This window comes from Clostridium gelidum, assembly GCF_019977655.1.
Lineage (GTDB): Bacteria > Bacillota > Clostridia > Clostridiales > Clostridiaceae > Clostridium > Clostridium gelidum.
The window spans coordinates 5,907,501-6,022,843 of the sequence record NZ_AP024849.1 but is presented as its reverse complement, the minus strand read 5'-3'; the positions used below and the strand labels follow the sequence as shown (position 1 = coordinate 6,022,843).

At 29.9% G+C, this 115,343-nt stretch carries 107 protein-coding genes, 11 tRNA genes, 1 pseudogene and 1 riboswitch (2 of these 120 cut by a window edge); of the genes and pseudogenes, 83 read left to right on the top strand and 36 right to left on the bottom strand.

Annotated features, from left to right (window positions below; genetic code table 11):
• From psyc5s11_RS27675 to psyc5s11_RS27660, 4 genes are all read left to right on the top strand, one after another.
• On the top strand, nucleotides 1-1,625 hold the 3' portion of the coding sequence (locus psyc5s11_RS27675) for a DHH family phosphoesterase (RefSeq protein WP_224035635.1). The gene continues 316 nt to the left of window position 1, outside the view; the window shows 1,625 of its 1,941 coding nt (coding positions 317-1,941); its start codon lies beyond the left edge, outside the window; its stop codon occupies nucleotides 1,623-1,625.
• 2 nt (nucleotides 1,626-1,627) lie between these two features.
• A complete protein-coding gene (gene rplI / locus psyc5s11_RS27670) occupies nucleotides 1,628-2,074 on the top strand; it encodes a 50S ribosomal protein L9 (protein ID WP_224035634.1) in 447 nt (148 codons plus the stop codon).
• A gap of 12 nt (nucleotides 2,075-2,086) precedes the next feature.
• Nucleotides 2,087-3,982: a Lon family ATP-dependent protease gene (gene lonC / locus psyc5s11_RS27665; protein WP_224035633.1), complete on the top strand. Its 1,896-nt coding sequence runs from the start codon at nucleotides 2,087-2,089 to the stop codon at nucleotides 3,980-3,982.
• A gap of 235 nt (nucleotides 3,983-4,217) precedes the next feature.
• The gene (locus psyc5s11_RS27660) at nucleotides 4,218-5,558 is read left to right on the top strand and encodes a replicative DNA helicase (RefSeq protein WP_224035632.1); all 1,341 of its coding nucleotides are present in this window, start codon (nucleotides 4,218-4,220) and stop codon (nucleotides 5,556-5,558) included.
• A gap of 137 nt (nucleotides 5,559-5,695) precedes the next feature.
• Here psyc5s11_RS27660 and psyc5s11_RS27655 read toward each other — a convergent pair whose 3' ends face one another.
• Nucleotides 5,696-6,034 carry a hypothetical protein gene (locus psyc5s11_RS27655; RefSeq protein WP_224035631.1) on the bottom strand — a complete coding sequence of 113 codons (339 nt, stop codon included), beginning with the start codon at nucleotides 6,032-6,034 and terminating at the stop codon, nucleotides 5,696-5,698.
• Nucleotides 6,035-6,181: 147 nt separating this feature from the next.
• On the opposite strand from psyc5s11_RS27655, the gene proC reads away from it, so the two are divergent.
• Nucleotides 6,182-6,988: a pyrroline-5-carboxylate reductase gene (gene proC, locus psyc5s11_RS27650; RefSeq protein WP_224035630.1), complete on the top strand. Its 807-nt coding sequence runs from the start codon at nucleotides 6,182-6,184 to the stop codon at nucleotides 6,986-6,988.
• 455 nt (nucleotides 6,989-7,443) lie between these two features.
• Here proC and psyc5s11_RS27645 read toward each other — a convergent pair whose 3' ends face one another.
• Both psyc5s11_RS27645 and psyc5s11_RS27640 read right to left on the bottom strand, forming a co-directional pair.
• Nucleotides 7,444-7,959 (bottom strand): hypothetical protein, encoded by a 516-nt coding sequence (locus psyc5s11_RS27645; protein WP_224035629.1) that lies wholly within the window; start codon nucleotides 7,957-7,959, stop codon nucleotides 7,444-7,446.
• Between the two features lie 336 nt (nucleotides 7,960-8,295).
• Entirely contained in the window at nucleotides 8,296-8,658 is a 363-nt protein-coding gene (locus psyc5s11_RS27640) for a helix-turn-helix domain-containing protein (RefSeq protein ID WP_224035628.1), read from the bottom strand.
• 611 nt (nucleotides 8,659-9,269) lie between these two features.
• Between psyc5s11_RS27640 and psyc5s11_RS27635 the strand changes: the two genes are divergently transcribed.
• From psyc5s11_RS27635 to psyc5s11_RS27530, 22 genes are all read left to right on the top strand, one after another.
• On the top strand, nucleotides 9,270-9,683 hold the full coding sequence (locus psyc5s11_RS27635) for a hypothetical protein (RefSeq protein WP_224035627.1): 414 nt from the start codon (nucleotides 9,270-9,272) through the stop codon (nucleotides 9,681-9,683).
• Between the two features lie 617 nt (nucleotides 9,684-10,300).
• Nucleotides 10,301-10,735, top strand: a complete 435-nt coding sequence (locus psyc5s11_RS27630; protein ID WP_224035626.1) for a phage tail terminator family protein — start codon at nucleotides 10,301-10,303, stop codon at nucleotides 10,733-10,735.
• 13 nt (nucleotides 10,736-10,748) lie between these two features.
• Nucleotides 10,749-11,870 (top strand): phage tail sheath subtilisin-like domain-containing protein, encoded by a 1,122-nt coding sequence (locus psyc5s11_RS27625; RefSeq protein WP_224035625.1) that lies wholly within the window; start codon nucleotides 10,749-10,751, stop codon nucleotides 11,868-11,870.
• 12 nt (nucleotides 11,871-11,882) lie between these two features.
• The gene (locus psyc5s11_RS27620; protein ID WP_224035624.1) at nucleotides 11,883-12,314 is read left to right on the top strand and encodes a phage tail tube protein; all 432 of its coding nucleotides are present in this window, start codon (nucleotides 11,883-11,885) and stop codon (nucleotides 12,312-12,314) included.
• A 95-nt stretch (nucleotides 12,315-12,409) separates the two neighbouring features.
• Nucleotides 12,410-12,817, top strand: a complete 408-nt coding sequence (locus psyc5s11_RS27615) for a phage tail assembly chaperone (protein WP_224035623.1) — start codon at nucleotides 12,410-12,412, stop codon at nucleotides 12,815-12,817.
• Nucleotides 12,818-12,992: 175 nt separating this feature from the next.
• Nucleotides 12,993-15,419, top strand: a complete 2,427-nt coding sequence (locus psyc5s11_RS27610) for a phage tail protein (protein WP_224035622.1) — start codon at nucleotides 12,993-12,995, stop codon at nucleotides 15,417-15,419.
• Nucleotides 15,420-15,432: 13 nt separating this feature from the next.
• Complete coding sequence (locus psyc5s11_RS27605; protein WP_224035621.1) at nucleotides 15,433-15,912, top strand: hypothetical protein; 480 nt, start codon at nucleotides 15,433-15,435, stop codon at nucleotides 15,910-15,912.
• Nucleotides 15,909-16,913 carry an XkdQ/YqbQ family protein gene (locus tag psyc5s11_RS27600; protein WP_224035620.1) on the top strand — a complete coding sequence of 335 codons (1,005 nt, stop codon included), beginning with the start codon at nucleotides 15,909-15,911 and terminating at the stop codon, nucleotides 16,911-16,913. The genes psyc5s11_RS27605 and psyc5s11_RS27600 overlap by 4 nt, the downstream gene beginning before the upstream one ends.
• On the top strand, nucleotides 16,914-17,231 hold the full coding sequence (locus psyc5s11_RS27595; RefSeq protein ID WP_224035619.1) for a DUF2577 domain-containing protein: 318 nt from the start codon (nucleotides 16,914-16,916) through the stop codon (nucleotides 17,229-17,231).
• Nucleotides 17,231-17,650, top strand: a complete 420-nt coding sequence (locus tag psyc5s11_RS27590; protein WP_224035618.1) for a DUF2634 domain-containing protein — start codon at nucleotides 17,231-17,233, stop codon at nucleotides 17,648-17,650. The genes psyc5s11_RS27595 and psyc5s11_RS27590 overlap by 1 nt, the downstream gene beginning before the upstream one ends.
• Nucleotides 17,643-18,713 carry a baseplate J/gp47 family protein gene (locus psyc5s11_RS27585; RefSeq protein WP_224035617.1) on the top strand — a complete coding sequence of 357 codons (1,071 nt, stop codon included), beginning with the start codon at nucleotides 17,643-17,645 and terminating at the stop codon, nucleotides 18,711-18,713. The genes psyc5s11_RS27590 and psyc5s11_RS27585 overlap by 8 nt, the downstream gene beginning before the upstream one ends.
• Complete coding sequence (locus tag psyc5s11_RS27580; protein WP_224035616.1) at nucleotides 18,714-19,304, top strand: YmfQ family protein; 591 nt, start codon at nucleotides 18,714-18,716, stop codon at nucleotides 19,302-19,304. It abuts the gene before it with no gap.
• Nucleotides 19,305-19,322: 18 nt separating this feature from the next.
• Complete coding sequence (locus tag psyc5s11_RS27575; protein WP_224035615.1) at nucleotides 19,323-22,070, top strand: phage tail protein; 2,748 nt, start codon at nucleotides 19,323-19,325, stop codon at nucleotides 22,068-22,070.
• Nucleotides 22,071-22,631: a DUF4376 domain-containing protein gene (locus tag psyc5s11_RS27570; protein ID WP_224035614.1), complete on the top strand. Its 561-nt coding sequence runs from the start codon at nucleotides 22,071-22,073 to the stop codon at nucleotides 22,629-22,631.
• Entirely contained in the window at nucleotides 22,621-23,070 is a 450-nt protein-coding gene (locus psyc5s11_RS27565; RefSeq protein WP_224035613.1) for a putative ABC transporter permease, read from the top strand. Before psyc5s11_RS27570 ends, psyc5s11_RS27565 begins: the two co-directional genes overlap by 11 nt.
• Nucleotides 23,071-23,766: 696 nt before the next feature.
• Entirely contained in the window at nucleotides 23,767-24,009 is a 243-nt protein-coding gene (locus psyc5s11_RS27560) for a hypothetical protein (RefSeq protein WP_224035612.1), read from the top strand.
• 49 nt (nucleotides 24,010-24,058) lie between these two features.
• Nucleotides 24,059-25,078 (top strand): hyaluronate lyase N-terminal domain-containing protein, encoded by a 1,020-nt coding sequence (locus psyc5s11_RS27555; protein WP_224035611.1) that lies wholly within the window; start codon nucleotides 24,059-24,061, stop codon nucleotides 25,076-25,078.
• A gap of 27 nt (nucleotides 25,079-25,105) precedes the next feature.
• A complete protein-coding gene (locus psyc5s11_RS27550) occupies nucleotides 25,106-25,540 on the top strand; it encodes a hyaluronate lyase N-terminal domain-containing protein (RefSeq protein WP_224035610.1) in 435 nt (144 codons plus the stop codon).
• Between the two features lie 11 nt (nucleotides 25,541-25,551).
• Nucleotides 25,552-26,367, top strand: coding sequence for a hypothetical protein (locus tag psyc5s11_RS27545; RefSeq protein WP_224035609.1), 816 nt, complete (start codon nucleotides 25,552-25,554; stop codon nucleotides 26,365-26,367).
• Nucleotides 26,368-26,521: 154 nt separating this feature from the next.
• Nucleotides 26,522-26,755: a hemolysin XhlA family protein gene (locus psyc5s11_RS27540; RefSeq protein WP_224035608.1), complete on the top strand. Its 234-nt coding sequence runs from the start codon at nucleotides 26,522-26,524 to the stop codon at nucleotides 26,753-26,755.
• A gap of 146 nt (nucleotides 26,756-26,901) precedes the next feature.
• Nucleotides 26,902-27,288 (top strand): cobalt ABC transporter permease, encoded by a 387-nt coding sequence (locus tag psyc5s11_RS27535; protein ID WP_224035607.1) that lies wholly within the window; start codon nucleotides 26,902-26,904, stop codon nucleotides 27,286-27,288.
• A gap of 48 nt (nucleotides 27,289-27,336) precedes the next feature.
• Complete coding sequence (locus tag psyc5s11_RS27530; RefSeq protein WP_224035606.1) at nucleotides 27,337-28,101, top strand: peptidoglycan recognition protein family protein; 765 nt, start codon at nucleotides 27,337-27,339, stop codon at nucleotides 28,099-28,101.
• A 325-nt stretch (nucleotides 28,102-28,426) separates the two neighbouring features.
• Here psyc5s11_RS27530 and psyc5s11_RS27525 read toward each other — a convergent pair whose 3' ends face one another.
• Entirely contained in the window at nucleotides 28,427-29,602 is a 1,176-nt protein-coding gene (locus tag psyc5s11_RS27525; protein WP_224035605.1) for an NAD(P)-dependent malic enzyme, read from the bottom strand.
• 242 nt (nucleotides 29,603-29,844) lie between these two features.
• On the opposite strand from psyc5s11_RS27525, the gene psyc5s11_RS27520 reads away from it, so the two are divergent.
• The 3 genes from psyc5s11_RS27520 to psyc5s11_RS27510 all read left to right on the top strand — a co-directional run bounded on the left by psyc5s11_RS27520 (nucleotide 29,845) and on the right by psyc5s11_RS27510 (nucleotide 32,435).
• A complete protein-coding gene (locus psyc5s11_RS27520) occupies nucleotides 29,845-31,131 on the top strand; it encodes an adenylosuccinate synthase (protein WP_224035604.1) in 1,287 nt (428 codons plus the stop codon).
• Between the two features lie 124 nt (nucleotides 31,132-31,255).
• On the top strand, nucleotides 31,256-31,438 hold the full coding sequence (locus psyc5s11_RS27515; protein ID WP_224035603.1) for a DUF1858 domain-containing protein: 183 nt from the start codon (nucleotides 31,256-31,258) through the stop codon (nucleotides 31,436-31,438).
• 241 nt (nucleotides 31,439-31,679) lie between these two features.
• Nucleotides 31,680-32,435: an acyl-[acyl-carrier-protein] thioesterase gene (locus tag psyc5s11_RS27510; RefSeq protein WP_224035602.1), complete on the top strand. Its 756-nt coding sequence runs from the start codon at nucleotides 31,680-31,682 to the stop codon at nucleotides 32,433-32,435.
• Nucleotides 32,436-32,521: 86 nt separating this feature from the next.
• On the opposite strand, the gene psyc5s11_RS27505 is transcribed toward psyc5s11_RS27510, so the two are convergent.
• Nucleotides 32,522-33,766, bottom strand: coding sequence for a BaiN/RdsA family NAD(P)/FAD-dependent oxidoreductase (locus tag psyc5s11_RS27505; RefSeq protein WP_224035601.1), 1,245 nt, complete (start codon nucleotides 33,764-33,766; stop codon nucleotides 32,522-32,524).
• Between the two features lie 160 nt (nucleotides 33,767-33,926).
• Between psyc5s11_RS27505 and psyc5s11_RS27500 the strand changes: the two genes are divergently transcribed.
• The 12 genes from psyc5s11_RS27500 to psyc5s11_RS27445 all read left to right on the top strand — a co-directional run bounded on the left by psyc5s11_RS27500 (nucleotide 33,927) and on the right by psyc5s11_RS27445 (nucleotide 35,631).
• Nucleotides 33,927-34,499, top strand: a complete 573-nt coding sequence (locus psyc5s11_RS27500) for a hypothetical protein (RefSeq protein ID WP_224035600.1) — start codon at nucleotides 33,927-33,929, stop codon at nucleotides 34,497-34,499.
• A gap of 156 nt (nucleotides 34,500-34,655) precedes the next feature.
• Nucleotides 34,656-34,730 (top strand) — tRNA-Glu (locus psyc5s11_RS27495).
• Nucleotides 34,731-34,746: 16 nt separating this feature from the next.
• Nucleotides 34,747-34,822 (top strand) — tRNA-Val (locus tag psyc5s11_RS27490).
• Between the two features lie 6 nt (nucleotides 34,823-34,828).
• Nucleotides 34,829-34,905: transfer RNA gene (locus tag psyc5s11_RS27485), tRNA-Asp, on the top strand.
• 10 nt (nucleotides 34,906-34,915) lie between these two features.
• Nucleotides 34,916-34,990 (top strand) — tRNA-Thr (locus psyc5s11_RS27480).
• A 28-nt stretch (nucleotides 34,991-35,018) separates the two neighbouring features.
• Nucleotides 35,019-35,093, top strand: a tRNA-Glu gene (locus psyc5s11_RS27475).
• A gap of 16 nt (nucleotides 35,094-35,109) precedes the next feature.
• Nucleotides 35,110-35,185: transfer RNA gene (locus psyc5s11_RS27470), tRNA-Val, on the top strand.
• Between the two features lie 6 nt (nucleotides 35,186-35,191).
• A tRNA-Asp gene (locus tag psyc5s11_RS27465) sits at nucleotides 35,192-35,268 on the top strand.
• Nucleotides 35,269-35,278: 10 nt separating this feature from the next.
• Nucleotides 35,279-35,353: transfer RNA gene (locus tag psyc5s11_RS27460), tRNA-Thr, on the top strand.
• A gap of 28 nt (nucleotides 35,354-35,381) precedes the next feature.
• A tRNA-Glu gene (locus psyc5s11_RS27455) sits at nucleotides 35,382-35,456 on the top strand.
• A gap of 16 nt (nucleotides 35,457-35,472) precedes the next feature.
• Nucleotides 35,473-35,548: transfer RNA gene (locus psyc5s11_RS27450), tRNA-Val, on the top strand.
• A 6-nt stretch (nucleotides 35,549-35,554) separates the two neighbouring features.
• Nucleotides 35,555-35,631 (top strand) — tRNA-Asp (locus tag psyc5s11_RS27445).
• A gap of 434 nt (nucleotides 35,632-36,065) precedes the next feature.
• Here the strand turns inward: psyc5s11_RS27445 and psyc5s11_RS27440 are convergent.
• The 7 genes from psyc5s11_RS27440 to psyc5s11_RS27410 all read right to left on the bottom strand — a co-directional run bounded on the left by psyc5s11_RS27440 (nucleotide 36,066) and on the right by psyc5s11_RS27410 (nucleotide 42,325).
• Entirely contained in the window at nucleotides 36,066-37,046 is a 981-nt protein-coding gene (locus psyc5s11_RS27440; RefSeq protein WP_224038278.1) for an ATP-binding protein, read from the bottom strand.
• A complete protein-coding gene (locus psyc5s11_RS27435; protein ID WP_224035599.1) occupies nucleotides 37,039-38,031 on the bottom strand; it encodes a DnaD domain protein in 993 nt (330 codons plus the stop codon). The genes psyc5s11_RS27440 and psyc5s11_RS27435 overlap by 8 nt, the downstream gene beginning before the upstream one ends.
• Nucleotides 38,032-38,314: 283 nt before the next feature.
• The gene (locus psyc5s11_RS27430; protein WP_224035598.1) at nucleotides 38,315-39,514 is read right to left on the bottom strand and encodes a S8 family serine peptidase; all 1,200 of its coding nucleotides are present in this window, start codon (nucleotides 39,512-39,514) and stop codon (nucleotides 38,315-38,317) included.
• 82 nt (nucleotides 39,515-39,596) lie between these two features.
• The gene (locus tag psyc5s11_RS27425) at nucleotides 39,597-40,412 is read right to left on the bottom strand and encodes an MBL fold metallo-hydrolase (RefSeq protein ID WP_224035597.1); all 816 of its coding nucleotides are present in this window, start codon (nucleotides 40,410-40,412) and stop codon (nucleotides 39,597-39,599) included.
• Nucleotides 40,413-40,429: 17 nt separating this feature from the next.
• Complete coding sequence (locus tag psyc5s11_RS27420) at nucleotides 40,430-40,861, bottom strand: DMT family transporter (protein WP_224035596.1); 432 nt, start codon at nucleotides 40,859-40,861, stop codon at nucleotides 40,430-40,432.
• Nucleotides 40,862-40,985: 124 nt separating this feature from the next.
• Nucleotides 40,986-41,462 carry a dUTP diphosphatase gene (locus psyc5s11_RS27415; RefSeq protein WP_224035595.1) on the bottom strand — a complete coding sequence of 159 codons (477 nt, stop codon included), beginning with the start codon at nucleotides 41,460-41,462 and terminating at the stop codon, nucleotides 40,986-40,988.
• A gap of 323 nt (nucleotides 41,463-41,785) precedes the next feature.
• Nucleotides 41,786-42,325 (bottom strand): hypothetical protein, encoded by a 540-nt coding sequence (locus psyc5s11_RS27410; RefSeq protein WP_224035594.1) that lies wholly within the window; start codon nucleotides 42,323-42,325, stop codon nucleotides 41,786-41,788.
• Between the two features lie 388 nt (nucleotides 42,326-42,713).
• Between psyc5s11_RS27410 and psyc5s11_RS27405 the strand changes: the two genes are divergently transcribed.
• The 7 genes from psyc5s11_RS27405 to psyc5s11_RS27375 all read left to right on the top strand — a co-directional run bounded on the left by psyc5s11_RS27405 (nucleotide 42,714) and on the right by psyc5s11_RS27375 (nucleotide 51,029).
• On the top strand, nucleotides 42,714-43,979 hold the full coding sequence (locus psyc5s11_RS27405; protein WP_224035593.1) for a UDP-N-acetylglucosamine 1-carboxyvinyltransferase: 1,266 nt from the start codon (nucleotides 42,714-42,716) through the stop codon (nucleotides 43,977-43,979).
• 150 nt (nucleotides 43,980-44,129) lie between these two features.
• Complete coding sequence (locus psyc5s11_RS27400) at nucleotides 44,130-44,921, top strand: MBL fold metallo-hydrolase (RefSeq protein WP_224035592.1); 792 nt, start codon at nucleotides 44,130-44,132, stop codon at nucleotides 44,919-44,921.
• A gap of 80 nt (nucleotides 44,922-45,001) precedes the next feature.
• Nucleotides 45,002-45,505, top strand: a complete 504-nt coding sequence (locus psyc5s11_RS27395; RefSeq protein ID WP_224035591.1) for an SEC-C metal-binding domain-containing protein — start codon at nucleotides 45,002-45,004, stop codon at nucleotides 45,503-45,505.
• Nucleotides 45,506-45,878: 373 nt separating this feature from the next.
• The gene (locus psyc5s11_RS27390; RefSeq protein WP_224035590.1) at nucleotides 45,879-48,053 is read left to right on the top strand and encodes a methyl-accepting chemotaxis protein; all 2,175 of its coding nucleotides are present in this window, start codon (nucleotides 45,879-45,881) and stop codon (nucleotides 48,051-48,053) included.
• A 478-nt stretch (nucleotides 48,054-48,531) separates the two neighbouring features.
• Complete coding sequence (locus psyc5s11_RS27385) at nucleotides 48,532-49,980, top strand: MFS transporter (protein ID WP_224035589.1); 1,449 nt, start codon at nucleotides 48,532-48,534, stop codon at nucleotides 49,978-49,980.
• A 24-nt stretch (nucleotides 49,981-50,004) separates the two neighbouring features.
• Nucleotides 50,005-50,484, top strand: a complete 480-nt coding sequence (rlmH, locus tag psyc5s11_RS27380) for a 23S rRNA (pseudouridine(1915)-N(3))-methyltransferase RlmH (RefSeq protein ID WP_224035588.1) — start codon at nucleotides 50,005-50,007, stop codon at nucleotides 50,482-50,484.
• A 185-nt stretch (nucleotides 50,485-50,669) separates the two neighbouring features.
• Entirely contained in the window at nucleotides 50,670-51,029 is a 360-nt protein-coding gene (locus tag psyc5s11_RS27375) for a hypothetical protein (protein WP_224035587.1), read from the top strand.
• Between the two features lie 370 nt (nucleotides 51,030-51,399).
• On the opposite strand, the gene psyc5s11_RS27370 is transcribed toward psyc5s11_RS27375, so the two are convergent.
• Entirely contained in the window at nucleotides 51,400-52,290 is an 891-nt protein-coding gene (locus tag psyc5s11_RS27370; RefSeq protein WP_224035586.1) for a LysR family transcriptional regulator, read from the bottom strand.
• Nucleotides 52,291-52,532: 242 nt separating this feature from the next.
• On the opposite strand from psyc5s11_RS27370, the gene psyc5s11_RS27365 reads away from it, so the two are divergent.
• The 3 genes from psyc5s11_RS27365 to psyc5s11_RS27355 all read left to right on the top strand — a co-directional run bounded on the left by psyc5s11_RS27365 (nucleotide 52,533) and on the right by psyc5s11_RS27355 (nucleotide 55,611).
• Complete coding sequence (locus psyc5s11_RS27365; RefSeq protein WP_224035585.1) at nucleotides 52,533-53,711, top strand: acetyl-CoA C-acetyltransferase; 1,179 nt, start codon at nucleotides 52,533-52,535, stop codon at nucleotides 53,709-53,711.
• Between the two features lie 34 nt (nucleotides 53,712-53,745).
• Nucleotides 53,746-54,777, top strand: a complete 1,032-nt coding sequence (locus psyc5s11_RS27360; RefSeq protein ID WP_224038277.1) for an epoxyqueuosine reductase — start codon at nucleotides 53,746-53,748, stop codon at nucleotides 54,775-54,777.
• A gap of 90 nt (nucleotides 54,778-54,867) precedes the next feature.
• Nucleotides 54,868-55,611: a nitroreductase family protein gene (locus psyc5s11_RS27355; protein ID WP_224035584.1), complete on the top strand. Its 744-nt coding sequence runs from the start codon at nucleotides 54,868-54,870 to the stop codon at nucleotides 55,609-55,611.
• Nucleotides 55,612-56,084: 473 nt separating this feature from the next.
• On the opposite strand, the gene psyc5s11_RS27350 is transcribed toward psyc5s11_RS27355, so the two are convergent.
• A complete protein-coding gene (locus psyc5s11_RS27350) occupies nucleotides 56,085-56,540 on the bottom strand; it encodes an Lrp/AsnC family transcriptional regulator (protein WP_224035583.1) in 456 nt (151 codons plus the stop codon).
• A 164-nt stretch (nucleotides 56,541-56,704) separates the two neighbouring features.
• On the opposite strand from psyc5s11_RS27350, the gene psyc5s11_RS27345 reads away from it, so the two are divergent.
• Nucleotides 56,705-57,550 carry an aldo/keto reductase gene (locus psyc5s11_RS27345; RefSeq protein WP_224035582.1) on the top strand — a complete coding sequence of 282 codons (846 nt, stop codon included), beginning with the start codon at nucleotides 56,705-56,707 and terminating at the stop codon, nucleotides 57,548-57,550.
• Nucleotides 57,551-57,615: 65 nt separating this feature from the next.
• Nucleotides 57,616-57,780: a hypothetical protein gene (locus psyc5s11_RS27340; protein ID WP_224035581.1), complete on the top strand. Its 165-nt coding sequence runs from the start codon at nucleotides 57,616-57,618 to the stop codon at nucleotides 57,778-57,780.
• Nucleotides 57,781-58,019: 239 nt separating this feature from the next.
• Here psyc5s11_RS27340 and abc-f read toward each other — a convergent pair whose 3' ends face one another.
• Together abc-f and psyc5s11_RS27330 are read right to left on the bottom strand one after the other, a co-directional pair.
• Nucleotides 58,020-59,576, bottom strand: a complete 1,557-nt coding sequence (gene abc-f, locus psyc5s11_RS27335) for a ribosomal protection-like ABC-F family protein (RefSeq protein WP_224035580.1) — start codon at nucleotides 59,574-59,576, stop codon at nucleotides 58,020-58,022.
• Nucleotides 59,577-60,022: 446 nt separating this feature from the next.
• Entirely contained in the window at nucleotides 60,023-60,916 is an 894-nt protein-coding gene (locus psyc5s11_RS27330; protein ID WP_224035579.1) for an AraC family transcriptional regulator, read from the bottom strand.
• Nucleotides 60,917-61,002: 86 nt separating this feature from the next.
• Between psyc5s11_RS27330 and psyc5s11_RS27325 the strand changes: the two genes are divergently transcribed.
• The 3 genes from psyc5s11_RS27325 (at nucleotide 61,003) to psyc5s11_RS27315 (ending at nucleotide 63,223) form a co-directional block, all read left to right on the top strand.
• Nucleotides 61,003-61,863, top strand: a complete 861-nt coding sequence (locus psyc5s11_RS27325) for a histidinol-phosphatase HisJ family protein (protein ID WP_375541978.1) — start codon at nucleotides 61,003-61,005, stop codon at nucleotides 61,861-61,863.
• A 338-nt stretch (nucleotides 61,864-62,201) separates the two neighbouring features.
• Nucleotides 62,202-62,816 carry a sugar O-acetyltransferase gene (locus psyc5s11_RS27320; protein WP_224035578.1) on the top strand — a complete coding sequence of 205 codons (615 nt, stop codon included), beginning with the start codon at nucleotides 62,202-62,204 and terminating at the stop codon, nucleotides 62,814-62,816.
• A 17-nt stretch (nucleotides 62,817-62,833) separates the two neighbouring features.
• Nucleotides 62,834-63,223 (top strand): VOC family protein, encoded by a 390-nt coding sequence (locus psyc5s11_RS27315; RefSeq protein WP_224035577.1) that lies wholly within the window; start codon nucleotides 62,834-62,836, stop codon nucleotides 63,221-63,223.
• A gap of 71 nt (nucleotides 63,224-63,294) precedes the next feature.
• Here psyc5s11_RS27315 and psyc5s11_RS27310 read toward each other — a convergent pair whose 3' ends face one another.
• Nucleotides 63,295-64,776 carry an oligosaccharide flippase family protein gene (locus psyc5s11_RS27310; protein ID WP_224035576.1) on the bottom strand — a complete coding sequence of 494 codons (1,482 nt, stop codon included), beginning with the start codon at nucleotides 64,774-64,776 and terminating at the stop codon, nucleotides 63,295-63,297.
• Between the two features lie 181 nt (nucleotides 64,777-64,957).
• Between psyc5s11_RS27310 and psyc5s11_RS27305 the strand changes: the two genes are divergently transcribed.
• From psyc5s11_RS27305 to psyc5s11_RS27285, 5 genes are all read left to right on the top strand, one after another.
• The gene (locus tag psyc5s11_RS27305) at nucleotides 64,958-65,818 is read left to right on the top strand and encodes a helix-turn-helix domain-containing protein (protein WP_224035575.1); all 861 of its coding nucleotides are present in this window, start codon (nucleotides 64,958-64,960) and stop codon (nucleotides 65,816-65,818) included.
• A gap of 87 nt (nucleotides 65,819-65,905) precedes the next feature.
• Nucleotides 65,906-66,151, top strand: coding sequence for a hypothetical protein (locus psyc5s11_RS27300; RefSeq protein WP_224035574.1), 246 nt, complete (start codon nucleotides 65,906-65,908; stop codon nucleotides 66,149-66,151).
• 524 nt (nucleotides 66,152-66,675) lie between these two features.
• The gene (locus tag psyc5s11_RS27295; protein WP_224035573.1) at nucleotides 66,676-67,839 is read left to right on the top strand and encodes a MerR family transcriptional regulator; all 1,164 of its coding nucleotides are present in this window, start codon (nucleotides 66,676-66,678) and stop codon (nucleotides 67,837-67,839) included.
• A 620-nt stretch (nucleotides 67,840-68,459) separates the two neighbouring features.
• Nucleotides 68,460-69,035 carry a TetR/AcrR family transcriptional regulator gene (locus psyc5s11_RS27290; protein WP_224035572.1) on the top strand — a complete coding sequence of 192 codons (576 nt, stop codon included), beginning with the start codon at nucleotides 68,460-68,462 and terminating at the stop codon, nucleotides 69,033-69,035.
• Between the two features lie 282 nt (nucleotides 69,036-69,317).
• Complete coding sequence (locus tag psyc5s11_RS27285; RefSeq protein ID WP_224035571.1) at nucleotides 69,318-70,238, top strand: DUF4097 family beta strand repeat-containing protein; 921 nt, start codon at nucleotides 69,318-69,320, stop codon at nucleotides 70,236-70,238.
• A 260-nt stretch (nucleotides 70,239-70,498) separates the two neighbouring features.
• Here psyc5s11_RS27285 and psyc5s11_RS27280 read toward each other — a convergent pair whose 3' ends face one another.
• Together psyc5s11_RS27280 and psyc5s11_RS27275 are read right to left on the bottom strand one after the other, a co-directional pair.
• On the bottom strand, nucleotides 70,499-72,214 hold the full coding sequence (locus psyc5s11_RS27280; protein ID WP_224035570.1) for a methyl-accepting chemotaxis protein: 1,716 nt from the start codon (nucleotides 72,212-72,214) through the stop codon (nucleotides 70,499-70,501).
• Between the two features lie 505 nt (nucleotides 72,215-72,719).
• Nucleotides 72,720-73,727 (bottom strand): AraC family transcriptional regulator, encoded by a 1,008-nt coding sequence (locus psyc5s11_RS27275; RefSeq protein ID WP_224035569.1) that lies wholly within the window; start codon nucleotides 73,725-73,727, stop codon nucleotides 72,720-72,722.
• A 145-nt stretch (nucleotides 73,728-73,872) separates the two neighbouring features.
• On the opposite strand from psyc5s11_RS27275, the gene psyc5s11_RS27270 reads away from it, so the two are divergent.
• Nucleotides 73,873-74,649 (top strand): SDR family NAD(P)-dependent oxidoreductase, encoded by a 777-nt coding sequence (locus psyc5s11_RS27270; protein WP_224035568.1) that lies wholly within the window; start codon nucleotides 73,873-73,875, stop codon nucleotides 74,647-74,649.
• 11 nt (nucleotides 74,650-74,660) lie between these two features.
• On the opposite strand, the pseudogene psyc5s11_RS28160 reads toward psyc5s11_RS27270, so the two are convergent.
• Nucleotides 74,661-74,896, bottom strand: a pseudogene (locus tag psyc5s11_RS28160) (epoxyqueuosine reductase); the annotation flags it as partial.
• Between the two features lie 178 nt (nucleotides 74,897-75,074).
• Between psyc5s11_RS28160 and psyc5s11_RS27265 the strand changes: the two are divergent.
• The gene (locus psyc5s11_RS27265; RefSeq protein WP_224035567.1) at nucleotides 75,075-75,881 is read left to right on the top strand and encodes a hypothetical protein; all 807 of its coding nucleotides are present in this window, start codon (nucleotides 75,075-75,077) and stop codon (nucleotides 75,879-75,881) included.
• 77 nt (nucleotides 75,882-75,958) lie between these two features.
• On the opposite strand, the gene psyc5s11_RS27260 is transcribed toward psyc5s11_RS27265, so the two are convergent.
• The 4 genes from psyc5s11_RS27260 to psyc5s11_RS27245 are packed head-to-tail and all read right to left on the bottom strand — an operon-like array spanning nucleotide 75,959 to nucleotide 78,990.
• A complete protein-coding gene (locus psyc5s11_RS27260) occupies nucleotides 75,959-76,714 on the bottom strand; it encodes an ABC transporter permease (RefSeq protein WP_224035566.1) in 756 nt (251 codons plus the stop codon).
• A 4-nt stretch (nucleotides 76,715-76,718) separates the two neighbouring features.
• Entirely contained in the window at nucleotides 76,719-77,660 is a 942-nt protein-coding gene (locus tag psyc5s11_RS27255; RefSeq protein WP_224035565.1) for an ABC transporter ATP-binding protein, read from the bottom strand.
• A gap of 1 nt (nucleotide 77,661) precedes the next feature.
• Nucleotides 77,662-78,120: a GyrI-like domain-containing protein gene (locus psyc5s11_RS27250; RefSeq protein WP_224035564.1), complete on the bottom strand. Its 459-nt coding sequence runs from the start codon at nucleotides 78,118-78,120 to the stop codon at nucleotides 77,662-77,664.
• On the bottom strand, nucleotides 78,121-78,990 hold the full coding sequence (locus tag psyc5s11_RS27245) for an AraC family transcriptional regulator (RefSeq protein WP_224035563.1): 870 nt from the start codon (nucleotides 78,988-78,990) through the stop codon (nucleotides 78,121-78,123).
• Between the two features lie 338 nt (nucleotides 78,991-79,328).
• Here psyc5s11_RS27245 and psyc5s11_RS27240 point away from each other — a divergent pair, with 338 nt between their 5' ends.
• From psyc5s11_RS27240 to psyc5s11_RS27230, 3 genes are all read left to right on the top strand, one after another.
• Nucleotides 79,329-80,039, top strand: a complete 711-nt coding sequence (locus psyc5s11_RS27240) for a MurR/RpiR family transcriptional regulator (protein ID WP_224035562.1) — start codon at nucleotides 79,329-79,331, stop codon at nucleotides 80,037-80,039.
• An 81-nt stretch (nucleotides 80,040-80,120) separates the two neighbouring features.
• Nucleotides 80,121-80,729, top strand: a complete 609-nt coding sequence (locus psyc5s11_RS27235; protein WP_224035561.1) for a sugar O-acetyltransferase — start codon at nucleotides 80,121-80,123, stop codon at nucleotides 80,727-80,729.
• Nucleotides 80,722-81,363, top strand: coding sequence for an HAD family hydrolase (locus tag psyc5s11_RS27230; protein ID WP_224035560.1), 642 nt, complete (start codon nucleotides 80,722-80,724; stop codon nucleotides 81,361-81,363). The genes psyc5s11_RS27235 and psyc5s11_RS27230 overlap by 8 nt, the downstream gene beginning before the upstream one ends.
• A 137-nt stretch (nucleotides 81,364-81,500) precedes the next feature.
• Here psyc5s11_RS27230 and psyc5s11_RS27225 read toward each other — a convergent pair whose 3' ends face one another.
• Nucleotides 81,501-82,049, bottom strand: a complete 549-nt coding sequence (locus psyc5s11_RS27225; RefSeq protein ID WP_224035559.1) for a biotin transporter BioY — start codon at nucleotides 82,047-82,049, stop codon at nucleotides 81,501-81,503.
• A 14-nt stretch (nucleotides 82,050-82,063) separates the two neighbouring features.
• Complete coding sequence (bioB, locus tag psyc5s11_RS27220) at nucleotides 82,064-83,020, bottom strand: biotin synthase BioB (protein ID WP_224035558.1); 957 nt, start codon at nucleotides 83,018-83,020, stop codon at nucleotides 82,064-82,066.
• A 241-nt stretch (nucleotides 83,021-83,261) separates the two neighbouring features.
• Nucleotides 83,262-83,361: riboswitch (purine riboswitch) on the top strand.
• Between the two features lie 74 nt (nucleotides 83,362-83,435).
• Between bioB and add the strand changes: the two genes are divergently transcribed.
• Nucleotides 83,436-84,434, top strand: coding sequence for an adenosine deaminase (add, locus tag psyc5s11_RS27215; RefSeq protein ID WP_224035557.1), 999 nt, complete (start codon nucleotides 83,436-83,438; stop codon nucleotides 84,432-84,434).
• A 232-nt stretch (nucleotides 84,435-84,666) separates the two neighbouring features.
• Entirely contained in the window at nucleotides 84,667-85,749 is a 1,083-nt protein-coding gene (gene serC / locus psyc5s11_RS27210) for a 3-phosphoserine/phosphohydroxythreonine transaminase (RefSeq protein ID WP_224035556.1), read from the top strand.
• 108 nt (nucleotides 85,750-85,857) lie between these two features.
• Here serC and psyc5s11_RS27205 read toward each other — a convergent pair whose 3' ends face one another.
• Nucleotides 85,858-86,760 carry a glycyl-radical enzyme activating protein gene (locus psyc5s11_RS27205; RefSeq protein ID WP_224035555.1) on the bottom strand — a complete coding sequence of 301 codons (903 nt, stop codon included), beginning with the start codon at nucleotides 86,758-86,760 and terminating at the stop codon, nucleotides 85,858-85,860.
• 337 nt (nucleotides 86,761-87,097) lie between these two features.
• On the opposite strand from psyc5s11_RS27205, the gene psyc5s11_RS27200 reads away from it, so the two are divergent.
• The 3 genes from psyc5s11_RS27200 to psyc5s11_RS27190 all read left to right on the top strand — a co-directional run bounded on the left by psyc5s11_RS27200 (nucleotide 87,098) and on the right by psyc5s11_RS27190 (nucleotide 91,294).
• Complete coding sequence (locus psyc5s11_RS27200) at nucleotides 87,098-89,503, top strand: glycyl radical protein (RefSeq protein WP_224035554.1); 2,406 nt, start codon at nucleotides 87,098-87,100, stop codon at nucleotides 89,501-89,503.
• A gap of 68 nt (nucleotides 89,504-89,571) precedes the next feature.
• The gene (locus tag psyc5s11_RS27195; protein WP_224035553.1) at nucleotides 89,572-90,090 is read left to right on the top strand and encodes a transaldolase family protein; all 519 of its coding nucleotides are present in this window, start codon (nucleotides 89,572-89,574) and stop codon (nucleotides 90,088-90,090) included.
• A 448-nt stretch (nucleotides 90,091-90,538) separates the two neighbouring features.
• On the top strand, nucleotides 90,539-91,294 hold the full coding sequence (locus psyc5s11_RS27190; protein WP_224035552.1) for a DeoR/GlpR family DNA-binding transcription regulator: 756 nt from the start codon (nucleotides 90,539-90,541) through the stop codon (nucleotides 91,292-91,294).
• 401 nt (nucleotides 91,295-91,695) lie between these two features.
• Here the strand turns inward: psyc5s11_RS27190 and psyc5s11_RS27185 are convergent, their stop codons facing one another.
• Nucleotides 91,696-91,908, bottom strand: a complete 213-nt coding sequence (locus psyc5s11_RS27185) for a hypothetical protein (RefSeq protein ID WP_224035551.1) — start codon at nucleotides 91,906-91,908, stop codon at nucleotides 91,696-91,698.
• A gap of 173 nt (nucleotides 91,909-92,081) precedes the next feature.
• Here psyc5s11_RS27185 and psyc5s11_RS27180 point away from each other — a divergent pair, with 173 nt between their 5' ends.
• The 7 genes from psyc5s11_RS27180 to psyc5s11_RS27150 all read left to right on the top strand — a co-directional run bounded on the left by psyc5s11_RS27180 (nucleotide 92,082) and on the right by psyc5s11_RS27150 (nucleotide 101,942).
• On the top strand, nucleotides 92,082-93,020 hold the full coding sequence (locus tag psyc5s11_RS27180; RefSeq protein WP_224035550.1) for a DUF4474 domain-containing protein: 939 nt from the start codon (nucleotides 92,082-92,084) through the stop codon (nucleotides 93,018-93,020).
• Nucleotides 93,021-93,364: 344 nt separating this feature from the next.
• The gene (locus psyc5s11_RS27175) at nucleotides 93,365-95,338 is read left to right on the top strand and encodes a methyl-accepting chemotaxis protein (RefSeq protein ID WP_224035549.1); all 1,974 of its coding nucleotides are present in this window, start codon (nucleotides 93,365-93,367) and stop codon (nucleotides 95,336-95,338) included.
• 433 nt (nucleotides 95,339-95,771) lie between these two features.
• Nucleotides 95,772-97,745 carry a methyl-accepting chemotaxis protein gene (locus tag psyc5s11_RS27170; protein ID WP_224035548.1) on the top strand — a complete coding sequence of 658 codons (1,974 nt, stop codon included), beginning with the start codon at nucleotides 95,772-95,774 and terminating at the stop codon, nucleotides 97,743-97,745.
• 231 nt (nucleotides 97,746-97,976) lie between these two features.
• Nucleotides 97,977-99,389 (top strand): glycoside hydrolase family 1 protein, encoded by a 1,413-nt coding sequence (locus psyc5s11_RS27165; RefSeq protein ID WP_224035547.1) that lies wholly within the window; start codon nucleotides 97,977-97,979, stop codon nucleotides 99,387-99,389.
• Between the two features lie 269 nt (nucleotides 99,390-99,658).
• Nucleotides 99,659-100,120 carry a DUF2975 domain-containing protein gene (locus tag psyc5s11_RS27160; RefSeq protein WP_224035546.1) on the top strand — a complete coding sequence of 154 codons (462 nt, stop codon included), beginning with the start codon at nucleotides 99,659-99,661 and terminating at the stop codon, nucleotides 100,118-100,120.
• 88 nt (nucleotides 100,121-100,208) lie between these two features.
• Nucleotides 100,209-100,418, top strand: a complete 210-nt coding sequence (locus psyc5s11_RS27155; protein WP_224035545.1) for a helix-turn-helix domain-containing protein — start codon at nucleotides 100,209-100,211, stop codon at nucleotides 100,416-100,418.
• An 81-nt stretch (nucleotides 100,419-100,499) separates the two neighbouring features.
• On the top strand, nucleotides 100,500-101,942 hold the full coding sequence (locus psyc5s11_RS27150; RefSeq protein WP_224035544.1) for a DUF4153 domain-containing protein: 1,443 nt from the start codon (nucleotides 100,500-100,502) through the stop codon (nucleotides 101,940-101,942).
• Between the two features lie 85 nt (nucleotides 101,943-102,027).
• Here the strand turns inward: psyc5s11_RS27150 and psyc5s11_RS27145 are convergent, their stop codons facing one another.
• Nucleotides 102,028-102,819, bottom strand: coding sequence for an SDR family NAD(P)-dependent oxidoreductase (locus psyc5s11_RS27145; RefSeq protein WP_224035543.1), 792 nt, complete (start codon nucleotides 102,817-102,819; stop codon nucleotides 102,028-102,030).
• 156 nt (nucleotides 102,820-102,975) lie between these two features.
• On the opposite strand from psyc5s11_RS27145, the gene psyc5s11_RS27140 reads away from it, so the two are divergent.
• Nucleotides 102,976-103,341 carry a MerR family transcriptional regulator gene (locus psyc5s11_RS27140; protein WP_224035542.1) on the top strand — a complete coding sequence of 122 codons (366 nt, stop codon included), beginning with the start codon at nucleotides 102,976-102,978 and terminating at the stop codon, nucleotides 103,339-103,341.
• Between the two features lie 203 nt (nucleotides 103,342-103,544).
• Here psyc5s11_RS27140 and psyc5s11_RS27135 read toward each other — a convergent pair whose 3' ends face one another.
• Both psyc5s11_RS27135 and psyc5s11_RS27130 read right to left on the bottom strand, forming a co-directional pair.
• Nucleotides 103,545-105,680, bottom strand: coding sequence for a sodium-translocating pyrophosphatase (locus psyc5s11_RS27135; RefSeq protein WP_224035541.1), 2,136 nt, complete (start codon nucleotides 105,678-105,680; stop codon nucleotides 103,545-103,547).
• Nucleotides 105,681-106,063: 383 nt separating this feature from the next.
• A complete protein-coding gene (locus psyc5s11_RS27130; protein WP_224035540.1) occupies nucleotides 106,064-106,213 on the bottom strand; it encodes a hypothetical protein in 150 nt (49 codons plus the stop codon).
• Nucleotides 106,214-106,468: 255 nt separating this feature from the next.
• Here psyc5s11_RS27130 and psyc5s11_RS27125 point away from each other — a divergent pair, with 255 nt between their 5' ends.
• Nucleotides 106,469-108,238, top strand: coding sequence for a GGDEF domain-containing protein (locus psyc5s11_RS27125; RefSeq protein ID WP_224035539.1), 1,770 nt, complete (start codon nucleotides 106,469-106,471; stop codon nucleotides 108,236-108,238).
• 130 nt (nucleotides 108,239-108,368) lie between these two features.
• On the opposite strand, the gene psyc5s11_RS27120 is transcribed toward psyc5s11_RS27125, so the two are convergent.
• From psyc5s11_RS27120 to psyc5s11_RS27100, 5 genes are read right to left on the bottom strand one after another with little or no spacing between them, the layout of a single operon-like run.
• A complete protein-coding gene (locus tag psyc5s11_RS27120) occupies nucleotides 108,369-109,073 on the bottom strand; it encodes an ABC transporter ATP-binding protein (RefSeq protein ID WP_224035538.1) in 705 nt (234 codons plus the stop codon).
• Nucleotides 109,074-109,077: 4 nt separating this feature from the next.
• The gene (locus psyc5s11_RS27115; protein WP_224035537.1) at nucleotides 109,078-109,836 is read right to left on the bottom strand and encodes an ABC transporter ATP-binding protein; all 759 of its coding nucleotides are present in this window, start codon (nucleotides 109,834-109,836) and stop codon (nucleotides 109,078-109,080) included.
• Between the two features lie 4 nt (nucleotides 109,837-109,840).
• A complete protein-coding gene (locus psyc5s11_RS27110; protein WP_224035536.1) occupies nucleotides 109,841-110,815 on the bottom strand; it encodes a branched-chain amino acid ABC transporter permease in 975 nt (324 codons plus the stop codon).
• An 8-nt stretch (nucleotides 110,816-110,823) separates the two neighbouring features.
• Nucleotides 110,824-111,699, bottom strand: coding sequence for a branched-chain amino acid ABC transporter permease (locus psyc5s11_RS27105; protein ID WP_224035535.1), 876 nt, complete (start codon nucleotides 111,697-111,699; stop codon nucleotides 110,824-110,826).
• A 23-nt stretch (nucleotides 111,700-111,722) separates the two neighbouring features.
• Nucleotides 111,723-112,886, bottom strand: coding sequence for an ABC transporter substrate-binding protein (locus tag psyc5s11_RS27100; protein ID WP_224035534.1), 1,164 nt, complete (start codon nucleotides 112,884-112,886; stop codon nucleotides 111,723-111,725).
• A gap of 573 nt (nucleotides 112,887-113,459) precedes the next feature.
• On the opposite strand from psyc5s11_RS27100, the gene psyc5s11_RS27095 reads away from it, so the two are divergent.
• Nucleotides 113,460-114,425 carry a TRM11 family SAM-dependent methyltransferase gene (locus tag psyc5s11_RS27095; RefSeq protein ID WP_224035533.1) on the top strand — a complete coding sequence of 322 codons (966 nt, stop codon included), beginning with the start codon at nucleotides 113,460-113,462 and terminating at the stop codon, nucleotides 114,423-114,425.
• 179 nt (nucleotides 114,426-114,604) lie between these two features.
• A protein-coding gene (pdxS, locus tag psyc5s11_RS27090; RefSeq protein ID WP_224035532.1) for a pyridoxal 5'-phosphate synthase lyase subunit PdxS crosses the window boundary here: on the top strand, nucleotides 114,605-115,343 show its 5' portion. It continues 131 nt past the right edge of the window; 739 of the gene's 870 nt are visible here — the first part of the coding sequence; its start codon is at nucleotides 114,605-114,607; its stop codon lies beyond the right edge, outside the window.

Sequence of the window (115,343 nt, the reverse complement as noted above, 5' to 3'; positions counted from 1 at the left end):
AAAAAAATATTTTAAGTATAACTAGAGGACTAAATTTAGATAATGTACTAAAATATGAAGATAATTTACATCAAAGACTAAATATTAATAGTAAATTATATGATGTATATGCTACTTTAATTAAAACAAAAAGTGAAAAGTATTTATACCTATTGTCTTTTAATGATATAACAAAACTTATAGATTATGAAACTACTCAAGAAAGTGTAATGTTAATTGAAGTAGATAATTTTACTGATGCATTAGATAAAACTGATGAAAATAATAGGCCTCTTTTGGTTGCTGAAATAGAAAGAACGATAAATTCATATGCTAATAATTTGAAAGCAATGATTAAAAAATATGATACCAATAAATATGTGCTATCTATTCAAGACAAATATATTGAAGATGAAATAAAACAAAAGTTTAATATAATAGAAATAATTTCGAAAATTGATAAAGGTAATTCCATTGAAGTTACATTAAGTATAGGGGTAGGAAAAGGTGGAATGTCTCCTTTAGAAAATTACAATAATGCTAATCTAGCAAAAGAATTAGCATTAGGTAGAGGTGGAGATCAAGTTGTGGTCAAAACTAATACTGATATAAAATTCTTTGGTGGTAATACTAAAGAAATAGAAAAAAGAACTAAAGTAAAGGCAAGAGTTATTGCTAGAGCTTTAGGTGAATTAATTTATGAAAGTAGTAAAGTATATATTATAGGACATAAAAATCCTGATATGGATTGTTTCGGTTCATCAGTTGGATTAGCGAGTGTTGTTAAACAACTGGGAAAGACTTGTAATATTGTATTAGATAATGATACTAATGCCATTAACTATTACTTAAATAAATTAAATAAAGAATCCAAATATGATGATTTATTTATATCTGTAGAAGATGCAAAGTATGAGTTAGATAGTAGAACATTAGTTATTATTGTGGATGTTCATAATAATAGCTATGTTGCTGACTTGCCATTAGTGGAGAAGGCAGCAAGAAAGGTTATAATAGATCATCACAGAAGAAGTCCTGATATGATACAACATGATATATTAAATTATATAGAAGTATATGCATCATCTACATCTGAAATGGTTACAGAAATTATTCAGTATATGGTTGATAAGCCTAATTTAACAAGAACAGAAGCAGAAGGCTTACTTGCAGGTATTTTTATGGATACTAAAGGCTTTTCTTTTAAGACAGGGGTTAGAACGTTTGATGCTGCATCATTCTTAAAATCTCTAGGTGCAGATCCAATTGAAGTGAAAAAAATGTTTACTGATGATTTAGAAGATTATTTACTTATTGCAGAAACAATAAAATCAGCACAAGTAAATGATAATACGGCTATTGCAATAACGCCTAAAAACATAGATACTGTAATTATAGCAAAAGCTGCTGATGAGTTATTAAACATATCAGGAATTTCTGTAAGTTTTGTTTTAGGAGAAATAAATAATGCTATATATATTAGTGGAAGATCCGTTGGCGATATTAATGTTCAAGTTGTCTTAGAAGCACTAGGTGGTGGAGGACATATGAATATTGCTGGGGGTATGATATTAAATAAGACAATTGAAGAAGTTATTTGTGAATTAAAAGAAGCAATGAAAAATTATTTAAGGATAGGTGAATAGATATGAAAGTTATTTTATTACAAGAAATTAAAAAAGTAGGTAAAAAGGGTGATGTTATTGAAGCATCAGATGGATATGCAAGAAATTTTTTATTTCCGAGGAAATTAGCACAAGAAGCTAGTGATTCAAATATGCATATTTTAAATAATAAAAGAGAAAATGAAAGAAAAGAAAAATTAGCGCAGCTTGAAGCGGCACAAAAATTAGCTGGAGAGTTAAAGGGAAAAGAAATAACAATAAAAGCTAAGGCAGGAGAAAGTGGAAAATTATTTGGTGCTATTACTAGTAAAGATGTAGCTGAATTAATTAAAGCACAATATAAAATTGAAATAGATAAAAAGAAAATTATTATGGATACAATAAAATTAGCAGGTGGATATGATATAGAGGTTAAAATATATCCAGAAGTTAGTACTAAAATGAAGGTTATTATTGTTCCACAAGCATAAGGAGGATTAATTTTGAATTCATATGACAACGTAGACTTATTACAAGATATTCTTTCGGGAACTTTATCTTTAGAATCACAAATAGAAGCATTATTTTCTATAACTAAAAATATTCTTGATAAAGGTGCATTTAAAGCTAGAACAGTTAGGTTTAAATTAGATAAATTTATACAGTCATTAGATCCTTGTGAGAAAGTTTTTGCATTAAATACAATCTTAGCTGAAGGTAAGGATTTAAAGATTACACCTAAAAAAGATGAATTGCAAAAAGCTATAAATAAAACTGTAAGATTGATTTCAGATGAGTTAGCTAAGAGGTATGTTCAAAGTAAGATTGAATCTCAAGTTGAACAATCTATTATGGAGAAACAAGAGAAGTACATAGATGAAGTTAGGCTTTCAGTTATAAACAAGCAAAAAGGTACTGAAAATAAGAAAACTGTTAGCAAATTAAATAATTTAATAGAATTAGATAGCAGGGTTACAAGTAAGAATATTATGAGTTTTCTAAGGCCTACGAATTTTAGTCAAGTAGTTGGCCAAGAGAGGGCTATCAAATCATTAATATCAAAGCTCTCATCACCATATCCACAACATATAATACTATATGGACCACCTGGAGTTGGAAAGACTACAGCAGCTAGAATTGCATTAGATGAAGTGAAAAAGCTTTCATATACTCCATTTGATGACAAATCTAAATTCGTTGAGGTTGATGGAACTACATTAAGATGGGATCCTAGAGAAATAACAAATCCACTATTAGGTTCAGTACATGATCCTATATATCAAGGAAGCAAAAGGGATTTGGCAGAAGTTGGTATACCAGAGCCAAAACCAGGATTAGTTACACAAGCTCATGGAGGAATATTGTTTATAGATGAGATCGGGGAATTAGATTCTATGCTTCAAAACAAACTGTTAAAGGTTTTAGAAGATAAGAGAGTTGAATTTTCGTCATCATATTATGATCCTGATGATGAGATGACTCCTAAATATATTAAATATCTTTTTGATAATGGAGCACCAGCAGATTTTGTTTTAATTGGAGCTACAACTAAAAGTCCAAGTGAAATCAATCCAGCTTTAAGATCAAGATGTACAGAAGTTTATTTTGAACCACTTTCTTCAGTTGATGTAGTATCTATAGTAGAAGATGCTGCTAGAAAATTGAATGTCAGATTAGAAGATGGTGTTGCACAAAAAATTAGTAATTATACATTTGAAGGCAGAAAAGCTGTAAATATATTAACTGATACATATGGATATGGGTTACATTGTAGTAAAGAGCGTGTAGATGACTTAGAAATAAAGTTATCAGACTTAGATGAGGTAATATCAATTGGACGATACACTCCATTTGAAAGATTAACAAATATGAATAAAAGAGAAATAGGTCATGTTTATGGATTAGGCGTAAGTGGATTTTTAGGGTCTACAATAGAAATTGAAGCTGCAGTGTTCCCAGCAAAGAAAAAGGGAACTGGTGTGGTTAGATTTAATGATACAGCTGGATCTATGGCTAAGGACTCTGTATTTAATGCTGCATCGGTTATTAGAAATTTAACTGATAAGGATATTAAAGATTATGATATTCATGTTAATGTTATTGGTGGAGGAAAAATAGATGGACCTTCTGCAGGAGCTGCTATTACTATTTGTATAATAAGTTCATTGTTAAATAAACCTATAAGACAAGATATAGCAGTTACAGGAGAAATATCCCTTAAGGGTAAGGTTAAACCAGTTGGGGGGATATTTGAAAAGATATATGGAGCTAGAAGAATGGGAATAAAACTTGTTTTAATTCCAAAAGATAATGAAAAAGAAATTCCTTTAAATACTGAAGATATAGAAGTTAGAACTATAGAAGCAATAGAAGAACTTATGGACATTGCATTTAATTAGGCATATTTTGAATAGTTATTTTATTTCATGTGTCTTAAGCATATTCAAAAAAATAAGTCTCCTTAATTAGGAGGCTTTTTTTTATAGTTAAGAAATGATAGAATTAGAATGAATTAAATTACATAGGATAAGACACATTCAAAAAATATACAGTACATTATTTGGCTTGTTATTTTATGTGTTTAAAATGCAAAAAAAGTAATTGTCGTTTGATAATTAGAGGGAGGAATAAAACTTGGATGCATCAGTTATGAGAAGTTTGCCTCAAAGTGTAGAAGCGGAACAATCAGTTATAGGATCTATGATTATAGATAAGACTGCTATAGCAAAAGTATTGGAAGGCTTAGAAGAAGAGGATTTTTATAGAGATGGTCATAAAGTAATATATAAAACTATATTAGAGATGTTTAGAAATGATATAGCCATAGATTTATTAACTTTATTAGAATATTTAAAGAGTACTGATGCGCTTGAAAGAGCTGGTGGAGTAACTTATATAACTGAATTAAGTTCTTCTGTGCCAACTACTGCAAATTTAAGTGCATACATAAAGATTGTTACGGATAAGTCTACTTTAAGAAAACTTATCAAGGCATCAACTGCAATAATTGAAGAAAGTTATAATAATCAAAGTCAAGTGGAAAATGTTATAGATGTTGCAGAAAAGAAAATATTTAACATAGCTGAAAAAAGAACATCGAAGGATTTTGAACCATTAAGTGATGTATTAGAAAGAGGATTTGCACAAATAGAAAAACTCTTTAATAATAAAGGTGAAACTACTGGAGTTAGTTCTGGATTTACTGACTTAGATGCAAAAACTTCTGGGTTTCAAAGTGGAGATATGATATTAATTGCAGCTAGACCTTCCATGGGAAAAACAACATTTGCTTTGAATATAGCAGAACATGCAGCGCTTAGAGATCATAGAAGTGTTGTAATATTCTCTTTAGAAATGTCTAAGGAACAATTAGCCTATAAGCTCCTTTGTTCAGAAGCCAATGTTGATATGCTAAAGCTTAGAACAGGAACTTTGGAAGACAAAGATTGGGAGAACATTGCTATGGCAGCAGGACCACTTTCGAAAGCAAAAATTTATATAGATGATAGTGCTGGTGTGACTGTTATGGAAATGAGATCAAAGTGCAGAAGGCTTAAAATAGAGTATGGAATAGATTTAATTGTTATTGACTATTTGCAACTTATGTCTGGGGGAACTTCTAATAGTGATAATAGACAACAAGAAGTATCTGAAATATCTAGATCTATTAAAGCATTAGCTAAAGAGATGGAGTGCCCAGTAATAGCTCTATCGCAATTATCGCGTGCACCTGAACAAAGAGCAGATCATAGACCAATGCTATCAGATTTAAGAGAATCAGGTTCTATAGAGCAAGATGCAGATATAGTTATGTTCCTATATAGAGATGAATACTACAATAAAGAAACCGAAGATAAAAATATTGCAGAATGTATAATATCCAAACAAAGAAATGGTCCAGTAGGAACTGCAAGGCTTGCTTGGCTTGGACAATATAGTAAATTTGGGAATCTAGATGTAATTCATAGAGACTAAAATTTTAGTGAATTATAAATAATATTAATATTAAAGGTAAAAACTATACTTATACTTTCCAATTTAATTATCAATGCCAAATGTTCAATGATCAATAATTGACATTGAACGTTGAACATTGACAATTTTAATATTAACTAAATAACTTTTGGAACTATCAATTTTATATTATGTTTATAATCATGAAGTAAAATATTATTTAAATCAATGTCTAATAAATAGAAAATTCTTTCGTGAGCTGAATTTTTTAGAGTATTTTTAAATTTTATTTTTAATATTAAAAAATTATTTTTATAACATATTTCTAATATATGCTTATTGCCATAAAATGAATCTATATAAATACAATAGAATTCTGGAGTTTCTTTAATTTCAAATATAGGAAGTTGTTCTGTCGGAGTGGGATTTAAAATAGTATTAATAAAATCCCGTTGACTTATTAAAGAATTATCATATATTAAAGAGTTATCTTTCATATATATTCCTCCCTTCATATTTAATTGTAGTTTGTGAAATTTTAATACAAGCTATTCTATGATTGTGGTGGATTAAAATTAAAATGTTTATATAAAATCATAAAATTTGAATTTATAACAATAAAAATTTTAAATGGGGGCTATAATATGAGTAAAAAGGTTGGATTTGTAGGTTGTGGAAATATGGGCAGTTCTATGGTTGGAGGAATGATTAAATCAGGATTTTTAAAAGCTGATGAGATAATAATTTCTACTAAAACTGAAGGATCTGCAAAAAAACTGGAAACACAATTTGAAGTAACTACAACTTTAGATAGTAAGGTTGTTGCTAGGGAAGCTGAGATTATAATTTTAGCTGTTAAGCCTTTTATGTATAAAGGAATAATAGATGAAATTAAATCAGAGCTAACGAAAGATAAGTTAATTATTACTGTAGCCGCAGGCATTACGATAGATAATATGGAAGAATGGCTTGGCGATGATTTTAAGATAATTAGAACTATGCCAAATACACCAGCACTTGTAGGGCAAGCGATGTCAGCAGTATGTCCAAATAAGAACATAAGTAAGGATGAGTTAGATTATTGTTTTAAAATTTTTGAAAGTTTTGGGGAATGTGTTCAATTAGATGAAAAAGACTTTCATGGTTTTACTGCCTTGTGTGGATCATCACCTGCATATGTATTTATGTTCATAGAGGCTATGGCAGATGGTGCTGTAAAATTAGGTATACCTAGAGCTAAAGCTTATAAGATGGCAGCACAAAGCGTATTAGGCTCTGCTAAGATGGTATTAGAAACAGGCAAGCATCCTGGGGAATTAAAAGATATGGTTTGTTCGCCTGGAGGAACTACAATTGATGCAGTTGTTGAATTAGAAAAACTAGGATTTAGAAATAGCGTTATTCAAGCTATTGATAAGTGTGCAGAGAAATCTAAGAACATGCAAAATTAAAAAAGGCGCATAAGTGCAACTAAGAACTTAAATAAAAACTATGTTTTAAATCAGTTTTGAAAACCGTAATTATGAGTATATCCCGCCGAAATTGAATACATATTTGTTCCATAGGACTGTGAAAATTTCGCTGGAATCCACTAAATGGAAGGTTGCACCCATTTCAGTTTGCTCCTGAGGCAAGCTCAGGACAAACTAAAATGGAACAACCTTCCATTAAGTGTTTTCAACAGCTTATTTTCAATGCCTATTGCACAAATATGTATCCAATTTCTCTGTTTAGATATACGCTTAAGCATAGCAAATGTTGAATATAATACTAAGTAAAAGTATGTAGAATTTAGGTGTTTATATATAGTGACTGTTTAAAATTTAGGATATTTATTTAACTATATTTTATATTTTGATGAAGTTTTCCTTGTATATATTGCAACATGTATATTTAAAAATATTATTTAGCTAAAGAAACCAAATGATTTGGACAGGTTATAATAAAATTCTAAATCATTCTCGGTATTAAAGAAACAAGGAAACTTCATACCGTAATTGCCCCATATAGTAATAGGTTTATTAGTAAAATAAAACGTGACAAAGAAAATTTCTCTTGTATTTAAACGAACTAGAAATGGGATAAGAGTTTTATTACTTAACTTATAAAAAATTCCATCATGAGGTTCAGCATTTAGATGCAGTTTTAGTATGTTCTTATCTTCGTCTGGAACTAATGTAATAAGCTTTACTTTATCTTCATCTGATATTCTATTTATATAAAAATCTACATAAGCTTCACAATTGTTTTCTTCAAAAATATTTTCTATAAATTTAATAATTTTATTTTCTCCAATTTCTATATTTATGGCTTCGATAGTAAAATTTTTAAACAAATCAAAACCGTCTAATATATTATTGAATCTTATTTTAACCTTATTTTTAAATTCAGCATTACTTATAGGTATTAATAATTCGTTCACGTCACTCACTCCTAATTAGGATTATTAATTCTATGGTAATAAAATAATATTGGATTGTCTATAATTAAAATAATTGTGTATAAATAAAAGGCAAACTAATGTGTATAACTTTTTTGTAAAAACTATGTGGATGAGGTTTTAGAATTTTATTAAAAAAATAGAGATTTTAAGAAATAGATTCTAATTATTCAAAAATATACAAAATATATTGCAAACATATGTTCGCATATAGTATAATAATTTTAAAGTTAAGAAAGAAGGGCTTTGATTGGATAAGGTAAAACGTGAATATATAAAATTGTTAAAAGAGGTTCTCAAAGAACTAGGGAGGTAACCCTAATTCTTTTTGGAATTCATATATAGGGGAATTTCTTTTTCTAACATTTTTAAAAGTAAGTTTGTTCCTTTATCAGAGCATTTACCACTTTCGTTTATTTCCCCAACCTCTATTAAAGTATCAATAATTATTTTTAAACCATCAAATAATTTTATTTCAGTATCGGCATCTTCATCTAGCCAATAGCTTAGTTTGGTATTAGTTAGATGAGATAATTTTTGTATTGTTTTTAGAGTTGGTTTTTTATTACCATTTTCTAATTCTGTAACTGTAGTTCTGGAAAAGCTAAATTTTGTAGCGAATTGTTCCTGTGTTAATCCTAAATTGGCTCTTACTTCTTTTAGTTTTGTATTAAAATTCATTTTATTGATACCTCCATAAGTATAGTATCATTCAGTTGTCTCTCTTTCAAGACAGATATTTATTCTTCTTTGAAGATAATATTATAAATGTATAAAATTAAAGACAAATAAGGAAATATGAACTTAGCTAGAATTAACACAATATATACACTAATTTTATTTAATAAATTGAAGTAATTATATCCCGAAAATAAGACTTAATATAGTAAAGGTGAGGAAGAGAGTAAATAATGTCAAGAACTATAGAAAATCAAAGAAAAAAGCTTGGAATATTTCAATATTATGTAGCAGTGAAAGTAAGAGTATCAACTAAGACATTACAAAGAATATAAAATGGACAAAAAGAACCGACGGAGGAATAATATGTAGAGATGGCTAATATTTTTAAATGATATGTCTTAAAATTAAGACTATAGGAGGAGATATGGGAGAGTATATAAAGACTTTAAAAGAAATTATTGAACACTTGAGAAAAAGAGATGCGCAGTAAGTGAATAATTTATAAATAAAACTATAAGTACTTTACTTTTGCAGGAAGCTGTAAATTATTAAAGAGTATTAATGCTAGTACAAGATTAGGATAGAGTAGAGCAATAATAGGAGTTGATTAAATGAATAATACTATAAATAGAATAGGAAAATATAAAGAAATTTTAGCAGATATAGGAGATATAGATTTAAGAGTCCAAGAGTTAGAGGAAGAGATATTGGGCATAAGTGGACAAGGCATGGAAGAAAGAACAGGAAAGACTTATAAAATCACATCTAGTGTGGAACAGCAAGCTGAGAAGCTTATGGAAAGGAAAGAAGAATTATTTAAGGCACAAGCAACTAAAAAAAGAGAGTTAAAAAGAATAGATAATGCAATGACCATATTAACAGAAGAAGAAAGAGACATAATGCAAATTGTTCATATAGAACATAGAAGGTACTATGTGGTACAAGAAAAATTAATGTTATCATATCAAAGAGTTAAGCAATTAGAAAAACAAGCAGCTATAAAAATGGAAAGGTATATTTCCTAAGGGGTTTAAGTAAGATTTATCAAACCAATCATATTGTTTAGTTAACTAATTAAAAAAAGTATATATAAAGAGATATAAAACAGTAGTTAGGGAAATTGAACTGCTGTTTTTTGTTAGCTTTAAATCAAAAAAGTTAGGGAGAGAATAAATTTGGATTAAGTTGTTGTTATGTAAATTTCTACATTATCAAAATTCTCTTATAATAAAAGCATTTATTGATTTATAGTAGATGAAGAGTAACATAATAAACAGGTTCTATTAGCAAGATTTAAGTGTTATAAGAAAAGTTATAGAAAAATTGTAGGAAAATTAGAGAAAGTCTATAAGAAATAGATAATATGAAGCCTTATAATAGTAAGTGGGAAGAAAAGATAGTTTCCTCTCATAAAGTATTAAAAAGAACTCTTAAAGTAATGGGAGTTCTTTTTGACGCGATAAAATAAAAATTTGTATGTATCAATTATTTATGGAAGGGGATGAGATTTTTGCGGCAGAGTTTGAAATAGACAAATGATAAGTACAGAAGGAATTTATTAGATTTCCAGAAGTTACGAAAGGAAAAAGTTACAACCACATTACAAAAAAACATAAAACACAGCGATTATAGGAGGAAATTTATGATTAATGATTTAATTAACTCAATTAATGTAATGTTAGTTGAGAAATTCCCAGATACAAAAGTATATGTATCAAAGTTAGAGAAGGAAATAATAAGACCTTCTTTTTTTATTCGTTACATTACTAGTAGGCAAACGGATCTAAATAGAAATAGTTATTTAAACATCATAACTATGAAGATTATTTATTATCCACCACTAGATGAGTTAATGAATGTTGATTTAATTGCTGAAAATGAAGTGTGGGATACAATGCGAGAAATTTTTAGTGGTGGATATATAAAGGTTTTGGATAGAGCTGCAAAGATAAGGAAGTTAAGAGGTAGATCAAAAAATACAGAAATACACCTAAAACTTAAGATAGGCTTTACACAAGATAGAATTTTTAATACACCAGAAAGCCCTAAAGCAGATAAAATTAATTTTAAAATTTAAGGAGGAATAACAAATGGGAGAACCATCCATAGAAATTATATTTAAGCAAGCAGGAATAACTGCAACTAAAAGAGGAAAAAGAGGTGTAGTAGTACTTATTTTGAAAGATACTATGCCATCTTCATATAGTAATCCAATAAAAATGGAGACTATAGATGAAATTCCAGAAACATTATCAGCTTTTAATAAGGAACAAATAAAACTTGCTATGATAGGATATCAAAATCCACCAAAGCAAGTAATTGCTTATATAGAGAAAGTAGATTCAGCCGATTATTCAGAAGCTCAAAGTTACTTAGAAACTATTAAATGGGATTATGTTGTAATTCCAGGCATTGGCCTAGCAGCTGATGGAAAAGCTGATACAGAGGCAAATATTACTTCAAGAGCAACAGATTTTGCTACTTGGATTAAGCAATTAAGAAGTACTAAGGATATTAAAGTTAAAGCAGTACTTCCACATTGCCCAGCAGATAATGAAGGAATAATAAACTTTAGTACGGATGATATTAAGACAGCGAGTAAAACTTATACTGCAGCAGAATATTGTTCAAGGATTGCTGGAATGCTAGCAGGAACACCATTAACTATTAGTGCCACATTTGCACCACTTGCAGAAGTAATTGATGTTCCACATTTAAAGAAAGAAGAAAGAGATGAAGCAATTGATGCAGGTAAATTAATTCTAGTTAATGATGGAACCAAAGTAAAGATTGATAGAGCAGTAAACAGCTTTGTAACTACAATTGAAAATAGAGGTGATGATTTTAAGAAAATTAAGATCGTAGACATTATGGATTTAATACATGGTGATATTAAGGCAACTGCTGAGGATAATTATATAGGCAAATATCCAAATGATTATGATCATAAATGTTTACTTATTGCTGCTATTAATGGATATTTTGAAGGATTAGAACTAGATGGATTACTTGATAGCAGTATTGATGGACAAAATAAAGCTGAAATTGATTTAGATGCACAAAAGGTTTACTTAAAGAGTCAAGGAACAGATATCTCAGCTCTAAAAGATCGAGAACTAAAAGAAAGTAATACTGGTTCTCAAGTATTTCTTAGAGGACAAGCAGTTATCTTAGATGCAATTGAAGATATTAAATTTCAAATATATATATAGGGGGAAATTGTAATGCAACAAGCAAAAAATGTTATAAACGGAACATGGGGAGAGGTTTGGATTGATGGACAATATGTTTCAGAGGTTTCAGCGCTTCAAGCAAAAGTTACTTTAACAAAGGTAGATGTCAATTTTACAAGAGATTTATGGAAGAGAAGTAAAATAACTGGTATAGAAGGGAAAGGAACATTAAAATTACATCATGTTACTTCAAGAATGAGTATTTTATTAAAGGATAATATTAAACAAGGGAAGCAAACAGTGTGTACGATCATATCTAAATTAGCTGATCCAGATGCATTAGGAGCTGAAAGAGTAGTACTTAAAGATGTTACATTTGATGAATTAACAGTAGCAGATTGGGAAGTTAAGAAGAATGTTGAGGAAACACTTCCATTTACTTTCTCGGGATATGATTTCTTAGATATAATAGAACCACAATAAAAAAGATTAAATAGACTTTGTCAGTTTGCTAAAAACCCCATGGTTAAAGTGGGGTTTTTAATTTAGCCTAATTATAAGAAATGGAGATGGATATTATGAATTTAGTTGAACAATTATTAAAAATAGATGCTGGTAAAATTGAGGTGCCATCAAAAGAGGTAAAACTTAAACTTGCTAAACTTGGAAATGCTGAAATTACATTTACATGTAATGCTATTTCAATGGAAAGATATAATGAAATTCAAGAGAGAGTATTGCAAGTAGATAAGAAAGGAAATATACAAGGATTTGCTACAGCACAAGCAAAAATAGAAACAGTTCTTACTGGGGTTTCTGAACTTAGATCAGAGGAGCTTATGAAACATTTTAAAGCACCAACGCCAAAGGAGCTTATGAATAAAATATTTTTACCTGGTGAAGTTGATATTTTAGCAGATACAATAACAGAAATATCAGGAGTGGATTCTACCTCCAATAAAAAAGAAGACATAAAAAACTCATAAGCACTGATGAAACTATAAATCTTCTATATCACTGCTGGAAACTACATGATAAGTGGCCAGCAGAGACGTTTAACAGGGGATTTGGAGAAAAGATTATCATCAGTGCTTTTATTGAACAAGAAATTGAAGATAAAATGAAACAAATGGAAGCCTTGTATTCAGGAGGTGATGACTAATGTCATTTGAACTAGATTCAACATTATTAAAAGTTGTTGATGGAGCACAAAAAGCACAAAAAGCAATTGATAGTTTATCACCTGTAGCTTCAAAAGCATCAGAAAGTGTGCAAGCAATATCTAAAGCAGCAGAATCAGTAAATAAGCTTGAAAGTAACGTTAAAGGTACAAGAGATGCAATAGGAAGTACAACATCAGCTGTTTCTAATTTTATACAAGCATGTACAGATAATACTGGAGAAAGATCTTTTGAAAATATTGGAGAGAAAGCTAATGATGTAGTTAAATCAATATCTAATGTATCAAAAACAGTTAACGATATGAAAACTAATTTTAAAAATACAAAAGCTGAGATTGAAAATTTAAAAAACACTGCATCAAATTTGTATAAGACTTTTGCAAGTACAGATTTGGGTAAAAAGTCTATTAATTTTATAGGAAAACAGGCTTCCAAAGTATCTCAAAAATTTCCTAAATCAAATGGAGGTAAAGGCCAAGGAGTCTTGAATGCAGGAGGACAATCAATTGGAAAAGTTGTTGATGGAGTTCAGAAAACTAAAAAGGCAATAGAAGGTTTAGCACCAATAGGTTTAAAAGCATCAGAAAGTGTACAAGCAATATCTAAAGCATCAGAATCAGTAGGTAAAGTTAAAAACAGCTTTAATGATACAAAAGATGCAGTAGGAAATGTAAGAACGTCTGTTTCTAATTTAATGCAAGCATTTACAAATAACACCGGGGAAAGATCTCTTGAAAATATTGGAGAGAAAGCTAAAGGTGTAGTTAAATCAATATCTAATGTACCAAAAACGGTTGAAGATATGGCAACTAATTTTAAAAATGCGAAAGATGAGATTGGAAATGTAAAAAGTACTGTATCAGATTTGTTTAAAACTTTTAAAGATAATGATTTGGTCAAAAAATCTATTGGTGGTATAGGAAAAAGGTCTGCCGAAGTAGCTCAAAAAATTACTAAATCAAATAAAAGCTCTAAGGCATCAAAGACTGCACAATCAGCTGGAGGTAAAGTGTCTAGTGTCTTGAATATAGCTAAACAATCAATGGGAAAGGTTGGGGCGTTAACTCCTTCTGTATCTGGACCATTACAGAGTTTAGGTGGATGTTTTGAAAAATTTAAAGGTGTAGTCTCAAAGTGTTTTTCATCTTTATCTGGTGCTTTTAGTATATTTACTGGGTTGCCATTACCTCTTAAAATAATAATTGGAGTAGTTGCATTACTCGCAGTTGCATTTGCTACAAATTTTGGTGGAATAAGAGATATAGTTATGGGAGTATTTAATAAAATTTCAGGTGCTGTAAAATCTGCAATTGATGTATTTAAGAAAACAGGAAGTGCCGCTCAAGGAATAGGTGCTTTATTTACAAATTTATTTGGACCAAAAGTTGGTGCAGTTGTAACCAATACTATAAAACTAATAACTACAGTAGTTAAATCCTTAGTAGAATTTATTAAAGCACATATGCCACAAATTCAAAATACTATTCAAAATGTATTTAAAGGAATTCAATCAGTTTGGAATTCAGTTTTAAAGCCAGTATTAACATTTGCGATTCAAATCTTTGGAAAGTTAATAAGCTTTGTAATGTCTAACTGGCCACTTATAAAACAAACCATAACAACAGTTATGACAGCTATTAAAAATGTTATAACTACAGTTTTAGGAGGACTAACAACTTTTTGGAATGCGCATGGACAAACTATAAAAACAGTTGTAGGTGCAGCTTTTAATAATATAAAAACAGTAATTTCAACTGTGCTTAGTGTAGTTACAGGAGTTATTAAAACTGTAATGCAAATTATAAATGGAGATTGGTCAGGAGCATGGAACACTATAAAAAGTACTGTAGGAACAGTATTTAATGGAGCTGTGGATATTGTAAAAAATGTTATAACAGCTATAGGCACAGTATTTAAGGATGTGGGTAAAACTGCACTTAATTGGGGAAAAGATATGATAATGGGTATTGTAGATGGAATAAAAGGAGCAGTTAGTTACATTGAAGATGCAGTTAAAGGTGTAGCAGATAAAATAAGATCCTTCCTTCACTTCTCGGTACCAGATCAAGGTCCTCTTACAGATTACGAAACTTGGATGCCAGATTTTATGAAAGGTATGGGAACTGGAATCAAGGTTAATACTCATTTAGTAACTGATCCGGTTAAAGATCTTTCAGTTGGAATAAAAACTAATGTAAATAAGAATTTATCTGGAGGAAGTAAATCAGGAAGCCCAGGAGCTAAAGGTGCTGCAAGTACTGGCAAGGATGATGGTGCGCAAAATGGTTTTGCAATAACAATAGCAAAACTTGCTGATTCTATAATAATTAGAGAAGAAGGCGATATAGATAAAATTGCAACAGCTCTTGCAAATAAGTTAAGTCAAACAGCACTTGGAATGGGTTAGGAGGTAATTAAAAATGATAGAATTTTGGTTTAATCAAGAGAATACATGGCTACAATTACCTGTACCACCATCTAGTTATTCACTTAAATTAGGTAATAACAATACAGTAATTAATGTTGAGTCTGTAGGAGAGGTAAATATACTCGGAGATTCAAAGCTTTCAGAAATATCTTTTGAAAGCTTTTTTCCTGCCCAAGAATATAATTTTTGTGCATATTCTAATATTCCGACACCATTTGAATGTGTAGCACAAATAGAGGCGTGGAGAAAAAGCAAAAAGCCTATAAGAGTAATTCTTACAGATACAGATATTAATGATTTATTTTCGATAGAAACCTTTGAGTATGGTGAAAAAGATGGGACAGGAGATATATATTTCACTTTAGCTTTAAAGCAATATAAGCTTTTAAAGTTAAATGAAAAAATTGTAGGTCAATGGGGCGCAAGTTTTAGTTTAACAAATTCAAATAATATATTAGGTGAAAATATATGATTAGAATATATAGCTTATATGATGGTTGGAATTTAACAGATATAACCCCAGTATGCAAAAGTGTTGAATTGTCTGCATCAGTAGATCAGCCAGCAAGAAAATGCTCATTCAGTATGATTTATTCATTAAGTGATAATAATCAGCCAAGAGTTCAAATAGGACCAGGAACATTAATAAGTATTGTTGAAGATGGAACAAAAGAACTATTCAGAGGACAAGTTATTGATAGAACATTAAATAGTTCAGGCCAAGAGGAAACATTCAATTGCATTGACTACATGAGGTTTATAATGAGCTCATCAACTAGCATGAATATTAAGAATATGACACCGGAAGATGTAGCAGTAAAGGCATGCAGTGAGGTTAATGTATTAGCTGGGAACATAGTTGCTACTGGAATACCTATAAATAGAGTATGCCCTAACACGAGTTATTACAATATAGTAATGCAATGCTATACCCAAGTCAGTAAACAAAATGGGAAACAATATATTCCTATGATGCAATCAGATAAGTTTAATGTTATTGAAAAAGGACAAGTTCTTTCAGATTATGTACTTCAATCGAGCAAAACAGATACTTATAATAATACAATGCTAGGAATGACTTATAAAGATAGTATCGAAAGCATGATTAATAAAGTACAAATATTTGATAGTGATGGTAATTACTTAGATTCAGTAGAATATTCAGGGTTAAAAGATAGCTACGGAACATTACAGACAACTTATGAAAAAGAAGACGATAAGGATGCTATAACAGTAGCAAATAATAAATTATGTGGTTTTTCAGACGAAATATCAATAGATGCAATAGGCAGTTCAGATTGTATAACGGGCTATGCATTAAAAGGTAAAATATGGTATTTGGATATATTGAGTGATTGCACATTATATATTAATGAGGATACTCATACTTGGGATTGTGGAACTGGAAAATATACAATGAAACTTACAGTAAGCTTAACTAATAAAATGGATTTACAAGGGGGAGATAGTTAAATGAACCCATATATAAAAATTTTAAATGCAGCAAGAAAAGAAGGCTCAAAAGATAATCCACCAAGTATTTGTATAGGTAAAGTTATATCACCACCCCCAAACCTAATAATAGAAACAAAAAATCTGCAATTATATACTGATGATATTTATATTGCAGATTATTTATTACAAGGATATTCAAGAGGTATTTTAATAACAGATGGGGCAGGAACTAAAATAACTACAATAGATTCATTAAAAGAAAATGATAGAGTGGCAATTATGCCAACCGCGGATCTTCAAACATGGATTATATTATGTAAGGTGGTGAGTATTTAATGGTGGATTTAATCACAACAGTAGGATCATTTCCAACAACTGAAACTACAATTACTGTCCCTAAAGAATTTGCTTGGGATTTTGATAATAATGATTTTTTATTAGTTGATGGTAAATTTCAAATTGTAACAGGAAAGGAAGCTTTAAAAGTTTGGATAAGGAAAGCACTTAAAACACCTAACAGCATATATGCAGCTTATTCAACAGACTATGGAAGTAATTTAGACAGTTTAGTTGGTACAAGACTATCAATTTCATTGATAGAAAGCGAATCTAAAAGGATAGTTTGGGAATGTATAAGTATTAATACTCATATAACAGGCATGAACAACTTTTCAGTTAACACAACAAAAGATATTTTAACAATAAGTTTTACAGCACTAACAGATCAAGGGGAGGTGACAATAACTAATGTTTAGGGAGACTAACACAGAAACAATAATAGAAAATAGAATGTTTGACAATGTACCTTCTGATATAGACAGGTCAGAAGGTTCTTTTATTTATGATGCAATAATACCGACAGGGAAAGAAATTGCGACAGCTTATATTAATATGGATAAAATTTTGAATATGGCTTTTGCATCAACAGCAGCAGCTAATGGATATTCTACTCAATTAGAATTAAGATGTAGCGAAGTTGGAATAAGCAGAAAAGCTGGAACTTTAGCAAATGGAACAATAACTTTTGCTGGTGCGGATGGCACTATTATTTCGGCTGGAACATTAATTCAATCATCTAGTGGACTTAAGTTTTCTACACTTGCTATAACTACTATAGAAAGTAGTACAGCAACAGTAAAAATTCAAGCGCTAATTGAGGGAATAAGCTACAACTTACCTTCAAATTCAATAATACAAGCACCGATTGCTATTAATGGAGTTACTTCTATTACAAATACAGTTCCAACCACAGGTGGAACTGCCAAAGAAACTGATTCAGCCTTATTAGAAAGATATTTGCTACAAGTTAAATCACCGGCAACCTCCGGAAATAAAAATCATTATTTGAATTGGGCATTATCAGTTGACGGATGTGGTGGAGCAAAAGTTGTCAGCTTATGGAATGGTAACGGAACAGTAAAAGTAATTATTATCAATTCTAATAAGGAAGGAGCAGATGCAGCATTAGTGGATAGCGTTAGTAAATATATAGAATCTGTCAGACCAATAGGGGCAACTATTACAACGGTATCAGCTACACCATTACAAATTAATATTAATGTGACATTAACTATAGATGCTAATAATTATACGTTGAATACTGTAAAAGCAAATATAGAAAATAACATAACAGAATATTTAAAAAGTATAGCTTTTAAACAGGGCAATTTGAGTTATGCAAAGCTAGGTTCAATAATTTTATCTTCCGAAGGAGTAAAAGATTATAGTAGATTATTAATCAACTCAGGTTCTACAAATATTACAATTAAAGATGATGAAATTGCAATATTAGGTACTGTTGAAATAGGGGGGATTTAGGTGAGTTTTTATCCTAATAAAATAGATAATTTTATAGAAAAGCTTAATAAGTACAAAATTGATTTAACTAAATATGTACCCACTTTTATTAGTGAAATATCAGAGATGAAGGCTATCTATGATGTGCAAGGCACTGAATTAGGCAGTCTTTTATATTACTCAAAAGATTTACTTAATCAATTCTTTATAAATACTGCCACATGGGGGCTTATTTATTGGGAAGATGAATATGGAATTGATACTAACTTAAATATGAATTACGAAGATAGAAGAACAGTTCTAAAAGCTAAAAAACGTGGTCAAGGTACAACAACAAAAGAAATGATTAAAAATGTTGCTGAATCTTTTAGTGGCGGAGAAGTAAACATTATAGAAAACAATGCTAACTACTCTTTTATAGTGAAGTTTATAGGTATTAAAGGGATTCCTAAAAATATGGAAGCATTTAAAAATATGTTAGAAGATATAAAACCAGCACACTTAGGATATGTATTTGAATACACTTATACAGTTTGGAACGTACTAAAAGAAAAGAATTTAACTTGGATTAGTTCTGAAGTAAAGACTTGGGACGAATTGAAAGTTTATTAATAAAAGGAGAGTGATTAAATGTTAACTACTACAAATTATGGACTAAAAAAACCAGAAGGTACTGATATTGTCGATATTCAAAATTTTAATTATAATGCTGATGTTATTGACATAAAATTAAAAGAAGTTAATACGGCATTGTCAGAATTAGCGAAAGATATTTCAAATTCAGTTGTTACAACTCCAACCATAGCTTATGGAATGAACAACGTAATTAAAAACACCGGGAAAGTAGCAGTAAATCCACGCTTTACAATGGTAGGTAAAACCGCCATTAACCTTTTAGGACGTGACGGAAATTGTGAAGATGTTAGTAAGTTTATTTTAATTTATGCAAGTACACCTCAAACCTTTGTCTTGGACTCTACAGCAAAGATGTTCGGTACAAACAGTATAAAGTATAAATTGCTAAGTGGGACAGGAAATACAAGTTCAGCACAAATGAAGGACTATGGTACTATATTAGATTCATCCAAATACTATTGTTTTAGTGGTTATATGAAGTCTAGTGATGGTCTAGCAGGTGGCTATGTAGCTTGTAGGAATACTGATGGCAGTAAATCATATGGCTCGGCTATTGTGTCTAGCACCGCTTGGACTAGAAAGTATGTAAAGTTTCAAGGGGATGCCAGTATAACAAAATTTGGATTGTCTATAACTACAGGGGATGCCACTGTAAATGCAGGTTATGTAAACTTTGACGGAATAATGCTAGAAGAAATAACACAAGCACAGTATAACGATACTAACTTTACTCCAAGTCCTTATGTAGATAGTTATTCATGTCTTACCAATCCATTAATAGAAATTCGCCATGATAATATCGTGATAAATGGTAATACTGAGAAAGGCATTGGTTATTGGATACCCGACATTAGCACAACTTCTTTATCAGTAGATAGTGGTAAGTTCAAATTAGTAACCGCTACAAACAACTGTTTTGTAAGCCAGTTAGTAGACGTTAAACCAAATACTGACTACTATTTGAGCGGTAATATAAGTGGGAATGCAAATATATGGGTGACAGATTTAACAAAGAATATAATTGTTAAAACAGGAGTAGGCACATTTAATACTGGAGCAAACTCTAAGATGTGTATACTTATTCGCAACGCTACTTTAGGAACAGGCATCGCAGATTCAATAATGTTAGTAGAAGGAACTGTAGCCCTAACAGAGTATAAAACCTGTAGGCTAGAGCGAACTGTTATAGAAGGTAACTTTGCTGATGGAGATAGCTTTACCTATGAAAATGGAGAAGTAACAGGGTTGAAAAATACTAGGCATACGCCACCATTGTTTGGTAAGGACTATGACTGGCAATATTATGATGATTACGCAGGATTTAAACGTATATATTTAGCTGCTAATTCATTAAAGCCTATTCCAAATGTTGACCGTACTGGCTGTTTAACTAAATATAATGGTGATATAGTTTCAAATATATATGCTAATTCCTTTACCGCAAAAGACCAGTTTAGTATATCCAGTAGCGGTGGTAATGTATATATTTCAGTAGCGGACATCGACACAGGCTTTATAGAGAGTATAGCCCCTAATGCTGATGAAGCTAAAGCGTTTATGAATGGGTGGAAATCGTCATATGTATATAATAGTAGATGTATCATATATGTCAGTGTAGTAGATGGTTTATATCCGTCATGTATAGTAAGTGCTAATATAACTTCCACTTTTACAACTGCGACAAGCACTATTACGGTTGACGATGCATCTAAGTTCAAGGTTAGTGACTTAGTTTATCTTAAATCGGGGGGGCTATACAGCATACAGTCAATGAGTGGTAACAATATAACAGTTAATGGTAGCATTACTTCTTCATGGTCTTCTAGTCCTGTACTCATTAAAACAGATAATTCCGATAGCGGTTCATATTATTTATTGCCTTTTTGCAAGAATAACGTAGCGCCTGGCTACGAAGGTTATAGGTTGCATTATAAACTAGCTAATCCCGAACCGCTAACAGACATTAATACTAGAATAGTGGGCGATATACCTACGTTTGATGTTGGGGATAACTACGTATTCCTTGACAGTGGGGTAGTGTTGGGGGAAGTTGCAAACCCCCAAACTGATACAGCTGCTTACTATGTAAATAACACCACTATTATGAGTAGTTTACTTAAGTCTAAAGTGGAAACACTAAATGCTATTTACAAAAATGCTATATACGATAGTATTTGGGGAAAATACACAACCTCTGCCTATGGTAACGAGCGCTATGGAGCAACAAATGCTAATTTCGATCCTACAGCAGTATACACAGTAGACTATAAAATACTAGCAACACAAGCACCACAGATAGGCACAATAGGTTGTAGTTATAGTCAAGATATAGTAAGTGCTATTAATGGTTTACAGGAGGCTGTAGATAGCAGACAAAAGGCAGATAGTTCACTGGATACGTTAATCGGTCTAAGTAAATATGAGGAAATCAATATAACCGATTATACGCCGCTTAACTGGTTTGGTGAAACCTCATATGTGTATGCAATGTTGAAAGTTTCGATGGTTCCTAAGGATTACATACCACATATCACACTTAATAATCTACAGTTTGAATGTAATATAGGTGGCGTGTATGTTAATGTAACTAATAAAATGAATTTAGTAAAAGTAATAGTAAGCACTAAGGACATTCATATAAGGTGGAGTACTACAGATGCAACCGTGATGGCAGCTATAAAAGCTAATGGTATTAGTATTCACATACTACAAATAACGGCAAAGTGTGAAGGGGGAAACTAAATGGACTTCGATAAAGTAAATTATGTAGACGGTGTGTTATACATTCAAAAAGACGACGGACTGGAGTGTATAGACGAAACTATCGCAAAGGAAGATGAAAAGACAATTATAACAGCCTTTAAAATGGCGTTTCCAAACGGAAAACCAATATTAGTTACTTTGGAGGATATTCAAATTAAAAAAATAACAGAGATGAGTGGTACATGTGAAGATATAATAATAAATAAGTTTTACTCCACTTGTCTAGGAGATAGTAGAAGATTTGATTGTACAGACAGAGACCAAGCAAATATTCAAGGACTAGTTGCAAAAGCACAATTAATACTTAGTGGTATGGCTACAGATAATTTGTTAGATTGGAAAGAAAGTGGTGTAGCTGAATGTTATCCTTTCACAACGACACAAGCCATAATGCTTGGGAGTGACTTGTTTAATCACATAACAGAAAAGAAAAAGCGTTATGAGAAATTAAAAGTGTATATACTAAAACAAACAGAAATAGAAGTAATACAAGCAGTAACATGGGATACTGATTTAGAAGGTGATGTAAGTGAAAAATAAAATATACAAAGACCTACTTTTAATATTCATCATGGGTAGCCTATACATGGTTATTGAGGGACTATGGAGAGGATGGACAAACATATCTATGTTAGTAGTTGGTGGTTTGTGTGCCTTTCTTATTGGGAGGCTTAATGAATATAAGGCTTTTTATAATAGAAAGATGTATGAGCAATGTTTAATTGGTACTGTAATTACGTTAGTTATAGAGTTTATAAGTGGATTGATTTTAAATATATGGTTAGGATTTAATATATGGGATTATTCAGATACTTTTGGGAATTTATATGGACAGGTTTGTTTACCATATGCTTTTTTATGGTTCTTATTAATGCCATTAGCAATTTATACAGATGATTATTTAAGATATAGATTGTTTGGAGAAGAAAAGCCAGTAGGGTTATTAGATAATTATAAAGATTTAATTACAGGAAAGTAATACATCATAGGAAAATATGGAGTAGAAGACCATTTAATTGGAAATAGAATATCAAGATGAGGACTACCCGAAGCCCAAATTAAAATAATTTGGACAAACCAATTCAAGTAGTAAATGGAACAAATTATTTATTACAAAAGCAACACTTGTAACTTAAATCAGGCAAGAGGGTATTTCAAAAGTTATAATTTATAAACCAATATAAGGTGACCTAATAATTACAAGTATTGAAAGAATAATATAAATTATTTTAAAGTTAAAGAAAAGAGATAAAGCGGTAGTATCAAACTATTGATTTTTTATTGTTATTAAATCAAAAAATCAAAAGGTTCTCTTAGAACAATTTAGAGAATTTAAGAAAAGTTATAGAAAAATTAGAGAAAGTCTGTAAGTAATGGACAATTAGAAGCCATATAATAGTAAGTGGGAACAAAAGATGTTTCCTCTCATAAATTCTCAAAATCCTAATCCCCCAAGACATTTATAGAAATATAGATGTCTTTTATTATGCTTATAATCCGGTAGAAACAAAAATATATTTTGAAGATAAGTGGACTTAAGCCACAAAAAAATATTTAGTATCTACTGGTTTATTTATATTTAATTACTTAATTTTATTGAGTAAAAAATATTATTAACCTTTGCGGAATTCCACAAGTAAAGAAAAAAATAATTATACAATAAGGAGGAATTATCATGGACATAAAAATTAAGGATTTAACACAAGTTATCCCCAATTCAAGTGATTTGATTCTAATCAGTCAAAATGAAGCTCTGACAGGTTCAACTGTAGAGGAAATAAGGGATAAGGAATTAAGAAGAGAAGTAGAAACTGCTAGAGGAACACATGTTACTTTAGGTGATAGGTTAGATGGAATTAATTTTTCATTGATAGAGTTAGAACAAAAAATTGATCCTATTGATTGTGGGGTATTTTAGAAAGACTAGCAAAACATTTAAAAAATTAAATGAAAGAGAGTGATATATAATGGCACAAACTTTAAAAATTAAAAGAGGAAATAATGCAAATCTGGGAGGTTTAACACTAGAAGCTGGGGAACCAGCTTTTGTATTAGACACAGGAAAACTTTATGTAGGTGATGGTGCTGATAAAGTTTTGATTAATCCAGATATAGTACCAAAATCAAAAACTACTGATAAATTAAATACAGCTAGAACAATTTCTTTAAGTGGCGATATTACAGGAAGTGTTTCATTTGATGGAAGCAGTGATGTAACAATAGTAACAACAGAAAAAGCATCAGGAGTAACATCAGGAACTTATAGTAAAGTTACAGTTGATAAAAAAGGAACTGTAACTGCAGGTACAAATATAACTGCAGATGATGTACCAACATTAACATTATCTAAAATAAGTGATGTTGGAACAGCTGCTTCTAAAAATGTAGGTATTGCTTCAGGGAATGTACCAGTCTTAGATGAAAGTGGAAAGTTAGATACAAGTATATTACCTGCAATAGCGGTAACAGATACTTTTGTTATAGCAACAGAAATAGAAATGTTAGCACTAACTGCACAAGTTGGGGATGTTGCAGTAAGAACAGATTTAAATAGATCATTTATATTAAAAACTGCTGATGCAAGTATAGTAGCTAATTGGCAAGAATTATTGACTCCAACTGATGCAGTATTAAGTGTTGCTGGTAAAACTGGTATAGTTACTCTTACATCTGCTGATGTAGGTCTTGGAAATGTAACAAATGAATCAAAAGAAACAATGTTTACAAATCCTACATTTACTGGAGTATCAATAGCACCAACTGCAGATGCTGGGACTAATACAACACAAATAGCAACTACTAAATTTGTAACAAATGCAGTAGTAAATAAGACAAGCATATCTGGAAATGCTGGAACCGCTACAAAATTAGCAACACCTATAAATATATCCTTAACTGGTGATGTAGTAGGTTCAACTAGTTTTGATGGTTCAACTGACGTTTCAATAACTGTAACAATAAGCAATATAGATGGTGGAACATTTTAATAAAGAAAATACGAGGAGGAAAAATAAATGTCAAATAAAATACAATTTAAAAGAGGAATTAAAGCTAATTTACCAGTTTTAGATGCAGGAGAACCTGCATTTACAACTGATACAAAAGAATTTTTTGTTGGAGATGGGGTAGGTAATATTGAATTTGCTAAACAATCAGATTTAGAAATAACTAATACGCAATTGTCAGATATAGTGAAGGAAGTATCTAGCATCGATGGTAGAAAAATTTCTGATGGTACTTTGAACTTTAATAGTTTAGATACTGAAACTAAAGATTTAATAGATAAAATTCAAGCTGAAAGAATAACTGGAGGAACATTCGGAGGAGAAGTTAAAGCAAAAACTAATACAGATTATACAGTTGCACAAGTAAGAAATATTATATTATCACCAAATATAGCGGATGTTTCTAAAATGAATAATGGAGATGTCTGGATTAAATATGAATAGAGGTGATTTAAATGTCTTTAATATTTTGGGGTAAATATAATATAGCAACTACTAATTATAAATATACTAATGTTGATTCTAGTGTAATTAAATATGAGTATGCACCACGATATGATAACGATAATCGTGAAATTACTAATGATCCAACATCAAATAACTACACATGGATAAAAGCAGGGAATCTAAGAGATTATATAGGTTCTTATGTATTTTCCGGTGGTTGGTGGCAAATAGGACCAGAAAGACATATCAGATCAAATGATAGAGATACATTTATATTATATCAAGCAACTGTTATGACAGGAAACGTAAAAAATAAAGGTTCATATATATCTGATGTATCTGGACTTCCAAATACTTATCCTGATAATGGAGTTAGTGGCTCTTATTGGTATGTAAAATTAGCCGATGCTGCACCAACGGCTCCGACAGGAGTAATATGTGATTCAAAAGCTTTTGCTAAAAAAAGCATAACTGTATCATGGACAGCCTCTAGCGACATTAATTTAGATGCTATAACTTATTATATAGATTATTACAATGGGACTTCATGGATAAACGTAGGAAATACTAAATCATGTAATTATGATTATATACTTCCAGATATATCTATTAAAAATGCTAAGTTTAGAGTAAGAGCAAATGATGGACAACTTGATTCTGTTTATACAGAATCAAATGTATTTGAAATAGTTCGTATTCAAATATCTATGAATATTGATTCTCAAATAAGAAGATTTTCAAATGGATATGTAAAAATAGATGGAACATTAAAAAATATGTCTAATGTATATATAAAAGTAAATGATACATTAAAAGAAATCTAATTATTTTAAGTATATTATTGCTACTGCAAAACTGAAAATATTTAATAGAATAACTTTAATAAAAATATGTATGGTACTTACAGGAATGTAGGTGCCTTTTAATATTGTTACACAATATGAAATTATGATGAATTATTTAGAAAGGAAGTAATAAATGAATGAAGAACTAATCCAAGACAAACTAGAAACTCACGAAAAAAGGCTTAATAATCATGGAAGCAGATTAGATAAGTTAGAGCAAGACTCAAGAGAGCTTAAAACAGAACTTAAAAACTTGTGTGAAAATCTTGAATCACTCACAAATATGATGAAGTGGTTTATAACTGCAATAGGAGGAGCTTTGATAAGCTTCTTTTTTTATGCAGTTCAAATAAGGATATTTAAATAAATCACTATGAAAGAAAAGAGCAGTTCAGAGATGCGTCATCTATTTTACGAAAAATAGATGGTATACTGGACTGTTATTTTTTTTGAGGTGAAAAAATAATAAGGCACATGAAATAAAATAACAAAACATAAGGTGGTGTATATATAATGACAGAATTATTAATTAATCAAATTGCTCCAATAGCAGCTACTGCTATAGTAGCTATTTTAGTAGCAATAATTAAACAAGTTGGAAGAGCAGCAATAGAATTCTTTGTTACAAAGAAAAAGGAAGTTGAACAAAATATAAAGATTAATGGACATGAAGAAGAGTTAAATATTGCTAAAGAGGTATGGAATATCATAGAAGAAAAATTTAGGATTACAGAAAATGCAGAACAAATTTTAAGTTCTAAAGCAGATGAATTTGATAACTTATTATTACAGCGCATTCCTGAATTATCTGCGAAGAACCTAGAAGATTTAAGACAAGCTATAGCTGGAGAATACAATAAAGGTAAAATAAACTTAGCACAAGGAACTGAACAATCCTAGTTTTCAGAGTAGAAATTAAGGTTGCTACAATTTTAAGGAGGAATTTCTATGAATATAATAGATGTGGGATTAAATTTTAATGGATCATTAACATATGAAAATAATCCACAAGAAATAGTATTACACCATGCTGAAGCTTCAAATTGTACTGTACAAGATATTCATTCATGGCACTTAGCTAATGGATGGCTTGGAATAGGGTATCATTTCTTTATAAATAAACAAGGTAATATATATAGGGGTAGACCAGAAAATGCAGTTGGCTCACATTGCCCAAAGCATAATTCTATAAGTCTTGGAGTATGTTTTGAAGGTGACTTTATGACAGAAAATATGACACAAGAACAGATAAGTGCCTATAAGGAATTAATCAAATATATTCGTGCTAAATATGGAGATATACCAATCTATGGACATAAAGAATTATATTCTACAGAATGTCCAGGAAACAACTTCCCACTAGAAGCTTTTAAGGATATTGTAGTAAATAACATATCTGAAATAGGGTGGCATAAGGATGCTACAGGGTGGTATTACTTAACTAATACGCAAGGTTGGTATTACAAAGATTCTTGGCAAAAGATAGATGGAGAATGGTATTCATTTGATTCAGAAGGATATGCTAGACAATTTGTTTGGTTACAAGATCAAGCTAAATGGTATTATTTAAAAGATAATTGCAAAATGGCAAAAGTAGAATGGTTATGGGTAGATGGGGAATGTTATTGTTTTAATGAGCATGGAGAATTGTATGTTGATTGTTTTACATCAGATGGCTATAGGGTAGATCAAACTGGTGCTTGGATTCAGTAAAGATGTTTTATTACCATATATTCTTCAAAAATTTTCTCTATAATTAAGTATGTTTAGATAACATATTTTTAGTATTAGCATTTCTATTTTGAGAAAAACTCCTTTGTGAATAAAATAATTATTTTTATATTGTGGAAAACTATAATTAAAATAATTGTGGATAAATAAAAAAGCAAACTACTGTGTATAACTTTTCCATAAAAACTATGTGAATAAAGTTTTAGAATTTACTTGAAAAAAGTATCTGCTTTAATCTACATATAATATGCCGTATTAAAACAGATACTTTTCATTATATTTTGAATGTGAAAATTTATTACATAAATTAAATACGAGCAACTCCACTTTTAATTGCAGCTTCTTTAACAGCCTCTGCAACTAAAGATTGAACCTTTAAATCAAATGCCTTTGGGATTATGCATTCAGGATTTAAATCTTCATCAGAAACAGCATTTGCAATTGCATAAGCTGCAGCTACTTTCATTTCTTCGTTAATTTCTGTAGCTCGTACATCTAATGCACCTCTAAATACTCCAGGGAATGCTAATACATTGTTTATTTGGTTTGGATAATCTGAACGACCAGTTCCCATTACTGCAATCCCAGCTTCTTTTGCATCTTCAGGGAATATTTCTGGAGTCGGATTTGCCATAGCAAAGATTATTCCATCTTTATTCATTGTTTTAACCATTTCCTTTGAAACTATATTTGGAGCAGAAACTCCTATAAATACATCTGCAAATTTAATAGCATCTTTAAGCATACCAGTTTCATTATTTGGATTAGTTATATTAGCTAATTCTTGCATGTAGATATTATGACTTAAATCTTTATCTCTACTTATTACACCATCTATGTCACACATCACTATGTTTTTAACACCAGAAGAAAGCAATAACTTACATATAGCAGTTCCGGCAGAACCAGATCCGTTTATAACTACTTTTATATTTTCTAATTTTTTGTTTACTATTTTTAAAGCATTTAATAGACCTGATAAAACAACAATAGCAGTTCCGTGTTGATCATCATGGAATACTGGAATATCTAATTTTTCCTTTAATCTTTTTTCAACTTCAAAGCATCTAGGTGCTGAAATATCCTCTAAGTTTATTCCACCAAAAGAAGGGGCAATGTTTATAATTGTAGCAACAAGTTCATCTACATTTTTAGTATCAAGAACTATTGGAAATGCATCTACATTACCAAATTCTTTAAACAATACACTTTTACCTTCCATAACAGGCAAAGCTGCAAGAGGTCCAATATCTCCAAGTCCTAAAACTGCAGTACCATCAGAAACAACAGCAACTGTGTTCCATTTACGAGTATATATGTAAGCTTTTGTAGGATCTTTATGTATCTCGCGACAAGGTTCTGCAACTCCAGGTGTATATGCAAGACTTAGATCCCTAGCGTTATTTACTTCACAAGTTGGCTTGATTTCATATTTACCTCTTTTTTCTTCATGGAATTTTAAAGATTCTTCATAAATATTCATAAAAACACTCCTTAATAGTTTAAATATAATTAATTCTTATAAAAATCAGTACTAAATACAATGATATAGTACAATTATACGAATTATTTATGAAAAAAGCAAAAAAATATTCGATATATGGTTGACCAAGAAAGTGTACTTTGCTAATATTTAAAAGGAGAGATTAAATATAATTAATAAAACTCCAAATAATGGTTAAAATTAAGGTTAATAAGATTATTTATTTAAGGGAGGCAATATAAATGTCAGCATTTATTGTTTTAGGAGCTCAATGGGGCGATGAAGGAAAAGGAAAGATGACAGATTACTTAGCAGAAGAGGCTAATGTAGTTGTTAGATTCCAAGGTGGAAACAATGCTGGTCACACTGTAGTGGTTGGCGATAATGAATACAAACTTCACTTAATACCATCAGGAATTTTATATGAAGATAAATTAAATGTAATAGGAAATGGAGTAGTTGTAGATCCAAAAGCGTTATTTGAAGAAATAGATTACTTAGAAGGTGTTGGAGTTAAAGTTACACCTGAAAAGTTAATAATAAGTGATAGAGCTCAACTTATCATGCCATACCATAAAACATTAGATATATTAAAGGAAAAAGCTAGAGGAAAGAATGATATAGGTACTACAGGTAAAGGAATAGGACCTTGCTATACAGATAAATTTGAAAGATGTGGAATCAGAGTTTGTGATTTAATGCATGAAGATGTTTTCGTTGAGAAATTAAAAGAAAATATTGAAATGAAAAATCTTTATATTACAAAAGTGTTAGACGGAGAAGCATTAAACTTTGATGAGATATTAAAAGAGTACTTAGAATTTGCTAAGAAGTTAAGACCATTTGTTCAAGATACATCTGTTAGAGTATATAATGATATTAAAGCAGATAAAACGGTTTTATTTGAAGGTGCTCAAGGAATGTTACTAGATATTGATTATGGAACATATCCATATGTAACGTCATCAAATACAACAGCAGGTGGAGTATGTAGTGGTATTGGTATAGGACCTAACATGGTTACTAATGCTGTAGGTATAACAAAAGCTTATACTACAAGAGTTGGTAAGGGACCATTCCCAACGGAATTACTTGATGAAACTGGAGATTGGATCAGAGAAAAGGGTCATGAATATGGTGTAACTACAGGAAGATCAAGAAGATGTGGATGGTTAGACTTAGTTATAGTTAAAACAGCAGCTAGAGTAAGCGGACTAACTTCATTAGCTGTTACTAAAATAGATACATTAGCAGGACTTGAAAAAATCATGGTATGCGTTGGATATAAGTTTAATGATACAGTTATAGATTATTTCCCAGCAAGTTTGGAAGACTTAGCTAAATGTGAACCAATATATGAAGAATTCGATGGTTGGGATGATAGTGTAGCTGATGTTAGAAGTTATGATGAATTACCTAGTAATGTTAAAAAGTATTTAGCTAGAATATCAGAATTTACAGATACTAAGATTTCAATAGTTGGAGTTGGGCCTAAGAGAGATCAAACTATGAGAGTAGGTAGTTTATAGTAAAGAATTATGCTCAAATTTATAGTCAAGCATTATACTCGGGTATTGACTTTCAATTTAATATAAAATATAATTGTAATGTAGACAATAATTATACAAAGTTATATTAAAAGAAGGTGAAAGTATGATAACTAAGGATATGACAATTGGTGAAGTAGTTAATGGAAATTCATCTAAAGCTGAAGTTCTAATGAACTTTGGAATGGGATGTGTTGGATGTCCATCAGCTCAAGCTGAAACTATAGCAGAAGCTGCAACAGTTCATGGATTAAAATTAGACGATTTATTAGAAGCATTAAATAGATAATATGATAATTTACAAGAGGATTTTCTTATTAGAGAATCCTCTTTTTAATTTTTCAAAATTATCTATTAAATTTAAAAAACTTGAAGTGCCTTACGAAAAATGATAGGGATATTTTTCTATAAAGGATACATTAGATAATATATTTAATTAAACTATTATGTTAATATTATTATATAAGATATATTTTGAAGTTTATTTGAATCAGTAATAGACAAATATGAGATAAGAGAAGAGGGTAGAGATGGGTAAGAGTTTTACAAAGAAATATGAAATACATTATTATGAAGTAAATTCCAAATTGAGATGTAAATTGTCAGCAATAATTAATTTTATTTGTGATATAGGTACTCAACAATCAGAATATTTTGGTGGTGGAATTGAGTATTGTACAAAAAATAATTGTGCTTGGGTATTTTATAAGTATGATATAAAGATGTACAGATATCCAGTTTTTGGAGAAACTATAAGTATTACTACACAACCTGTAGGTTTTAAAAAGTTTTATGGATTAAGAAAATACATGATTAAGGATGAAAATGACAATCTTATTGGAGAGGCATTAGCATTATTCTTCTTAATTAACATTGAAAAGAGAAGACCTATGAGAATACAAGAGGAACAATATGATATTTATGGTGTAGATGGTGACGTTGATTATGATATAAGTATGGATAAAATAGAGAAAAATGATGAAGAGCAATATAATATACAATTTAATATTAGATACAGTGATATTGATTCAAATAATCATGTTAATAATGTTAAATATGTTGAGTGGGCAATAGAAGCTGTTCCTATTGAAGTAGTCAATAATTATAATTTAAAAAGAATTAAAGTAACTTTTGAAAAAGAAACAATATATGGTGATAAAGTATCAGTATCTGCAACGGTAAAAGAAATTGAAGAGGATAATTTAAAATCATATCATACTATAAGAAATAGTGAAGGAACCGAATTAACGTTATTAGAGGCAGATTGGGAAAAAATAAAAGATTGATGTTAAAAAAAGAGTTATAACAAAACCATGGAGTTTAATCATGTTTTGGTATAACTCTTTTTCATTGTATAGTTAAAATGGAATATTTAACTATTAGCTATAGATTTGGCTACTAAATAACCAGAACTCCATGCCCATTGAAGATTAAATCCACCACAATCACCATGAATGTCTAGTATCTCGCCACAGAAGTAAAGATCCTTAACTAATTTAGATTCTAAGGTTAAATTATCTACTTCACAGGTATTTATTCCTCCTACAGTAACTTGGGCATTAGGAAAGCCATTAGTACCTGTACAGTTGAAATCCCATTGTTCTAATTTATTAATTAATTTATTGATATATTTCCATTCAATACTGCTACAAGGTAAGTGAATATCATTTATTCCAACATCTTTGAGTAGTGTAGAAATTAATTTTTTATTTATTACTCCAATTAGTGCAGATGATATTTCTCTATAATTAAATATGGAGAAATGTGTAGCAAAAAAATCTTCGACATATTCTTTGCTTTCATATGGAAACATATCAATTCTTATAGTCACTTTTGAGCCCTTACTGAGAGCCTTAGAGGCACAAGAGGATAATTGAAGTATAGGTGGCCCTGAGATGCCATAATCAGTGAATAAAACTTCACCGATATCTGTTCGTATGATCTCATCATTAACTAATACAGATACAGAGCCATCAAATTTAATTCCAGATAAAGCTTTTAAATAAGGATAATCTAATTTTAATTGAACAATACCAGGTTGTGGTTCTATAATACTGTGCCCTAAGGATTTACTTAGTTTATAGCCAGAACCATCAGAACCAGTTTTATTAGCAGATTTTCCACCACAACTTAAAATAACCTTGTTACAAGAAAAGTTTTCACAATCTTCATTATTGGTATACAAAGTGAAAGTTTTCTTTTTGCTTATAGAATTAATTTTACAATTCGCATATAAAGGTATGTTTCTATCCTCTAATGCCATTCTAAATATATCTATTACAGAAGAGGCTTGAAGAGATTTTGGATACATCTTACCGTTTTCTAATTCTGTTAAAGGCAAGCCAAGAGATAAAAACATACTTCTAGTATCTTCTATTGTAAATTTATTTAAAGCTTCTTGAAAAAAATTATCATTTTCGCTGTGGAAGTTATTATATGGAAAGGAAATATTATTATTAGTAATATTACATCTGCCATTTCCAGTTACAAGAATTTTTTTACCAATCCTGTCATTTCCCTCAATAATAGCTACATCTATGCCAAAATCTTTAGCTACTATTGCAGCCATCAAACCAGACGCACCACCACCGATAATTATTAAATCGTGATAAATCATATTTATCAATCACTCCTTGTTTATGTAATAAGGCATATGAAATAGAATAACGAGTTAATAGACTAAAATGCTAAGTTGTTATTTTTTATATGCTAAATAAAGTTTATCACAGTAATATTCATGTTAAAAGAAAGGAATACTAAAATGAGGTGATTTTTAAATGGAAGCAAAAGTAATTAATAATAAGTTAGATGATTTTGGAGGCATTTTTAAAGTCAGAAGAATGAATTTTGATAACATAATTGTTAATTATCCAACTGGTAGTGGGATAAAAAGTTTTTCTTTTGAAGATATAGAATGTGTAAGTCAAAATAACATAGATGAATTTTTAATTAAACATAAAAATTTTTTAAAGATTAAATTAAAAAGAGGAATATCAGTAACTTTTTATAATGCATTATATGAATCATTAAAAATTGAAATTGAAGAGGAAATAGAAAATTTAGATGTATTAAGAGATAAATATAAAATAAACAAGAGGGGAATTTGGGATAAAGAAATATTGCTAATTATAAATAATAAGTTTCCATTAGAGGTTATGGCATCAGGACAAAACTTCAAAAGAAACGGATATAATATAATTATTAATAAAATAGAAAGAGATAATTTTATGGAAATATGTGATGCAGAAATTAAAAATATAAACAGTGAAATAGAACTGAAAAAAGGCATTTTATCAAGTTTTAGAGAGGCTATAGAACAATTTAAACATTCTAATAAAATATCTAAATAAATGTATATATAATTAAATTAAATAAGGTGAAAATAAAAAAAATGAAAAAAGGTGTTGACAGGCAATCTAAATTTAGGTATTATAGTCTATGTGGTCAGCAGCTTGAAGAATACAAGGACAATAAATAATACATTTAAGCGAAAGACAACATAGTATGGCTCCTTGGTCAAGAGGTTAAGACACCACCCTTTCACGGTAGTAACAGGGGTTCAATTCCCCTAGGAGTCACCATTTTATTTCATCTTATGGGCGCATAGCTCAGCTGGGAGAGCACCTGCCTTACAAGCAGGGGGTCACAGGTTCGAGCCCTGTTGTGCCCACCATGAGATGGCCTAGTAGCTCAGTTGGTTAGAGTGCCGGCCTGTCACGCCGGAGGTCGAGGGTTCGAGTCCCTTCTGGGTCGCCATTAAAATATTGCTGGCATGGCTCAACGGTAGAGCAGCTGACTTGTAATCAGCAGGTTGTAGGTTCGATTCCTATTGCCAGCTCCATTTTAAATAATATAAACAAACTTAATATGGCTCCTTGGTCAAGAGGTTAAGACACCACCCTTTCACGGTAGTAACAGGGGTTCAATTCCCCTAGGAGTCACCATTTTATTTCATCTTATGGGCGCATAGCTCAGCTGGGAGAGCACCTGCCTTACAAGCAGGGGGTCACAGGTTCGAGCCCTGTTGTGCCCACCATGAGATGGCCTAGTAGCTCAGTTGGTTAGAGTGCCGGCCTGTCACGCCGGAGGTCGAGGGTTCGAGTCCCTTCTGGGTCGCCATTAAAATATTGCTGGCATGGCTCAACGGTAGAGCAGCTGACTTGTAATCAGCAGGTTGTAGGTTCGATTCCTATTGCCAGCTCCATTTTAAATAATATAAACAAACTTAATATGGCTCCTTGGTCAAGAGGTTAAGACACCACCCTTTCACGGTAGTAACAGGGGTTCAATTCCCCTAGGAGTCACCATTTTATTTCATCTTATGGGCGCATAGCTCAGCTGGGAGAGCACCTGCCTTACAAGCAGGGGGTCACAGGTTCGAGCCCTGTTGTGCCCACCATGAGATGGCCTAGTAGCTCAGTTGGTTAGAGTGCCGGCCTGTCACGCCGGAGGTCGAGGGTTCGAGTCCCTTCTGGGTCGCCAAATCAGAACAAGTTCTAGTTTTATACTAGGGCTTGTTTTTTTATTGTATTTACTCTTTATAAGCTTATAAAGCTATCACTTACAACGTACTTAAAAGAGTCATTTTAATGGTACTAGGCGAAGATCTACTAAGTTATATCGTTCAGCGTGCAAAAGTACACCACTAACAAAGTCTTATAGGTGCAGCACGAATTTGGACAGTAAGAAGGCTTAGTAATTTTTCTTATGTTGGAGCTTGTATATGAATACAGATAACCATATCAGAAGTTGTACTTATGCTTGGTGATTATTGAATTTTACTTACCATAATTAGATGCTTATCCCAAACAGAGAAAATGGATACATATTTGTAGAATAGGCATTTAGAAACTTCCAGCGAAATTTTCTTAGTCCTATGGAACAAATATGTACCCATTTTAGGCCGGTATATATAATTATCTATTTTTTTCTAGATTCTTTTTAATTCTTATATCTTCTGAATAAAATTTACAAAGTTTAAATTCACCGATTAATCTAGATGCTATTCTTTCACTATATTGTTTTGTTATACCAGGTAATATTAAATTAGTGGAGATAAGCATTTTTTTATTGGTAAGAATTCTTTTATTAATTATATTAAATAATTCAGTTATAGAGAATTCATTAAGATGCTCAGCGCCTAAATCATCTATTATCAATAAATCACAGTCTAATAATAATGATTCTAAAGCCGAGTCATTATTAAATCTTATATCCCTTAAATTCTTAATTAATTCATCAGAAGTTTTGTATATAACCAAATAACCCTTATCTAATATAGCCTTAGATATACAATAAGATAAATAAGTTTTTCCGCTACCTGGATTGCCATAAAATAACAGATTGATATCTAACTTTGAGAAGTTTGGAATATAATCTTTCAATATATATTCTAAGTTATTTTCCATATTTTTTCGTGGAGAAAATTTTTCATCTCCAAGCTTATGATTTGAAAATAAATCTAAATCAAAGTTATTAAAGTTATTAGCTTTGATTGCATTTTCTAATTCTGAATTTTTATAATACAACTTAATTAATTTCTGCTTATAGCAGTTGCATTTAACATTACTTATAAAGCCTGTATCCTTACAATTATTGCAGTGATAGTGCAAATTCAGATATTCAGGGTCATATCCTCTTTCAACAAGCATTTCACATTTCTTAATTCTTAAATCTGTAATGTCTTCCTTGAAATTATTTAACGTTTTTTCGCCATTATTAGATTTAAGAACTGACACTGCCATTTGCAAAGATAATTTTTGTATCTTATTATCTAAATCAATAATTTGAGGATATTCTTTTGATATTTCAGTCTTTCTAAGTTTTAAAGCTCTAGCTTCATCTTCTCTAAGTTTATCATAGATTTTTAAAATTTCAGTTTGATATCCTTTAATCATCATTATCCCATCCTAAAAGTTTTTTTTCTAAGGAATCATAATCATATTCTCTTCCTTCAAAGTTGTTGAACTTAAGAGGAGCTTTTTCATTATTATTATAACTTTTTTGAAATTTAGAATTTTTAGTGTTCTTAGCATCTTTAAGAGCTATATCCTCTAATGTTTTAATATTATTTTTATTCCAATTAGTAAGTATACCATCAATGTACTTGAAATCTGCTCTATTTAATCTTTCAGAACATATATCACAGGCCTTTAAGATAACTTCATTTGGAAACTTATATATAAGAAGCCATTTCTCTATTAAGTCCTGTTGGGGTTTCATTATATCTGTATTATTTATACCTAAATAAGTTAATATTTTTCTTATATTAATCCATTTATCTTCAGCTTTTTTTATTAAATTTTGTGCTTGTTCTATGGTACTTATTTTTAAATCATGCCAAGACAAAGCCACTTTTTCAATATATCTTGAATCACTTTTACCTTTTGATATACAGTATTCCATTAAGATTAAAATCAACTCAGAAGAAAAACCAAATTCTCTTTGCCAATTTAAATAAATTGACATCTCATTTGGAGATAAAGGTCTAGCTAAAAGCATTTCAATATCTTTTAGCATATCTTTAGTAGTAGTGCTATCTAAAGCTTCTAATAAGTCCACTTGTTTAGTAGATTTAGCTGGTTCTTGAATTAAATCTATAAATTCTACGTTATAATTCCCCATTTTATCTATTTGAGTGAATTTTATAACTTCTTGGTCATTCCAATAATTTAGTGCATTCATAATGTCAGATTCTAATAAATTAAGTGAGGAAGCGAGTATTGATGAGCTAACTCCGAATTCACCAGAAATATCATGTTTTAACATCAATAAATAAATCTTTATAAATTCACCTCTAGCTTGTGGCATGTATTTCTCTATAAATATATTATTAACAGGAGTGAACCCTAGGGATTTACTCTTCAACATAAATGTGCTCATTTTGCTTACTACCTACCTTTCAATGTATTTTGATATGTTTATTGTTAAATAAGTGTGTACTACTAGTGTATATAAGTAATTATAGCATATTATAAGTAGAATAAAGTAAAATATTAAGGTGTTGTAATAATTAACCATCTAAAGATGTTTAATCAACACAAGAGTTAAGATTAATATAAAAATACAGAACTATATCAATCTTAAAAATAGTTCTGTAGATTATTAGTAATTATAAATTTAATTACTAATGCATAAGATCATTTGAATATATGATTCCTAATAATTAAGGAATAAGTTTATTAATATTGAGAGTGCCTTTACCTTGAACTGTTCTAGATATATCTAAAACAGGCTCACATACAACATTTAGTAATGAACTCATATCTTTAAAGGTCATAGATGGATTTTTTTCACAAAGCAAAGCACATAATCCACTAATATAGGCAGCAGCAATTGATGAACCAGTAAAAGTTTTATATGGTGCATCAAGTTTATTTGGATAAAGCTTAATACCATTTTTTTGAGAAATATAGTTACTATCAGAATTTAATGAAATAACATTAACACATGCAGCAGATAGATCTGGTTTCGATAATTTCCCATAGGGTCCACTAGAGGAATATAGATAAGGTTTTATTACTGATGATACGGTATCTAATCCTGCTACAGTAATACAACTTGGAAGAGTAGCAATTCCCATAATGGATGACGAATTATTTAAGTTGCTTCCACTAGGTACTATCGGAATTAAACCTTTAGATATAGCATAATTAAAAACTGAATGAAAGCAAGAAATAATAAATGTGCTATGAGTTAAAAGTTCAAATGGCAAGCATAATATTTTTATATTTTTTTCTTTAGATATATTAGAAAGACTTTCTATGGAATATAGTATGTCAGAAGCAAAGCCTTTACCAAGCTTATCAAATGCTTTATAACAAAATAAATTACTTTTACTGCATATTCCTTTGTACATATTATTTGATGACAAACCACTACTACATAAGATTCCTGCCATGGAAGTGCCATGTCCATTATCATCATAAGGATACTGATAATTATTAATTAAATCTTCGAATAATTCTATTCTATTGATAGGAGAAGTTAAATCTGGATGAGGAAATACTCCACTATCTATAAGACCTATGCCAATTCCTGCTCCAGATAAACTATGTGTCTCAGAAAAACGAATTTTATTAGCAGTAGTAACACTCATGCCACATAAAAATAAATATTCATCTAAATAGATTTTTTCTATTTCAGGATACTCTAAAAGTCTATCTATACTGCGAGAATTGAGTTCTGCACTTATAAGATTAGCAGATTCTATAATATGATGAACGGTACCTTTATATGAATTAATTTTTTTCACAACTGAAGATTGAAAATCTTTATATTGTATAAGTACTCTATAATTTTTATAAGCATTATTTGAAATATAGTACTTTAAATTACAATCTAATTTCTTTTTATATGAAAACATAAATTTCTCCAAAATATTATTACTTCAATATATTATATGAAAAATAAATTTATTGTTAATAGAAATAAAATAAAAATAGAGATTAGAAAGTAAAAGTCTCTCCTATATCGATGATTTTTATTGCATCATCATTTAACATTAATAATGTTTCTTCAGTCTCTTCAAAATTCTCTAATGAAATTTGGAATGTTTTATAATGAATAGGGATCATTACGGGACAATTCATCATTTTAAACATCTCATAGCTTTGTTCTGGAGTACAGTGCATATATGAAAACCTATCAGGCTTATAACATCCCACAGGCATCAATGCTACATCACAATTAATATCTTTGAAATTATTTGTAAGAGCAGTATCACCAGCAAAGAATACACTTTTACTTTCTCTCTCAATCAAATATGAAATACTTTCATTATCATTACCAATATAAAAACGTCTACCATCATGATCAGCTTCATATGCAGTAATTTTTACAAAATCATCCTCATACACGTCTCCAGGATGTAATAAAATTACACTTTTGAAGCCTAATAACTTAGCAAGTCGAAAATAGCCTTTTGGAACAATTATAATTGCATCTTTGTTTAATTTTCTAAGTGATGAAAAGTTCAAATGATCCATATGACCATGAGATAAGAGTATATAATCTACTGTTAAATTATTTATATATGTTGGTTTTTTTACGGTTCTTTTAAAATAGCCTAATAAACTAGAAAATACAGGATCTGTTATAATGAGTTTATCAGATAAGTTAATAACTGTAGTAGCATGACCAAACCAATTAATAGAGTTTTCTGTAATTTCTTCAGATTTTACCGGTTCGCTTTTTTTAAAATATTGTTTTATATTGTTGGATGTTAAATGGAATAAAAAATTAATATTAGAAAAAAGTTTCAAAATTTAGCCTTCCTTTCTTAGTGATTCCATTTAAATATTATAATACCTACAATCATAATGGCAATGCCTAAAAAGTGATTTAATGAAAATTTAATCTTTTCACTATCAAATAATCCAAAGAAATCAATAAGTGCAGCAGCAAGTAATTGAGATATTAATATAATACCAATTCCTAAGGTAGGGCCCATAGAACTAACACTTTTCATTACAGTAAAGGTTATTATAACACCTAAAATTCCACCTAATAAATAGATTTTATTAGCTTCTTTTAAATGTGTATAGCTTCCATCGGAAAAAAAGAAAAAGACTATAAGGCTTACAATAAGAGCAATGAGTTGAACTAATAATGTAGTTTCCCATACGCCTATCTTTTCGCCTAGTCTTGTATTAAATACGCCTTGAACGCTCATAGCTATTCCTGAAATTATTGCACAAATTATTCCAAACATAATATCACCTCAAGGATAGTATTTCCTTAAGGCCATTTACTATGCCTTATATAGAATAAAAATATTATTATTTAAGATTATATTATGTTTAATATCAAACACTGTTATATGTTACTTTTAAAAATTAAATTACTCCTAAATTATCTAGATTTTTAATAAATTGACTTTGTATTTGAGATTCTGAAAATCCGAGTGTTAATCCTAAACTTAGTAGGTCTTCAAATAAAGTTAAGTAGTGGTCCATAGAAGGAGAAACGATTAAATCGTTAATATCAATATATAAATTTAAGAATTGATCACTTAAACAATAATCATTAGGATTTATAGATACTCCTATTAGATCTGTATATTTATTATCAATTCCAAGTGTTAAAGTTTGAGAAATACAAGTTATATATTTATTGAATATTGCAGTTAAATTTACATGTTTAATATTTGGAGTTAAATAATTAAAACAAAGAGTTTCGCTAGCTAAATTACCAAGTGTTATTTGAAACTCTAAGTTTTTGCGAACTTGTAATTTATGTAGATCTAATTCCTCATTTATTGATAAAGTATCATTATAATTCTTTTGTTCTTTAAATAGTGGCTGAATATTCATAGTGAATCCTCCTACATTTTTAGTAACTAATCTTATTTTACAAAATCTTTAAAATAAATGAAAGCAACGAAAACGAATACAAAAAAATATTTTTATATATTTGCACAAAATTCAAAATATTAAGCCATTATTTCTTATTTAATGTAATTTATATAACAATTAGTTTAAGTTATAAAGATATAAAATAATAAGACTGTCTTAAAACTTTCATTTCAAGACAGTCATTAATATGGCCAACATTTCAAAAGGTAGCCGAAATTTATTTCAATTTTTACTAAAAACTAAGTTTATATATATTTCTGTAAAGATATAGTAATATATTATCAAAAGGATCTCAATGTATATGATTTTAATGGAACGTTTTTCCTTATAAGAGGAAGCTTCCATATTTCAATGCTTTTAATTTTTAATTTAGCAACATTATCTTTATTATAGATTTCAGGAAAGTTTAATTTCACATCTTGTTTTTTATAATCTTTAGGAATATAACCTAGATTAGCAAGGGAAACAAAGCTATCGTCAAAAGTGCTAACACTAAATCCATTAAGCTCTAAGGTATCTAAAAGACAACGAGAAAGTCTTTTTATGTATCCTTTGTTATCTACTTTTAAATTTACACTTTTAGTAGGTTCAAATAGATACACTAAATCACTAGCATCAATTCTAAAACTTTTATATGAAGCTATAATTTTATCAACAACTGGATATAATTTATCTAAATTAGGATTTTCTATAGCTGTTAACATAATAAAAGGTGCTGGTGAATTTCTGTTTGCTCTAAATTTTTTAGACATATTTCTTTGTATCGGTGATATTACTTGATAGGCTTCCTCATCAAATAATGCAACTATATAGTACTTCATGATAAACCTCACAATCTCAATTATTGAATTACTGAAAGTTTTAGTAAATTATAACACAATAAATAAAATAAAAGAATAGAATAATAATCAAATACTAAATATATAAATAGTAATTATGTAACTTAAGATAAATTTTAACATGCAAAACTATTTACATTTGGATATAAATAGAAAATTAAGGAATCAAATTACAATTAATCCAATTAAAAGTGGCATTAATTGTAATATATAATGAAAAAAGTAGTGATAGACTGAAAAAATGTATTTAAATAAATTTTGTTTATGATATAATAATTAAAGTAGATTTTAATAATAAAATAGGTTAATAATGCAAATTACTATAAATTAATTATAAATAGATATATTTTAGATAGATAGGGTGAATTCAATGGAAAGATTAGTTATAAACGGAGGAAACTTGCTAAAAGGCAGCGTTGATATCAACGGAGCTAAGAATGCAGCAGTAGCAATATTACCAGCAGCAATAATGGCAAGTGATGGAAAATGCATAATTGATAATATACCAGATATTGAAGATGTACACTGCTTAGAAAGAATACTTAAAAGCTTAGGTTGTAAGATTGTTAAAATAGATAATAATACTTTAGAGATAGATAGTACAGGTGTTGATAATTTTGATGCATGTATAGATGACGTTAGAAGAATGAGGGCTTCATATTACTTTATAGGAGCTTTATTATCACGATTTAAAAAAGCGAGAGTAGTTCTTCCAGGTGGATGTCCAATAGGGGTAAGACCTATTGATCAACATATAAAGGGTTTTGAAGCTTTAGGTGCAGAAGTAAGTATAGAACATGGTGCAGTTAATGTTAAAGCGGATAGATTAATAGGTGCTAATATATTTTTTGATGTAGTTTCAGTAGGTGCAACAATAAATGTAATGATAGCAGCAACACTTGCAGAAGGGATTACATCTCTAGAAAATGTTGCTAAAGAGCCTCATGTTGTTGATGTAGCAAACTTTTTAAATACAATGGGTGCTGACATAAAGGGTGCAGGTACTGATATAATAAGAATTAAGGGCGTAGAAAGCTTAAAAGGCTGTTCATATAGCGTAATACCAGATCAAATTGAAGCTGGTACATTTATGATAGCAGCAGCCGCTACAGGTGGAGATGTTTATATAAAAAATGTTATACCAAAACATTTAGAATCAATTACTGCTAAGCTTACAGAAATGGGAGCTGTAATTGAAGAGGGCGACGATTGCATTAGAGTAACTGTAAACAAACCACTAAAGGGAGTTAACATTAAAACAACTCCATATCCAGGGTTTCCTACAGATATTCAACAACCAATGTCAACATTATTAAGTATTGTCCCAGGAAGAAGTTTAATTACTGAATCTATTTGGGAAAATAGACATAAGCACATAGATGAATTAAAGAAAATGGGTGCGAATATAAAAGTTGAAGGTAGAGTTGCAATTATAGATGGTTCACAAAAGCTAACAGGTGCTAGAGTAAAGGCAACAGATCTAAGAGCTGGTGCGGCTATGGTTATAGCGGGACTCGTTGCAGAAGGTGAAACAGAAATAACTAGTATAGAGCACATAGATAGAGGATATCCTCACATAGAAAATAAATTTAAAGCTCTAGGTGCAGATATTAAAAGAATATATGTTGAAGAGTAATATAAAGGTTCACTTATACCCACAAGGGGCACAATGTAACCGCAAGGGGCACTACGTCCAGGAGCGTGCAGCCGTTATCTCCAACTTTAAGAAGATGGAGTGTTACGGATGCTAGCTATCGGACAAATCTCATAAGGGGGAGGAATTACAGTGATATTTTGTTCTTTATATAGTGGCAGTAGTGGCAATAGCATGTTTATTGCCTCAGATAAAGCTAAGATATTGATTGATGCAGGACTCCCAGGTAAAAAAATTGATATGGCATTGCAAGAAATTAATCAAGAGCCAAAAGATTTGAATGGGATTTTTATAACTCATGAGCATAGTGATCATATTAAGGGAATAGGTGTATTATCTAGAAAATATGATATTCCTATATATGCAAATGCTGATACTTGGTCTGCTATGGAAAATTCAATTGGAAAGATAAAAGAACACAATGTAAAAGTAATTGATAAACGATCAATTACAGAAATACATGATATGAATATTAAAGCTTTCAATATTCCACATGATGCTGTAGCACCAATGGGATATACAGTGAGTGCTGGGAAAAAAAGCATAAGTGTAGCAACAGATTTTGGTACTTTTACTAGGGAGATTTATGATAACATAAAAGATTCAGAAGTCATACTTCTTGAAAGTAACCATGATGTTAATATGCTTAAATTTGGACCATATCCATATTCGTTAAAAAGAAGAATACTTAGCGAGATAGGTCATTTGTCTAATGATGATTGCGGAATTGCTATTGTTGAACTATATAAATGTTCAGCAAATAAGAAGATTATTTTAGGACATTTAAGTAATACAAATAATCAACCTGATTTAGCATATCAAACTGTTTTGAATGTATTAAATGAAAACGGAATTAAGCAAAATCAAGACATAATATTAACTATGGCAAATAGGCATAATCCTAGTAGCTATATAGAAATTTAATTTATTTACGATTATAATATATAAATATTATATATAAGGCATAATGCCTAAAAATGCAGATTTAAGGGAGGACTTAAAAAATGAGTTTATATACACAATGGACTGAAATGGTTGTTGACTATGTTAAAAATAAAGGTGAAGAGGCTTTTTGGGTAGAATATAGTAAATTAGAAAAGGGAATCTACAAGGAGTTATTAGCTAATCATAAAGAAGTTAAAAAGACTACTATTAACGAGTTAGCTAAAGAACATAATTCTACAGTAGAATTTACTATGGGATTTATGGATGGAATTAATGACAGTTTAAAGAATCAATATGATCTTGAAGCTGTTGATGGTGATACAGAATTAGTATTTGATATAAATTTAGAAACTTTATACTTTAATATGTTAGATGCTAAAGCTGAATATTTATATAAATTACCACAATGGGAAGGAATATTCTCAGAAGAAAAGAGAAATGAAATACAAAAACAATTTAGAGAATCTAAAATTGTAAGAAATTTCGATAAAGTAGGAAGAAATGATGTATGTCCATGTGGAAGTGGCAAGAAATATAAAAAGTGTTGTGGAAGAGACAAATAATAATTGAATTTCTTAATTTAATTATTATAAAAGTTAGATTTTACTACATATGAAATAGATACTGGTAAAGTTATAAAAGTCCTATTTTTTAGATGGGGCTTTTTTCTTTTTGCTAATTTTATGAAAAATAACAATTCACAAATGTAAATAAAGTTGGTATAATTAAGTTATTATAGTAATATCTATATTTAATTAAGTTTATACATTAAATATATTTATTAAATTAATTCACATTAAAATTTTGACAATATAATAAATGGCGCTATGGTAGCACTAATAATAGATTTTTTTAAGAAATCTTTATTGGTGCTTTTATTTTTTTATAAAATCAGAATTAAAACTAAGGTAATAATATTTTGAGGAGGGATTAAATATGAGTTTGAAAATTAAATATTTACTTAATAGGAATTTAAGAGAACATTCAGAAAAGGTTTTTGAGGGAATATCTAATGGAAGGAAAAAGGCATTAGATAACTGGTTCAATGATAAATGGGCTCAATTAGATAATATTAAAAATTCACTTGTGGCATTAGAGGATGATAATGAGATAGTATATGATTATTTAGTGGAAAATGTAAATAAATATGAAGACTTTTGCGAAATATTTATTTTAGATGAAAATGGAGTAGTATCAGTTTCTTCATGCAAAAAGCATATAGGATTAAATATGAGTGATTTGCCTAATTTAAAAGCTGGATTAGAAGGTAGATCATTAATGTATGGTCCATATATAGATAAGAGAACGTTAGATACGGATATAAATAATAAGAATTTTGCTGATGATGTTACATTGATGTTTTCTAGCAGATGTAAAAACCACAGTGGCCAAATTAGAATATTGTGCTGTAGAACATTAAATGATGATATGAGTAATGTAATTCAAGATGAGGACACGCATATATATAAAGATTCTGGAGATAACTATTTATTTATGGTAAAGTCAAACAGAGGAATCAAGCAAGGAACAGCAATATCAAGAAGTAGATTTGAAGATAATACTTTTACCTTAGGTGATAATCTTAAGGATGGTATTAAAACTAGAAGCTGGGGAGTCGTACAAATTAAAGAGCACACTGAATTTGAAATAATATTCACTGACCCAGCAACTAATCAATTACATCCAGGTGTAGCAAACACTATTAAAAATGAACAAAATCTAGATTGCTGGCCTGGATATCCAGATTATAGACACATTATGGTTGGTGGTAAGGGAACATTAATAACCCCTCCTAATTGTGATGAAGTTTGGGGTATGATGTGTGAAGGTGATATAGATGAAATATATAATTTTCAAAGCATTAATTTAAAAATGCCAATGGCTATATCAATTATGTCAGCAATATTAATATCAATAAATTTGGTAACAACAAAAATTGCACCGGATATGAGTATCTTCACATCATTAGGAATGTGGTTTATATTGTCAATATTTACTTTGGTGATTTCCAAGAAGATGGTTTCATCACCTCTAAGTAAAACGATAAATATATTACAAGACATTGCTGAAGGGGAAGGGAATTTAACCAAAAGAGTAAAGAAAATATCATCTGATGAAATAGGAGAATTATCAAGATGGTTCAATAAATTTATAAACAATCAAATGAGTATGTTATATAGAGTGAAAAAGTCAGCAAAAACTACAAAGAAATCAGTAAGTATAGTTTCAAAAATAACAAGTGATGTTAAAAAAGGAATGGGAGTAATTGAAAATACAGTTGTAAGTTTACTGGAAAACTCTAAAGAGCAAAATTTAGTATTTCAAGATACAAAAAATAAGTTCTCAGAAATTACAGCATCAATTCAGGAAATGGACAGTCTTATTATAGAAGTTTCAGGAATAATTGAAGGTACTAATGAGAATTCATCAATAGCACAAAATGCATCAAACGAAGTTTTAACAAATATGCAGGAGTTAGAAAGTACAATTAGCAGAACAGTTGAGTCAATTAGTACATTGCAAGGATATTCAAATGAAATAAGTGAGGTTGTTAATGTAATAAGCAATATAAGTAAACAAACTCAACTTTTAGCACTTAATGCATCAATTGAAGCTGCAAGAGCTGGTGAAAGTGGAAGAGGATTCACTGTTGTTGCAGAGGAAATATCCAAACTAGCATTAGAAACTGGAGAGGCAACGAAATCAATAAGTAATGTTATTAAGCAAGTTCAAGAACAAACACAAGCTACCTTTGAATATGCAGGAGAGATAAATACTAAAGTAAGTACATCAACAGGAAGTGTAAAAAGTTCCATGCAATCATTTGAACAAGTCAATGACGATGTGAATATAATTGCTAGTGCTATGCAATCTATTGCAAAAATAACTTCAACACAAAGTGAAAATGTTGGAGATGTAATGAATAATGTAAGCACTATGGCGGATCGTATAGAACAATCTACTGAAAATAACTCAAATAAGAGTGAAGAATCATTAACAATGGTTAAAAAGATACTATCAGAGATAAGACAATTAAAACAAGCTACTGAAGTTCTAGAATATTCGTCAGATAATCTAAATGAAATGGTTGGATCATTTAAATTAAAATAGAATATCCTCCGAAATTAGATATATATTTGTTCCATAGGACTATGAAAATTTCGCTGAAAGCCACTAAATGGCAGGTTGCACCCATTACAGTTTGCTCCAAATGTAAAATTTGGACAAACTATAATGGAACAACCTGCCATTAAGTGGTTTCAACAGCTTATTTTCAATGCCTATTGCACAAAAATATATCCAATTTCTTTGTTTTGATATACATATAAGTATAGTAAGTGTTAAATATAATACTAAGTATAAGCTTCAGATGTGGATATCTATATTTACAATATGTACTTATCCATAGAATGAGGAAGATATGTGGATAAGTTTGAGGTTTTAAATTATGTCTGTGGATTATATTTTTGATTCGAAGAATTATCTTATTATTTGTGCAAATAATAAAAATATATTATAATCTAATTTAGTTTATTTAAAATAGTAATCAAATAAGTTATAGATAAGTTATTTATAATGTACAAAGGGGATGAAATATGTGGATAATATAGATAAGGAAATACATAAAAAAAGATGGATAATATTACTTACGACTGTACTTTTAACATTTATGTCTACGCTTGATGGCAGTATAGTAAATGTTGCATTACCTGTCATGGCACAAAAACTTTCAGTAAGTATGGCATCTATTGAATGGGTAGTTACTAGTTATTTAATAGTTATTGTAGGAACCATTCTTATATTTGGAAGATTAGCTGATATTGTAGGGAAGACTACGGTTTTTAAATTAGGCATTATAATTTTTACAATTGGTTCTCTTACTTGTGGATTATCTAATTCGTTAATAATGTTAGTTTTTTCAAGAGGACTGCAAGCTATAGGTGCAGCTGGTACTATGTCAACAAGTCAAGGAATCATAACTCATGTATTCCCAAGTAATGAACGAGGGAGAGCATTAGGATTGAATGGTACATTTGTAGCTTTAGGAGCTATGATAGGGCCACCTATAGGAGGATTAATTGTATCAATTTTAAATTGGCAGTATATCTTTTTAATAAATGTACCTATAGGCATATTAGCTTTTATTCTTGCAATGAAAACACTACCTAAAAGCAGTAATAATAAAGGTGAGAACTTGGATATAAAAGGAGCAGTTTTATTTGGTGCAACAATGGTATTGTTGTTTGGATCATTAACTTTTGGTAAAGAAATTGGATTTGGTAATAAAATAATTATTATGAGTTTAATTGGTTCACTGATATTGTTTATATTATTTATAAGGGTTGAAAAAGGAATAAATCAGCCATTAATAAATTTGGAAATCTTCAAAAATTCATTATTTTCACTTAGCATATTTTGTTCATTTATTTCATTTGTAGCAATAAGTTGCTCAAATATAATACTGCCATTTTATTTGCAATATGTAATGAAATTAACTCCATCATTTACAGGACTATTAATGATGGTATCACCAATAATATTATCAGTTGCTGCACCGATTAGTGGATATATGTCAGATAGAGTAGGTTCAGAAGTGTTAACGTTCATAGGACTTATAGGAACTAGTTTAGGATTATTTTTAATATCCACTTTAAATCAGTATTCATATTTAGGTTTTCTGATTGTATTTATAGCTATAATGACTATAGGAAATGGAATGTTCCAATCACCTAATAATTCATTAGTTATGTCTACAGTAGATAAAGATAAGCTGGGAATTGCGGGAAGTATAAATGCTTTAGTAAGAAACTTAGGGATGGTTTTTGGAATATCATTATCTACAACACTTTTATATAGTCTTATGAGCAAAAAAATGGGATATCATGTTACAGGATATATAGAGGGACGAGATGATGTTTTTGTATATGGAATGCACTATGTTTATATTGCAGCAGGGATTATATGCGCCATTGGAGCAATACTTACGGCATATAGGTTATATGGAATTAAGGCACAATCAAAAAGAAGAGCAAAGTAAATACTTTTAAGTAGGAGAATAATAATGAATATTACTATAATTACAGTTGGAAAATTAAAAGAAAAATATTTAAAAGATGCAATAGATGAGTATTCTAAAAGATTAAGTAGATATTGCAAGTTAGACATAATAGAGCTGCCAGATGAAAAGACACCAGATAATGCTTCAGAAAAAGAAGAAGAAGCAATTAAAGAAAAAGAAGGTCAAGCAATATTAAATAAAATTAAAGATACTATGTTTGTAATAGCAATGGATTTAAGTGGTAAACAATTAACTTCACAAGAGTTTTCAGATTATGTACATAACTTAGGGGTAACAGGAAATTCTAATATAGTATTTATAATAGGCGGGAGTTTAGGAATTTCAAAAAGTGTTTTAGCTAGAGCAAATTATAAATTATGCTTCTCAAAAATGACATTTCCTCATCAACTTTTTAGAGTTATGCTGCTAGAGCAGATATATAGAGGGTTTAGGATAATGAAGGGTGAACCGTATCATAAGTAAATGAGAACTTCACTAAATATTATGCAATGTGTAATATTAATAGAATCTAAAAGATAAGATTAGGGTATTACATGATTGAAAGTGTTATGCTATACTATCAAAGTAAATGCGTTGTACCGATGGTCAGATCACTTGTCGTCGGTATAGGGTGTTTTTTTTGTTTAAATAAAACCAAGGAGGATATTATGGAAGAATGTATGCCTAGAAATGGAAAAGAAGGGCTGATTTACGGGGGTGTTATATGTGCATTGACTTGCATTTGCATGGCAACTATGAGTATTAGTATTCACATGGGTGGAGTGTCAAGAGAAGCTATAGTCACATCGTTAAAAGCATTTCCATTAGTTTTTATAATTGCAATGATACTTGAGCTGTTTATTGTGGGGAAGATAGCTGGTAAACTAGTGAATGTTTTTAGTTCACCGACAGATAGTTTTAATGCTCATATTCTGTTTAAAACATTTTTTACCGTTATTGGTATGTCAGTTATTATGACAATTGTGGGGGGGAGTTTTATCAAGTGGGTTCAGTATGGAAGTCATTAAAGAGTTGCCAATTTCCTGGCCACGCAATTTTTGTGTAGTTATATTTTTAGAATTGCTTATTGTACAACCTGTTGCAAGAAATGTGATGAGAATAATGCATGAAACCCAAGAAAAATGCAAACCGGCAATGAAGCTGATTTAGACTGTATGTTAAGTGAATAAAAACAAAAGGGTTTTGAACAATAAACAATCTTCTTTTATGGCGCAATAGTTAAAAGTATAATGATAAGGAGTAACTAAGAGGTACTTCTTATTTTAAATAAAAGAATTTGTTATATAAGTAAGAAAAGTGTTATCACTTGCCACGGATACGGTGAACTATATCTCAAATAAAGGATGAGAAGTAAAGTAAAAGAAAATATTAAAGTGTTTAAGATATATTAAAATCTTCTCTCACCAATTCAATAAATAACGAAATTGCAGGGCTAATCCACTTATTTTTGTGATAAGCATAGATTGCTGTGATTTTAGCATCTAGACTCGCTACCTGTAGTTCTTTTAACTTTCCATTATTAAGCTCTTCTTCTACTGTAAAACGAGGCAAAAACGAAATTCCTAGATTACTTGCAACACATTTTTTTATTGCTTCAATGCTTCCAAGTTCGATTGTGTTATTTAGTAATATATTTTTATCAAAAAAGTAACTTTCAAGTATTTTTCGATAAACGGATTCTACTTCATTAATGATAAGGCTTGTATTTATTTTTTGGTTTGGCTCCACAAAGTCTAATTTTTTTTGTTCAAATTGTGGTGAACATACTAAAGCTACATTAAAATCAGAAAGCTTAACAGCACATAAACTATCATTTTGACTTCTTACATCATACATTAAACCAAGGTCCACTGAACCACTTGCTAACATATTTTTTATGGCATAACAATTTAGTGAAATCATAGAAAGATTTACATTAGGAGCTTTTTCTTTAAATAAGCTTAAAACATTCTGTAATTTATAAGACATCAATGATTCTGCAACAGCAATTTTTAACTCTCCTGTAATCTTATCGCCAACTTTACCAATACTCTCAATTTTTTTCACTGTATTAAGTAATTCATTTGCATAAGGTATCATTTCTTTTCCTAGTGAAGTTAATACCATATTACGACCAATCTTTTCGAATAATTTTATTGAGAGTTCCTGCTCTAACTGCTGAATCTGTGAGGTAATAGTAGATTGTGTATACCCCAATCTTGCAGCAGCATTTGAAAAGTTACCTTCTTCAATAATACTTTTAAAGGTTTTAAAATGTCTAATATCCATTAATCTCACCTCAATCTCTATATTAATTATAATGATATATTGATAAAATCGAATTGTCAATTCGAATATATCAATTTTACAAATATATAATTCTCTGATAATATGAATTTATAGAGAAGCTACAAAATTAATTAAGTAAGCTATTGTAAATAGCTCTATATTAATAAAAATGAATAAATTTGTATATCTTAGCTCGTTAAAAAAATAACAATGTTACTTTTAATTAATAGGAGGAATAAAAAATGAGAGATGTAGTAATAGTAAGCGCAGTAAGAACTGCAATAGGAGCATATGGTAAAACTTTAAAAGATATACCAGCAGTTGAATTAGGTGCAATAGTAATAAAAGAGGCTGTTAGAAGGGCAAATATAAACCCTAATGAAATTAATGAAGTTATTTTTGGAAATGTACTCCAAGCAGGTTTAGGTCAAAATCCAGCACGACAAGCTGCTGTGAAAGCAGGATTGCCTGTAGAGATATCTGCATTTACAATTAATAAAGTTTGTGGCTCAGGACTTAGATCTATAAGTTTAGCAGCTCAAATTATAAAAGCTGGTGATGCGGATGCTATTGTAGTAGGTGGCATGGAAAATATGTCTAGCGCACCATTTTTACTAGATAATGCAAGATGGGGACAAAGAATGGGACATGGTGAACTAGTTGATGAAATGATAAAAGATGGTTTATGGGATGCTTTTAATGACTATCATATGGGAGTAACAGCAGAAAATGTGGCAGAAAAATGGAATATAACAAGAGACGAACAAGATGAATTCTCGCTACTATCACAACAAAAAGCAGAAATAGCAATTAAGAACGGAGAATTTAAAGATGAAATAGTTCCTGTAGTAATTAAAACAAAAAAAGGTGAAATAATATTTGACCAAGATGAATTCCCTAGGTTTGGTAATAATATAGAAGCATTAAAAAAGCTTAAGCCCATTTTTAAAGAAAATGGTACAGTGACAGCGGGAAATGCATCTGGACTAAACGATGGAGCAGCAGCTTTAGTAATAATGAGTGCAGATAAAGCTAAAGCTTTAGGAATAAAACCACTTGCTAAAATTACTTCTTATGGATCAGCTGGATTAGACCCAGCGATAATGGGATATGGTGCATTTTATGCAACAAAAGCGGCTTTAGATAAAATCAATTTAAAAGCAGAAGATTTAGACTTAATCGAAGCAAATGAAGCATATGCATCTCAAAGTATAGCAATAACTAAAGATTTAAATTTAGATATGAGTAAAGTTAATGTTAATGGTGGCGCTATAGCACTTGGACATCCTATAGGTGCATCTGGTGCACGTATTTTGGTAACGTTGCTACATGCTATGGAAAAAAGGGATGCGAAGAAAGGACTTGCGACGTTGTGCATTGGTGGAGGTCAAGGGACTGCCTTAATAGTTGAAAGAGAATAATTATAATCATCAATTTAGAAAGATGGGTGGAAAAATGGCTTTATTAGCAGAGCAAATAAAAAGTGTAGCGCTGGAAATGGGTTATGAAAAGTGTGGAATTATTAAGATCTCTCAGCTTGATGGATATGAGGAAAAACTCAATGAAAGAATTGATCGAATTCCAGAAGCCAAAGGTTTTTATCAAAGTATGTATCGTTTTACACATTTGCAAGATACTTATCCTTGGGCAAAATCAATTGTCATATGCGTAAGAAGATATGGGAAATATCATATTCCAGAACATTTGAATGGTATGATTGGGAAAAGTTATTTAGTTGACGTAAGAAAAGATGAGAATTCTAAAGAATTGCAAGATAGTTTGAAATTAGAGAAATATATGCAAGGATTGGGGATTAGAGCAGAAAATGAGAGGGGGTTTAGTCTTGCACCAGTACGATTTGCAGCTATGAAAGCTGGACTTGGAGTGATTCGAAAGAATAATTTCTTTTATACTGAAAATGGCTCATGGGTACATTTAGAATCATGGCTTATTGATAAAGAACTTGAGTCTATAGAGGTACCTAAAATAAAAGCTTGTCCTGAAAATTGTGGATTATGCATAAAAGCTTGCCCTTCAGCTTCTTTATCAGAACCATATACTATGAATCCTATAGCATGTGTATCTTGTGTAACTACATTTATGGGAAGAGATATGATTAACGAAAAATACAGAGAACAAATAGGAAATTGGGTTTATGGATGTGACGTCTGTCAAGATGTTTGCCCTATGAATAAAAACCGTTGGGAGGAAATAGAAGAGTTCCCTAATTTGCAAGAATTAAGTGAGCATATATCCTTAGAAAAAATTCTAAAAATGGATTATTCCTTTTTAGAAGAAGTGATGCAGCCTAAGTTTTGGTATATAGATAAATCAAGTGTTTGGAAATGGAAAGTTAATGCTATTAATGTAATGGTAAATAACTATAAGGAGCAATATAGAGAACATATAATGTATTCATGTAACGATAGTAATTCAAAGGTACGAGAAATGGCGGAGTGGGCAATTAAAAAATTGAACCTTCAATAATAATTTAAAAAAGTAGATTGTTTTTCATTTTAAAGCATTGTATGATTATTTCAGACATCGGGGTACTAAAAAATAGGAGAATAATCAATAGTGATAGATAAAGAATACTATAAAATGATTTTTAAAAGAAAATCATTCAGAAAATTTAACGATACCCTTAAGCTCTCTAATGATGAATTACGTGATATTGATGAAAAAGTTAAAGAGTTAATATCACTTGTGGACAATATAGACGTTAAATACCGTATTGTACGAAGAGAAGAAACTACCTGTAAACGAGGGGAGTATTGTCTACTTATTTACAGTGAAGAAAAAGAGAAATTTTTATTAAATATTGGATATATGTTTGAACAATTGGATTTATATTTAGCGAATAAAGATATTGGAGTATGCTGGTACGGAATGGGTAAAACACAAGAGTTAGAATATGAAAACTTGAAATTTGTAATTATGATGGCTTTGGGTAAAGGGCAGCCTAGCGAGTTTAGAAGAGATTATACAAAATGCAAGAGAAAAGAAACGCAGGAGATCTGGAATGGTGTCTCAGGATTAGAAACAATAGCTGAAGTTGTAAAATATGCGCCAAGTGCATGCAATACACAGTCATGGAGAGTTGTTTGTAAAAAGAATAAATTAAAAATATATAGGACAACAAATGTTAAATCTATTATGCCTAAAGACAAAGTACCATTTTATAACTCAATTGATATAGGGATTTTTCTGTATTTTTTAGAATTAGCTCTGTTGTATAACCATATTTCTTTTCAGAGATTTCTTTGCAAGGAACAGGATGAAGCTGAGTTAATACCTATTGCCATATACAATTTACTTTAACGGAAAATATCAATTTAAACCTAATGAAATGAAAATTCTTTAATATATAAGTTTCAATAATGATTTTAGAATTTGCTTGTAAAATGCGGATTAAGAGATATGTGAAAACTTTATTGCAACATATATAATAAAAAAATAGAGGTTTATCTTTCGTGAAGAATTGATATAAGATAAATAAGAAAAGCTTAGCGCGTCAACACTAAGCAATCCTTAGAACAAAGGTAGATAGCCAAAATCTTATATTTTGTGCTAGTCACTTTTACAAAGTGCTTATTTTGTTTTAAGGCTATTGGATGAATTTAATAAGATTAATTAAGAAAAGGTGCTAATTTTTGCGGGATGAGCACTTTTTTATTTGCTTTTAACTTCTATATCAAGACCAGCGAATTTAATCTTAATTTTTAATTGATGCATAAAAGGATTATGCTAATTTGATATATTAAAAAGTATTGTAAGTGTAATTATATATAAATTTAAAAATCTGAAAAAAACTTCCCTACACTTTTGTTTATAGGAATCTCTGAAAATATAATATGAGTAGAAGTTGTAGAATCTAATGATGAAATAGAATCAACAAACGTTTCAATTTCAGAGATGGATTTAACACATAATTTTACTAATATACAAGAATGACCTGCTATTCTATAGCAGAAAATTACACGAGGATGATTATAAATAAATTCCTTGAATTTTTCAAATTTACTATTTTTAATATCAATTTGAATCATGCATTGTATGGCAAAACCTAAAGCCGCTTCATTTATCTTTATAGTGTAGCCTTCGATTACTCCATTATCTTCAAATTTTCTTATTCTTTCTGTAACTGATGGGGGAGAGAGGTTTACTCTTTTAGATAATTCTCTAATAGATAAACGACTGTCTGATTGAAGTTCCATTAGAATTTTAATATCTGTATTATCCATTTTCATATGATATAAATTACCTTTCTATTTGTTCTATTTAAAATATATATACTGTTAAATAGTATTATGTGAAAAGGAAAAATGGCTTTGTATCTATTATAATATAAGGAGGTTGAATTCTCAAATCTTAACTATTTTTTATTTAATAGATATATGGAAGGATAATTAGAATGAAAGATATTAAAAGTCACATGATTTTAAACAATGGAGTAAAAATGCCTTGGATTGGATTTGGAACTTATAGGGCTGAAAATGGAACTGAGCTTATTGAAGCAGTAAAAGAAGCACTAAGAATTGGGTATCGTCATATAGACACAGCGTCTTTTTATGGTAATGAAGAGGAGGTTGGCATTGCAATAAAGGAAAGTGGATTACCTAGAGACGAAATATTTTTAGTAAATAAAATTTGGATATCGGATCATGGATATGAGAAAACGCTACAAGCTTTTAAAACTTCTATTAAAAAACTTGGAACAGATTATCTAGATTTATATTTAATTCATTGGCCACAATCCTTAAATAAAGAAACTTGGAAGGCTCTAGAAAAGCTCTATAAAGAAGGATATATAAGAGCTATAGGAGTGAGTAATTTTACAAGTAAACATCTAAAAGATTTATTAGAAGATATTGAAATTATACCAGCAGTAAATCAGGTAGAATTTCATCCTAAGCTTGTTCAAAATGAATTAATGGAATTTTGTAAGAAATATAATATTCAGTTAGAAGCTTGGTCACCTTTAATGAGGGGATTAATTTTTCAACTTCCACTTTTTCAGCAACTTTCACAAAAATATGAAAGAACAATCTCTCAAATTGTACTAAGATGGGACTTGCAGATGGGAGTTGTTACTATTCCTAAATCAACAACATTAACAAGGATAAAAGAAAATGCAGATATATTCAATTTTGAAATAAGTAAAGAAGATATGGAAAAGATTAAGAAATTAAATAATGGCTTTAGAATAGGAATGAATCCTAATGAAGTTTATGCACATCCAGAGATAATCAAAGGATAATATAAGACGCATAGTAATGTATCTAAGTAACCGATGAGAACCAAGTCCAGATGGAGGAAGTAAGCATGACAAAGCTTGGACAAATGTTGATTGAAGAAGGAATTGAAAAACAAGCAACAGATACAGCCATAAAAGCAATAGAAATGGGAATGAGTAATGAAGTAATAAGCGAGTTAACAGGACTTACAGATAGAGAAATAAATATACTTAGAAGAGCTAAGCGTAATTAACAAGCAATAGTAATAATGAGAAATAGATTCAATAATTAATAATAGATTATCTTCCGGGCTTAAATTATCTCATATAAAAATCAATTATTAAAGAAAGAGTAACATACATACGGGGATATGAATGTTACTCTTTATATTTATGGGGTAAATATTTATGAAAAAAAATTTATCAAGCTTACAAATTTATTATAGTCTGATATTATGTCAGAACCGTGGCAAATTTAAATTATAATATCGCATTATCCAAGAGATTCAATAGTCCAATCTTCACAATTCCACACATCTGTTACGATATCTTTATAAAATTCTGGCTCATGACATACTAGGAGTATGCTACCATCATATAGTTTTAAAGCTCGCTTAAGTTCATTTTTCGCATGCACATCTAGATGATTAGTTGGTTCATCTAAAACTAATATATTAGAGGGTTTATTAATAAGTTTACATAATCTAACTTTAGCTTGTTCTCCTCCGCTTAATATATTAATAGGACTTTCTATATGTTGTCTTGTTAAGCCACATTTCGCTAACTGACTTCGTACTTCACTTTTACTTGAATTTGGAAATTTACTCCAAACATCATCTAAAACAGTATTAGTATTATCTTCTATAATTTCTTGTTCAAAGTAGCCTATTTCTTGATAATCACCTAACTTTATTTCTCCATCTATAGGCTTCAATAATCCAAGTAAGCTTTTTAGTAGTGTTGATTTTCCGAGTCCATTAGCACCAAGTATTGCAATTTTTTGTTCTCTTTGCATTTTTAAATTTAGAGATTTACTTAGAGGCTCGTTGTATCCAATAACTAAATTTTTAGATTGAAAGATTATACTATCTGAAGATCTTGCCTTCTTAAAGTCAAAGTGTGGTTTTATGTTTTCACTTTTAATCTCTATTCTTTCAATTTTATCTAGTTTTTTCTCTCGTGATTTAGCTTGTTTTGAAGTTGAAGCTCTTGCTTTATTTTTTCTTATAAAATCTTCAAGTTTTGAGATTTCATTTTGTTGCTGTCTGTATTCAATGCTTAACTGTTCCTTTTTTATAGCGTAAAGTTTAAGAAAACGATCATAATTTCCAACATACCTTGATAATGTTTTATGTTCAAGATGATAAATAATATTTGTCACACTATTTACAAAGTCATTATCATGAGAGATTAATATAAATGAATTTTCATAGTTCATTAAATATGTTTTTAACCACTCTATATGCTCTTCATCCAGATGGTTAGTAGGTTCATCTAATAACAAAATGTCTGGGGATTCTAAAAGAAGTTTGGCAAGGAGAACTTTAGTTCTTTGTCCACCACTTAAAGCTGAAGCATCTGTATCTAAAAACTCCCTAATTCCAAGACCTGCTGCAGTTGATTGTATTTTTGAATTAATACTATAAAAATCATTTTTATCTAAGGTATCTTGCATATTAGCAATTTTATTTAAAGTTTTATTTACTTCTTCCTCATTCATAGTGCCAAGTATGTTATATAAATCATTAATTTCTTTTTCTATATCAAATAAATTTGAAAATGCTTCTTCTAAAATAGTCTCTACAGTATGTCCCTTTTTAAGATCAACGTGTTGATCCATATACCCCGCGCTAACTTTATTACTCCATTCAATGTTACCGCTATCTGGCAATATTTGATTTGTAATAATTTTCATAAAGGTTGATTTACCTTCACCGTTAGCACCAACAAGAGCAATATGCTCTCCTTTTAATAATCTAAAAGATACATTGTTAAATAATATTCTGTCACCAAATGAATGGCTCATGTTTTCAATTGTTAAAATACTCATTATTTGTTTACTTATCTCCTTCAAAATCAATATATTATTTGCAAATAGACATATCATTTTATACTATAAACACTCAAGTTCATAAATATTTCTGTATTATATGTGACCATATAATAAAATGACGGAATTTTTGCAATACAGATAAGTATAATATAAACTCTAGCATTTTTAAAGGTTTAATTTATTATATAGTGTCTTTATTTTCGAAAGGACTATGATCAGTAATTCAAATTATTTGTTAAGGCTACTGTATGTGCACAGAAGGCAGAATTTGATTGTGTTCAGATTTATGTAGTATTTGGGTTGACTACTTAACCGATTTGTCCAATCCTTACTGCAATCATCGTTTTAAGTGGAGTAGAACAAGCTAAAGCTAGATTATGTAAGTTAATTAATGAACCCACTAATATATTAGTTTTAGATGAACCGACAAACCACTTAGATATTTATGCTAAATTTTTTTTATTCTTTCTGTATTGAGATGGTGTACAGCCTATATTTTTACGGAATATCTCCGTAAAATAGCTAGAACCGGTAAATCCGCATTGAAGTGATATTTCGGTAACTGAAAGAGAAGGAATATTCAGCAATTCAATACTTTTTTCTAATCGATATTCTGTTAAATATGAAACAGGACTCTTATGCAAAATAAGTTGGAAAATATAGCAACAGTTGCTACGACACACATTTCCAGCGGCAGCAATCTCATCTAAAGTAATTTTTCTATGATAATTCTTCTGTATGTATCCTATCATGTTATGCATAGCCTCTAGTTTTTTATCATCAGTCGCTTCCAGAGTAGAAATATTGTTTTTTATATTATGATGGAGACTGTAACACAAGGAATGAAAAAGACTCATGATATGCAATTCAAAGCCATCTTTCTCTTCATTGGATAATTTATATATATTTTTCAAAATATCAATCAGGTTTCTTTGCCAGACGATTTCTGGATGCAATATGGAAAAGGGATGGGAGGTATCTGAACATACGGGAAGTACATAATTTTCTTTAATTCTTGTAAGACTAGAAAGAAGGAATGGGGGTAGTAGTATGCAGATAAAGCTGCAGTCAGAACCATCAGCAGAATATCCATAATGCATCTGCTCAGAATTTATAAAAATCCCCTGTCCTTCTTGTAATTCATAGCTTTTTCCATTTACGGAATACGACATTTTACCATTTAAAAGTAGGGTAAATTCCCAGTCATTATGCCAATGGTTAGCAGCAGCCATAGCTGGATAGTCTGAAAGCAAGGCTTGTTTTGCACGAATAGGAAAATCTGCGAAATTATAAGATACAACTTCTGAGTTATTACTTAATAGTTTCATCGCTAACATAGTTTGCCCTCCCCAATTTATAAATTTTTAATCAATATACTATTGTTATAAAAATATAGCTTATTGTTATATTATTATAAAGTATTATGGAATATTATTATAATATGGACAATGCAAGAAAGCAATTTGAAAATGACCTTGATTGGGAAGGAGATTATTTTATGTTGGCAGATTATCATGTACATACAGAGTTTAGCGACGATTCTGAGTATTTAATGGAAGAATGTATTAAAAAGGCAGTTCAAATAGGACTCGATGAATTATGTTTTACGGAGCATATTGATTATGGTGTGAAAACTGATTTAAATTGTAACTTAAAAGAATACAGAAAAGAATTTCTTAGATGTAAGGAGCTCTATCAGGATAGGATTACGTTACAGTTTGGAATAGAGTTTGGTATACAGGCAGGGACAGTACAAAGTTTTCAACAAGATTTTGATGAGTATCCATTTGATTTTGTAATTTTATCCTGCCATCAGGTGGATAACAAAGAATTTTGGACTCAGGATTTCCAGAGAGGAAAGACACAAAAAGAATATCAAGAAAAATATTATGAAGAAATTCTTCAGGTGATAAAGAAGTATAATGACTACAGTATATTGGGGCATCTGGATATGATTAAGCGTTATGATAAATGTGGAGAATATCCCTTCGAAAAAGTAAAACCGCTGATTGAGGAGATCTTAAAGACTATTATTAATGATGGTAAAGGAATAGAAGTTAATACATCCTGTTTTCGGTATGGTATTAATGATTTAACACCCTCTATTGATATTTTAAAATTATATAGAAATCTGGGTGGTGAAATTATTACAATTGGCTCTGATTCACATGAAGGGGGACATTTGGGATGCAAAATTGCTGAAGTTAAGAAAACTTTAAAGGATCTTGGATTTCACGCAGTGTACACATTTGATAAGATGAAACCAATTGCAAATCCACTTTAGACGTTAAATGATAAAGGTGGAAAAGAGAGATGAAAACGAAAGTACTAAACCCCGATAGAGCAAATATAGTATTTATTTTATACAAGGCATTGCAGGAGTTATTGCAGGTATTATATATTCAGCAACTATAAGAAATGGAATCGCATTTTCATTGTCGTTTACAGTAGTTTATAGTGTTACTCTAATATTAATTACTATATTAAAATATAAAGAACCTCAAGGAGAGAAGTAATATAGGAAATAATATGTTAATAGGGTAATATAAAAGTAATTATGATGTATTTAGGAAATAAGATAAAATAATTATAGAAATAAGATAAGAAAAGGGGAGTAGAGAAATGAATCAAAAAGAGAGAATGTTAGCAGGATTACCATATAAAGCTTGGCTAGATGGGCTTAGTGAAGAAAGACTGGAAAATAAGTTAAAAATACATGAGTATAATTTACTCTGTCCAGATGAAAAGAAAAAAATGAATGAACTGATTAAAGACATACTTGGAAAAACAGGTGATAGTGTTTTTATAGAGCAGCCGTTTCACTGTGATTATGGTAAAAATATTGTGGTGGGTAATAACTTTTTCGCTAATTATAATTGTACAATATTAGATGTAGGGAAGGTAATCATAGGTGAAAATGTACAATTTGCACCAAATGTTTCTCTATATACGGCAGGACATCCAATACATCCTGATTCACGAAATTCTGGATATGAATATGGCATTGGTATAACAATAGGAGATAATGTTTGGCTTGGTGGAAATGTTGTTGTAAATCCTGGAGTTCATATTGGCAATAATGTTGTTATTGGAGCAGGAAGTGTAGTTATTAAAGACATTCCAGATAATATGGTAGCAGTGGGAAATCCATGTAAGGTTATCCGTGAGATTACAGAAGAAGATCGTAAATATTATTATAAAAACAACGAGTTTGATGTTGATGATTACAACGTTTAGTTAAAGGATGTGAGAATATGAAAATTGAACATGTGGCTATATGGACTAAGGATATAGAAAAATTAAAAGACTTTTATGTAACTTATTTTGATGGTGTTGCTGGAGATAAATATACTAATCATAAAAAACAATTTGAGTCATACTTTATTAAATTTGATTCAGGGGCAAGACTTGAAGTTATGCAGATGGTGACAATTCCTCCAAATTTAAATGATACAATTAATCAATATATAGGTTTAATTCATATTGCCATTTCTGTAGGCAGTGTTGAAAAGGTAAATAACCTTACTGATTCATTAAGAAAGGCAGGTTATAGTATAGTAAGTGAACCTCGTTATACTGGAGATGGTTATTACGAGAGTTGTATTTTGGATTCTGATGGAAACCGAATAGAGATAACAGAATAAGCCTGATAGCTCTATTCATGTAAGAGTATGGTATTTTAAATACTTAACCTATTCCATGTAATTACAGTATGCTATATTACTTTTAATTTATTATATAGTATCTTTATTTTCGCAAGGACTATGAATAGTAATTCAAAGAATACCTTATCCCTTGTTACTATAAGAATTATGAAATAAATACTACAACACACAATTACATCAAGAATGCATGATAATATTACTCCATATATAAATTTATTTATAGCGAAGGTTATTGGAATAAATATTAAGGAATAATATAAATATTTTAAATTCTCAAAGGCAAATAAGTGTATATCTAGCTTAATTTCTTTTTTTACCAATCTATATTCCATTGCTATGACTACTAAATTTGCAATTAAAGTTGTTGCAATTACTGTAGTTGGTGTAAAGGTCTTAGTAATAAGTAAAAGTGTATTTAACACTAAATTTAATAAACCACCAATTAAAACTAATTTAGCATCTGTCTTTTCTCTTCCAAAGATATAAATTATCTGATCTGCTATAATTCGGTCAACTCCAATTGTTAACATATATATTGAAAATACCATTAATATTGGTACAGCAGGTAGATATGTATCTGTACCTCTTCCCATTATAATAATAACTTGTTTGGAAACTCCAAGTAGCCCTATTGATGCCGGAAATAAGAATAAAAAGTATACTTTCACTATTTTATTTAGCAACTTTAAATAAACTTCTTTTGAATGATTTTCTAAGTAATTAGAAAGTCTAGCCATAGAAACTTGAACTATTGTAAACATTAAAATATCTATCATATACATTATCTTTTGAGCCACGCCATAATATCCTGCTTCCGTTGAACCTATATAGCTATTTATCATATTTTTATCAAGCCAAGTATATAAAATATATGTGTTGGCAAGTATTACAACTGAGAACATGGGTTTTAGATGTTTTTTAAATTGTAAGTCTAAAAAGTTAAATTGTATTTTCTTTTTGATATATATGAAACTTGATATATTATTAATAAAATTTATTCCACAAGTAAGATATATGTAAAATAGAAAATCCTCTTGTGTTCTTACAAAGCATATTGTTAAAGCATTATATATTATTTTAACTATCATAGTTTTTATTACTATAAAATCATAATTTTCTAAAGCTTCATTAATCCATTCAACATTAAACATATTAAAGACTATGTTTAATCCCATAACCATACATGTATAAAAATAACCATCATTTCTATGGAATATAATTAGGAAAAAGGCATATAAAACTGAAATTATAGTTGTTGTAACAGTAGTGATTATAAATAAACTAGTGATAGTTTGTTTTAATTTATTTTTATCATCTCGAACCCTGCTTACTTCTCTTAAGCCATATTGATAAATTCCAAAACTTGCAAAAATCATAAAAACTGCAGTCCAGGCTTCCCCCATAGTTATATATCCATTTAATTTGTCTTGGATTGCACTAAGTACTACAGGCATAACTATTATTGGTAAGATTATATTAAATACATTTAATACTGTTTTGAAAATGGCATTTTTTGATATAGATTTAGACATAAGATATCTCCTCAGCTCATAATTTATTTTGAAGCTTGCAATATTATGGTAATATAGTAGTTGAATTGTTTCAATTGATATATACAAATATATAATATACTTGAAAAGTATATTATATTCAGTTGAATATAATTCAACTTACTTGATTATCATTAGATGATAACAATATGGAGTGATGAATTTGAATAAAGAATTATGCGAATTTAAAGAAATAGATGAAAAAGTTAAGAGTAAATTAAACTATATTAAAGCTAATCCTGATATTATGTTCAATAATATTAATGAGGTGAAAGCAGTAAAAAATGATATATATATGAAGACTTCTAAAGTTTTTATATATAATTTGAAAAAATTAATTCAACTAGAATTAACACAAAAGAACTTAGCTAACAAAATTGGGATATCAGAGGATTTACTTTCTAAGTACAAATCAGGAGATGCATTTCCAGCCATAGAAACATTATTATATATTTGTGAAGTATATAATATAGGAATTGAAAAACTTATTTCTAGTCCATTAACTACAGCAGATATTGAGAATTTAGAAAATCATAATGAGCTTGAATTTAATATATTTGAAGAGAAGTATTATGTTTATTTTTTAGTGACGAACATATCTAAAGAGGGAAGTTTACATGAAGGAATTGTGGAAATTAAGAATGGTAATGTAAGCTTTAAGATTTGTTCCAATGATAAGGTGATTAAATATTTTACAGGTAATTATACTACTTCTAATAAAATCATATTCTTCAATTTACAGAGTTCAAGTGATGGAATTACATATATAAATATGATTAAGCCTAATGTAAATAAAAATAAATATGTTGGTGGTTTAGCTATGATGATGCTTCCTTCAGATGCAAATAGTAAGCCATGCGTGCAAAAGATTTTATTTAGTAAAATTAAGCTGGATAGAGAATTGTATTATACTAACTTAAAAGAAATCTTGAACTTTAATGTTGAAGGAGTTACTTTAGGTCATGTTAAAATATCTCAATGGGAAGATGAAGCAGCTTTTAATTTTATATTAAAATTACTTTAGGCATAATCAAAAGATCATTATAATCAAAGAAAGAGTAACGTGCATATGTGAAAATATGTGCGTTACTTTTTATTGGAGCGATATTGCTTGACATGGACTTTGTCAGAAGTGTGTGATGCAGATGCACCATTAATTATTTACCTTTTACCTCTAGTTGGAAAATTTTCTATTATTAACATTACAGCAAAAATTATAGTTAATACTATTCCTACAATTGATATAGAATCAGTTATTTTTACTAAACTAAATCCAATGTATCTTATTGAATTTAGTTCATTGTGTATAAATGGAAGGATTAGCAGTACAAGTACTATACTTCCGAAAATACAATAAAGTAATTTGATATTTTTATCCATAATATATCTCTTCTTTCTACTTAGTTTTCTATATACTAATATAATACAGGCTATTTATTCCACTAACAACCTGTAATGTATAATTATTACTTAAAATGATATCTATAAATCAAGTTTAAAATATTTAATACTTTCTTCATAGTTGTTTTTAAGTGAGCAATGCAAGAATATATATAATAAACATGAGATATTTCATAAACAATTCACATACAAATGTGATGTAGTGTTTATAAGTAATTATAATCGATTTAAAAGAACTTGTGATTTTTACATAATGATTGTATAGAGGGGGAAGAGCATGACCGATCGATGCAACAATAGCTAATCATTATGCAGAGTAATTTCCACTAAGGTTTATTATAATTATTTTGTAAAGTGTTGACCCTAACACCACGTCATAGTGTAGTATAAAAATAGAGCTTGGATATATTACCAGAATTTCTAGCCGGCAGATTGTTAAGTAATATTTAAAGCTCTAAAATTAAACTTTGAGGTGTAGCAATGAGAACAGTAAAACAAGTTTCGGATTTGACAGGAATAAGTGTGCGCGCACTACATTATTACGATGAAATAGGATTATTAAAACCAAGTGAAATTACAGAATCAGGTTATAGGCTTTATGACGATGAAGCTCTTAAGACCTTGCAGCAGATTTTATTTTTTAAAGAACTTGATATACCTTTAAAAGATGTTAAAGAGATAATGCTCAGTCCATACTTTGATAAAATGCAAGCACTAAAAAATCAGAAAAAGTTACTTTTGTTAAAAAGTAAAAGATTGAATGGTTTAATAGAGCTTATAAATAAAACATTAAAAGGAGAAAATACAATGAATTTTAAAGAATTTGATATGAGTGAATATTATAATGTATTGGACGAATTTAAAATAGAACATGAGGATAAAGTAATTAAAATGTATGGCAGTATAGATAAATATAATGAATTTATTGAAAAATGTAAATCTAAAGAAGATGAAATTGCTAAAGATGCTATAAAGCAATATGGAAGCATTGAGAAATTTACTATAGCTTTAAAGAAAAATTTTAATAGTAACGCATTAACTTTAGAAGAACAATATAATAAGTTTAAAAAAGATTGCTTGGAAGATAAGCATCCTAAATTAAAAGAATTATATGAAAAGCTTACATCTGACTTAAGTAAAGATACTTCTTCAAAGGAGATTCAAGAAATTGCTGAAGAAATAGTAAATACGGCTAAAAAAGATTATGAGGCTTTTAAATCTGATAGGGGAGATGATTATTGGTACTACATGGTAAAAATTTATTCATTATTACCTGAATGGATAGAAGCAGTTGATAAGAAATATGGAAGCGGTGCATCTAAATTTATTGGAGAAGCTTTAAAAAAATGTCCTAGTACTAAGCTACCTAAAATAGAAGAGCTATATAAAAAGATTACATTGGATTTAAGTAAAGATCCGTACTCAAAGGAGATTCAAGAAATTGCTCATGAAATAGCAAACGAGATTGAAAAACAGAATAAAGCTTTAAAAGTAGATGTAGGAGAAAATTATTTAGGATATATTGCAGAAACATATTTATCAAATACAACTTATATAAAAGTCATTGATAAAAAATATGGAAATGGTGCATCTAAATTTGTTGGAAAAGCATTAAAGTTTTATTCTGAAAATAGTAATTCATGAATTTAAAAGTGTTATCACTTACTACTGATACGGTGAACTGGTGTGGTTGCGCAAGGTTGTGTAATTTAAGTGGTGGAAACCCACTCTGAAAATATATAGTCAAATCATTCAGGAGCGAGTCATGGAGATAAATAGGTAACTATTTATTTTAAGCGTTGAGAGTTAGGTAGTAGGCTTGAATGTGAATCACTTACTCAGCGAGTGCATACGAGTCGAGTTTCCTTTAAAAATGATAACTTAATAATGTATCTAAGTAACGGAGGAGAACCAAGTCCAGATGGAGGCGGTTCTCCTTTTTCTGTTGTTTCAAGAAGAATGTTGATGATGAATGCTGTTAATATAAAGATTCTCATATAAAGAAAAATAGATCATATGTGGCTCCCACTAGAGATAAAAACAAAAAATCATAATGATATTAATAGTATGTTTCTTACTGACAGTTTACCTCAGAAACTATTTTACAGCTAAGGTGAAGAACGTGAAATATATTGTTAATTCATGTTTGATAAGAATAATTATATGAAATGCTTATGCTAATAATTAGATTGACATGAAATTATTGTTGTGGTACCGTATGAATGAATATTATTATATTCATTCATACGGTGGAGGTTAATAAAATGGAAGACAAAAAGGCAGATATTTTTAATTGCGGGAAAGAGTTATTCAGTTCCAAAGGATTTAAAGATACAAATGTTTCCGACATTACAAAAATGGCTGGAATAGCGGTGGGCACATTTTATAAATACTATTCCTCGAAAGAGAAGCTTTTCCTAGAAATTTTTCAGAATGAAAACGTGATGCTTAAACAAAGCATTATGAAGTCCGTTGATCTTAACGAAGAACCCATAAGGCTAATCAAGAAATTAATGTCATTAAACATCAGTGGCATGAACTCAAATCCGATCCTGAGAGAATGGTATAACAGAGATGTCTTTAGTAAGATTGAGCAGGAATACCGTGAAGATAACGGAGTCGCTAAATTTGATTTTGTATATAATATTTTTTTTGAACTCGTAAATCAATGGCAAGCTGAAGGAAAAATAAGAAAAGATATCGATGGTGAACTTATAATGGGCTTTTTTCTATCGATTATCAACATTGATAACCATAAGGAAGAGATTGGTTTACAACATTTTCCGCACATTATAGATTACTTAGCAGAGTTTATTATGAAAGGCTTGATGGTAGAATAAATTTAGGTAGGTATTTTATTGTCTATTGATGAATGAATATAAAAATATTCATTCATGAACGGAAGTGTATTATACCAGCGGAAATTACACATTAATTTAATATTATTCAAATAGAATATAAAGTAAAGTGAGGAGATTCAATTTAAACTGCGAAGAAATGCTGGAATATATTGAAGGCAGAGAAAAAGGACATCATGATTAGAAAGACATGGAAAGTGCCACATGTTTGCATAAGGTATTTTGAAATAAATATAAAAAAATTTTATGGAAAGGGGTTGGAATGTGAAAATAAAAATTAACATAAAAATAATTGTGATTGGAGTGATAATAATTATGGGCATCTTTGGATTGGGAGCATTATTTTCGTACAAAGAAATTAATGAAGAAGAACACTTTAGCATGGAGGATATTAATGAAATGCAGGTAAATATGACAAGTGAGCCTGTTCATATTATACGAACAGAAGCAAGCAATGAAGTTAAGTTTCATCTCTATGGTAAATCAATGCAAGATATAAAACTTACCTCTGAAATCAACAATAAGAAAGTTGTTGTAGGGGCAAAACGTAACTTTGAAGGACCAATACCTGAAGATATGTTTTTGGATATATATGTTCCCGAGGAATATGTAAAAAACCTTTCGATTAAAATATCCTCAGGTGCTGTAAAGATGGATTCTTTTGATTTAGCAAATTTTACACTTAATACTTCTTCTGGAAAACTGGATGCTAAACAATTAAATGCTGAAAAAATTTCTATAAATTCCTCTTCAGGAAGCCTTAATATAAAAAAATTAGATGCAAAAGAATTAGAGATAAAAGGCGAATCATCAGTAGTTAACATTGATGAGTGTATCGCTAAAGATGCTAGAATAGAGACTTCTTCGGGTAGCATTACCTTGAAAAATAGCAATGGAAATTTTAATATAAAAGGGAAATCGACAAAAGTCATGGTAGCCTACAAGGAGTTTAAAGATCAGAACATAAATATAGAAACATCTTCAGGAAGTGTTATATTAGAAATACCAAGCACTGCTGAATTTTTAATTGAAGCCACAACTTCTAGTGGGAAATTTCAATCTGATTTTCCTATTAATACGGCAGGGAATACTGATAAAAAGAAGATAAATGGACAAATAGGGATGAAAAATAATAAAGTATTGCTTCAAACTTCATCGGGAAGTATCAAGATATTGAAAAAATAAAATTAATTCGCCATTAAATTAATTTTATTTATACAGCTGTATTTTACAGATCATATGAATTTAAATTATTTGGTAAAATTAATATCATCAATAAAGGCGAAAGAGACAGGCGTATTAATATTAAACTAGATTTATTAATTAGATAAGGAGTTTTTGAGGGGGTAAATAGTGAGCAAAGAATAGCCCAATGAATTCTAATACATTAAGCTATTTACTGATTCTATATAAAAAATATTTTAATATGGCTGTTTTTTTATATATTAAAGTTTAAATTTTTGAACCATATCTGTTAACTTTTGAGCAAGTTCAGCTTGACTTTGTGCTGTTAAGGCCACTTGTTCTATAGCTTTTGTAGTTTCATACATATTATCTTTTATCATTTCAGTTTCTTCACTTGATTTTTGTGATGATTCTGCCATATTTTGAACAGCTTGGCTAACTTCACCAACAGTAGCTGTTATTTCTTCAGACATAGCAGCAATTTCTTCAGACATATTACTTACAAAGTTTGAATCATTATAGTACGTATTACCTACTTCACTATAATCATTAAATTGTTCGTTGACATTTTTATTTATAAAGCCTAATATATCACGGCCTGTACTAATACTACTATTAAATGCTAACTGAACTTTAGCAATAGTATCTTGAATATTTATTACTGCTTCAGATGATTGTTCTGCAAGTGCTCTCACTTCTTCAGCTACTACCGCAAATCCTTTTCCATGCTCTCCTGCTCTTGCCGCTTCAATTGCTGCATTCAATGCAAGTAAATTTGTTTGTTCTGATATACTTCCAATTGTTTCGGCCATAACTTTTATACTATCTACTACTTTTCCATCTTCGATAGCTTTTTGCATCTTTTCTTGCTTTTCAACATACATTACTCTAGTTTCATTAATAGCTTTTTGGCTATTATTTTTAACTTTTATAGATCTTTCCTTAGACTGACTTGCATTATTACTACCTTCCATAGCTTTTGATGAAAGTATATTAACATTGGAATCTACTTCTTCAATAGATGCACTTATTTCCTCTGTTGTAGCACTTGATTCCTGCATTGCAGATGCAATAGTATTTACTGCTTGATCTATTGTAATTGCTTTAGAAGATATTTCTTCAACGGTTGCTGAAAGTTCTTCAGATGCTGCACTTAAGTCTTGTGAATTTTCCATAATTGCTTTTACTAAAGTGCTCACATTTTCTTGTGCCATGTTTAAAGCCATACCTGTTTGCCCAAATTCATCTTTTCTTGTTATTAAAATTTCTGTTGAAAAATCATAAATTGATAGTCTCTCAGCAAGCTCTTTTATTTTTCTTAATGGAACCATTATATTTCTAATTAATATGTATGACATAAACAAAATAATAATAAATGCTACTGCTGTATAAATTATTGTTAAGTTTCTAACACTATTAAACTGAGTTGTATTATTTTGATTAACTTGCTCTGCAACTTTTATATTTGCATCAATACTTTTTTGTATGTTTCCAAGTAAAGAATTCTTAATTGTAGTTAAATCACCATTACTAATTTTAACTGCTTCATCATAGTTATTAGTTTTAGCAAGATCGATTGATTTACTTCTTACCTCTATATATTTTGCTAAGTCATTTTTTAAATTATTATATGTTTGTTCCTCATCTGAGTCTGTAATTAAGCTTTCGTATTCATTCATAATTTGGTCATTTTTCTTATCTAAATCAGTTATAACCTTTAAATAGTCATCCAATTTTGTTTTATCTCTTTCAAAAACCAACCTATTATATGTAGCTCTCATATCATTAATATTGCCCTTTATTTCACCTAAACATTTAATAGATATTAAATTATTTTTATACATATTATCTGCATTACTATTTATTTTTGCCGAACTTAATATCCCTTCTGTTCCTATTGTAATTATAAAAATACAAATTACAAAGAATACTGAAATAAGTTTCTTCTTAACACTTAAATTAATAAATACCTTCACCCAAAATTACCCCTCTTCTAAAATATTTTCATCAATACCACATAATTATATTTATAATTTTTTAGTAATATAAATCCTAAAAATCTATAATTTCGTTTTTTGTAATAATTTCATGAATTTCAACATTTTTATTATATAAATATATTACAAAATACTCATCAAATATAAACGAATGTTTTATACCTGACATATTTCTAAAAATGTGTAATTTTTATATAATTTATAGAATCACTTTACAATATATAAAATATGTCATTTTATATATTACCACATATTATATAACCATTCTACTTAAAACTATCTTTTCACCCTAATTTATCCGTCATTCTTATTAGTACTTTTTACATATTTTTATTAATTTATCCTCTTGCTAAATAGATGATACAATTGATTAACAATAGATAACTAAAGGTCTACGTTATACCCGTTACGGTGAAAAATATCATAAGTAAATGCGAACTTTACCAAAATTGTATATAGAGTCGTTAAACTTAAAGTTTAATGCTTAGTTCAGTTTCCTGAATTGAGTAGGAGTTACACCTGTCCAATTCTTGAAGGCTCTATGAAAAGCACTGGTTTCTGAAAAGCCAAGGACATATGTAATTTCGTCTATTGATATATTTCTATCATTAAGATATTTTTCAGCGATATTCTTACGTGTTTTTTTGACTAACTTAATATAAGATGTATCTTCTTTGTGTAAATATAGTTGCAAGCTTCGTACACTTAGTAATAGTTTTTTTGCAACATTTTTAATTGAAGGTAAATTACATTTTTTAATTTCTTCTAACAGTATTTCAGTAACCATATTGGCATATGTATTATCATTAAATAATTCAAGAACTTCTTCAGCATTTTTCTCAAACAAAAGTAATAATTTTTCATTTGGTTCAATTACAGAAATATTTAATAGCTCACTGTCAAATATTAAAGCATTTGCTGATTTTTCAAAAGATATTTTACATTGAAATATTCTTTCATATTCAGAAGTGTTACTTGGTTTAGAATGAGTAAAATGAACTTCATGTAATTGAAGATTTTCATTGGACAATAATTTAATATATGAAAGCAGTCCAGAAATTTTAAATTCTGAAAATTGTCTGTTATTTTCTAATGATTTATCTAAAGTTATATTACTTAATACAGCGTAATTATCTATAATTTTAAAATCAGAGATACTTGTACTATCAATAATTTTTTCATATCTACAATATTTTGTCCAACACTCCTTTAGGGTAGAACAATTCATGAGCACATATCCTAAAATATTAGAAAATCCCTTTGATAAATGTTCTCCTTGATGAAGGCCTAGATTATCATCGCTAGTTAATATTATAGTAGCTTCTATGATTTTTTGTGCTTCAAATCCTGACAATCTATTATCTGGTGATGATAAAATTAAAGGATTTACACCAGCATGCTTGATAACTTCTTCTATGCTAATCTCATAACCATAAAGATTATTTAAAAAGGATGAAATTTTTGTTGCTGAAATTGACCTAATAAATTGCATATGAATACCGCCTAAAATTTATTTGTTAAAATATTATTTCTATTTGCGTTTTATGTCAATTATTTTGCGTAAACCATCATTTGTAATAACAGTTAAATGTTATATAAATATATTAACATAAAAATTACAAAGGGGATGAAATTATATGAATAAGACCGTATTAATTACAGGTGCATCAAGTGGAATTGGGTTAGAACTTTCAAAATTATTTGCTAGAAATAATTATAATTTAGTTATAGTTTCTCAAAATGAGCAAAACCTTGAAAAAGCAAAAAATATAATTCATAGAGAAAATACTAAAATACAAATCTATGCTATTGCAAAGGATTTATCAAAGAGTTCATCTCCTGATGAAATATTTGAATATACTGTGCAAAATTCTATACAAGTGGATATTTTAGTTAATAATGCTGGAATACAGGTATATGGTAAGTTTCATGATACAAATATAGATGATATTTTAAATTTGGTGAATGTGAACATGTTTGTAATTACAAAATTAACTAGATTATTTGTTGATGGAATGGTTAAAAGAGGTAATGGAAAAATACTTAATCTTGCATCTACAGGTGCTTTTCAACCTTGTCCGTTAAATGCAGCTTATTGTGCTTCAAAATCATTTGTTTTATATCTTTCAGAAGCAATGGGCGAAGAATTGAAAGGTACAGGAGTAAGTATTACAACTCTTTGCCCAGGAGCTACAAAAACAAATTTTGCAAAGCGGGCAAAGATTGAAGACATAAAAATCTTTAGAGGAAAGTTATTGGAGCCAAGTAAGGTGGCTGAAATAGGTTATAAAGCTTTAATGAAAGGTAAATCCCTGGTTATTACAGGTCTTTCCAATAAACTCCTTGCTCAATCTGTCAGATTTATTCCAAGAAGTATGGTCATAAAAATTGGAATGAATATGATGAAGAAATAGTTAGTGATTTATTAAAGATAAAAAAATGTACATGGTGCATTTACTACGCATTTTCACATACTTCACTGACCACACTATTTGGTAGCTTTCTAGATTCATGGATGTAGGAGCTTCCAAATTCCGTATAGAGTTCTGCATTTTTTCTGAGTGCCAAATAATATTTCTGTCTATTATATCCATCTAGGCTCAAAGCACTTGATGGATAATGCTTTACACATATACCGCAGCTTCCATTCTTTTTATATAAGATTCAGCTAGTGTTAAGGTTTCTAAGTTATATTATTAATAGAGGATGATTTGGCAGACAATATAATATGATGGATTTTTGAAACACAACTGTCAAAGTATTCTTATACAATTAATTTATAAATTTATTAATACATGAGATTGGTAATAAAAAATAAAATTGAAAAGGAAGCGTTATTATGAAAAACAAAAGTATTAAAAGTAAAGTTCTTGCAGGAATTCTTATGGGAAGTATGATGATTACATCTGCAACTGCAGTATTTGCAGCTGGCACAACAGATGCAACGAACAATTCAAAAAGTTCAAAATTTAGCTTTAAGGGTGGAGAACACAAAGATAAGTTTAAAACGGTTATTGCTAATTTAGTTACAGAAGGAACTATAACATCAACTCAAGAAACAGCTATAGAAACAGCGCTTACTCCACAAGGTAAAAATAAGGATGGGGATCATAAAAATATGTTCACAAATAAACTTGCGGAGTTAGTTACAGCAGGAACTATAACTTCAGATGAACAAACAGCTATAACAACTGCTTTTACTAGTGCTAAAGGTGACTTCAAAACTGTTCTTGCAGATTTAGTTACAACAGGAACTATAACTTCAACTCAAGAGACTGCTATAGAAACGGCTCTTATTCCACAAGGTAGAAACAAGGATGGAGATCATAAAAATATGTTCACCAATAAACTTGCAGAGTTAGTTACAGCAGGAACTATAACTTCAGATGAGCAAACAGCTATAACAACTGCTCTTACTAGTGCTAAAGGTGATTTTAAAACTGCTCTTGCAGATTTAGTTACAGCAGGAACTATAACATCAACTCAAGAAACAGCTCTAGAAACAGCTCTTACTCCACAAGGTAAAAATAAGGATGGAGATCATAAAAATATGTTCACCAATAAACTTGCAGAGTTAGTTACAGCAGGAACTATAACTTCAGATCAACAAACAGCTATAGAAACTGCTCTTGCTAGTGCTAAATAAAATTTAATTAACGTAAACACATATTTGAATAACAAAAGTGCTCTAAGTGGAATAATCACTCCACTTAGAGCACTTTATTATATAACAGTTTCTTTTTTCAGCTTCCAAAGTGCTAATATAAAACTGCCTAAGGAAAGACAGATAAATACGATTGTCACAAGTAATAAGTTTTGCCAATCAATAGAAGTTCCCAAAATCAAACTCCGCAGGCAGTTTATAATATGAGTGAAAGGATTTATCATTACTGCAATTTTTAAGATTCCACATATACTTTCCATGGGAAATAATGCTGTGCTAGTAAAGAATATAGATAGTACAATGAGATTCATGATTGTTTCATAAATTACTTCATTTGGGAGACATAGACTAATAGCATATGAGAGACCTGACATAAAAAATGCTGCAAGGAAAATAAGTGGCAGCATCAGAAACAATCCAGTAAATCCTGATGCAATACGTACAGACAAGAATAAAGACAATATAAACATAATAGCTATTTCAATAAATGAAAGCAAAACTGAATCTAACATTTGTCCAAGAACAATGGAGTGTCTTTTTACAGGTGCTATTAATATCCTGTAGAAACTGCCTTTAGACTTTGCTATAAAATTGAGATAGCCGCCACTGCTGCAACAAGAAAGTGTAACAAGCACCATTATCCCTGGGAGAATAAAGGCTGTATAGTTGCCACCGGACATGTTTTGCATAGACTCACCTGCGATTGCGCTATATAAAACCAGCCAAATGAGTGGTTGTATAATGGTAAGTAAGATTGAAATAGGGTTTTGAAAGCGCCACTTCATACTGCGCCATAAAATATTGATTGTATCCATTTAGTTATCTCCCTTCACTGCCAGTTAACTTCAAGAATATATCTTCAAGGCTAGGCTGAACAATTTCTATAGACTTAAAATAAATATCTTTTTCTAGAAGCCATTTGTTAACATTTTGAAAAGTTCTTTGATTATCTTCAGTATCGGCAAAAATTGAACATTCGCGTATAGTCATTGATGGTAGTATGTGTGTTTTAGCAATTATCGCTGCACAATTTTTGGCTTTTTCTATATCAGAAAAACCTATGCGGAGTATATTTTGTTTAGTATATTGCCTAAGACTTCTTGGTGTTCCCTGTGCTAATTCACAGCCCTCTTTCATAATACAAATGGTATCACTAAGTTCATCAGCTTCTTCAAGATAATGCGTGGTTAGAAAAATAGTTGTTTTAAAATCATCTCGAATTTTTTGCATGACTTCCCACATGGCTCTTCGGGATGTAATGTCCATACCAACAGTTGGTTCGTCTAAAAAAAGTACCTTAGGCATGGATATCATATTCATTGCAATATCCAATCGGCGTTTTACTCCTCCAGAGTAGGAAGCAACAGGATATTTCAAATATTGTGACAATCCAAAGCTGTCAATTAGGGTGTTAATCCTTTTTTTAGCTATATCACTGTCCACCTTGTAAAGTCTGCTTTGAAATATCATATTTTCCATAAGAGATAGATGCTCATCAATAGAAACATTTTGTGCAACACAGGCAATTTGTGTACGGACCCAACCAGGATCCTTGCATAAATCTTTACCTAACATGGTTACATTTCCAGATGTAGGTTTGTAAAGTGTTGTTAATATATTTATAAGAGACGATTTTCCTGCACCATTTGGCCCTAGCAAGGAAAAAATTTCGCTGGAGTTTACTTTCAAACTTAAACCATCCAAGGCTCTGAAACCATTTTTATACTCTTTAACTAATTTATCAATTACAATTGCTGACATTCTATTCCTCCTCTTTAATTGGGAACAGGATTTCTGTAATATATTTATTGGGATTGCCTTTTAAGACCATTCCTGGTCCTTTGATGTAAACTTCACGAAATGGAGGGTGTAAGGTCAGGTTATTTTCCCGTGAATAACAGTCAATTGCTTCGTATGCGTGCCCAATAGTTTCATAAGGACCAACATGAGTAACGCAAAGAGCCTTTATTCGTGGCACATTTTTTGCTGTAATACCATTTCCATTTGGTGTTTCAGCAGTGGGAACACATAATTCCATTTCACCTATATTCGTTTGCTGATCCATCGCATAATAACAGAAAAATGGTGCGCCGTTTGATTTGCCACGAATAGATTTAAACACATTGGGAAATACTTTATTTGCTTGAGTAGCAATGCCTTTATATTTTATAAAAGCCACCCTGATAGGTTCAATATCTCTAATTTCAATTTCATAATTCATTTATTCTTCACTTCTCTCTTTTTTAATTGCAATCCAGACTTCCGCATGACCGCCTTTTGAGTCATTAGTGTTGACAGGATAAACTTCTATATCAGGAAGTTGCGCATATTCATATCCTGAAAAGGGAAGCCATTCTGTAAGAAACCTCTTGAATATTGTCTGTACTGATTCCTTAAAGTGGCCGTTACATTCAAAGATCACCCATGTGGCAGCAGGTATATCAAATTCAACCATGCCATTGGGTACAGGCTTATCTGTTGATGCTGCAATGTAATAATAAATATTTTGCGGATTTGTATAGGCTGTGACACCAAGAATGTTGCATGAATCTTTGTTTGTCAGTTCACAAATATCAGAAAATAACGTACTTCCAAGCATCCTATCCCAAAATATAGGAACAATTTTTTGGTTTTGTTCCATATCCTCTTGTAATGAAATCTTAGCTCCAACAATTCTTATTGCTTCTTTTGTTTCAATTCTATAACTCATATTCTCGCCTCCAGTGACTAAAATTGAAAAACTGATTGGTGGGTAAGAGTTTAATAAGGTGCCTTGTACTCGAGCAACAGTTGGAGACACACCATGAACACTTTGAAATGCACGATTAAAAGCTGTTGGGGATTTATAACCATATTTTAAACCTATATCCATCACTTTAATATCACTTGTCTGTAAATCAAAGGCTGCAGATGTCATACGTCTACGTCGTATATATTCAGATAAGGGGATACCAGCAATATAAGAAAACATACGTTGGAAATAATATGTTGAGCAGCAAGCAATTTTCGCAGCTTCATCGTAAGAAATATCATCAGTTAAATTTCTTTCTATATAAACAATTGCCTGACTTATCTTTTTCAGCCATTCCACTTCTATCACATCCCTCTTTATGCTAAAGTTTAGCACAATATAAATTATATATCCTCTCTTTTGATGCCCAATTTTGTAAACTATTTATAGGAGTGTTTTTGATTAAAAAAAAGAACCTATAATACGTTTTCTATTCCAAGAAAAAATATTATAATATAGTAGCTTGAGGTGCTAGAATAATTAAATGGAAATTGTTAGAGCTAAATTATCATGATATACTATAAATGGTAAATGATTATTATAATAAATAATTAAATTGCAAACTGGAGATACAGAGAAGATAAATGTCAGATTAGTTATACATCTCACGAATAAATAGAAATTTATTGGAGGCTACAATGTTTTCATATAATAATATTGAAAAATTTAATGAAACTGAAATTAAGATATATAAGTTTATTGTAGGTAATGGAGAAAAAGTTCCTTATATGACAATTCGAGAATTGGCTGATGCGATTAAGGTATCTACATCAACAATCCTTAGATTCTGCAATAAATTAGACTGCGACGGATATAATGAATTCAAAGAAAAGCTTAAGAAATATGTATGTAAAATTCAGGAAATGCCACCACAAAGTGATGTGACTGAGATATTAAATTACTTTAATAAAACAAACACCAATTCCTTTGAGCAGAAAATAGAGGAAGGTGCCAATTTCATTAGAAAAGCGGAAACGCTTATATTTATAGGTTCTGGTTCATCTGGAGCACTCGCCAAATATGCAGCAAGATATTTCTCTAATTTGGGGAAGTTTTCAATAGGATTAGAAGATACGCTTTATCCAATTACAAAAGATATGAAGAATACAGTGGTAATTGCACTCTCAGTTTCAGGAGAAACAAAAGGGGTTATAAATTTAATAAATCAGTTCAAAATTAATAAATCTAATATTTTGAGCATAACAAATCAATCTAATTGTACTATTGCCCAAATATCAGACTGGAACATTTCTTACAATATGAATATACATGAAGTTAATGGTGGATACAATGCTACCACGCAGGTGCCAGCATTATTTCTCATAGAAGCATTGTCAAGAAGAATATGAATTTTGAAACATCTTGTTACTAGTTATGTAACAAGATGTTTTTTATACTATTTATAAACAGAACTTAGAAAGGAGTAAAATATGAAAACAGAACTAGAAAAATGTATGGCAGGAGAAAATTATAAGTGTCACGATGAAATTTTTTTAGGATATAAAAAGATAGCAAAAACATTACTTACAAAATATAACAGTCTTCCTTATGACCATAAGTCAGAAAAAAGAGAAGTTTTAGAGCACCTCTTTGGTAGTATAGGTACTAATGTATCAGTCGGCTCTCCATTTATCTGTGATTATGGATGCAATATTTATTTGGGTAACAATGTATCAGTTAATATGAATTGTATTTTTGTAGATTGTAACAAAATCACTATAGGCAATAATGTCCTAATTGCATCTAATGTACAAATTTATACAGCAACTCATCCCATAGAGCTGGAAGAACGATTAACACCAAATTGGAATCAAGAAAGTGGAGAATATTTTTGTCGTACCTATGCACTTCCTGTTACTATAGGTGATGGATGTTGGATTGGAGGTGGCGTCATTATTTTGCCTGGAGTAAATATTGGAAATGGTACTGTTATAGGAGCAGGTAGTGTTGTAACAAAGGATATTCCTGAAAACTCAGTAGCAGTTGGAAATCCATGTAGAGTAATTCGAAAAATTAATGGAGCTTGCAAACATGATTAAAATGGTGGCATTTGATTTTGACGGAACAATAGCTGACTCAATTCCTATGTGTATTAAAGCATTCAAAAAAGCCATATCACCTTATGCAGGACATGAGCTCACAAAATCTGAGATTCTTCAGACATTTGGTCTTAATGAGATAGGAATGGTTAAAGCAGTTGTAAAAGACAATTGGAAGTTAGCTCTTCAAGATTTCTATTTTTATTATGAGAAAATGCATAATAGCTGCACTGAACCTTTTCCACAGATATGTGATTTAATTAAGTACTTGAAAGAGAAAAATATTATTGTAGCATTGATTACCGGAAAAGGACAAAAAAGCTGTGATATCTCTTTAAATAAGTTAGGTATGGAAAATTACTTTAGTGACATAATGGTAGGAGATGAAATACATCTTAATAAAGAAGAATCTATTTTAAAGCTGCTAAAAAAATACTCTGTTAAGAATGATGAGTTTTATTATGTAGGTGATGCACTTTCAGATGTATCATCTTGTAGAGAGATTGGTGTAACCTGTCTATCAGCAGCATGGTCAGATAGTGTTGACTTGGAAGAACTAAAAAAAATTAATATGACTTATATATTTAACAATATTTATAGTTTAAAGATATTTTTAGAATCAAAACTATCATAAGTAAGTGCCATAAGCCATAAGTATTGTAAGGTATTGATTTTAAGTTTAATTTTATGTATGAGTGATAATAAAAAATACTTATAAAGAATAGTAAAATGGCTGAAATCATAGTACGATTTCAGCCGTTTTCCCATTTGTTAGTATAATCCAGAACTTATAAGCCTCTTTCTAATTTGAGGCCCAATCAATGATGCAATTAGCATTTTTACTATATCTCCTGGAATAAATGGAAGTACACCAACTGCTAACGCTTTATTGAATCCAATATGTGCTTCATATGCTAGCCATGCGCTTCCAAATATATATGTTACGATTGTACCGAGTACCATCCCTAAGAAACACATATAAATTTTGCTTGAAAATTTATCGATAAAAATACCGCTAATAAATGCCATGAAAATAAATCCAATTAAATATCCACCTGTTGGGCCGAATAATTTAGGGAATCCTCCAGAAAACCCTGAAAATACAGGTAGTCCTACAAGGCCTATGAAAAGATAAACTATATAACTAAGTGTCCCTCTTTTTCCTCCAAGTGCATATACTGCAAAATAAATTGCAAGATTAGTTAATGAAATTGGAACTATTCCAATTGGTAGTGATAGGGGTCCTAATATACAAATAACCGCTGCTATAACTCCCACCAACGTTAATTGACGAGTATTAATTCTTTTTGTTTTTTCCATAATTTATTCTCCTTCTATTTTTGAATATCAAAACCAAGTTTTGTAAGCATAATCTTATCTTGCTTAGTATTATTTCCTACAGTGGTTAACATATCGCCAGTAATTGTTGCATTGGCACCAGAAAGAAAGATTTTCGTGCCTCCATCTACAAAATAGTTTCTGCCAGCTGCCATGCGAATATAAGCAGTTGGATTTAAGATACGAAAAATTGCTATTGTTCTTAAAATGTCCTCATGACATATTCTTTCTAAATTGCCAAATGGAGTACCTTTTATTGGCATTAATACATTGATTGGTATTGATACAACTCCAAGTTCTGATAAACTAATAGCCATATCAATTCTATCTTCCCATGTTTCACCCATTCCTATAATTCCACCTGAACAAACATTAAGTCCTACCTTTTGAGCAAGTTTAATTTCTTTAATTTTGTCTTCATATGAATGTGTAGTGCAAATATTATGAAAGTTTCTTTTAGAAGTTTCAATATTTTCATGATACATTGTAACTCCAGCTTCCTTTAAGCGTATAAATTCTTCTTCGGTCAAAAAACCATGTGATGCACACAAGTTAACCTTACATTCCTCATGCATTTTTTTATAGGCTTCTATTGCTTTATCAAAATCAGTACCAGTTAATGATCTTCCAGCGGTAACAATAGAGTAGCGATGTACGCCATTTGATTCATTTTTTTTACAATCTTCTAAAATTACATCTGGATCTAAAAAAGCATATTCTTCAATTCCAGTATTATGGTGAGCAGACTGAGCACAGAATTTACAATTTTCACTACATCTTCCGCTGCGTCCATTAATAATTGTACAAAGGTCTACTTTTTGTCCACATAATTTTTCACGAATTTTATTGGCTCCAGCGCAAAGTTCTTCTAATTTTGTAGTTAATAAAAATTCTAAATTATCATTTCTTGTCAAACGCTTTCCGGTTATAATTTCTTCAGTTAGTTCTTTCATAGTAGTTTACCTCCATGTAAGATTATCAGAATAAACTTTAATTTAGTATATAATGTATATTACACATTGTCAACCTGTATTTGTAGTTAAGTTCACAATAGAAATGTAAAAAAAGAGGTGAGAAAATTAGAATATCGCACTTTAGAGGCAGATGCTTATGTTTATATCCATGACTAAAAACTGTCAATCATATTAAAGAACAATACTTGACATTAAAAATGAAAATTATTATACTATTATCAAATTGATGAAATTAAAGTCTCGTATAACTCCAATAATATGGTTTGGAGGTCTCTACCAGGAACCAATAATTCTTGATTACGAAGAAGATGCAATTCTGTGCATTTTCTTTGTAATCAGGAATTTTTTTTTATCATTTTGCAATTTAATAATATATATAAATTAGGAGGAGAATATGAACTTGGTGAATTTACCTAAAATTGAACTTCACTGCCATATAGATGGCAGCCTTAGACCACAGACAATAATTGATATAGCAAAGAAGGAGGGTATCGATATTCCTTCTTTTGATAAGGATGAGATTAAAAGAGAGATTACGGCTCCATTAGAGTGTAAATCTCTTGATGAATATTTGAAGACATTTACAATACCTAATTTAGTAATGCAGTCAAAAGAGAGCCTAAGAAGAATTACTTTCGAGCTTTTTGAGGATGCATCACAAGAAAATGTGAAATATATGGAGGTACGATTTGCTCCTTTACTACATACTGCACAAGGGCTAGCTGTAGAAGAAATAATACAAAGTGTAATAGATGGTATTAAGGATGCAGAGGAGAAATATGATATAAAAGGCAACTTAATATTGTCATGTATGAGAATTATGCCTGTAGATAGAGTTTTTGAGGTAGTAGAAAAAGGTAGGCAATTCCTTGGAAGAGGAGTTGTTGGAATAGATTTATGTGCATCTGAAGAGGACGGTTTTTGCAAAAAATTCATAGAACCTATAGCATTAGCTAGACAGTATGGATACCGAGTAACGATTCATGCTGGTGAAACGGGAATAGGTAAAAATGTATTAGAAGCAGTTGAACTTTTAGGTGCAGAAAGAATTGGTCATGGAGTATTTATAAAGGATTGCATTGAAGCATATAATATTGTTAAGGAAAGAAAAGTTACTCTTGAGATGTGTCCAACAAGTAATGTACAAACAAAAGCAGTGAATAGTTTTAATGAACATCCAATATATGATTTTTACAAGGATGGAATAAGAGTAACCGTGAATACTGACAATAGAACGGTATCAGATACAAATATGACTCAGGAATGTAATATATTGTTTGAGGAATTTAATATTACTTATGAAGATTATAAACAAATTTACTATAATAGTGTTGAAGCATGTTTTGCTGATTTATGCACAAAACAGAAATTAAAAAAGTATATGAAATTTTAATTTCATATTTCTCAGCTAGGTAAAACATTATTTCTTGCCTTGAATGAATTGCATTATAGGGGGAAGAGCAAATTAAATTTTATAATTTCAAATAAAATTATACATAATACAAAATAAAGGGATATTATATAAGTTTAAGTAAAAATAAATTTATACATAATTTATTCATTGATATTTAAATTGTGTTATAATATTATAGAAATAAAAACAAAATTTAAGGGGGCTATTTTTTATGTCAAGAGTATATAATTTTTCAGCAGGTCCTGCTGTATTACCAGAAGAGGTGCTTAAAGAAGCAGCAGAAGAAATGTTAGATTACAATGGTACTGGTATGTCAGTAATGGAAATGAGTCATCGTTCCAAATCATTTGAGGGAATTATTGGGGACGCTGAAAAAACATTAAGAGAATTAATGAATATTCCAGACAATTACAAGGTATTATTCCTTCAAGGTGGGGCATCACAACAATTTGCAATGATTCCAATGAATTTAATGAAAAACAAAGTTGTAGATCATATTATCACAGGGCAATGGGCGAAAAAAGCAGCATCAGAAGCAAAAATATATGGAAAAGTTAATATTTTAGCTTCTTCAGAAGATAAAACTTTCACATATATACCAGATATGAAAGATATAAAGATCAGTGATGATGCTGACTATGTTTATATATGTCACAACAATACAATTTATGGAACTAAGTTCAACGAATTACCAAACGTTGGAGATAAAATATTGGTAGCTGATATGTCATCAGACATTTTATCAGAACCAGTTGATGTAACTAAGTATGGATTAATTTTTGCTGGAGTTCAAAAGAATATAGGACCTGCAGGAATGGTTGTAGTAATAATTCGTGAAGATTTAATTACAGATAACGTGTTACCAGGAACTCCAACTATGTTAAAATATAAAATTCATGCAGATAACAATTCATTATATAATACACCACCAGCATATGGAATATACATATGTGGAAAAGTATTTAATTGGGTTAAAAACTTAGGTGGACTAGAAGCAATGAAGAAGATTAATGAAGAAAAAGCTTCTATATTATATAACTACCTTGATTCAAGCAGCATGTTTAAAGGAACAGTTGTAAAGAAGGATCGTTCTTTAATGAATGTACCATTTGTAACTGGTTCAGATGAATTAGATGCTAAGTTTGTAAAGGAATCTAAGGCAGCTGGATTCGAAAACTTAAAGGGACACAGATCTGTTGGCGGTATGAGAGCAAGTATATACAATGCTATGCCAATAGAAGGTGTTAAAGCTTTAGTAGAATTTATGAAGAAATTCGAAGCAGAAAATAAATAATAAAAAGTGTAAGAAAATATAAATATTAGAAAGAACTCCTTATCCAAATTGTTTGGACAAGGAGTTCTTTTATTATATACAAATTTAGTGAAGTCTTTTAATGCTAAACTAGAATGTACAATCTAATCCATTTTCAATAAATACTTGTCTATAATCTATTAAGTCTTCTTCATGTAATTGAGTAACATTTTGAAGGTCATATTTCTTATTTATTAGCTCATATTTTTTTTGTCCAAATTGATGAAATGGTAATAAATTAACTTTTTTTGCACCAATTGTTTTTAGTAAATCACAAAATCCTTGTGCATCTTCTAAGCTATTGTTGAAATTGGGGATTACAGGAATTCTTATAATAACATCTTTGCCTTTAAAAATAGCAGTTGCGAGATTTGCAATTATCTTATCATTGTATACTTTAGTTCCTTTGAAGTGTTTTTCTCTATCATAATGTTTCATATCGAATAATAACAAATCTACATTTTCAATAAATTCCTTGAAAATTTTATTAGAAGCATAACCTGTGGTTTCGCAAGCTATATGGATATTTTTTTCTTTTAGTTGTTTTAGAAGTTCAATAGCGAAAACATGTTGTTGTAATACTTCACCACCAGATAAAGTTACACCACCACCTGATTCTTCGTAAAATAATTCATCTTTTAAAACTTCTTTTAAAACTTCAGATATAGTATAATATTTTCCTTCGATAGTAAGTGCTTGTTTTGGACAACTTTTTATACATTCAAAGCAAGAAGTACATGAATGAGGATCTATTGTAATATGTTCTTCTTTTAAATAAATTGAATCATAATGACAAGTGTCTAAACAATGCAAACATTTTATGCATTTTGATTTGTCCCAAGTAATTTGAACATTACTATTTTGTGATTCAGGGTTAGAGCACCATGAACATTGAAGTGGACAGCCTTTAAAAAAAACTACAGTTCTAATTCCAGGACCATCATGTATACTATATTTTTGAATATTAAAAATGCATGCTTTCATATCGTGCATAAAAAAGACCTCCTTATTTATTTATATAAAATTCATATATATTTTAGTTACATTTTATACGTAAGAACTTTAATTAAGAGAATAATTACACTCTTAATTGAAAAAAAATATTTTAGTGAATGTAATTTTTAAGTTCATTCTATATTTTAATAATAACACAAAAATAATCTTTTGCAATAAAAATACTTATATTCAAAGAGAAAAGCAATTTCAAATGAAATTAAAACCTTGACTTTAAACAAAATAGTAATATAATCAAATTATAAGAGAAAGAAGTTTGGTTTCATTTGAAACTTGAAAATGCTTGTATCCCAAATTATATATAGGAGGAATAGTTATGAATTATTTTGGAAATCTTACTGACAGAATGAACAATTTTCGTGAGGAATTATTAAATGCAAAGCCTATGGTGTGTGTAGAAAGAGCTAAGTATACTACTGAAAGCTACAGGGAACATGCTGATAAACCGATGGTATTACGTAGAGCATTATGTTTAGAAAATATCTTGAAAAATATGAGCATTTTTATTGAAGACGAAACTCTAATTGTAGGGAATCAAGCTTCATCAAATCGTTCAGCACCTATTTTTCCTGAATATGCAATGGATTGGGTTATAGATGAACTGGATGAATTTGAAAAACGTGATGGTGATATATTTTATATCACTGAAGAAAGTAAAGAATATTTAAGGAAAATTGCACCATTTTGGGAACACAAAACATTGAAAGATAGAGGACTTGCAGGAATGCCTACTCAAAGTAAGATTTTTTATGATTTAGGTATCATAAGAGCAGAAGGTAATATTACTTCAGGGGATGCTCATATAGCAGTAAATTATGAAACTGTATTAAAGTTTGGATTAATTAACTATAAAGAAAGAACAGAAAAGAAATTAAAAGAATTAGATCTTACTGATTATAGAAATTTAAACAAATCATATTTTTATAGAGCAATTTTAATTGTACTTGATGCAGTCGTAGCTTTTGCAAAACGTTATGCAGATTTAGCATTAGAATTATCAGAAAAAGAATCTAATGCTTCTAGAAGAGCAGAATTATTAGAAATTTCAAGAATATTAAATAAAGTTCCATATTATCCAGCAGAAACTTTCCAAGAAGCAGTACAATCAATGTGGATAATTCACTTAGTGCTGCAAATTGAATCAAACGGACATTCACTTTCTTATGGGAGAATGGATCAATATTTAAATTCTTTTTATGAAAAAGATTTAGAAATTGGAAAGATTACTGAAGAGGGTGTTACTGAAATACTAACGAATCTATGGCTTAAGACATTTACTATAAATAAAATAAGAAGCTGGTCACATACACGTTTTAGTGCAGGTAGTCCATTATATCAAAATGTTACAGTAGGTGGGCAAACTGTTGATAAGAAGGATGCAGTAAATCCATTAACTTATTTAATTTTAAAGAGTGTTGCACAAACAAAATTACCACAACCTAACTTGACAGTACGTTATCACAAAGGATTATCTGACGATTTTATGAAGGAATGTATTGAAGTAGTAAGATTAGGATTTGGTATGCCAGCATTTAATAGTGATGAAGTTATAATCCCATCATTTATAGAAAAAGGTGTAGATGAAAAAGATGCATATAATTATAGCGCAATTGGATGCGTTGAAGTTGCTGTTCCTGGGAAATGGGGTTATAGATGTACTGGTATGAGTTTCTTGAACTTTCCTAAATCTTTATTAATTGCATTAAATAATGGAGTTGATATTCAATCAGGAACTAAGCTTTGTGAAGGAATAGGACATTTTAAAGATATGACGACCTTTGATGAAGTTATGAAAGCTTGGGATAAGATTATCCGTGAATTTACAAGACAGAGTGTAATTATGGATAGTTGTGCAGACTTGGCAATAGAAGAACTTACAGCAGATGTACTATGTTCAGCTTTAACTGACGATTGTATTGAAAGAGGCTTAAACTTAAAAGAAGGTGGAGCCGTATATGACTTTATAAGTGACGTTCAAGGAGGGATTGCTAACCTTGGAGATTCTCTTGCAGCAATTAAAAAATGTGTTTTTGAAGATGAGAGTATTACTCCAGCACAATTATGGGATACTTTAATTAATAATTTTGAAGGAGAAGAAGGTAAAAAGATTCAAGATATATTAATTAATGATGCACCTAAATATGGAAATGATGATGACTATATAGATTTATTATTAAAAGATGCGTATGACATCTATATTGATGAAATGAAGAAATACAAAAATACTAGATATGGTAGAGGGCCAATTGGGGGATGTTATTATGCAGGAACATCTTCAATTTCAGCTAATGTACCACAAGGAGCTGGAACTATAGCAACTCCAGATGGAAGAAAAGCAGGAGAGCCTTTAGCAGAAGGGTGTTCACCATCTCATGCAATGGATAAAAATGGTCCTACAGCAGTATTTAAATCAGTTTCAAAATTACCAACACATGATATTACTGGTGGAGTATTATTGAATCAAAAAGTTACACCTCAAATGTTATCTAAAGAAAGTGATAGAGAAAAGTTAATTTCATTAATCAGAACTTTCTTTAATCGTTTAGAAGGTTTCCATGTACAATATAATGTAGTATCAAGAGATACCTTACTTGATGCACAAAAGCATCCAGAAGATTACAGAGACTTAATTGTTAGAGTTGCAGGATATAGTGCTTTCTTTAATGTATTATCAAAGCAAACTCAAGACGATATAATTGAAAGAACAGAACAAGTTTTATAGAAAAAGAGTTCCCCAAGTGAAATTTCCATTGGGAAAACTAAAATATATATAATAAGGAGAGAAATAAAATGGAATATATGTTTGATACAGCTAATATTGAAGCAATTGAGGAAGGTATTAAAATTTTTCCGATAACTGGTGTTACAAGTAATCCAAGTATAATAAAGAAAGAAGGAAAAATTGATTTCTTTAATCATTTTAGAAAAATTCGTGAAATAATAGGAAGCGATAAAACTCTTCATATTCAAGTTGTTGCACAAGGATTATTAGCTATAGAAGCAGGGGCAGATTTTATAGCACCATATTTTAACCGTATGGAAAATATGAGTATTGATCCGCGTCTAGTTATAAAAACTTTTGCAGATATAATTGAAAAATATAACTATCCAACCAAAATACTTGCAGCAAGTTTTAAAAATATAGGTCAAGTAAATGATTCGTTTGCTTTTGGAGCACAAACTGCAACAATGGCACCTGAAATCTTATTAGATGCATTAAAAATGCCAGCAATTCAAAAAGCAGTTGATGATTTTACAACTGATTGGAAAACTATATATGGAGATGTTTCTATCGTTGATTTAGTATAATAATATTCAATAAAGGTATAAGGCACAATCAAAAAAATAACAAGTCCACTTGCCAGCATATTTTCCATCATGCTGCGTCGGTAAATTGACCTAATAGGCTCGCTATGAGGTCAATTCGTCTCCTTGCCTGATAAAAAATATTCATGGCAACTTTGGACTTGTTATTTATTTTCATGTGCCTAATTACGTATTATACAGAGTTAATAGCAAAAGTCCCTCAAAATTTTATGTGAATTCTTGAGGGACTTTTTATGATAAACTAAAATATAAAATCAAAAGGGAAATAATTTTGAATGAAATTTAAATTTAGTTTTGTGTATTATATAAATATAATTAGATTATAAGAGAAAGTAGTTAGATTTCATTTGAAATGTATAATGTTTGTATGTAAAAATTATATATGTTATACTTTTTACATACTATTGATTTTTGATAAGGATGATGAAAAATGATAAGTAGACAGACAAAACTTTTACAATTAGTAAATGATAATAAACGTATTGAAGTTGCTAAGTTATCAGAAGCTTTAAGTGTATCACAGGTTACAATACGTAAGGATTTAAGTACTTTGGAAGAAAAAGGTCTTTTAAGGCGTGAACATGGATATGCAGTAATAAATTCTAGTGATGATATAAATAATAGATTATCTTTCAATTATGATATTAAGCGAAAGATTGCAAAGCAGGCTGCGGAATTAGTTTCAAATGGAGAAACTGTAATGATTGAATCAGGATCTTGTTGCGCATTACTTGCGTATGAAATTGCACATAACAAAAAGGATGTTACTATTATTACTAATTCAGCATTTATAGCATCATATATAAGAGAAGCTCCATTTGTAAATGTTGTGTTACTAGGTGGAGATTATCAACCAGAATCTCAAGTTTTAGTAGGACCTATTACTAGAAAATGTGCAAAAGATTTTTTTGTTGATAAACTATTTGTTGGTACAGATGGATTTACAATAAAGGGTGGGTTTACTGGTACAAATCACATGAGAACAGAAACAGTGAAGGCAATGGCGGAAAGTGCTAATAATGTAATAATTCTTACTGAATCTTCTAAGTTTTCAAAGCAAGGTGTTGTAGTACAATTTAAAGCGGATGAAGTTAACTATGTATTAACAGATGATAATATCCCAACAGAAACTAAGGAGATATTATTAAAACATAATGTTAATATACAAACAGTTTCAGTAGATTAAGTTATATAAAATAAAAGAGACTAGTAAGAATGAATATTAGCGTTCCAATATACAGAAGTTACTATATATATTTCAAAAGTAGATAATTTTGCGTGAAAACAAAATTATCTACTTTTGTTAGTTTTACAACATATCATTTTTCAATGATATTCTAAGAGCAGATGGGAATATCATTTATGGACTATGTAAAGGATAAATAAATTCTTAAATATACCCAATATATTATGTTGGGAAAAGGCATATAAATTGACTTGCTTAGTACACAAAGGTCAAAAGAAAAAATATGGAAAATATTATGTTATACATTTTATTAATGTTTCTATTATACTAGCTTAAATGGATGCTGATAAAAAAACAATTATAACAGGTTTAGTGATAGTATGATTTCAATTTGAGTAATTTTATTCATTCGTATCTAAATTTAACTTGGAGATTAATTTTTCAACTGTTTTTGCTGATATATAATCATCATCTTTTTTTATTAATACTTTGGAGCGGCACTTTGAACAATTTTTAATACAATCCTTTGTTTTAAATTCAATATGATTATCATTTAGAGCTTTAACTAATTCATCATAATTACATGTGTGTTTGCATACTTTGTATTTTGGCATATATACTCCTCCTTAAATATTCTTAATGTAAATTTATTTTAATTAAGTCTTTTAGCAAGTTTATACTTTTAATTATAAACTAAAAGATACAATCAAATCTATTAATATTTTTTAACATAATGATTATACAGAGAATATTATATAGAGAAATAATTTATTTGGGGTGAGTATTTATGTCTGGAGCTTTAATAATTATGCTTGCTGGAATCCGAATAATAAAAAGTATAGGAAGGGGAATGCTAAATAAAGTTAATGGTAATAAGCCGATAGATAAAGTAACAGGTATTGAGGCAATAGATAGAACAATTGAAATTGCTGGCTATGGTTATGATTCGGAACAAGATATTTTTTATTGTAATATGAATCCATGGCAAAGAAATATGGGATATAGTCGGTTGTATGATGAAGGATCTGCACCCTTTGGAATGATTGTAGATTGCGAACCAATTTATTTTGAATATGGAGGAAAATTGTGGCTTATTGAATTGTGGAAAGGCCAGTATGATTTGAACACTGGTTGTGAGGTAGGAGTGTATACAACAGAAGAGCCAATTCTAAGCATTCCAGGAATGTATAAATATATGTTCTATAATTGTGCAAGTAATGAAGATCGATTAACAATGTCTTTTACTTTGTACAAGAATGGTAAAAAACTTTTTAAAAGAGATGCTGAACACTGGTGGTTAGCAGGTTTTAAACTTGGTGAGTATTCAGAACCATCAGAATTAACCATGAAGTTAAATATTACTTTAAAAGATGATATTATGTGTAAGATATTTGTAGAAGCATTAGAAGCAGTAGGATATTTAGAGAAGGAAAAGGAATTGGAAATAGAGGGAACCTTTGAAGTAAATGGGGTTAATGTAGATTTAATTTTTGGCAAACCATATACAAAGCAGCCAATAACACGAACACCAGAAACTGATAGGATCATACAAATGAAAAATAAGATATTATGTGATAGATATAATGATGTTGCTAAAGTATATGATAATGTTACCGATAAAATAAATGCAATTCAAAAACTAGCCCCTGAGATATATGAAGAAATAATGGATAAAGCAAAACTAAGAAGTTATTTGAGAAGCATGAAAAATCCTGAAGATATTTAAATTAATTTCATTTTGGCAGGAAGTAAGTTCCTGCCTTTATAATTATTAAAAAAGTATCTTTATATAAAAATTTAATGATTGGAAATATATTGAAAGCTATTTGTATTTAAACCTCTAGATTTAATTGGAAAGCTTAATTTTTTATGTTAATACTTATAATAATTACAAAAATAAATTTAATTTAAAGATAATTTGGAAAACGGTATCAAGTTTTCATAACAACATTCGATAAAAAAGTACATGAATCTTTATAAAGTATTTTGATTAAGATGAAATATCATCTTATAAATATATTAATGAAATGGTTTAAAGATATATTCCAACTATTAAAAGGGGGACATAATATGTTTAAGAATTTAAAGTTAGGAACGAAAATAATTTCGTTGCTTATAGTACTTGTTATATTATCTGTGTCAGTGATAGGAATAGTATCGACAAATTCCCAAGTATCTGTAATTAATGACAATCTAATTTATACTACAAAGGAATTATCAATAGGATTGAGTCAAGAAATAAATGGATTTATAACTGAACATACTTCTGTATTAGAGGGCATAGCATCTTCTAGTGATTTACGATTATACAATAATCAAGATCAAAAAGCACTTCTAAAAGAAATTAATAAGAAGCATTCAGATTTTGCAATAATATTTGTGACAGATATTAAAGGGCAACAAGTGGCTAGATCTGATGATAAAAATCAGTTTGATGATATGTCTGATCGAGATTATTTTAAGGTAGTATCTACAAATAAAAAAACAGTGGTTAGTGATGTTTTAATTTCAAAGACAACAGGAAAGCCAGCAGTAGTTATTGCTGTGCCTATTTTTAATATTCAAGGTGAATTCCAAGGGATTTTAGGTGCAACCTTGGATTTATCTATAATAGAAGAAATGAGAAGTAAAATTACTCTTGGAGAAACAGGTTATGCTTTTATAACTGATTCAAAAGGAGAAATTTTAGCACATTCTGATGCAACCATGGTTGAAGAAAGAACAAATGTTTCAGATATACCTGTTGTAAAAAAAGCTTTAGCTGGTGAAGTTGGTGCAGAAGCATATGAGTATAACGGTGAAAAGACTTTTGCTAGTTATACAGTGGTTCCAACAACTGGTTGGGCAGTTATAGTTAGACAAACTTATGATGATGCATTTTCTTCTGTTTCTAAAACTCAAATAAAGATGGTTAGTATAGCAGTAGTAATTTTAATTGTTACTATTATAATAGGAGTTATATTATCTAAAAGTATGATTAAACCACTACTAGTTTTAAAAGAAGCAGCTAAACAATTAGCACAAGGTAATTTAGCTTATGATTTCAAGGTTAACACAGGTGATGAAATAGGAGAATTATCTGATTCATTTATAGAGATGAGAGAAAGTTTAAAAACTTTGGTTAAACAAATTTCCTCAGCATCAGATAATGTAACCATATCTTCAAAGGATGTATTAGATGCTTCTAAACAAGCAGAAATTGTAGCTAGTCAAATTGCTGAAGCTACTAGTCAATTAGCATTAGGAAGTGATGAACAAGCTAAAAGTGTTGAAAATACATTTGGATCAATTAATAAAATTGTTCAATCCATTGATGAAATTGCTGCAAATAGTGTTAAATCCTTTGACTCTTCCTCTAAAGCCGAACAATTAGTTAAGAATGGTGTAGAAATTGTAAAGACACAAGATACAAAGATGGAGGAAAGTACCAATGCAGTTGGACAAGTATCTGAAGTTATTTTTGCATTAAATAATAAAACTATTCAGATTGGACAGATTATAGAAGTTATTGAAAGTGTGGCAGAACAAACTAATTTATTAGCATTGAATGCAGCTATAGAAGCTGCAAGAGCTGGAGAACAAGGAAGAGGTTTTGCAGTTGTTGCTGATGAAGTTAAAAAACTTGCTGAAGAATCACAAGAGTCCATTGGAAAAATTCAAACAATTATTAAGGATATTAAAGATACAACAAATACAGCTGTAGATAGTGTAAAATACGCTACAGATGCAATAAGTCAGCAAAACGAAGCAGTAAAAAATACTTCTAATATTTTCAAAAGTATTTTAGAAGTAGTAGACGTGATTACAAGTGAAATACAAGAAATTTCAAAGTCTGCTGATGGGGTAAAAGATGCAGGCGAAAATATTCAACAAGATATGGAAAGAATTTTAGCTGTATCTGAAGAAACAGCTGCAAGTACAGAAGAGGTAACAGCTTCTACAGAAGAGCAAACAACTTATAGTGAAAATATTGTGAGCGAAGTTGAAAAATTAAATACATTGGCAGAAGAGTTAAAAACTTATACAAGAAAATTTAGGTTATAATATATAAAAAAGAGGATTCATTTAATTATAATGGACCCTCTTTTTTGTACTATAATCATTTATTCCTAGACAATTTTAATAAATGATACAAAAAATTATAAGTGTCTTAAATATAATCTTTAATATAATAAAATTATATTAAAGATTATATTCAGTTGACTATAGGAAATATTTTTTTCAATACTACAATTAGATAAAAAATGAAATAAAAATAAATAAATTCTCTAATGGGTATTTAGAACAAACAACAATATTCGATAAAAAAGTATGGGAATTATTATAAAACTGTATATATCTCCTGCAGCAATGTGAGAAAATGTCGAATAAGATGGTGCTCGTTATGTTGATTAATTGAATTATGATAAAATATGATCTTAAAATACATTATGAAATTATCCGGAGTATATACAAAAATTATACAAGGAGGACATACATGTTTAAAAATTTAAAATTAGGAACAAAAATAATTTCTTTGCTTATAGTACTGGTTATATTATCAGTATCAGTAATAGGGGTATTGTCTACAAATGCTCAGGTCTCTACAATTAATGATAACCTAATGTATACTACAAAAGAATTATCAATAGGATTAAGTCAGCAAATAGATGGGTTCATAACTGAACATACTTCTGTATTGGAGGGTATAGCATCTGCTAATGACGTAAGATTATATAATAATCAAGATCAAAAGTCTCTTTTACAAGAAATTAATAAGAAACATTCAGATTTTGCACTTATCTTTGCAACAGATATTACAGGACAACAAGTGGCTAGATCAGATGGTAAAAACCAATTTGATAATAATTCTGATCGTGACTATTTTAAGGCAGTAAATTCACAGAAAAAAACAATTATTAGTGATGTTTTAATTTCAAAGGCAACAGGAAAGCCAGCAGTCGTTATTGCTGTTCCTATTTTTGGTGCTCAAGGTGAATTTCAAGGAATCTTAGGAGGAACTTTAGATTTATCTATAATAGAAGAAATGAGAAGTAAAATTACTCTTGGAGAAACAGGTTATGCTTTTATAACTGATTCAAAGGGGCAAATTTTAGCACATCCTGATACTAAAATGGTTGAAGAACGAAGCAATGTTTCAGATGTAGAAGTTGTTAAAAAAGCTTTAACTGGAGAGTCTGGTGCAGAAGCATATGAGTATAACGGTGAAAAGACTTTTGGTAGTTATACAGTGGTTCCTAGTACTGGTTGGCCAATTGTAGTCAGACAAACTTATGATGATGCTTTTTCTTCTATTTCTAAAACTCAAATAAAGATGGTTAGCATAGCAGTGGTAATTTTAGTGGTTACTATTATAATAGGAGTTATTTTATCTAAGAGTATGATAAAACCATTATTGGTTTTAAAAGAAGCAGCTAAACAATTAGCTCAAGGTAATCTATCTTATGACTTCAAAATTAACACAGGCGATGAGATAGGAGAATTATCTGATTCATTTATAGAGATGAGAGAAAGTTTAAAAATATTAGTTCAACAAATTACATCAGCATCAGAGGAGGTAACAACATCTTCAAAGGATGTATTAGATGCTTCTAAGCAAGCAGAGATTGTAGCTAGTCAAATTGCTGAAGCTACTAGTCAATTAGCATTGGGAAGTGACGAACAAGCTAAGAGTGTTGAAAATACATTTGGGTCAATTAACAGAATTATTCAAGCGATTGATGAAATTGCTGCCAATAGTACTAGATCATTTGATTCTTCTTCTAAAGCGGAACAATTAGTTAAGAATGGTGTAGAAATTGTGAAGACACAAGATACAAAGATGGAGGAAAGTACTAACGCAGTTGGACAAGTATCTGAGGCTGTTTTTGCATTAAATAATAAAACTATTCAGATTGGACAAATTATCGAAGTTATTGAAAGTGTAGCAGAACAAACTAATTTATTAGCATTAAATGCAGCTATAGAAGCTGCAAGAGCTGGAGAACAAGGAAGAGGTTTCTCCGTTGTTGCTGATGAAGTTAGAAAACTTGCTGAAGAATCACAAGAATCTATTGGAAAAATCCAAATAATTATTAAGGATATTAAAGATACTACTAATACAGCTGTAGATAGTGTAAAATACGCAACAGAGGCTATAAGTCAGCAAAATGAAGCAGTACAAAATACTTCTAAAATCTTTAAAAACATTTTAGAAGTAGTAGATGTTATAACAAATGAAATCCAAGAAATTTCAAAGTCTGCTGAAGGTGTAAAAGATGCAGGAGAAAATATTCAACAAGATATGGAAAGAATTTTAGCTGTATCTGAAGAAACAGCGGCAAGTACCGAAGAAGTAACAGCATCTACAGAAGAGCAAACAACTTATAGTGAAAATATTGTGAGAGAAGTTGAAAAATTAAATACATTGGCAGAAGAATTAAAAACTTATACTAAAAAGTTTAGAGTATAATATATATCTTAAAAAGGGAATTCCGTTAGATCAGAATTCTCTTTTTATTGACATAATAATAGTGCTATGATAACCTTATCAAAAGAGATAAAATATTAAATATTTGGATTGTTACTGGTTAAGCAGGCGATACCTAAGTTACTACGGATGAATATTCATTTAAGTTGCTTAGGTTTTTTTATTAATAAAAAATGCTATACAATATATTTAAAAATGAAAGGAGAAATATAAATGGTAAAGAATTTTCCGAATGGATTTTTATGGGGAGGCGCAGTAGCTGCTAACCAATGTGAAGGCGCATATAATGAGGATGGTAAAGGGTTGTCAACACAAGACATTGCACCAAGAGGTATTATGGGACCAATTACAGAAGAACCAACAGAAGATAACATGAAATTAATAGGTATTGATTTTTATCACAGATATAAAGAAGATGTTAAGTTATTTGCAGAAATGGGATTTAAGACATTTAGAACATCTATCGCATGGTCTAGAATATTCCCAAATGGTGATGATAAGGAACCAAATGAGAAAGGCTTACAATTCTATGATGATTTATTTGATGAATGTTTAAAATATGGAATAGAGCCACTTGTTACAATCTCACATTATGAAACACCACTTGCTCTTTCTAAAAATTACGATGGGTGGGTAAATCGTAAGCTAGTAGGATTCTTTGAAAATTATGTAAGAGTAATTTTTAATAGATATAAAGATAAGGTAAAATATTGGCTTACATTTAATGAAATAAATTCAGTATTACATGCACCTTATATGAGTGGTGGTATTTTTACTGATAAGGAAAAGTTATCAAAACAAGATTTATATCAAGCAATCCATAATGAATTAGTAGCAAGTGCTACAGCTGTTAAAATTGGTCATGAAATTATGCCAAATGCAAAGATAGGTTGTATGATTCTTGGTGTTCCTAATTATCCATTAACGTCTCATCCAAGTGATGTGCTTGAAGCAATGAAGCAAGATAGAGAAAACTTGTATTTTGCAGATGTTCACGTAAGAGGATCATATCCTAAGTATATGGATAGATATTTTAAAGAAAATAATATAAATATTAATATGGAACCTGGTGATGAAGAAGTTCTTAAGAATACAGTGGACTTCATTTCATTTAGTTATTACATGAGTTCTTGTGCAACAGCAGATGAAGAAAAGAAAAAAGGTGGAGCAGGCAACATTATTTCAGGTGTTCCTAATCCATATCTTGAAGCTTCAGATTGGGGATGGCAAATAGATCCTCAAGGATTACGTTATATGCTTAATCTTTTATATGATCGTTATCAAAAGCCTTTATTCATTGTTGAAAATGGATTGGGTGCAAAAGATGAATTAATAATAGATGAGAATGGTAATAAAACTGTAATTGATGACTATAGAATTAAGTATTTAAATGATCATTTAGTTCAAGTGGGTGAAGCAATAGAGGATGGAGTAGATGTTATGGGTTATACTACATGGGGATGTATTGATCTTGTTAGTGCATCAACTGCTGAACTTAGAAAACGCTATGGTTTTATTTATGTAGATCGTAATGATGATGGAAGTGGAACTTTAGAAAGATATAAGAAAAAAAGCTTTAACTGGTATAAAGAAGTAATTGCAACTAATGGGGAAAGCTTAGTATAATAAGAACATTTATATTAGATTTATATTATTATACATATTACCTTGTGGAAAACTTATTCAATAATAATTTTAATAATCCGTTTTTCAATCATGCTTGAAAGTTTGTTTGAAACAGCGGATTATTTTTATTTTTTGGACATGTAAAGTATTGTTGATACTAAGAATTGTAAGAATAAATACATATTATCAATAAAAATATATTGTTTTTCGATAAAAAACTATTGAAATACAGAATAGATAATACTATAATAATGAAGAGGTGAGAAAATATGAATTTAAAAACAGATTCTTTAAGTAAAGTTTTATATGCAATTATTTTATTTGGACTTATTTCCTTAACAGGAGTTATTATTGCGCTTCCTTGGGTAATGCCAGCTATATTTAAAGATAGTACTTTCTATTCTATGGTAAATCATAATGTACTACTTATATTGTTATATGTAACTGGTATACCAACTTGGATAATCTTATGGATGACTAAAAGATTATCAGAAAATATTATAAAACGCGAACCATTTTCAGAAAGTAGCAGTTTTAGTTTAAAAGGTATTAGTATTTGTGCAATTATTGTTTTTATATGTTATTTGTATACATGTATATTTTTGAGTGCAACCCTTGGAACTATAGTTATTACAATAGGAGCATTTATGGTTTCTCTTATTTCAGCTATTATTTATAGGCTTGTGCAAGTAGCCATAGAAATACAGAATGAAAATGAATTAACTATATAGATGGTTTCGAAAATAGATATCATCAATGGAATGAATAATGAAATAAGTAAATTCAATTATTTTACGGAAGATAGAAGAGGTGATATAAATGTCCATCATAGTTAACTTAGATGTTATGTTAGCAAAAAGAAAAATGAGCATGAATGAATTATCAGAAAAAGTTGGAATTACACTTGCAAATTTATCTATATTAAAGAATAACAAAGGGAAGGCCATTAGGTTTTCAACTTTAGATGCAATATGCGAAGTCTTAGAATGCCAACCAGGAGATTTATTTGAATATGTGAAGAAAGATTAAAAGAAATTTATTAATTAGGTTTATGTTCTAAGTTTTATCTTATAAGTAAATAAAACAATTAATATAGAAGGGGTAAATTATATGAAAGAACAAGATGGAAAATCAATTATTGGTGTAGCCATTGGAACTATTCTATTTATGGAACTTTTGACTCTAGGAGGATGGGGAATAGCGGTACCTATTGCTGTAATTATTTATTATATTTTAATACTATGGCAAAGTAAAATATTAATGATTAAGCAAAATATTACAACGAATATACTTTTAATACCTATAGCTATGACAGCTTTATGTTTTGTATTTTTTGATAATACATTACTCAAATCACTTAATATATTATTTTTATATGGACTAATTGTCTTAAATACAAGTCAACAATTTGGAATTAATCGTTTTGAGTTCTTATCATTTAGATGGTTTTTAGAACTAGTTCCTATAGGAATATTAATGCCACTAGAAAATATGGGTCAACCCATTAATGTTGTAAAAAAAGAAATGAAAGAAAGATCTAAGGATTCTAATAATGTAATTTTTAAAGTTTTAATAGGTCTCTTAATTGGATTGCCTATAGTTTTTATAGCTACAATACTTTTAATGAATACTGATGTAGCATTTGAAAGTATAATAACATTGATATTTGAAAAATTTGATTTTGATTTAATGTGGATATTGCAAAGAATAATTTTTTCTATAATTATATTCTTTCCATTGTATGGCTTTTTCTATGGGTTAAGGAATAAAAAAGACAAGACAAATGAGCAAAAAGAAAAAAACAAAATACAAATATTTGATTTTATCATAGTTATTACTGTTACTAGCTTCCTTTGTGTTGTCTATATGATGTATTGTTTATCACAACTCACTTATTTTATATCAGCATTTAAAGGAATACTGCCAGCAGATTATACTTTTGCAGCATATGCTAGAAAAGGATTTTTTGAATGTATTCCTTTAGGAAGTATAAATTTACTTATAATTATGGTATTAACCTTATTTACTAAAACAGAAAACAGTAAGAAAAAAGGTAATTTGATCAAGGGGTATACTTCTTATCTTGTAGCATTTACTTTATTCTTAGTAATTTCAGCATTTTCAAAAATGTGGCTTTATATTAGTGCATATGGAATTACAATTATGCGTGTTTACGTGTCTTGGTTTTTAATTGTTGGGTGTATAACTTTATTATTCATTGGCATAAAAACATATTATAGCAAGTTTAAACTTACTAAGAATATATTTATGGTTTTTACAATTATGTTTTTAGGGCTAAACTATGCAAATATTGATTATAGAATAGCAGAATATGATGCTCAGCTTTATAAAACAGAAAATGTGAACACGATAAGTGCATTTGATGAGTTAAGTAATTCAGCATTAGAACCTCTTATAAAAATATCAGACATAGATAAAGATAATACTAAACTCATAATAAAGAAATATGAAAATAGAGTATATGGAAAAACAAAGTGGCAAGATTGGAATGTTACAAATTATAAGGCAAGAGAAATACTTGAAAATAGATAATAAAAAAATATATATTAAAGAATACTTATTATAAAAATTACCCTATAGAGTAGACTAATAAAAAATCTACGATATAGGGTATATTTTATAATGTAACTGTTTGATTATGTTTTGAATTTCCTGCATAATTAAATAATGGTGATGTTAACTCAAATTCAAAAGATTCTCGATTTACTCTTCCAACAACTTCGTTGCTATCATATAATTGAAGTAAAAATCCAGCCATTTGTTCACTAGTATGATAACTACCAAAGGACTTATCATAATCATAGCCTTCTATATCATTAGCTGTATTTCCAAAATTCGTTTTTGTAGCAGCAGGTGCTAATACTTTTGCTTGTAATTTAGCATTAGATTCCTGCAATTCTCTTGCCAATCCCTCAGTAAATGTGCTTACAAAAAATTTGCTTGCGCAATAAGTAACAGCATTTGGCACAATAGTATAGCCACCAGCAGATGAAATATTTATAAGATTTGAGCCCTCAATATTTTGATAATCATGTACAAACAGTGAAGATAAAATTACTAACGCTTCTACATTTAATCTAAGCATAATTTCTATCTTTTCTAAATTTTGATTAGCTACTCTCTCATAATTACCAAATCCCGCATTATTTATCCATGTTTCAATCTCATATGTCTTTAGTTGTTGATACAACTCATAAACATTTGACATAATAGATAAATCAACATCTTTAACTACGACATCTAATGATGGATTATCATTTAAAATCTCCATTTTTAATTTTTCTAGATTTTCTGTATTACGGGCAACAATAACTAAATTTTTACCTCGTTTTGCAAATGCCTTTGCAGTTTCATATCCTATACCAGAACTTGCACCTGTAATAACTGTGTATTTATCGTTTCCTTTCATTTGAACCACTCCTTCATTTATGCTATATTTGAAGTATATAATCTAGAGTTAACTCTATGTCAAGCACGAAATAATGTACATTAAAAAAATAATAAATTAGTATACAAGTATAGTACTATTTTTCATGTGGTTAAATATTAAAAGGAGGATTACAAGATGAATTATTCAATCGGAGAATTTTCAAATCTTACTAATATAAGCATATATACATTACGCTACTATGAAAAAGAAAATTTGATTATTCCAGATCGTAAAGAAAATGGTAATCGTTGTTATAGTGAAAATGATGTAATTTGGATAGAATTTATAAAACGATTAAAAGATACTAAAATGCCTATAAAGGAAATTCAGGAATATGCATCATTACGTGCTGATGGTGATTCTACTATGAATGAAAGAATGGAAATGCTCATAAAACATAGAATTGAACTCAAAGAAGAAATTGCAAAATCCAATGAACATCTTAAAAAATTAAATGATAAAATTAATTATTATAAGACGGAGATAGATAAACAAAGGTAATTTGAACTCATTTCTGTATAGTAAATATTTAGATAATTAGAAAATTAAATTTCTATATATAGATATTTCCTATTATTACTAAAGCATATAAAAAAGAATGTAGGAGATTTGTTTTTATACAAAGCTCACTACATTCTCATATATTTTAAAAAATTATCTAAATATCTTATTAAGAATTAAAGATTATGGATTTGTAGTAGGTTTTAACTAAACAATGCTACAAATACTAATGTCAAAGTACTTACAAGTTTTATAAGTACATGAAGTGATGGACCAGCAGTATCCTTAAATGGATCACCAACAGTATCACCAACTACACTAGCTTTGTGTGCTTCAGAATTTTTACCACCATGAGATCCTAGCTCTATAAGTTTTTTAGCATTATCCCATGCACCACCACTATTATTTAGGAAAAGTGCCATGATAACACCAGTAATAGTAGTTATCATTAGAAAACCAGCGGCAGCTTCTTTTCCTAGAACTACACCAACTATTAGAGGTACAAAAAGTACTAATACTCCTGGGAGTATCATTTCTTTTAATGCTCCTTTTGTAACTATATCAACACATGTAGCATAATCAGGTTTTGCTGTTCCTTCCATTATTCCAGGGATTTCTTTGAATTGTCTTCTAACTTCCAATATTACATATTGAGCGGCACGACTAACAGCACTCATTGCAGTAGAGCTAAATAAAAATACAAGCATAGCACCTATAAAACCAGCAATAAATACTTCAGGTTTTCCTATATCAACTGAATACCAAGAATTTAAAGGTACACCGAGTATCTTTTTAACTTCATCTAAGTAAGCAGAGAATAGCAAGAAGGTAGCAAGAGCTGCTGAACCTACTGCATAACCTTTTGTTAATGCTTTTGTAGTATTACCACAAGCATCTAATCTATCAGTTATTATTCTGACTTCTTCAGGAGCATCAGACATTTCTATAATTCCACCAGCATTATCAGTTATTGGTCCAAAGGTATCCATAGCAAGAATGTATGTGCAAGTTGAAAGCATTCCCATAGTAGCTATGGCAGTACCATATAGACCAGCACTTGCAATTCCAGGTAAAGCTAAAGCTGCTAATTTATACGAAATAAATATGCACAAGGATATAAATATTACTGGTAATGCAGTAGATTGCATACCTACAGATAAACCAGTTATTATGTTAGTTCCAGCGCCAGTTTTGCAAGCGTCAGCGATATCTTTTACAGGTTTATGATTTATTGAAGTATAATAATCAGTAATAACTACAAAGATATAACTTAGAAGTATTCCTGCAAGGGCACAACCGTATAAATAAATATAATTTACTTGGGTGCCATTTTCAAGAGTACCACTTAACATGTTCTTAATTACAAAGAATAGAAGTACTGCATTGATTAAGGATGTTATAACAAAACCACCCTTTAAGGCTTTCATAGGGTCATCATTGTCATTTTTGACTTTAACAAGAAATATTCCTACTATTGAGGCCAAGATACCAAAAGCACGCGCTACAAGTGGAAATAATATTCCCTTGAATCCAAAAATAGGATAAAGAGCAACGCCTAGAATCATAGCACCAACATTTTCAGCAGCTGTAGATTCAAAAAGATCAGCACCACGACCTGCACAGTCCCCAACATTGTCACCAACAAGGTCTGCAATAACAGCAGGGTTTCTAGGATCATCTTCTGGAATACCAGCTTCAACCTTACCAACAAGGTCAGCACCAACATCAGCAGCTTTAGTATATATACCTCCTCCAAGTTGTGCAAAAAGTGCAACAAAAGAAGCACCAAAACCAAAACCAACTATAAGAGAAGGGGCTTCTTTAATAAGTGTATCATCACCTGAAATTCCTCCATATATAAGGAAAAGAGACGCAACGCCTAAAAGGGAGAGCGCAGTAACAGCTAGTCCAGTAACAGCACCACCTTTAAGTGCTATTTGAAGAGCATTATTCAATCCTTTTTTAGCACCAGCAGCAGCTCTTACGTTTGAATGAACTGCCATATACATTCCTATATAACCAGATAAAGCAGAACAAAATGCACCTGCTATGAAAGCGATACCAGTTCTGAACGATATTGATAAAGCTATATTAGAACCTTTCGAAGAATTACCTATATAATTACATAATATAATTAAAAATAAAGTTAGAATAGATAAAATAGATATTGTTTTGTACTGTCTCTTTATAAACGCCATAGCACCTTCTTTAATATAAGCTGATATTTCTTGCATTTTATCGGTACCAGTGTCTTGAGAAAAAGTGTATTTAACTAGATAAATAATTACAATGAGCGAAATAAGTATAACACCATAGATAAGAATAAAATATGACATCATTTCCAACATCCCCTTTATTTTGAAAATATAATATTGCTATAATTATATTATACATCAAAATATTCAGAAAATTACAAATAGTTATAAATTTTTCTTAGAATAACAGAGTATATATTTTAAAAAAAGTAATATAAAAAAATCAAGTTATTTCAAAAGGGCTAATATTGAAACAACACGACTTTACTTAAGGCACAATCAAAAAATAACAAGTCCATTTGCCAGCCTATTTTTCATCATGCTGTGTCGGCAAATTGACCTAATAGACCTGCTATGAGGGCAATTTGTCTCCTTGTCTGATGAAAAATATTCATGGCAACTTTGGACTTGTTATTTATTTTCATGTGCCTAATAGAACTATAATATAAAAAAGTATGTCTTAAACACTAGAATTTGGGATCTATTTCATCTCTTTGAATTCTTTTTAAATCTTTTAATCTTAAATGAGTTTTTTCCATTATAGCATCAAAGGTTTCACCATCAATTATCATTTTTTTAGCCATATCATGTACTGAATTATTTTCTTCATCATTCATAAATTATAACCTCCTATAAACTTTTTTATATACATCTAGTTTGTCATTATGAAAAAGAATATATTCACATAAATATTTTTATTTAATTTTACATTAATTTTACACAAAAAATATAAGAATTTAACTTAATAAAGTTAAGATTATAGATAATATTAAACTAGAGATTATTTATTAAGAGCCTATATAGGATATTTAAGATTAAATTTTATGAAGCAGAGTAAAAATATATATAGGGAAGGATGCGTAGTATAGGAAGTGGAGTTTTTAAAGGATAATTCACATAGACAAAATCATGAATATGAAGAGTTTTTTAAAGTAATGAGGACTGCTAATATAAAATCTGTTTTTCAACCAATTATTTCTCTTACTGATGGTACTGTACTTGGATATGAAGCATTAAGTAGAGGACCACAAAATTCTTATATGCAAAATCCAGAGATACTTTTAAAGGTAGCCGAAGAATGTGGTGCGTCATGGGAACTTGAAGAGTTATTTCGATCTAAAGCATTAGAGAGTATTTGTAATAGCAAATTGAATGTGAAAATATTTCTAAATATTAATCCAGCAATTTTTGATAGCTTAAAATTTAAAAATTTATTTACGAAGGAATACTTAAAAAAATATAACCTAAAATGTGAAAATATAATCTTTGAAATAACAGAAAGAGATGTAATTAAAAATATGAATAGTTTTAAAGAAACTATTGAATATTGTAAGAACCAAAATTACCAGATAGCAATTGATGATGCAGGTTCCGGAAATTCAGGACTTAATAGGATATGTTATATTAAACCACATTATATAAAGTTAGATATGGAACTTATTAGAGGCATTGATAAATGTTCAACTAAACAAGCGATAGTTAAGAGCATGTATGAGTTTTCAAAATTAACAGATTGTAATCTAATTGCAGAAGGTATAGAAACAGAAGATGAACTTAAGGCACTTGTAGATATTGGAGTCCAATTTGGACAAGGATATTTTATTCAAAGACCAGAAGAATGTATAATTCCAATTAAAGATGAGGTTATTGATATAATAAAAAAATTAAATGTAAAAGAAAATGATCAATATGGATACAATATAGCTAATGTATATATTAGTAGTATATCTAAGAAGATGGAATCATTAGAATCAGAGCTATTAGTATCTGAGATAGATTCCAGATTCAAAAAGGATCAAGGTTTATTAGGAATTTGTGTAGTAGATGATGGTGATGTAAAAGGAGTTGTTACAAGGAATTCTTTTTATAGTAAATTAGGTTGGCAGTATGGATATAGTTTGTATTCAAGTAAGGCCATATCGAATATAATGAATACAAGTTTTTTAAGTGTTGATTATAAAATGCCAATTGATATGGTAATAAAGCTTGCAATGGCAAGAACAAATGATACGTTGTATGATTTTGTAACAGTAACAAAAGATTCTAAATATTATGGGATAGTAACAATAAAAGATTTAATTGAGAAAACAATTGAAATAGAAGTAGATAATGCTAGACATTCAAATCCACTGACAGGTCTCCCGGGCAATGTGATAATTGAACAAAACCTTGAAAAGTGTATTTCGTCAAAGGCAGAATATTGTGTATTGTATTTTGATATTGATAATTTTAAACCATATAATGATGTATATGGTTTTGAAAATGGAGATAAAATAATAAAATTTTTAGCAAAAGCAATAAATTCTAATATTTCATGTGACGACTTTATTGGACATATTGGTGGTGATGACTTTATTGCAATAGTATGTTCTTGGGACTCAGATAAAATATGTCAAAAAATAATAAATGATTTTGATTCACTAGCACTTGAATGCTATGAGGAAAAAGATTTGAAAAATGAATATATAACAGCTCAAAATAGACATGGCATAGTAGAAAAATTTCCTTTGGTTTCTGTATCTATTGCTGGAGTAACTAACAAGAAAAGAGAATTTGCTAGTATTTATGCTTTGGCTAAAGAATCAAGTAAGCTAAAGAAGAAATGTAAACAAAATGGTGGGAGTTGCTATCTGATAATTTAATATCTATATAAAAGGCTTAAATATACTTAAAGTGCGGTGAGCAAATGATTTTATTTCAATCATTTGCTCACCGCACTTTAAGTATGTGTATTGTAACTATTTAATTCATGTTTAAATGGTAAGTTTCAAATTATTCTCCAAGATAAGCACTTCTAATACTATCATCATTAAGAAGTTCTTTTGCATCTCCAGACTTTACTATTTTACCAGTTTCAAGAACATAAGCTCTATCTGCAATTGCAAGTGCCATATTAGCATTTTGTTCAACTAAAAGTATAGTTGTACCAGTTTTATTAATTTCAACAATTGTATTGAATATATCCTTAACAACAAGTGGTGCAAGCCCCATTGAAGGTTCATCTAGTATAAGCATTTCTGGTCTATTCATTAATGCTCTACCGATTGCAAGCATTTGTTGCTCACCACCAGAAAGGGTACCTGCTTGTTGTTTTACTCGTTCCTTTAATCTTGGAAATTTAGAAAAGACCATTTCCAGATCCTGTTTGATTCCAGCTTTATCATTTCTTAAATAAGCACCTAATTCTAGATTTTCTAGAACACTTAATTGTGGAAAAACTCTTCTTCCCTCCGGTACATGAGAAAGACCTAAAGAAACTATCTTATTAGCAGGAACTTTATTTAACTCAGAATTTTTAAAAGTAACAGTACCTGATTTTATTGGTTCTAAACCCGATATGGCTCTAAGTGTAGAAGTTTTACCAGCACCGTTAGCTCCTATTAAAGTTACTATTTCACCTTGTTTTACCTCAAGAGAAATATCTTTTAATGCATGAATTACACCATAGTATAAGTTAATATTATCTATTTTTAGCATGTTCTTATGCCTCCTCTCCAAGATAAGCTTCAATTACCTTAGGATTGTTCTTAATTTCATCTGGAGTGCCTTCAGCAATTTTTTTTCCATAGTCAAGAACTGCTATTTTATTGCAAATCCCCATAACAAGTTTCATATCATGTTCTATTAAAAGTATTGATAAATTGTATTTATCTTTAATCCAATTTATTAAATCCATAAGTTCTGTTGTCTCTTGAGGATTCATTCCAGCTGCAGGTTCATCTAATAATAATAAAGAAGGCTCAGCGGCAAGTGCTCTTACTATTTCAAGTTTTCTTTGTTCTCCATAAGGAAGATTATTAGCTAATTCATCTTTCTTTGTATCTAGAGAAAAAACTTTTAATAATTCAATGCTCTTTTTTGTGATTTCAGCTTCCGCTTTTTTAAATTTAGGAGTTCTAAATATAGAATCAAAAAGAGAATATTGTATTCTGTAATTAAAACTAACTTTAACATTATCAAGAACAGTAAGGCTAGAAAATAGACGAATATTTTGAAAGGTTCTAGCTATTTTCTTTTTTGTAATATTATAAGGCTTAAGACCTTGAATTTTCTCTCCAAGATAAGAGATAGTACCTTGAGTTGGAGTATAAACACCGGTCAACATATTAAATACCGTGGTTTTACCAGCTCCATTAGGTCCTATAAGCCCAACAATCTCTTTTTCATTTATAGTAAGATTAAAATCCGAAACTGCTTTTAATCCACCAAATTCAATTGATAAATTTTGAACGTCTAACATTTACTTAAGCCTCCTCTCCATTCTTTGATTTCGTAGAAGTTTTATCTGGTAATAACTTTTTAAATATGTTAAGTGAAACTTCCTTATCTCCGAGTAGTCCTTGAGGTCTAAATATCATAAGGATTATTAATGCTAATGGATAGATTAACATTCTAAATTCTCCAAGTCCTCTTAAGAGTTCTGGTAAGAAAGTTAATACTATAGTAGCAATGATTGAACCGGATAATGAACCCATACCACCAAATACAACAAAAGTTAAATAATCTATTGATTTGTTAAAATCAAATGATGCTGGTTGTATATAACCCATGTAGTGAGCATAAAGTCCACCCGCAAGTCCAGCAAAAAAGGCTGCAATAATAAATGCTATCATTTTATATTTAAATGCATTTATACCCATTGATTCAGCTGCTATTTCATTCTCACGAACAGAAAGCATTGCTCTACCTTGGGATGAATGAATTATATTGTAAATAACAATAACGGTAACCACCATAAATAAAAACGCTAATGTAAAATTAGTTTCTCTTGGAATGCCTGTAAATCCACGAGCACCACCAACTAAATCAATATTCATAATAATTATTCTAATAATTTCACAAAAGGCTAAAGTTGTTATTGCAAAATAGTCTCCTGTAAGTTTTAAAGTAGGATATCCTATTAAAGCTGCAAATACACATGCAATTATTGCAGCAATAAATATTGAAACAATAAAGGGCATACCAGCTTTTTGTGTTAATACAGCTGATACATAAGCACCAATTGACATAAATCCTGCATGACCTAAACATAATTGTCCTGTAAATCCAACTATTAAGTTTAGGGAAACAGCTAAGATAATATTTATTAGAGCTAAAGTAATAATTCCTTTATAATATGAATTTATAACATTCATACTCATTAGTCCCATTAAAATTAAGTATGTAATTAATATTAACAATGTAAAACAAACTATCTTTTTACTAAAAAACTTCTTCATATCAACACCTACACTTTCACATTGGTCTTTTTACCTAATAGACCAGAAGGCTTAATTAAAAGTATTATAATTAAAACTGCAAATACGATTGCATCTGAGAAATTTGTTGATATATAAGCCTTAGAAAAGGTTTCAAGTAATCCAATAGCAATTCCTCCTAAAAGGGCTCCAGGTATACTTCCAATTCCTCCAAGTACTGCTGCAACAAAGGCTTTAAGTCCAGGCATAACTCCCATGTAAGGAGTTATACTAGGGTAAGATATTGCAACTAAAACTCCTGCTATACCAGCTAAGGCAGAACCTATAGCGAATGTAAAAGAAATAGTGTTGTCAACATTTATACCCATAAGAGAAGCAGCTTCCATATCTTGCGAAGAAGCTCTCATTGCTTTTCCAATCTTAGTTTTGTAAACAATAAATTGAAGAAGAACAACAAGAAGTGCAGATATTGCAAACATAAGTATTGTTTTCCATTCAATTTGAATAGGTCCTATATTGATTGACCCAGCATTGATTAAATCAGGAAATGGCTTAGGGTTAGATCCAACTAAGATTCTCATAAGATTTTGTAAAAATAAAGAAACTCCAATTGCTGTAATAAGCAATGTTATTCTTGGAGAATTTCGGAGTGGCTTATAAGCAATCTTCTCTATGATTATTCCTGCTAAAGCTGAAACTACCATTGCCACTAATAGTGTTGGTATTAAAGGTAGTCCAAGGGTTGAAGCAGAATAGAAGCCTGCAAAGGCTCCTATCATATATATTTCACCATGGGCAAAATTTATTAGTTGAATAATTCCATATACCATTGTGTAACCTAATGCTAGGAGGGCATATACGCTACCTAAAGCTAAACCATTAATAAGTTGTTGTAAAAATTCCATAGTATATTCCTCCGTTTAAAATATTAAGGATTAACCTTACCGGCTAAAACCTTTTTGTTACCATCAACTTTAATGATAGCTGCACTCTTTATAGCACTTCTGTCACTATTAAATTTGATATTACCAGTAACACTAGTCATTTCCATTCCAGCTAAAGCATCTTTAATAGCAGCACCATCTGTTTTGCCAGCCTTTTCAATTGCCTTTACTAGAATTTTAGAAGTATCATATGAAAGAGCTGCAAAGGCATCAGGTTCTTTGTTATATTCTTTCTTATAAGAGTCAACAAATGATTTTACAGCAGTATCTTCATCAGCAGAGTAGTAGTGATTAATGTATAATGCACCATTTACAGCATCTTGACCAATTTTAGTCAATTCTTCTGATTCCCAACCATCTCCACCAAGCAATTGTGATTGTATATCCATTCCTCTAGCTTGTTTAGCAATAAGACCAACAACGTTGTAATAATCAGGTAATACTAATACATCCGGACTATCACTTTTAATTTTTGTTAATTGAGCTTTAAAATCAGTTTCCTTCTCACTACTATAAGTAAGGAATTGAGTTATTGTTCCACCAGCAGCTTCAAATTTTGCTTTAAAGCTATCAGCGATTCCTTTTGAATAATCTGAACCAGAATTATATAAAACAGCAGCTGTTTTAGATTTTAATGTTTCACTAGAATATTTTGCAAGAACTTCTCCTTGGAATGAATCAACGAAACAACCTCTAAACATATATTCCCCACCAACTTTGGTTATTGTTGGTTCTGTTCCAGTTGGTGTAATCATTGGTATTTGTCTTTCAGTTGCATTTTTAGCAACTGCAAGTGTTGCACCTGATGTAACAGGTCCTAAGATTGCACATACTTTTTCATTATCAACTAACTTATTAAAAGCTTGCAGTGATGAATTTGGTTCAGCTTGATCATCTTCAAAAATAAATTGTATTTTCTTGCCATTAATGCCCCCACTGGCATTAACTTCTTTTTCTAATAATTGGGCTCCTTCTTTTACAGATATACCATAAGTAGAAGCTGCTCCAGATAATGGTCCAATTGCTCCAATTTTAATTGTGTCCCCTGTAGCACCACTTGTACTTGATCCTGTATTTCCCCCACAACCAACAAGTAGTGTCATAGCCATTACAGAAGCTAAAACTCCTGAAAGTAAAGTCTTTTTCATAATTATCCTCCTCATTTTCAATAAACAATAATATTAATATGCTAATTTATTGAAGAATATATTAACATATTAACATATTACGAATATTTATATTAGAGATATAATATCATATCAGATAAGGAACTACAAGAATGATATTTAATATTTCATGGTAAATATAATAAAAAAAAGTATGAAAACATTATCATTTATATAAGGAACCTAAAAATAGCAGTATAATTAAAAAATATGTAGCTTAGTACTAATTTATGTTAAATTAGTATAGATTATTCGTAAAGGATTAGGATATGTTTTGTTGGTGCAATGGTGCATAGACAGTGATATGAAATAGTGGTATTAATAATAGATAGAATTAACATAAGGTTTTAATAATAAATTCAAACATATTAGGCACAATCAAAAAAATAACAAGTCTATTTGCCAGCCTATTTTCCATCATACTGCGTCGGCAAATTGAGCTAATAAACGCGCTATGAGGGCAATTCGTCTCCTTGCCTGATGAAAAATATTCATGGCAACTTTGACTTGTTATTTATTTTCATGTGCCTTAAAGAATGATGAGGTTGAAGTGAAGTGAATAGAGAATTATTAAATTTGAAAAATATAAATAATATTAATGGAAGATATTTTTATTCTATTAATTACCCTGTATTTGAAGAAGACTTATGTAAGATGGAAATGAATTATCTTTTTGATAAAATTCCAAGTGAAAAGTATTTATTTTCGGATTATTATGTAGAACCATCAAGAAGTCCTTTTATAAAAGATATGATTTCAATAATATATGAAGAAGATTCATTAGAACAAATAGTACAGAACATTGTAGAAGATAAGTTATCTTATGATGACTTTAAGGTGTGTTATATAAAACTTGAAAATGGAGATGTAAATTATGAGGAAAGACTTAGAAGCGTAAGAGAAATAGGATTTGTTATAATTGGTCAGTCTGAAATGCATAATCCTAAAGTCATGCTTGGAGTAACTAAGGTTAATGGTAGATGGATATTTGGAGAATATGAAAGAAATAATTATGAGTGGCATATTCATGATAAGAAGCCTTATTCATATTCAAACTCATTGAGTCTAAGAGTATCTAGAGCATTAGTTAACATAGCAGTTAAAAATAATTTGGGTTGTAAATTAATAGATCCATGTTGTGGAGTAGGAACTGTTGTTATTGATGCTCTTTCAATGGGGATTGATGTGAAGGGATATGAAATTAACAAAAGCATCGCAGAAAATGCACAAAAAAATTTAGAGTTCTTTGGATATAAAAATGTAATAACTAGTGGTGATATGCATAATATAGAAGAAAAATATGATGTGGCTATCATAGATTTACCGTATGGTGTATTTACACCAACAACTCTTGAAGAACAAACAGCTCTTATGAAAACCGCACGTAGAATTACAAAAAGATTGGTTATAGTTACCTTTGAAGATATGGATAAACATATCATAGAAGCAGGATTTGATATTCTTAATAAATGTTATGTTTGCAAGGGCAAGTTTAAGAGATATATAAATATTTGTGAGTAGAAAACAAAAGAACATATTTTATAATAAATAATCTACATTAATAAGTCTACATTAATAAAACTATAATTAAGTATAATCTGATTATAAAATAAATGATAAAACATTAATATGTATGGGTACATTTGCATTGTATCCATACATATTTTATTATATAAGTAAATAAAAAAGGGGGTTTTGCAATGGAAAGAAAATCAGTAAATAAAAATCTTGCGCAAATGTTAAAGGGCGGAGTAATCATGGATGTTGTCAATAAAGAAGAGGCTATCATTGCAGAGAAAGCGGGGGCTTGTGCAGTAATGGCGCTTGAAAGAGTACCTTCTGATATAAGAAAAGAAGGTGGAGTAGCCAGAATGTCAGATCCTAAAATGATAAAGGAAATTCAAGAGGCTGTATCAATTCCTGTTATGGCTAAAGTTAGAATAGGACATTTTGTAGAGGCTCAGATTTTAGAAGCACTAAACATTGATTTTATAGATGAAAGTGAAGTTCTTACACCGGCTGATGATGAATATCATATAAATAAAGAGGATTTTAAAGTTCCATTTGTTTGTGGTGCAACTAATATTGGGGAAGCACTAAGAAGAATTGGAGAAGGTGCATCAATGATAAGGACCAAAGGTGAAGCGGGTACTGGTGATGTAGTTCAAGCGGTTAAGCATATGAGGACTATGACAGATCAAATAAAACAAATACAAAGTGCATCAAAAGAGGAATTAATGACTTTAGCTAAAAACTTCAATGCACCATATGATTTAGTTAAATATGTTTGGGAAAATGGTAAATTACCTGTAGTTAACTTTGCAGCAGGTGGCATTGCAACTCCAGCAGATGCAGCTCTTATGATGCAATTAGGCTGTGATGGAGTATTTGTAGGATCCGGAATATTTAAATCTGATAATCCAGAAAAGAGAGCAAGAG

Excerpts from the sequence above, each read along its gene's own strand:
- psyc5s11_RS27340 (WP_224035581.1), top strand. The coding sequence starts at position 57,616 with ATGACAAAGCTTGGACAAATGTTGATTGAAGAAGGAATTGAAAAACAA.
- psyc5s11_RS27205 (WP_224035555.1), bottom strand. The coding sequence starts at position 86,760 with ATGCACGATATGAAAGCATGCATTTTTAATATTCAAAAATATAGTATA.
- psyc5s11_RS27530 (WP_224035606.1), top strand. The coding sequence starts at position 27,337 with ATGAATATAATAGATGTGGGATTAAATTTTAATGGATCATTAACATAT.
- psyc5s11_RS27120 (WP_224035538.1), bottom strand. The coding sequence starts at position 109,073 with ATGCTAAAAATAGATAATATTAACTTATACTATGGTGTAATTCATGCA.
- psyc5s11_RS27320 (WP_224035578.1), top strand. The coding sequence starts at position 62,202 with ATGAATCAAAAAGAGAGAATGTTAGCAGGATTACCATATAAAGCTTGG.
- psyc5s11_RS27240 (WP_224035562.1), top strand. The coding sequence starts at position 79,329 with ATGTTTTCATATAATAATATTGAAAAATTTAATGAAACTGAAATTAAG.
- psyc5s11_RS27550 (WP_224035610.1), top strand. The coding sequence starts at position 25,106 with ATGTCAAATAAAATACAATTTAAAAGAGGAATTAAAGCTAATTTACCA.
- psyc5s11_RS27500 (WP_224035600.1), top strand. The coding sequence starts at position 33,927 with ATGGAAGCAAAAGTAATTAATAATAAGTTAGATGATTTTGGAGGCATT.
- psyc5s11_RS27370 (WP_224035586.1), bottom strand. The coding sequence starts at position 52,290 with ATGGATATTAGACATTTTAAAACCTTTAAAAGTATTATTGAAGAAGGT.
- psyc5s11_RS27560 (WP_224035612.1), top strand. The coding sequence starts at position 23,767 with ATGGACATAAAAATTAAGGATTTAACACAAGTTATCCCCAATTCAAGT.
- psyc5s11_RS27250 (WP_224035564.1), bottom strand. The coding sequence starts at position 78,120 with ATGAATTATGAAATTGAAATTAGAGATATTGAACCTATCAGGGTGGCT.
- abc-f (WP_224035580.1), bottom strand. The coding sequence starts at position 59,576 with ATGAGTATTTTAACAATTGAAAACATGAGCCATTCATTTGGTGACAGA.
- psyc5s11_RS27600 (WP_224035620.1), top strand. The coding sequence starts at position 15,909 with ATGATTAGAATATATAGCTTATATGATGGTTGGAATTTAACAGATATA.
- psyc5s11_RS27430 (WP_224035598.1), bottom strand. The coding sequence starts at position 39,514 with ATGTTTTCATATAAAAAGAAATTAGATTGTAATTTAAAGTACTATATT.
- psyc5s11_RS27155 (WP_224035545.1), top strand. The coding sequence starts at position 100,209 with ATGTCCATCATAGTTAACTTAGATGTTATGTTAGCAAAAAGAAAAATG.
- psyc5s11_RS27640 (WP_224035628.1), bottom strand. The coding sequence starts at position 8,658 with ATGAATTTTAATACAAAACTAAAAGAAGTAAGAGCCAATTTAGGATTA.
- psyc5s11_RS27635 (WP_224035627.1), top strand. The coding sequence starts at position 9,270 with ATGAATAATACTATAAATAGAATAGGAAAATATAAAGAAATTTTAGCA.
- psyc5s11_RS27350 (WP_224035583.1), bottom strand. The coding sequence starts at position 56,540 with ATGAAAATGGATAATACAGATATTAAAATTCTAATGGAACTTCAATCA.
- psyc5s11_RS27625 (WP_224035625.1), top strand. The coding sequence starts at position 10,749 with ATGGGAGAACCATCCATAGAAATTATATTTAAGCAAGCAGGAATAACT.
- psyc5s11_RS27585 (WP_224035617.1), top strand. The coding sequence starts at position 17,643 with ATGTTTAGGGAGACTAACACAGAAACAATAATAGAAAATAGAATGTTT.
- psyc5s11_RS27100 (WP_224035534.1), bottom strand. The coding sequence starts at position 112,886 with ATGAAAAAGACTTTACTTTCAGGAGTTTTAGCTTCTGTAATGGCTATG.
- psyc5s11_RS27315 (WP_224035577.1), top strand. The coding sequence starts at position 62,834 with ATGAAAATTGAACATGTGGCTATATGGACTAAGGATATAGAAAAATTA.
- psyc5s11_RS27160 (WP_224035546.1), top strand. The coding sequence starts at position 99,659 with ATGAATTTAAAAACAGATTCTTTAAGTAAAGTTTTATATGCAATTATT.
- psyc5s11_RS27570 (WP_224035614.1), top strand. The coding sequence starts at position 22,071 with ATGGACTTCGATAAAGTAAATTATGTAGACGGTGTGTTATACATTCAA.
- psyc5s11_RS27520 (WP_224035604.1), top strand. The coding sequence starts at position 29,845 with ATGTCAGCATTTATTGTTTTAGGAGCTCAATGGGGCGATGAAGGAAAA.
- psyc5s11_RS27510 (WP_224035602.1), top strand. The coding sequence starts at position 31,680 with ATGGGTAAGAGTTTTACAAAGAAATATGAAATACATTATTATGAAGTA.
- rlmH (WP_224035588.1), top strand. The coding sequence starts at position 50,005 with ATGAATATTACTATAATTACAGTTGGAAAATTAAAAGAAAAATATTTA.
- psyc5s11_RS27270 (WP_224035568.1), top strand. The coding sequence starts at position 73,873 with ATGAATAAGACCGTATTAATTACAGGTGCATCAAGTGGAATTGGGTTA.
- psyc5s11_RS27395 (WP_224035591.1), top strand. The coding sequence starts at position 45,002 with ATGAGTTTATATACACAATGGACTGAAATGGTTGTTGACTATGTTAAA.
- psyc5s11_RS27230 (WP_224035560.1), top strand. The coding sequence starts at position 80,722 with ATGATTAAAATGGTGGCATTTGATTTTGACGGAACAATAGCTGACTCA.
- psyc5s11_RS27435 (WP_224035599.1), bottom strand. The coding sequence starts at position 38,031 with ATGAGCACATTTATGTTGAAGAGTAAATCCCTAGGGTTCACTCCTGTT.
- psyc5s11_RS27575 (WP_224035615.1), top strand. The coding sequence starts at position 19,323 with ATGTTAACTACTACAAATTATGGACTAAAAAAACCAGAAGGTACTGAT.
- psyc5s11_RS27615 (WP_224035623.1), top strand. The coding sequence starts at position 12,410 with ATGAATTTAGTTGAACAATTATTAAAAATAGATGCTGGTAAAATTGAG.
- psyc5s11_RS27185 (WP_224035551.1), bottom strand. The coding sequence starts at position 91,908 with ATGCCAAAATACAAAGTATGCAAACACACATGTAATTATGATGAATTA.
- psyc5s11_RS27140 (WP_224035542.1), top strand. The coding sequence starts at position 102,976 with ATGAATTATTCAATCGGAGAATTTTCAAATCTTACTAATATAAGCATA.
- psyc5s11_RS27200 (WP_224035554.1), top strand. The coding sequence starts at position 87,098 with ATGAATTATTTTGGAAATCTTACTGACAGAATGAACAATTTTCGTGAG.
- bioB (WP_224035558.1), bottom strand. The coding sequence starts at position 83,020 with ATGAAAGAACTAACTGAAGAAATTATAACCGGAAAGCGTTTGACAAGA.
- psyc5s11_RS27405 (WP_224035593.1), top strand. The coding sequence starts at position 42,714 with ATGGAAAGATTAGTTATAAACGGAGGAAACTTGCTAAAAGGCAGCGTT.
- psyc5s11_RS27225 (WP_224035559.1), bottom strand. The coding sequence starts at position 82,049 with ATGGAAAAAACAAAAAGAATTAATACTCGTCAATTAACGTTGGTGGGA.
- psyc5s11_RS27420 (WP_224035596.1), bottom strand. The coding sequence starts at position 40,861 with ATGTTTGGAATAATTTGTGCAATAATTTCAGGAATAGCTATGAGCGTT.
- psyc5s11_RS27290 (WP_224035572.1), top strand. The coding sequence starts at position 68,460 with ATGGAAGACAAAAAGGCAGATATTTTTAATTGCGGGAAAGAGTTATTC.
- psyc5s11_RS27265 (WP_224035567.1), top strand. The coding sequence starts at position 75,075 with ATGAAAAACAAAAGTATTAAAAGTAAAGTTCTTGCAGGAATTCTTATG.
- psyc5s11_RS27410 (WP_224035594.1), bottom strand. The coding sequence starts at position 42,325 with ATGAAGTACTATATAGTTGCATTATTTGATGAGGAAGCCTATCAAGTA.
- psyc5s11_RS27545 (WP_224035609.1), top strand. The coding sequence starts at position 25,552 with ATGTCTTTAATATTTTGGGGTAAATATAATATAGCAACTACTAATTAT.
- psyc5s11_RS27375 (WP_224035587.1), top strand. The coding sequence starts at position 50,670 with ATGGAAGAATGTATGCCTAGAAATGGAAAAGAAGGGCTGATTTACGGG.
- psyc5s11_RS27105 (WP_224035535.1), bottom strand. The coding sequence starts at position 111,699 with ATGGAATTTTTACAACAACTTATTAATGGTTTAGCTTTAGGTAGCGTA.
- psyc5s11_RS27195 (WP_224035553.1), top strand. The coding sequence starts at position 89,572 with ATGGAATATATGTTTGATACAGCTAATATTGAAGCAATTGAGGAAGGT.
- psyc5s11_RS27255 (WP_224035565.1), bottom strand. The coding sequence starts at position 77,660 with ATGTCAGCAATTGTAATTGATAAATTAGTTAAAGAGTATAAAAATGGT.
- psyc5s11_RS27390 (WP_224035590.1), top strand. The coding sequence starts at position 45,879 with ATGAGTTTGAAAATTAAATATTTACTTAATAGGAATTTAAGAGAACAT.
- rplI (WP_224035634.1), top strand. The coding sequence starts at position 1,628 with ATGAAAGTTATTTTATTACAAGAAATTAAAAAAGTAGGTAAAAAGGGT.
- psyc5s11_RS27180 (WP_224035550.1), top strand. The coding sequence starts at position 92,082 with ATGTCTGGAGCTTTAATAATTATGCTTGCTGGAATCCGAATAATAAAA.
- psyc5s11_RS27655 (WP_224035631.1), bottom strand. The coding sequence starts at position 6,034 with ATGAAAGATAACTCTTTAATATATGATAATTCTTTAATAAGTCAACGG.
- psyc5s11_RS27145 (WP_224035543.1), bottom strand. The coding sequence starts at position 102,819 with ATGAAAGGAAACGATAAATACACAGTTATTACAGGTGCAAGTTCTGGT.
- psyc5s11_RS27310 (WP_224035576.1), bottom strand. The coding sequence starts at position 64,776 with ATGTCTAAATCTATATCAAAAAATGCCATTTTCAAAACAGTATTAAAT.
- psyc5s11_RS27130 (WP_224035540.1), bottom strand. The coding sequence starts at position 106,213 with ATGAATGATGAAGAAAATAATTCAGTACATGATATGGCTAAAAAAATG.
- psyc5s11_RS27365 (WP_224035585.1), top strand. The coding sequence starts at position 52,533 with ATGAGAGATGTAGTAATAGTAAGCGCAGTAAGAACTGCAATAGGAGCA.
- psyc5s11_RS27555 (WP_224035611.1), top strand. The coding sequence starts at position 24,059 with ATGGCACAAACTTTAAAAATTAAAAGAGGAAATAATGCAAATCTGGGA.
- psyc5s11_RS27165 (WP_224035547.1), top strand. The coding sequence starts at position 97,977 with ATGGTAAAGAATTTTCCGAATGGATTTTTATGGGGAGGCGCAGTAGCT.
- psyc5s11_RS27345 (WP_224035582.1), top strand. The coding sequence starts at position 56,705 with ATGAAAGATATTAAAAGTCACATGATTTTAAACAATGGAGTAAAAATG.
- psyc5s11_RS27325 (WP_375541978.1), top strand. The coding sequence starts at position 61,003 with ATGGAATATTATTATAATATGGACAATGCAAGAAAGCAATTTGAAAAT.
- proC (WP_224035630.1), top strand. The coding sequence starts at position 6,182 with ATGAGTAAAAAGGTTGGATTTGTAGGTTGTGGAAATATGGGCAGTTCT.
- psyc5s11_RS27135 (WP_224035541.1), bottom strand. The coding sequence starts at position 105,680 with ATGATGTCATATTTTATTCTTATCTATGGTGTTATACTTATTTCGCTC.
- psyc5s11_RS27540 (WP_224035608.1), top strand. The coding sequence starts at position 26,522 with ATGAATGAAGAACTAATCCAAGACAAACTAGAAACTCACGAAAAAAGG.
- psyc5s11_RS27295 (WP_224035573.1), top strand. The coding sequence starts at position 66,676 with ATGAGAACAGTAAAACAAGTTTCGGATTTGACAGGAATAAGTGTGCGC.
- psyc5s11_RS27620 (WP_224035624.1), top strand. The coding sequence starts at position 11,883 with ATGCAACAAGCAAAAAATGTTATAAACGGAACATGGGGAGAGGTTTGG.
- psyc5s11_RS27170 (WP_224035548.1), top strand. The coding sequence starts at position 95,772 with ATGTTTAAAAATTTAAAATTAGGAACAAAAATAATTTCTTTGCTTATA.
- psyc5s11_RS27595 (WP_224035619.1), top strand. The coding sequence starts at position 16,914 with ATGAACCCATATATAAAAATTTTAAATGCAGCAAGAAAAGAAGGCTCA.
- psyc5s11_RS27610 (WP_224035622.1), top strand. The coding sequence starts at position 12,993 with ATGTCATTTGAACTAGATTCAACATTATTAAAAGTTGTTGATGGAGCA.
- psyc5s11_RS27260 (WP_224035566.1), bottom strand. The coding sequence starts at position 76,714 with ATGGATACAATCAATATTTTATGGCGCAGTATGAAGTGGCGCTTTCAA.
- psyc5s11_RS27150 (WP_224035544.1), top strand. The coding sequence starts at position 100,500 with ATGAAAGAACAAGATGGAAAATCAATTATTGGTGTAGCCATTGGAACT.
- psyc5s11_RS27515 (WP_224035603.1), top strand. The coding sequence starts at position 31,256 with ATGATAACTAAGGATATGACAATTGGTGAAGTAGTTAATGGAAATTCA.
- psyc5s11_RS27360 (WP_224038277.1), top strand. The coding sequence starts at position 53,746 with ATGGCTTTATTAGCAGAGCAAATAAAAAGTGTAGCGCTGGAAATGGGT.
- psyc5s11_RS27525 (WP_224035605.1), bottom strand. The coding sequence starts at position 29,602 with ATGAATATTTATGAAGAATCTTTAAAATTCCATGAAGAAAAAAGAGGT.
- serC (WP_224035556.1), top strand. The coding sequence starts at position 84,667 with ATGTCAAGAGTATATAATTTTTCAGCAGGTCCTGCTGTATTACCAGAA.
- psyc5s11_RS27115 (WP_224035537.1), bottom strand. The coding sequence starts at position 109,836 with ATGTTAGACGTTCAAAATTTATCAATTGAATTTGGTGGATTAAAAGCA.
- psyc5s11_RS27275 (WP_224035569.1), bottom strand. The coding sequence starts at position 73,727 with ATGCAATTTATTAGGTCAATTTCAGCAACAAAAATTTCATCCTTTTTA.
- psyc5s11_RS27110 (WP_224035536.1), bottom strand. The coding sequence starts at position 110,815 with ATGAAGAAGTTTTTTAGTAAAAAGATAGTTTGTTTTACATTGTTAATA.
- psyc5s11_RS27440 (WP_224038278.1), bottom strand. The coding sequence starts at position 37,046 with ATGATTAAAGGATATCAAACTGAAATTTTAAAAATCTATGATAAACTT.
- psyc5s11_RS27605 (WP_224035621.1), top strand. The coding sequence starts at position 15,433 with ATGATAGAATTTTGGTTTAATCAAGAGAATACATGGCTACAATTACCT.
- psyc5s11_RS27415 (WP_224035595.1), bottom strand. The coding sequence starts at position 41,462 with ATGAATATTCAGCCACTATTTAAAGAACAAAAGAATTATAATGATACT.
- psyc5s11_RS27235 (WP_224035561.1), top strand. The coding sequence starts at position 80,121 with ATGAAAACAGAACTAGAAAAATGTATGGCAGGAGAAAATTATAAGTGT.
- psyc5s11_RS27175 (WP_224035549.1), top strand. The coding sequence starts at position 93,365 with ATGTTTAAGAATTTAAAGTTAGGAACGAAAATAATTTCGTTGCTTATA.
- psyc5s11_RS27590 (WP_224035618.1), top strand. The coding sequence starts at position 17,231 with ATGGTGGATTTAATCACAACAGTAGGATCATTTCCAACAACTGAAACT.
- psyc5s11_RS27385 (WP_224035589.1), top strand. The coding sequence starts at position 48,532 with ATGAAATATGTGGATAATATAGATAAGGAAATACATAAAAAAAGATGG.
- add (WP_224035557.1), top strand. The coding sequence starts at position 83,436 with ATGAACTTGGTGAATTTACCTAAAATTGAACTTCACTGCCATATAGAT.
- psyc5s11_RS27190 (WP_224035552.1), top strand. The coding sequence starts at position 90,539 with ATGATAAGTAGACAGACAAAACTTTTACAATTAGTAAATGATAATAAA.
- psyc5s11_RS27505 (WP_224035601.1), bottom strand. The coding sequence starts at position 33,766 with ATGATTTATCACGATTTAATAATTATCGGTGGTGGTGCGTCTGGTTTG.
- psyc5s11_RS27630 (WP_224035626.1), top strand. The coding sequence starts at position 10,301 with ATGATTAATGATTTAATTAACTCAATTAATGTAATGTTAGTTGAGAAA.
- psyc5s11_RS27330 (WP_224035579.1), bottom strand. The coding sequence starts at position 60,916 with ATGTTAGCGATGAAACTATTAAGTAATAACTCAGAAGTTGTATCTTAT.
- psyc5s11_RS27535 (WP_224035607.1), top strand. The coding sequence starts at position 26,902 with ATGACAGAATTATTAATTAATCAAATTGCTCCAATAGCAGCTACTGCT.